Origin of the sequence: Comamonas sp. 23, from assembly GCF_049601575.1 — a bacterium.
Classification (GTDB): Bacteria; Pseudomonadota; Gammaproteobacteria; order Burkholderiales; family Burkholderiaceae_C; genus Comamonas; species Comamonas squillarum.
On the sequence record NZ_CP187127.1, the window covers coordinates 1769917 to 1884144 of the forward strand.

A 114228-nucleotide genomic window follows, 5' to 3' on the forward strand; every position below is an offset into this window, starting at 1 on the left:
CTGCTACGCGGCAACGAATCACGGTGCCGTTGACGGGCACATCGCGGGTGTCAAAACGCTCGAACATCAGGCTTTTCCTCCAAGGCTGGCCGGTGGCTGTGCGCGTGGCGTAGCGCCCAGTTGCTGGCGGGTGCGTAGGGCCACATCTTGGAGCCAAGGATAGGCCGCCCAGTGGCGTTGCGCAAAATGCGTGATCTCCGCCTGGTACATCAGCGACATGCCGATGAGGTCTCTGCGTTCGAGCTGCATGCGGTGGTGGCGCTCCGACAGGCTAAAACGCGCGTCCACGCTCGGGCTCTTGACCTGGAGGGTCTGCAGGTCGATATGGACCTGTGAGGTCTCCAGGCTGCCTGCATCGGCCACAAGCTGGGCGATGTCTGCCTCAGGCAGCATGACCAGCAGCAGCTGGTTGTTCATCGCATTGGAGTAGAAGATTTCTCCGAAGCTGGGCGCGATGATGGCCTGAATGCCGTACTGCTGCAGCCCCCAGACGGCGTGCTCTCGGCTGGAGCCGCAGCCAAAATTGGCGCCAGCCACCAGCACCTCGACATCGGCGCGCTCGTGCTGGTTCAGCACAAAGCCTGGGCGCCGGTGGCCTGCGGCATCAAAGCGCAGGTCGTACAGCAGGCCCTTGTCCAGCCCGGCCTTGTCGATGCCGTGCAGAAACTGCTTGGGCATGATCTGGTCGGTGTCCAGGTTCTCGATGGCCAAGGCGGCCATCTTGCCGCTCAGGATATGTTGCTCACGCATGGCGGGTCTCCAGGCGGCGAACGTCGGTAATGGTGCCGGTGATGGCAGCGGCGGCGGCCATCGCAGGGCTCATCAGGTGGGTGATGGCGCCGCGTCCCTGGCGCCCCTCGAAATTGCGGTTGGTGGTGGATGCGCAGCGCACGCCGTCAGCGAGGATGTCGCCGTTCATCGCCAGGCACATGGAGCAGCCCGGCTCCCGCCATTCGAAGCCGGCCTCCAGCAGCAGGCTGGCAATGCCTTCTGCTTCTGCCAGCTGCTTGACCGCGCCGGAGCCCGGCACCACCATGGCGCGGACCCCTTGGGCTACCTGGCGCCCGCGCACCACCTCGGCCACGGCCCGCAGGTCTTCAATGCGGGCATTGGTGCAGGAGCCGATAAAGACATGCTGGATGGCGATGCCTTCGAGCGGTGTGCCTGCGGCCAGCCCGGTGTAGCGCAGTGCTTGCTCGGTACTGCGGCGCAGGGGCCCAGCGGCCTGTGTCTCGGGATCGGGAACCGCGCCACCAATGGGCGCGACCTGGTCCGGGCTGGTGCCCCAGGTCACATGCGGGGGTACATCGCTGGCGTCAAAACGGTGCTCCACATCGAACGCCGCGCCTTCATCGCTGCGCAAGCTGGCCCAGTGCTGCAGGGCGGCCTGCCGGAGGGGGCCGTTCAGGTCTGCGGAGCGCGCAAGCACATAGTCTGCGGCCTTCTGGTCGGGCGCAATCAAGGCGCCACGGGCGCCTGCCTCGACGGCCATGTTGCACACGGTAAAGCGGGCTTCGATCGACATGGCGTCAAATGCCGTGCCGCAGAACTCGATGACATGGCCTCGGGCACCCTGGGCGCCGATATGGCCGATGACCATCAGGATCAGGTCCTTGGCGCTGGTGCCCAGCGGCAGCACGCCATCGACCTGGATGCGCATGTCCTTGGCGAGCCGGTACACCAAGGTCTGCGTGGCCAGCACATGCTCGACCTCCGAGGTGCCGATGCCAAAGCCCAGCGCGCCCAGCGCACCGTAGGTGGTCGTGTGCGAATCGCCGCAAATGACCACCATCCCCGGCCGGACCATGCCGTGCTCAGGCGCCACCACATGCTCGATGCCTTGCAGCGCATCCTGGGTGTCGAACAAGGGGATGCCGTGCTGCTCACAGTTCTTGCGCAGTTTGCTGGCCTGCAGCGCGGGTGCGGCATCGCGGATGACCCGGATGGCGCCCGGGTCGGTCGGAATCACGTGGCTGACGACAGCCATGTTCTGGCCGGGCATCAGCACATTGCGCCCTTGCGCGTCCAGGCCAGCAAAGGCCTGGGGGCTGGTGTACTCGTTCATCAAGTGCAGGTCGCAGAACAGCAAGACGTTGTGCGCGTCGAGCTGGGCGACGGTATGGGTGTCGACCAGCTTGCGGTAAAGGGTTCGGTGCATGGGGGGTGCTCTGTGTACGCGATGGCTCCGAGTCTCACAGCTGAGGCGGAAATATACAATGCGCTGCAGAGCACGACTTTCGGTCGCTGGAGTTACGAATGGATGGATTTTCTGACATCGCCTTTTTTGCGCTGCTCAGCAAAGAGGGCAGCATGCGCAGCGCGGCCCAGCAGCTGGGTGTCACAGGTCCCGCCGTCAGCAAGCGCCTTGCAGCGCTCGAAGCCCGGCTGGGCGCCCGGCTGATGCAAAGAACCACCCGCCGCATGAGCCTGACGCCTGAGGGTGAGCGCTATCTCGTCGAAGGTGCGCGTCTGCTCTCCGAGTTGGGTTCGCTGGAGCGCGCCATTGGTGGGGCAGCCGCTGTGCCGCAGGGCCTGTTGCGGGTCAACGCCACCTTCGGCTTTGGCCGGCGGCATATTGCGCCGGCGCTGGGGGCCTTTGCACGCCGCTTTCCGCAGGTCGAGGTGCAGCTGCAACTGAGCGACCGGCCTGCCGACCTCCTGGAGGACCGTTTCGACCTGGTCATCCGCATGGGCGATATGCCGGATTCCCGCTGGACGGCCAGGGTGCTGGCACGCAACCGCCGTGTGCTCTGTGCCTCACCGCGCTATCTGCAAGCAATGGGCGCGCCATTGTCACCGCAGGAGCTGACGCGCCATGCCTGCCTCTTTATCCGCGAGGGCGACGAGGCGTTTGGCACCTGGCATCTGCGCAATGGCGCGCAGACAGAAACCGTGAAGGTGAGGGGGCCGCTGAGTGCCAACGATGGAGAGTCGGCCACGGCCTGGGCGATGGCCGGGCACGGTATCTTGATGCGCTCGGAGTGGGAGGTCGGCCCGCTCGTGCGCGCGGGCCAGCTCCAGCAGGTGTTGCCGCAGTGGCGGCTGCCACCGGCCGATATCTATCTGCAGTTCCAGGGTGGCGCCCATCTGCCGGCCAAGACCAAGGCGCTGGTGGACCATCTGGTCGAGGTGTTTGCGCCGCAGCGCCCGCCGGGGAGGGCGGATGCCAGCTGGTGATGGGCGATGCAAGGCGGGCTGTGGACTCGCGGGGAACTTGCCTGGGATGGAGCAAGCCCTGCGAGTGCCACAGCCCTGAACCAAGACTACTGCGCCAGCACCCGGAAGGTCAGCGTGTAGTTGTAGCCATAGGTCGGCGCGGCAGCGCCTTCAGGGGCCGGGGCACGGTGGCGCACCAGGGCCATGTAGATGCCCGGTTTGCTCGGCGTCCAGCTGATATCGCCTTGCGCGTCGGTGCTGAGCTCATCCACGCTGTTCTGGCCTTGCAGGTCCATCGCTGAGCGGTAGATGCTGACCTTCTGGTCAGGCAGCGGCTTGCCATCAAAGTGCACCGCAAAGTTGAATTTCTCTGCGGCGAACACGTCGCTGGGGTGCGTGCTGGGCACGATCTCCAGCCCTTTGCCGTAAGGCTTGATGGGGGTGGGTGCGCCGGCGGTGACGTAGGCCTCGGAAACCGACAGTGACTGGTAGTGCACCTTCATTACGCCACCTTCGGGCATGACGGCCTTGGGGTCGCGCACGACGATGGTTTTGCCATTCACTTCCCAGCTGCGAAAGATCGCACCCAGGCGCGGGCCGGTAGAGAGGCGATAGCTGCCTTTTTCGTCGGGCAGTTTTTGCTCCGCCACTGTGCGGGTCTTGAACTGGTGCACCTCGCCAAAGGGCAGCACGGTGCCTGAGGGCGTGGTGATGCTGAACGGCGTGGCGCCAAATTGGACTTCGGACAGGAACAGTTTTTCTGCAAAGCCCGCATCCACACTGAGGGTGGACTTGGGCTGCACATCAAACAGGCTGGGCAGCAGAAAGGGCATGTGGGCCTGGGCGGCGTTCAGGCTGAACGTCGCGGCAAGCGCAGCAAACAGGTGGCGCGCTTGCATGGCTTACTGGCCTGCCATGTCGGCTGCGTTGACCACGCCGTCGCCATTGCGGTCGGCGTTCTTGAAGGTCTTGTTGGCGATATCGATTTCCTCTTCGATGCTCAGCTTGCCATCCTTGTTGGTATCGAGAATGTGGAAGCGCACATGGGCCTGCTTGATGCTGGCTTCGTACTGCTGATCGGGCTTCTTGCCTGCGGCGGCATATTGGGCCTTGAGGCGTCCCTCAAACTCGGCCACGTATTCGTCCTCGCTCAGCCAGCCATCCTTGTTGGTGTCGGCGGCGACAAAGCGCTGTTTGCGCAGGGTGTCGTATTCGTCCCGGGTGACGACGCCGTCGCGGTTGGCGTCATAGCCGCCCATGAAGGCATTGTGGCCGTGGCCGCCCACGGGCGTGGCCGGGCCCTTGGCTTCGGTCTTGGCGGCAGCGGCGGGCGCTGCGGTCTTGCTGTCGTTGCCGTTGTTGCTGGCGCAGGCGCTGAGCAGCGCGGCGGCTGCAGCGGCGGTCATGGCGGCGGAAAAGCGGTTCATGCTGGGGTCCTTTCGTGGTGGGAGAAAAGCTTAGAAATTGACGTTCAACGACACGGCGTAGGTGCGGCCCGGGTTGGTCAGCAGCTGGATGTCGCGCTGGTCCTTGGCAACGGAGGGCTGCAGGCTGCGGCTGCTGGCGTAATCCCAGTAGCGCTTGTCCGTCAGGTTGTAGATGCCGACATTGAGGCGCGCGTTCTTGTTGATCTGCCAGTAGCCCGACAGGTCGAACAGCGCATAGCCGGGCACGCGGAACTGCGCGATGCTGGAGTCGGCAATGTCGGTGCCGGCGTTGGTATAGCTCTCGCGGTTGGTGGCCTGGGCCTGCTTGCCGGCGACAAAGGTGCCGGTCATGTTGACGCCCCAGGCGCGCATGGGCGCGTCATAGCCCACGCCGATGACGGCCTTGCGTGGCTGGACGGTATCCAGCGGCACATCCTTGTCACCCGCGTAGTTGGATTTGGAGGTGCCATGGGCCAGGCCCAGCGCCCAGGTCGAGTACAGGCCCTTGACGGCGGGTGCCCATTGGCCATGGTCCAGGCGGGCGCTCATCTCCAGGCCATAGATCGTTGCCTCGTCGCGGTTCTCGGCCTGGTAGATGGTGCCGATGTGGGCCGGCACATTGCTGAACTTGTCCGGCGCGCTGGCGCGGGTGTAGCGGGTGTAGCCGATGAAGTCCTTGTAGCGCGTGTAGAAGGTCGAGGCATTGAACAGCACGCCGTCGGCGGGCGATCCCTTGACGCCCAGCTCAAAGGCGTTGCTGGTCTCTTGCTTGAGGTTGCTGTTGCCGATCAGCGCGTACTGGGCGGAGCCCGCGTAGTTCTGGTCCATGTTCCAGGAGCCGAACACTTCACCGGCCGTAGGTGTACGGCCACTGCGCTTGTACTGGCCGTAGGCCATGAACTTGGGCGTCAGTTCATAGGTCAGACCCATACTCGGGCTCCAGATGGTGCTGCTGAGGTTGCTGTACAGCTTGGAGGCCGCGTCTTCGGTCAAAGCGCCTTCGGCAAAATCGCCCAGGTGCTTGGGTTCGACCTTGACCCGGTCCACGCGCAGCGCCGGGATCACGCCCAGGCGCTTGCCGCCCACGTCAAAACCGATGTCATCCTGGATGAAGGCGCCCAGGCGCAGGGTGTCGGTGTCGGGCTGTGGCTTCATGTAGCCAGGCACGTTCCAGGGGCGCTCCTGGCTCTGCGTCTGCGCGTTGAAGCCAAAGCTGATGCGGTGGCGGTCGATGCGCTTGTCGCCGGTGGTCGAGAGGCCCCAGGCCTTGGTCTTGTTTTGCGACAGGTTGCGCGTAACGGCGCCGCTCGCCAAGGTGGTGGTGTCGGTCACGTCTTCGGTATCGGTGTTCTGGAAGAACAGGCGCGTGTCCAGCTGATCGACAAAGGCGCTGCTGGGCGTCCACAGGTGCGACAGCTGCAGCGTGTTGCGGCTGGTGTCGCTGTCCTGCATATTGTTTTGTGTGATGGCGCTGTTGTCGGTGCTCCAGCCATAGAACTGGTTCTGGTTGCTGCGTCGGTACAGGTCGGCAGACAGCTCCAGGCGGTTCTCGGCATCGATCTGCAGGCCGCCCTTCATCAGCAGCGCGTTGGAATGCCAGTCTTCCGGCGATGCCTTGATGCCCAGGGCGCTGTTGTTCTGCGTCTCCTTGCCATCGCGGCGCGAGAAGGCGATCAGGCCATCGAGGCTGCCCGATTTGCCCGCTGCAGTGATGCTTTCGTTCCAGGAATGGTCGGCCGAGTCAAAGCCGAGCTTGCCGCCGAAATAGCGGGTGTTGCCATTGCGCAAGAAGTCGCTGGCCGACTTGGTCTTGAAGCTGACGGCGCCGCCAATGCCGCCCGCTGCGCGCCGGGCCGTGGTGGTGCCCGACTGGATGCCGACCGAGGAGAACATCTCGGGGTCGATAAAGTCGCGGCCAATGCCAAAGGTGTTGTTGCCGGCGCGGCTCACATAGGGGCGGGTGCTGGCGTCGGGCATTTCAATGCCATCCACATCCATGCCGATGCGGTTGCCTTCGATACCGCGAATGTTGTAGCCCGTGGTGCCCGAGCGGTCAAAGCTGCTGCGGTTGCGGCTGGTACCCGATGCCGTGCCGGGGGCCGACACCAGGGGCTGGTAGCGCGAGATGTCCGCCATGCTGTTGGCTTTTTCCAGCTCCTCGCCGGAGATCACGGTCACCGTACCGGGGGCCTTTTCGGCCTTGGCCTGCACCGTGACTTGCGGCATCGTCGATTCTGCTTGCGCCAGTTGCACCAGTTGCATTGGCTGATCCGGGGCAGCCTGCTGCGCAAGCGCACCGGCAGACACCAGCGCGGCGACAGCGGCGGCCAGGTAACGGGGTTGGAGAGTGGAAGTGGCGCGCGCAGAGATACGCTGCGCCTGGGAAGAGGTGCGAGAAGCCATAGGGTCCAGCCAGTTAAAGCAAGGGGGAAGAAAAGACTGCTGGCTACTGACCTGGGCTGCATGCGGATGATGCAGGCTGAGGGGTCTGCTGCGGAACCCCTATAAGGGGTGGTGCAGGAGGCCCTGGTGGCATGGTGTTGTTATTGCTGGCGCCTGTAAAACGCCATTCTACATAAAAATGATTATCATTTGCGTTGAATTTCTTGCATGTGCTTAGTTCGCAACACTGCGGGCAGATCGGCTACGTTGGCCACCTCGCTGTGCCGCAATGCATCCACCACCACGCGCATCGCGGGCGACATGCCGCGCCGGTGCGGGTAGTAGAGGTGGTAGCCGCTGAAGGGCTGGCACCAGTCGTCCAGCACCCGCAGCAGCTCGCCTTGCGCGATATGGGGCGCGGCCATGTCTTCGGGCACATAGGTCAGGCCGTAACCGGCCAGTGCGGCGCGCAGCATGGCTCGGCTGCCGTTGAACACCCATTGGCCTTGCACGCGCACCTGCACGGCAGCGCCGTCTTTTTCCAGCTCCCAGGCCATCAGCCCACCATGGGTGGGCAGGCGCATCGTGATGCACTGGTGGGCGGCCAGGTCCTGCGGCGTCTGGGGCGCGGGCATGCGCTGCAGGTAGTCGGGCGTTGCGACAATCGCCATGCGCCAGTCGGGCCCGATGCGCACCGCAATCATGTCCTTGGCGACCTGGTCACCCAGGCGTATGCCCATGTCAAAACGCTGCGCGACGATATCGCCCAGTCCATAGTCGACATTGATCTCGATGGACACATCCGGGTAGCGCTGCATCACCGGCGCGAGCTTGGGCCAGAGCACGGTGTTGGCCGCATGCTCGGCCGTGGTGATGCGGACATGGCCGCGCGGCGTGTCCCGAAAATCGCTGAGCGCGGCGACGCCCGATTCAATCTCGTCAAAGCCCGGGCCGATGCGGGCCAGCAGGTAGGCGCCCGCCTCGGTGGGCGAGACGCTGCGCGTGGTGCGGCTGAGCAGGCGCACGCCCATGCGGGCCTCCAGGCCCCGGATGGTGTGGCTGAGCGCCGACTGCGATACGCCCAGTTGCGCAGCGGCCTTGGTGAAGCTGCCTTCCCGCGCGACCGCGACAAAGGCCAACAAGTCATTGATGTTTTCGCGGGGCATGGCGGGGTCCTGCTGGGGGCTGGGTGGCGTTGCTGAACGTCATCGTCATTTTCATAGGGTGGGTGGATCGGACTATATGGAATATGATCAACACGCTGATAACGCGAGTCCAGATGAAGCGCGCAGGGCCAGCCCGCATGGCAGGCCTGAAGCTTCGCTGCTGATCGCACCGAAAAATTCAATGAGAGGATATGACACCATGAAAAAGCCTGCTGCACGCCAACTGCCCGCCCTGGTGCTGGCCACCGTCCTGGGTAGCCTGGCCTTGGCCGCGTCTGCCGCGCCCCTGTCGTTTCTCAACCAGACCATCACCGCCAGCGTGCCGGCCAAGGATGTGCCCGCGCTGCGCAAGGCCGTGGGCGATGTGCTGAACAATGCCGCTGACAAGAGCACCACGCAGTGGACCAGCAGCCATGGCCCGCGCCACCGCCAGGTGCAAATGGCGCTGACCCCGCTGCAAACCAGCCAGACCCAGAAGGCCGATACCTGCCGCCTGCTGAATGTGGAAGCCAGCCGCCCCAACGGCAAGCTTAAGGAGGAGTGGCAGTTCTGGTTCTGCAAGCAGCCCAATGGAACCTGGAAGGCCAGCGCCCAGTAAATGCAGGAGCCGGGTCGCAGCTGCCTGGTGCGGTAGGCGCGGCCCGCTGCCTTGTCTGACAGCGCCCATCACACCATGGGAGGGAGAGACCAATGACGAACAAGAAGAACCTGCTGCCTGCGCGCAAGCTGGGCACGGCATTGTTGGCGGGCGTGCTGGGCCTCAGCACCATCAGCAGCGCCATCGCCTGCACGCGGGTGGTCTATCTGGGCGCGCATGACCAGGTGATCACCGCCCGCTCGATGGACTGGAAAAACGACATCACCAGCAACCTCTGGGTCTTGCCGCGCGGCATGGAGCGAACCGGCCAGGCAGGGCCCAACTCGCTGCGCTGGACCTCTCGCTACGGCAGCCTGGTGACCTCGGGCTACGACGTCTCCACGACTGACGGCGTCAACGAAGCGGGGCTGAGCGCCAACCTGCTGTGGCTGGCCGAGTCGCAGTACCCGGCGTTCGATGACAAGAGCAAACCGGGCCTGACGATTGCCGCCTGGGCCCAGTATGTGCTCGACAACTTTGCGACCGTGGCCGAGGCTGTCCAGGCGCTGGAGCAGCAGCCCTTCACCATCGTCTCGGACAATGTGCCCGGCGAAGACCGGCTCACCACCTTGCACCTGTCGATGTCGGACGCCAGTGGTGACAGCGCCATTGTCGAGTACATCGGCGGCCGCCAGGTCATCCACCACAGCCGCAGCTACCAGGTGATGACCAACTCGCCCACCTTTGACGAGCAGCTGGCGCTCAACAGCTACTGGAAGCAGATTGGCGGCACCGTCATGCTGCCGGGCACCAACCGGGCGGCCGACCGCTTTGCCCGTGCGTCGTTCTATGTGAAAGCCGTGCCGCAGGCCCAGGAGCCCAACAAGGCGCTGGCCAGTGTGTTCAGCGTGATCCGCAATGTCTCCGTGCCCTATGGCATCACGACCCCGGACCAGCCCAATATTTCCTCGACGCGCTGGCGCACGGTGTTCGACCACAAACGCAAGCTCTATTTCTTTGAATCGGCCCTGACGCCCAATACCTTTTGGGTGGACCTGAAGGCGCTGAACTTCAGCCGCGACACCGGCAAGGTGATGAAGCTCGATCTGGGCCCGAACCAGAACCATGCGTTTGCTGGCGATGCCACGGCATTGTTCCAGCCTTCGGAGCCGTTCAAGTTCTTGGGACTGCAGTAAGGCGTTGCTTGACGAGGTCCGCCATCTGGCGGGCCGCGCAGGCTGTTCAGCTCACACCGCCCAACGATGGGGCTCGCCGATAAAGCGCTTTAACTGCTCGGTGAACACGCGCAGTTTGGCACTGGGCTCCACTGGCGCGCGCAGCAGATGGATGTCGGAATGCAAGCAGGTGCTGTCGCTGGGGCCGGCAGTCAATTTCAGCAGATGCCCCGTGGCAATGTCGTTGCCTACTACCCAATCGGGTAACAGCGCAATGCCCACGCCCGCCAGCGCAGCCAAGCGCATGGCTTCAAAATCATCACAACGAAAAACGGCCTGGTCTGGCAAAACGCCATGTCCGAGAAAGTCAGACCAGCCCAGCAAATCTGCGCCATGCAGTTTATCGATGAGCTGGTAGCTTGGTAAATCGTCCAGAGATTTTGGAGCGCCCACTGCGGAGATGTACAAAGGGCTGGCACACAGCGTACGGATTTGCGTGGCGATCTTGGTGGCGACCAGAGAACTGTCCGGAAGTTTGCCTATCCTTATCACCGCATCCAGGCGCTCAGCCACAGGATCTGCAAGCCGCTCTGTCAAATCCAGCTCCACGCGCAATTGAGGGTGGGTCTTGGCCAGCAAGGCCACCACAGGAATCACGTACCGCTTGCCGAAGGTGGGAAAGCAGGCCACGCGCAAAACACCATGGGCTCCACCACTCAGGGCCGCAATTTCCTGTTGCGCATCTGCCAACTCGTCCAGCACGCGCTTGGCTCTGACAAGCAGCGCAGCACCAGCCTCGGTCAAGGTGATGAGCCGGGTAGAGCGCCTGAAAACAGGCGTTCCAAGACGCGCTTCTAGCGTGTCAATGCTGCGCGTGATCGACGAGGGGGCGACCCCCATGCGCCGAGCTGCTGCGGAGAAGCTGCCTTCACGGGTAACGTGGACAAACACTTCCAAAAACTCGGCGATGCGCTCAGCGCCCATATTTGCATTTCCCGCAAAACCGTTAACGAATTCTGGCCAGTTATCAAGCGGGGTCTGGCCCCGTACCATCGAATCCATTGTAGTTGAGCTGATTTCGCTCGAAGAAGGAGTCGCAAGTTGATGAAAGCCGTTGTTCAGAATGTCTTTGGTGGTCCTGAGACGCTCAAGATCGAGGAATTGCCGATTCCAGAGGTACGGCCCCATGACCTGTTGGTGCGAGTCGGTGCTGCTGGCGTCAACCGGGCCGATGCCTTGCAGCGCATGGGCCGCTATGGCCGGGCCAACTTTGGCGACTCCGAGCTGATGGGGCTGGAGGTCGCAGGCGAGGTGGTTGACCTTGGTGCATCCGTTTCGGGTTATCAAATAGGTGATCGGGTGATGGGGATCGTTGGTGGAGGGGCCTACGCCGAATTCGCCCGCATGGACCACAGGATGGCTATGCCAATTCCGCGCGGAATGGACGATGTGCGAGCAGCAGCGATTCCCGAGGTCTTTGTCACTGCCCATGAAGCGCTATTTCACTTGGGCCGTCTCGAAGCGGATCAGTCCGTCCTGGTGCATGCCGCCGCTGGAGGGGTTGGCTCTGCTGCCGTGCAACTCGCCCACCGCGCTGGTGCTCGCATCTTTGCCAGCACTTCCGCTGAGAAGCTGCAGCGCGTGTTGGCCTGGGGTGCAGATCGGGTCATCGACTACCGCGCCGAGAGCTTCCAGCAAGTGATCGACGCCGATACCGATGGCCAAGGCGTCAACCTGGTTGTGGACTTTATTGGTGCGCCGTATCTGGCCGCCAACATCCATTCGCTGGCCGAAGGCGGGCGAATGATCCAGGTGGGCATTCTCGGGGGCGGCAGCGGAGGGGAGTTGCCATTGGACCGTGTTCTCTACCGGCGTCTCTCCATCATGGGGACGGTGATGAAAAGCCGCTCGCTGGAGGAGAAGTGCGCCATGGTGGAACGCTTTTCAGAACGGTGGCTAGCGCTGTTCGACGACGGAAGGCTGCATCCCGTTGTTGACAGTGTCTATGCACTTGAAGATACAGAAGCGGCCCATCGCCGATTGGAATCCGGTCAGGCAGTCGGAAAAATAATCCTGTCAACGGCAGCGCTGGGAAATGACCGGCTGGCTCAAGAGTAGAAGAGGGGAGCCATCATGCCAAAAACCATTCTGCAAAAGGTTGACGCATGCATGCATCGTTACCAGCTGCTGGCAATGACCTGGTGCTGTGCATTTGCAGTATCTGCCATCTACTACCACCAGCCGCTGCTGCCACAAATGGCGGGTACTTTTGGCGTTTCACTCGGCAACGGAAGCTGGATAGCCACCATCACGCAACTCGGTTATGCGCTGGGCCTGCTGCTGTTTGTCCCTCTGGCGGATCGGATCGAGCCGCGCACCTTGGCCGCAAGAACCATCAGCGTCAATGCGCTTGCACTGCTGGCCTGCGCTTTTGCCCCCAGCTTTACCTGGTTGCTGATCGGCTGCGCCGTGGTCGGCATGACCGCGATCACCGCGCAAATCATCATACCGACGATGGTGAGCGCGTCTGCGCCGGCAGCGCAGGGAAAGGTGATTGGTTCGCTGTTGGGTGGACTCTCAGCAGGGCTGTTGTTGGCCAGAATGCTGAGCGGCTATGGAGGCGCAGAGTTTGGCTGGCATGCCATTTTTGCAGTCGCTGCGGCGCTCAATGGTGTCATGCTTTTCATGGTGTGGCGCACGCTGCCGGTGTTACATCCCCAAGCATCGGTGTCTTACGCAGGACTGTTGAAATCCATGGTCACCATGCTGCGAGAAGAACCCCTTATCCGTCTGGCATCTGCCTCGGGTTTTTTGATGTTTGCCGCATTCAGTGCCCTCTGGGCCTCATTGGCCAGCATGCTTTCTCAGCCGCCTTACCATTTCAATCCTGCAGCCATTGGTGCGTTTGGATTTGTCGGCTTGGTGGGTTTGTTTGCTTCCAAGAAAATTGGCATGCTGGTGGACAGGTTCGGCGCCGAAAGAACCATTATTTATGGCTGCAGCCTTATCGCATTGGCCTATGTCTTTGTGGCCCTCTGCGGCTTGAGTCTGGTCTGGTTGGTGGTTGGCATGGCGTTGATGGATGTGGGAAATCGAGCCGGATTGGTGGCCAATCAATCCAGAATCTTTGCGACACATCCCGAGGCCAGGAACAGGACCAATACGATTTTCATGGTGTCCTATTTTCTAGGTGGTGCCGCCGGCGCTGCACTGGGTGGCTACAGCGCCCATGTAGATGGATGGCATGGCCTGGCATTCGTCGGTATAGCGCTTACCGCCATTGCTGGGGTGATGAACTGGGTCGCTCAAGCCTCGTATGGTCTCAAGGTCTTGAAGGGTTGAGCTTGCGTAGTGCCTATCCCGCCCGGTATTGGCGGCTTGACACGCTGATCGCGTTGCCGTCCGGATCCTTGGTATTGGCAAAGGCGTAGCCATTGGCCTGGTGCACCGGGCCAAAATCCAGCCCCTTTGCGGCGGCCTTGGCCACAAACTGGTCGACATCGGCCACGCTGAACGAGAGCTTGAGCACCGCAGAGCCAAATTTCAGGCTCTTGGCGGCCTGGTGAACCAGGATCTCCGCGCCGCCATGCAGGGGTTGGAGCGCGATCAGGCCATCGACCACAACGCAGTCGGAGGTGTAACCAAAGTGCCTCACATAGAACTGCGCCGTGCGCTGCATGTCTTTGGCGTAGATGAGCAGGGTGGTGAGCGCGATGGTCATGGCGGGCCATTATGGCAGCGCTGACCGCGCCTGCGACGGCGCGCGCACGGAGGCTGGCGACCCCACTGGCCGTTGGCCAGCACCCCCACGCTCGTTATTTCACAAAACTGTTGCCGAAACGCCACTTATTAATATTGAGTATGATACTGATTCGTATTTGAATAAGTATCATGGGGCCGTTTTGGCCAGCAGCTGTGCCCGCGTTTACCGGGGCGGCGCTGCCAGGCATTCGCGGATTTCAGGCGGTGTACAGCCCACGCCATCCACGCAGGAATCCATCTGACGGTGGCAGCGCTCAGTGTGCTGTGCGCTTTGGCAGCCTGCACTCCAAGCTTCGCACGCGCTTTGCAGCGCTGTCTCGTCCCGTCGTCGCTTTTTTATCGGACGAGAGCACTCTTTCATGTCTTCTTTCACTTTCAAGCCGCGCCGCACCGTGCTGGCGCATGCGGCGGTCTGCCTGGGCCTGGCCTTGCACATGCAGGCGACGATGGCGCAAACCGCCAGCTTCGATATTCCGGCGCAGCCGCTCGCTAGCGCGCTGGCCCAATTTGCCCGCCAGGCGAACCTGGGCTTTACCGCCGCACCAGCCGCAGCGCAGGGCCGCCAAGCGCCCGCCCTGCATGGTGCGCAGGATGTGTCGCAGGCTTTGCAGGCCTTGCTGCAGGGATCGGGCCTGCAGGGCCGGGTGGAAGGGGGCGTGTTAATGGTGCAGGCAGCCGCGCCTGCGCCCGCTGCCGCAGCATCGGCTGCCTCTCCATCTGCAGCGGGAGGCGAAGTCACGCTGTCGGAGGTGACGGTGCGCAGCAACCAGCTCGGTGAGATCACCGAGGGCTCGGGCTCTTACACGCCTGGCGCTGTGGCGACGGCGACCCGCCTGGTGCTGACGCCGCGTGAGACGCCGCAGTCCGTCAGCGTGGTGACGCGCCAGGTGATGGATGACTTCCAGCTCCACTCGATTGACGATGTCATCAACCACACGCCGGGCGTGAGCATCGTGACCTACGACAGCGAGCGCACCGAGTACTACGCGCGCGGCTTTGCGATCCAGAACTTCCAGTACGACGGCATTCCGATGGCGCGCAACTCGGCCTATTCCGCGGGCAATACCCTGACCGATATGGCGATCTACGACCGGGTGGAAGTGCTCAAGGGTGCCACCGGGCTGCTGACTGGCAGTGGCGATCCAGGCGCCACCATCAACCTGGTGCGCAAGAAGCCGACCAAGGAGTTCAGTGGCCATGCCAGCATCAGCGCCGGCAGCTACCAGAACTACCGGGGGGAGCTGGACGTCAGCGGCGCGCTCAACGACAGCGGCAGCATCCGCGCGCGCGGCGTTGCCACCTACCAGGACAAGCACTCGCAGCTCGATCGCTACGAGCGCAAGACGGGCGTGCTCTACGGCATCGTCGAGGTGGACCTGACGCCCCAAACCCTGCTGACGGTGGGCGCCGACCGCCAGGACAACAAGCCCACGGCATCGACCTGGGGCGGTATTCCCTTGCTCGATGCGAGCGGCCATTTCAACGCCATGCCGCGCTCGTTCAACAACGGCGCCGACTGGAGCCACTGGGACCAGTACACCCGCACCGCCTTTGCTACCTTGGAGCATTACTTTGACAGTGGCTGGGTCACCAAGCTGCAGCTCAACCACCAGATCAACGGTTACGACGCCAACCTGGGCGCCGCAGCCGGTGGCAACCCCGATCCAGTGACCGGTGCCGGCGTGCGCATGTGGAAGGGCCAGTACATAGGCCGCACCACCAGCGATGCGGCCGACCTATATGCCAGCGGCCCGTTCTCGCTGCTGGGGCGCAGCCATGAGCTGGTGGTGGGCGGCAGCCTGGCCAAGCGCCGTTGGAAAAACGATGGCTACTACAACGACAACAGCGGCTTTGACGGCGTGGTGGACAACTACTACCAGTGGAATGGTAAGGTGCCTGCCCCGGTGTGGAACAGCGCGCCTGACTACAGCGATGACGAGAGCACCTATGAGAACGGCCTCTACACGACCGCCCGCTGGAACCTGCGCGATGACTTGAAGCTCATCACCGGCGGGCGCCTGTCCAACTACAGAAACCGGGTGCAGGAGCAAAAGGAAAAGAATGTCTTTACGCCCTACCTGGGCGCCGTGTATGACCTGAACCAGAACTACTCGGTCTATGCCAGCTACAGCGGCATCTTCAAGCCGCAGTCCTACCAGACCGAGCAGGGCCGCACCTTGGATCCGCTCGAGGGCAAGAACTATGAGCTCGGCGCCAAGGCCTCGTTCTTTGGCGGCCGGCTCAATGCCAGCGCTGCTGTCTTCCAGACCTTGCAGGACAACTATGCCGTGGAGAGTGGCGGCATCACCCCCAGCGGCAACCCCGCGTACCGTGCAATCCAGGGCGTCAAGACCCGGGGCTGGGAAGCGGAGGTGTCCGGCCAGATCACGCCCGCCTGGCAGATCCAGGCCGGTTACTCGCACAGCATTGCGCGCAAGGACGGTGAGCGTGTCTCCACCCTCACGCCGTCCAACCAGTTCAACCTCTACACCAGCTACAAGCTCGCTGGCAGCCTGAGCGGTTTGACCCTGGGTGGTGGCGCGCGCTGGCAGGACAAGACCTGGGGCAGCATCAACGTGCCGACCGGTGGCAATGCCGTGCACACCGTGCAGAACTACTGGGTCTGGGATGCCATGGCCCGCTACGACTTCAACAAGCAGCTGTCCGCCTCGCTTAACATCAAGAACCTATTCGACAAGAAGTACTACACCATCTTCAGCTGGTACAGCACCTACACCTGGGGCGAGCCGCGCACGGTCAACGTGAGCCTGAACTACAAGTTCTAAGCGCCGCTGTAGTCAACGCATGCACCACCGGTCTGCAAAGGCTGGTGGTGCATTTTTCTGGGGGCAAGGCGGCCCTTGCTCAATGCTGGCGACGCGCAGAGGTCTGCCGATACATCAATGGCAGCCACGGGATACATATAGACCAGTGAATTGGAAACAAATAAATACATTTACACTGGCCGGTGTATGAGGTCTGCGCCACAGACCGCGACAAACCGGATGAAACGGTCATTGATTCACGTTATTTGACCTTCATCATGTGTTTCCCCAAGCTTTGCTAAATAGACTTCGTCTTTTGCTTTATCAGCACGATCAAATGTATTGATGGTGCCTAACATGATTGCCAAGGAAGTGTTATGACTCGTCAGCGGAACGCCCGGAACATCGTTGTTTCCTCGGCCATGTTGCTGGCCACCTCCAGCCTCTTTGCCCAGGGGCTGATCACGGTGTACCAGAACGATTTTGAAACGCCCAACGCAGCGCAGTACGCGGCAGAGATTTGCAAAGATGGCGGTGGCACCCCGGCGGGGAGTAACAACTACGGGACTTTCTCTCAAAATTACAGCGATCCGGCCAACGGCTTTTCGTTCGTTCAAGTCAAAACGGCCGATCGCCTGTGTACCAAGGCGGTCAACAATCCTACCGCCAATGCCAGCCACTCGCCGGCTTGGCAAGGCACCGGCTATGCCGATGATTCGCGCCCTTTGAACCGATTCACGGGTGGTATTGTTCGTCAGTCCGGTGACTATCGGCACCGAGAGGCGGTGGGCCTGGTTTTTCCGACACAAGGCCAGCAGTTCATGGATCTGTCGATGGATTGGTCTGGGCTTGCCGTGCAGCTCGATGGCGCCAACCCCGCCAACCCTGGCGACTTCTACAACAAGCTGTGGATCAACAGACCGAACAAAGACTACAGCGTCAAATTCCGTTTCTACCGGCTTGAAGCTGGTGACAGCTTTGTCTTGGTGGATAACGCGGCTGCGGAGTCTTCGGTGAATATCAATGCGGTGCCTGCCAGCCCTGTGCGCACAGAGGTGTTTTCTTTCTCCAGCGCTTCGCCGGATGGCCTGTCGTTTGACTGGCATGCGATGCACTATGCCTTGGATATGGCGAACATGGGCTTTAACAGTTCAACCCAGCGCCTGGGCGTGGTCTGGGAGCTGGAGACTGACCAGTCTTATGCGGCCTTTGACAATATTCTGGTAACTGCCTCACAGGTTCCAGCCGCCGAGGTGGTCAAGGGCGTTGATGATGAGCACAGCTTGCCCAATATCTCGGATGCCTTTGCGATTCCCGATGTCACCGCCAACGACTATGTGGAAGGCGGCGGCAGCGCCATCAACAAGGCATCGGTTCAGTTGTTGAGCGCGCCGCAGTATGGCGCGCTGAGCATCCCCGATCCCAGCCACCCCGAGCTGATTCTCTACACACCCGACGGCGTGTACTTTGGCGATGTGACTTTCCAGTACAGGGTCTGTGATACGTCGACCCCTACGCCTGCCTGTACGACCGATCCTGTCACCGTGACCTTGCACATTCCTGCCAAGGTCACGCCACCCGAGCCGGCTGCGCCAACGCCTGTACCCGGGCTGGCTGGTTGGGGCATCGGCTTGCTGTCGATGCTGACGCTGGGCCTGGCCGGGTTCTTCAGCAGAAAGCGCCACACTGCCTAGTGGCCAAGCCCTCTTCGGAGGGTTTTTTTCATGCTGACTAACGCACTGATCCCAGTTGAGGCCGCAATGTGAAGTTAAGCCTGGCCTAGCCTGTGCGCCGTTGCCCCAGGTGCTTGCTGAGAAAGTCGATAAAGGCGCGGGTCTTGTGCGGCAGGTGGGGGCTGTTGGGAAAAACAGCGCTGATCGACTGGCGTGGCAGGCTGTAGCCGGGCAGCAGCTGCTGCAATGCGCCGCTGTGCAGGTCCTGCTCGACCAGCCAGGCCGGCAGCACCGCGATGCCCAGCGATGACAGCGCCATCAGGCGGATAGCGGCGGAGGTGTTGGCATGGTGGGCGGCGCTGCCTTTGACCTCGGTCTCCTTGTCCTGGGGGCCGCGCAGGATCCAGTGCGTGGGGCTGTGAAGATTGCTGTTGGCAATCCAGGGGAGCGGGGCCAGATCAGCGGGCTGCCGCACCGGATGCCTTTTGAGCAACGCAGGCGAGGCGACGAGCACGATGTCGTAATCGTCCAGTTTGCGGCTCTTGAAATCCGAATCGGCCAGGCTGCCCAGGCGCACCACCAGGTCGAGCTTTTCTGCAATCAGGTCGCTCAGCGAGGAGTTGGTGTCGTAGCGGATGGAGATGGCCGGGTACTGCTGCACGAACCTGGCCACCAGCGGCAGGATGTAGCGCTCGCCATATTCGCCCGTGGTGCTCAGGCGCAAGGTGCCTGAGATGCGCTTGCGGCCCTGCATGGCCATGTCAAACTTGCTCTCCAGCTGGCCGACCAGCTCCTTGAACTCATCGTAGAAGTTCTGGCCCGCTTCGGTCAGCGCAATGCTGCGTGTGCTGCGCAGCAGCAGCGTGACGGCCAGGGCCTCTTCCAGGGCTTTGACATGCAGGCTGGCCATGGCCTTGCTGATGGACAGGTAATCGGCCGCCTTGGTGTACGAGCCCAGCTCGACAACGGCCAGAAAGGTCTGCACGCGGTGCAGCTGGGTGGAGAGAGCGATGCGGTTCATTGTTCAATCTGGCCAAACAAAGTTTCAAGCATAGCGGTATCGACGGGCCGCGCAGCCCTGCCTACCATCCTGGGCCAAAGGGATCCAAGATGACGTACCGCTACCGCATTGCCACCGTGTTCTTGCTGGGATTTTTTATTGACTGCATCAACATCTTCATGCCCGCCGTGGCCTTGCCACGCATGGCCGCCGCGTTCCAGATCGGCAGCGCGGCCAGCGCCTGGGTCGCGAATGCCTACATCCTCGGGCTGACCCTTGTCATTCCGCTCAGTCCCTGGCTGGCCAGCCGCTGGGGCGCTCGGCGCATGCTGGCAGCATCGATGCTGGTGGTTGCGGGGGCTGTTTGGGCATGCGGCGAGGCCAGCAGTTTTGGCCAGATGGTGGGCTGGCGCTTTGTGCAAGGCATGGCTGGGGGCTTGCTGATCCCTGTGGGCCAGGCGATGACCTTCAACCGTTTCCAAGGCGCCGAGCGGGCCCGCATCTCGACCCTGGTCATGGCAGTGGCCCTGCTGGCGCCCGCGCTGTCTCCCAGCCTGGGCGGCTGGATCGTGGATCAGGCCTCCTGGCGCTGGGTGTTCCACGCCAATATTCCGCTGGCCCTGGCGGCCGCTGCGTTGTCATGGCTGTGGCTGCGCGAGGAGCCCAGGCCAGCGCAGACGCGGCCCGACCTGCTCGGCCTGCTGCTGATCAGCGCCGCGCTGGCCAGTGCCTTGCTCGGCATGTCGCTCTACGGTGCGGGCCAAGCGGGCGTGGTGGCATTGGCTTGTTTGGGGGCTGCGCTGCTGTTGGCCCGCCTTTATGCCAGCCATTCCCGCAAGGTGGCCGATGCCATTGTGGATGTGCGTTTGCTCCAAAGCCCGCGGCTCGCGCTGTCGATCTGGGTGTACTACGCCATCCCCGGCATTTTTACCGGCGTGAACCTGCTCAATATCTTTTATCTGCAAGACCTGCTCCATATGGGAGCGGCGCAGACGGGGCGCTTCATGGTGGTGTATGCCGCAGGGGCGCTGGTGGCCATGGTGCTGTGCGGGCGCCTGTACAACCGGGTGGGGGCTGGGCGGCTGTTTGTGCTTTCGATGCTGCTGCACAGCCTGGGCATTGCGGCGCTGGCGGCGGTGGATTCCACACAGGATCTGCCGATCCTCATCCTGGCCTATGCGCTGATGGGCACAGGCGGCGGGATGGGCGCCAACACCGCGCAGACCACGGCGCTGATGGATTTTGACGGCGCCCAAACCCACAAGGCCAGTGTGCTGTGGAACATCAACCGCCAAATGGCCTTCAGCGTGGGCGCGGCGCTGCTGCTGATGCTTTTCAATCTGCTTGCCCAGCGCTGGTCTGCGCCCCAGGCCTATCACCTCACATTTGCGATCGCCGCCTTGCTGGGATTGCTTCCCCTTCTTCCACTACGCAGCTTGCCTGCAGAAAAAACCCACCATGAATAATCCCTACACCCAGGCTGCCGAGCGCAGTGTCTACGACGTGCACGAACTGATCCAAACCATTTTTGCCGGCGCGCCGGGCATGGCGCGGGCCGCCATTGACCAGCTGATGCCCGTATTTGCGGAAGGCTTCAGCATGGTCACCACTGCTGGTGCCGTGGTGCAGCTGCCGCAGGTGGCTGCCATGTTCCAGCAGGCCGCTGCCGGTCGGCCCGGGCTGCGCATTGAGATCAGTGAGGTGAGCAGCGTCTGGCAAGCCGCTAGCAGCGTGGCGCTGCGCTACCAGGAGACCCACCATCTGAACGGCACAGCCATGGTGCGCTGGGCCACGGCGATTGTTGATTGCGCCGATGGGGCCGTGCGCTGGCAGTACCTGCATGAGACGGCCTTGGGCCGCTGATGCCAAGCGGGCAGCAGCGGAGTTCTGCGATGACGAGCGCCCGTGTTCACTTCATCCGCTGCAGCCGCATCGGCACCTGATATCGCTCGGCATGGATTGACGTGGTGCTACCAATCCGTGAATCGCCCAGGCTTTGCTAGACACTCTTGTGCTGTTGGTTGGACTGCCCCTGGTTAGGTTGACGAAATCAGCCTATCTTTGGACTGCCCTTGGTCAGGGCCAGTCCCCCTCACCGAAAATCCCGGCTCCGAATCCGCAGGCTGTCATACCAGTCCGAGACATCCCGCAACTGGTGCGCGATCAGGTTGCCGACCTCGCCGCTGCGCTGCCAGCGGCCTTGCACGGCCAGGAACTGGGCGTGCAGCAGGGCATCGCGCTGGGCGCTGCGCAGATGGGGCCAGCAGATGACTTGCAGGTTGCCGGTTTCGTCCTCCAGGGTGATAAAGACGACGCCCTTGGCAGTGGGTGGTTGCTGGCGCAGGGTGACGATGCCGCAGGCGCGCACCCAGCTGCCGTCGCGCGCTTCGCGCAGCTCGGCCTGGGTTTGGAAGCGGTGGCGCTGCAGGCGTTCGCGCAGCAAGGCCATGGGGTGGCGGCGCAGGCTCAGGCCCAGCGCGGCATAGTCCCAGTGGATGTCTTCCTGCTCACTGGCGGCGGGCAGTTGCAGCTCTTCCTCGTCGATGGGGGCTGCGCGCAGCAGGCGGCTGTGGTGCAGCGGTGCGGAGGCGTGCCAGAGCTGGTTGCGGCGGTGGCCTTCAAGGCTGGCCAGGGCATCGGCGGCGGCCAGGTACTTCATCGCCGGGGCGTCCAGCTGGGCGCGGCGGGCCAGGTCCTGGGCGCTGTCGAAGGGGGCGGCGCTGCGGGCCTGCAGCAGGCGCTCGACTTGTGTCTGCTGCAGCTGCTTGACCAGGCGCAGGCCCAGGCGCACGGCGGGGTGGGGGCCGCTGGCCGCTTCGGTGCTGCAGTCCATGGCGCTGTGCATCACATCGACGGGCAGTACCTGCACGCCATGGCGCTGGGCGTCCTGGATCAGCTGGCTGTTGCTGTAAAAGCCCAGCGGCTGGCTGTTGATCATGGCCACCAGAAACTCGGCCGGGTAGTGGCATTTGATCCAGGCGCTGAAGTACACCAGGATCGCAAAGCTGGCGGCATGGCTCTCCGGAAAACCGTATTCCGAAAAGCCCTGGATCTGCTGAAAGATCGATTCGGCAAAGGCCTGCGAGTAGCCATTGCCGGTCATGCCGTTGATGATCTTGTCATAGTACTTTTGCAGGTTGCCGGTGCGGCGCCAGGCCGCCATCGAGCGGCGCAGCTGGTCGGCCTCGCCGGCGCTGAAGCCGGCCGCATCGATGGCGATCTGCATCACCTGCTCCTGGAAGATGGGCACGCCCAGGGTGCGCTCCAGTGCCGGGCGCAGCAGCTCGCTTTCGTACTGGATTTCTTCCAGCCCCTGGCGGCGGCGCAGATAGGGGTGGACCATGCCGCCCTGGATGGGGCCGGGCCGCACCAGCGCGACCTCGATCACCAGGTCGTAGAACTCCCTGGGCCGCAGGCGCGGCAGCATGCTCATCTGGGCGCGGCTCTCGATCTGGAAGACGCCGATGGTGTCAGCCGCGCAGATCATGTCGTAGGTGGCGGTGTCTCCGTGCGGGATATCGCCCAGCGCAAAGCTGCGGCCCTGGCGTGCGCCCACCAGGTGCAGCATTTTTTGCAGCGCGGTGAGCATGCCCAGCGCCAGCACATCGACCTTGAGCAGGCCCACGGCATCGAGGTCGTCCTTGTCCCACTGGATGACGGTGCGGTTTTCCATGCTGGCGCGCTCGATCGGCACGATGCGCGAGAGCGGGCCGCGCGTGAGCACAAAGCCGCCCACATGCTGGGACAGGTGGCGCGGAAAATCGCGCAGGGTCTCGACCAGCTCCTGCAGCTGGCGCACGGCCAGGTCACCCGCCTGCAGGCCGCACTGGGCCAGCGCTTCGGCCCGCAGCAACTCGTCGTCCCAGCGCGAATGGTCGCGTGCCAGCAGATCGATGCTGGGCGGCGCAAAGCCCAGCGCCTTGGCCACATCGCGGATCGCGGATTTGCGCCGGTAGCGGATGACGACGGCAGTGAGGCCTGCGCGGTGCAGGCCGTATTTCTTGTACAGGTACTGGATGACCTCTTCGCGCCGGGCATGCTCAAAGTCGACATCGATATCGGGCGGCTCGTTGCGCTCCTTGCTGATAAAGCGCTCGAACAGCACCCGGGTCTTGTCCGGATCGACCTCGGTGATGCCCAGGCAAAAGCAGACCGCCGAGTTGGCGGCCGAGCCCCGGCCCTGGCAGAGGATGTCCTTGCTGCGGGCAAAGCGCACGATGTCGTAGACGGTCAAAAAGTAGTGCTCGTACTGCAGCTCGGAGATAAGGGCCAGCTCTTTTTCCAAGGTGGCCTGCACCTGCGGCGGCGTGCCTTGCGGCCAGCGGCGGGCCGCCCCTTCGTAGCTGAGCTGGCGCAGATAGGCCGCTGGTGTGAGCTGGGGCGGCACCACCTCGTCGGGGTACTGGTAGCGCAGCTCGGTCAGCGAGAACTGGCAACGCGCGGCAATGTCCAGGGTGGCGCCTAGCAGATCGGGCGGGTACATCTGCGCCAGCCGCAGCCGGCTGCGCAGGTGCTGCTCGGCATTGGGCTGCAGCGCGTAGCCGCAGTCGGTCAGCGGGCGGCGCAGGCGGATGGCGGTCAGCACATCCTGCATGGGCTTGCGCGAGCGCACATGCATGTGCACATTGCCAGCGGCCACCAGCGGCACGCCACTGCTGCTGCCCGCCGCGCGCATCTGCGCCAGCCAGGCCTCGTCGCCCAGGCTGCGATCGAGCTGCACGGCCAGCCAGCAGCGGCCGGCAAAGTGCTGCTGCAGCCAGGCGGCCTGGGCCTGGGTTTGCGCCGGGCTGGCCTGGCGGCTGGGGGCGAGCAGCAGCAGGCAGTCTTGCAGCGCGCGTGGGTGGATGGCCGATTGCGCCAGCGCATAGCTGCCCTTGGGCGATTTGCGCCGCAGTTGGGTGATGAGGGCGCAGAGGTTGCCATAGCCATGCAGGTTGCAGGCCAGTGCCACGAGGATGAAGGCGGGCGCGGCCGCATCGCTGGGCTGCACCTCAAACTGCGCGCCCACGATCAGCGGCAGCCCGCAGTCACGCGCTGCGACATGGGCGCGCACGATGCCGGCGAGCGAGCATTCATCGGTCAGGGCCAGCGCGCGGTAGCCTTGGGTATGGGCGCGGTCGACCAGCTCATGCGGGTGGCTGGCGCCGCGCAGAAAGCTGAAATTGCTCAGGCACCACAGCTCGGCGTAGTGGGGGATGGAGAGTTTGGGACGCGTGGCCATGGCTCTAGACGGGTGCGGCGCTGCTCAGGCAAAGCGGCCATGCAGAAACCAGGCGCCGCTGTTGGCGGACAAGCGGGTGTGGAAGATCCACAGCAAGCCGGCATGCGGGCTGTGGGCGACCCAGTAATCACGCAGCGCGGTGTGGGCGGTTTGGGTGATGGGGGCGGGTTGGGGCGGATCTTTGCGGTGATCGCTGTGATCGCTGCCGGGGGCCGCCTCATCGATGTGGGTGTCGCCATCCGAGTCGGCCGCCGGCAAAAAACCAGGGCTGCGGTGCCACCAGCCGCCTTCGATGCGCTGCGGGCCCAGCAGCAGCTGCAAGGGGCCGTGGTAGAGCGGCCGGCTCTGGCTGTCCTGCAGCAGTTGCAGGGGGGTGGGCAGCAAGAAGCTGGGCTGCGCAAGGGGCGGCACATGCAGCGGTGCATGCAGCCGTGAATGGGGCTGTGCAGCGGGCGGGGCGGCCTTGGCCTTGCCGGCTGGCTGCGCGGGCAGCCACTGCACCTGCCACTCGGGGCGGTGGTCGGGCCGCAGCAGCGGGCGCTGCACCTGGTCTTCGCCCAGGCGGGCGGTGATGCGTTCGAGCACCTGCTCCAGGCTTTCGCCATCGGCGGTTTTGTCGGGCAGCAGGCTGGCACTGCGCTCTTGCAACGCTTCGGGGGCATCGGCATGCAGGCGCAGCTCGCCGACAGGGGCTTGCAGCTGCACATGGGCCAGGTGCTCTTGCAGCAGGCGGCACAGGTGCTGCAGATCGCGCGTGGTGCTGGCGGTGTGGATGGTCAGCTCACCGCCATCGCCTACATGGCGGGAGCGCATCGCATCATGGCACCAGCACAGCCGAAAGCTGCGTACGCCCGCCCGCTGCGCCGCCAGCCAGCCGCACAGCTGCAGCAGCAGCTGGCGCGCGCCGTGCATCAGCGCATCGGCCTGGTCGATGCGCATGGGCAGCTCCAGCCGGGCATCAAAGCGGGCGGGCAACTGGATCCAGGGGTAGCGGTCGGGCAGCAGGCCATGGGCCTGGTCAAGGGCTTTCAGGATGTCCGTATCCATGCGCCGGGCCAGCGCGCCCCGGGGCAGCGCATGCACGGCGCCCAGGCTCTGGCAGCCCAGCTGGCTCAGCAGCTCGGCATGGCGGGCCACTGCATCGATGGCCTGCAAGGGCAGGGGCGCCAGCATCTGGGGCAGCGGCTGGCCCATGCCGTGGCGGATGCCGCAGCGCGCCAGCGCAATGGCCGCCAGGCTGGTGGGGGCCCAGCTGATGGCCTGCACGCCCAGCTGCCGGCTCTCGCGCAACAGGCGCCGGGCCAGTTGCTGGCGGCCGCCAAACAGGCGTTCGCTGGCCGAGAGCTCCAGCACCAGGGCATCGCCAAACACACTGTCCGAGGGCACGCAGGCCAGGCGCGGCGTGAACTGCTGCGCCCACAGTGCCAGGCCTTGCATCTGGGCCGTGGGCGTGGCGGGCGCGGCTGGGGTGGCCTCAGTGCTGCAGGCTGGACTGGGGCGCGCGCTGGCGGCGGGGTGGGGGAGTTGGGGCAGCAGGGCGGCCCAGATCGCTGTCATGGTCTGGCAAGAGGATGGCTCGGGTCGAGTTGGTGGAAGGAAGGGTGGCTGGCTGCGGCACGGTGCCGGGCCACAGGCGCGCGGGCAGCACGGCTTGCAGGCTGGGCGGCACGGCGGGCAGCTCCAGCGTGCCCTCGTGCACAGGGCCCCGGCGTTTGAGCAGCTCCAGCTGCAGCGACCAGGGCTGGCTGCTGCGCACCAAGAGGCGCAGTGGCGCCGCCGAGGCCTGGTGCCGGCTGCTCTCGGGCCGGAACACAAACACCAGGCCTTCAAACTGCTGGGCGCTGATCTGCAGGCGGCGTATCTGCTCGGGCTGCACCTGGGGCAGCCAGGCCAGCAGGGCGGCTGCGGCATTGGCCCGGAGCAGCTGCTCCAGCGCCCAGAGCTGGTCTTGCGGGCGGCTGCCGTGGATCCAGACCAGCTGCCCAGGCGCCAGGCCGCTTTGCGCCAGCCCGCTGGCATGGGGCGGCAGCGGCGGGCCCAGTGCGATGACAGGTTTGTGCGCTGGGCACTGCTGCAGGGCCATGCCGGTCAGGCGCCATTCCAAGGTGCCCGCCTGGGGCTGCAGCACCTCCGTCAGGCCCTGGCTGGGCCAGCCTTTGCCAGGCAGCTCGGCATCCAGCGCATCCCACCCAGTGGGGATGCCCGCCATCGGCGCGCGCACCAGGTGGTCGCCGCGCCAGAGCTGGGCGGCCACCGTGGGCGGCAGGGACAGGGCATCGAGTTTAGGCATGGCAAATAACTGTATATATGTACAGTATAAGAGCTTGCGCGGCTGCGATGTGTAACAAGCGACGGGCAAGCAGCGGGCGACTGGGCTGGAAAGTGAGTGTCTGCCTTTCAAAACAACCCATTGCAGCTTTGTTTTGAAGCGGGCAGCCAGCCGGGTAAGATCGCGGTACATGCAAATACCAGAACCCCACGACTCTGCCGACCGCCCCGCGCCGCCGTCTTCTGCCGCCTCTGCGCGGCGTATGGCCGTGGTCGATGGTGTGGCGGTAGACGGCCTGGCGCCGGTGCCGCACCTGGAGCGCAAGGCCGGGGCATTGCTGCTGTTTACCTTGCTGCTGATCCTGGGCTCGGCCTTCTACCTGATGTATGCGCGCGGCGTGTTTGAGCCCAAGCAGTCGCTGATCCTGACGGCCGATGACTCCGAAGGCGTCTCCATTGGGCTGGACATGACCTTCTCCGGCTTTGCGATCGGCAAGGTCAGCAAGATCGAGCTGGCGCCCGATGGCACGGTGCGCATCCATGTGGATGTGCCCGAGAAAGATGCACACTGGCTGCGTAGCAGCAGCGTGTTCACCTTGGTCAAGGGCCTGGTGGGCGGCACGACGATCAAGGCCTACTCGGGCATTCTGGACGACCCGCAGCTGGAGGACGGCGCTGTGCGCGCGGTGCTGTCGGGCGATGCGACGGCCGAGCTACCCCAGCTGATGAGCAATGCCCGCCAGCTGCTGGAGAACCTGAACATGATGACCTCCGCTGGCTCGGCCTTGGGCGGCACCCTGGAGCAGCTGCGTGACCTGAGCACCAAGCTCAACGGCCCCAGCGGCGCGCTGGGCGTGGTCATGGGCGGCGACGCCGAGGCGCGCAAGATATCGCAGACCCTGGACCGCACCAACCAGCTGCTGGCGCGGCTGGACGGCCTGGCCAAGAATGCCGACAAGCAGGTGTTTGGGGCCGATGGCGTGATGCCCGAAGTGCGCGCCACGGTGCAGCAGCTCAATGCCGTGCTGGGCGATGTGCGCGGCAGCCTGAAGAAGGTGGATGCGGTGCTGGTGGAGGCCCAGGCCGTGGGCGCCAATGCAAAGGATGCCACCCACCAGCTGGGTGATTTGCGTGCCGATGTGGAAGCCAACTTGCGCAAGGTGGAAGGCATGCTGACCGAGCTGAACCGCAAATGGCCGTTTGCCAAAAAGGATGCCGAGGTGCGACTGCCATGAGCGCCATGATTGCCATCACCACCCGCCTGGCCGCCGCACTGCTGGCTGCCGCTGTGCTGGGCGGCTGCGCCAGCGGCAAGAAGGCGCCCGACTGGGCGATCAACGAACAAGGCGCTGCCGAGCGCGCGACCGATGCCTACCTGTCGGGCAACAGCCGGGTAGCCGATGCCGAATGGCGGCGTGCACGCGATGAGGTAAGCCGCACGGCCCGGCCCGACTTGCTGGCCCGTCTGGAGCTGGCGCGCTGCGCCGCGCAGGTGGCTGCCTTGGATGCCGCCCCTTGCACAGGCTTTGAGGCCGTGGCCCAGGATGCCGCCGATGCCGAACAGGCCTATGCGCGCTATCTGCAGGGCCAGCTGGCTGCCGGGGATGTGGCGCTGCTGCCCAAGGCCCAGCAGGCGGTGGCGCCGCTGGCGCCTGCGCAGGCAGACGCTGCGCTGGCGGCGATAGAGGACCCGCTCTCGCGCCTGGTCGCTGCCGGGGTGTTGGCGGTGCGCGGGCCGGTGCCGATGGCGGTCGTCACCCAGGCGGTGGACACCGCTTCGGCCCAGGGCTGGCGCCGTGCCGTGATGGCCTGGCTGATCAACCAGCAGCGCCTAGCGCGGGAGCTGGGCGATACGGCGCTTGCCGACCAGGTGCAGCGCCGGCTGGATCTCCTGCAGGCAACGCAGAAATAAGACCGCAGGCGCTCAAGCGCTGCATTCACTCACATTGACTGGCTCGTCGTCGTATCGGGCGCTGGCTCTGGCTGCGTGCCGGGGTAGGGGTGCTCGGGGTTGCCTGGGTAGGGGTGCACCGGCTCGCTTGGGTAGGGATGCTGCGGGTTGCCCGGGTAGGGATGCAAAGGGCTGGGCTCATACGTGCCCGGCTCACCAGGCGCCGGCTGGGGCTGGCCCGGGATAGGGGGCTGGGTATGCGATTGGCTGGGGTCGTAGGGCTGGGGCATGGTCGTTCTCCTGCTGCGGCATAGGCAGCGCATGCAAAAGCCCAGTGTTGCAAGCGCTATGGCTGCGCTGTGTAGGCCTGGGGAGCGCGCAAAGGTACGCGCATCGCCGTTACGCCCTGTGTAAAGCGGAACAAGCGGCAGCAAAGCGTTTTTCTGACAGGCAGCGCCTTGCGCCAGGGCTAGGCTGAAAGCATTGACTCAGCCCTCGGAGAACCCCCATGCGCCATCTGCCCCCTGCAAACCTTGCGCTGGCTACACCACAAGCGCAAAAGCCAGTCCCCACCACCCCCAAGAAGCCCCAGCCCGGTGGTGGAGGCCCGCCTGCCGATGGTGATCCATCGCAGTAACCCCCATCCACCCTGAGCCACCCCGCCTCAACGCAGCACCCAAGGAGATTTGTGATGCCCCAAGGAGATAAATCCGCTTATACCGATAAGCAAAAACGCATGGCCCGCCATATCGAGAAAAGCTACGAGAAAAAAGGCGTGTCGGAAGACGAAGCCGCTGCACGCGCCTGGGCCACGGTGAACAAGGCTACCGGCGGCGGCAAGCGCTCCGGATCGGGCCGGGGCAAGGCCACAGGGCCGGGGTCGCAGCTCGCAGCCGCGCGCTCGGCAGCGGCCAGAAAAGCCGCAGCCAGCCGCAGCCCCGAAGCGCGCTCCGCATCGGCCAAAAAGGCGGCGGCTACCCGCAAGCGCAATGCCGCTGCCAAGAAAAACTGAGGATGTAAAACAGGCCAGCCACCGGGTGGTGTACTGGCCTGTTGCGTTGCCCGTTTAGACGGGTTCCGGATCTTTCACCGGTGGTTCATGCCCAGGTTCCTCGATCGGCAAGGTGCTGTCCGGCGGATCAATGGGCTCGGGCTTGGGCAGATCCGGCGGCGGTGGCGCCACCGGCGGTTGAGGGGGCGTAGTAGGGGTTGGCATGGCGGCCTCCTTTCTGCCTTGTTTGTACTGCGCGCTGCGACGGCCGTATGTCGGACAAGCTTGTCAGCGGGTAAGCGCATGTAGGGCGGTCGAGATTGATGTAGCAGCGGTGTGCCGCTGCGGTATGTCGTTTCATTCTTTTAGAGTTCAAGATCCAAGGAGTTTCAGCATGAGCCCATCCACCAGCAAGTCCAAAAAGAGCGCCAGCAAGAAGCCTGCGGCAGAAAAGCGCTCGGTCGAGGAAGTGGTGGCTGCACAGCAGCGCATCCAGCATGCGCAAAGCCAAAATGACGCTCGGGCCAAGGCGTCCAAAAAAGCCAAGAGCAGCAAGGACGATAAAACCCGTAAAAAGACCGCACCCGGCCCCGGCCACGAGGTACCCACACCGCCGATGCCTGGCAAAAAGCTGGCCAAGCCCGGGCATGAGAAAGCGCTCGATCTGCAACCGCTCTACCTGGCAGACAACTACCGGGGCAGCGGCAAGCTCGAGGGCAAGACGGCGGTCATCACCGGCGGCGACTCGGGCATTGGCCGGGCGGTGGCCGTGCTGTTTGCCCGCGAGGGCGCGAATGTGGCGATCCTCTACCTCAATGAGCACGATGATGCGAAAGAAACCTGCCGCCTGATCGAGGACGAGGGCCAGCAGAGCCTGGCAATCTCCGGCAATGTGCAGGACCCGCAGTTTTGCGACAAGGCCGTCAAGCAGGTGCTGAAAAAATTTGGCGCGCTCAATGTGCTGGTCAACAATGCTGCGTTCCAGCAGCATGCGGCCGACATTGAGGACCTGAACACCGAGCGCCTCGACGAGACCTTTCGCACCAATATCTTTGGCTACTTCCACATGGTCAAGGCCGCCATTCCGTACCTGCAGCGGGGCGATGCGATTGTGAACACCGGCTCCGTTACCGGCCTGCGCGGCAGCAAGCAGCTGCTGGACTACTCTGCGACCAAGGGCGCCATCCATGCGTTTACTAAAGCGCTGGCGCAGAACCTGATGGAGCGGGGCATACGGGTGAATGCGGTGGCCCCGGGCCCGGTGTGGACACCGCTGAACCCGGCCGACAAAAACCCAGAGGACCTGCGCAAGTTTGGCGCTGACACGCAGATGGGCCGGCCCGCCCAGCCCGAGGAGCTGGCGCCCGCCTATGTGTTTTTGGCCTCCCAGGCCTGCTCCAGCTATATCTCCGGCATTGTGTTGCCGGTGACGGGGAGCGTCGGCGAATCCTGAGCGAAGGCTTGCGGATGCAGCGCTTTACATCGATCCCACGGAATGGGGTTGAAATGATAATGATAATTTATTATCATTTTTGCTCTGTTGCTGTTTTGGAGAAGCTCTGCCATGCAAGTCCTGTCCTCGCTCAAAGAAGCCAAGAAGCGCCACCGTGATTGCCAGGTGGTCAAGCGCCGTGGCCGCATCTATGTGATCTGCAAGTCCAACCCGCGCTTCAAGGCGCGCCAGGGTGGGGCCAAGAACAAGCACAAGCGCTGACACCACGCGGGTATCTGCACGTGGTTGGGCAGGCTGGGTGGGTGCTCAGCGGGTGGTGTTGCCGTCCTCGGCCTGGCGGGCCTTGTCGGCCAGAATGTCGAACTCCTTGCGCAGCGCATCCAGCTCGTCTTCGTCCAGCTCTTCCAGTGAAAGCATGCGGTTGCGGGCGGGCTCGATCGCGCGAATGAGCTCATCTAGCTTGATCTGCATGGCCTCAGTATCGCTGTTCTGGGTGGACTGGATCAGGAACACCATCAGGAAGGTAACGATGGTGGTGCCGGTGTTGATCACCAGCTGCCAGGTGTCGTTGAAACCAAAGAATGGGCCGCTGAGGGCCCAGAGCACGATGACCGCCAGGGCACCGACAAAGCAGACGGGGTGGCCGCTGAACTTGGCAACCGAGCGGGCAATTTTGTTGAAAGGGGAATGGTGGGTCTTCACAGGAACTCCTTCGCTCAGGGCTGATGTCCAGCATAGAAGCAAAGGAGGCGGCCAGGTTGCCGCTGCAGATCAAGTGGCTGTAGGAGGGTGGCGGCATTCCTGCTGCAACCATTCGCCAAAGCGCTGGTAGCTTTCCATGTCGCTGCGCCAGGTGGGGGCACAGAGGTAGTAGCCCAGCGGGCTTTCAAAGCGCTGGCCAAAGGGCTCTACCAGCTTGTGCGATGCCAGCGACTCCTGCAGCAGGCAACTGGGCACCAGCGCCACGCCCAAGCCGCCAATAGCGGCCTGGATGATGAGGGTAAAGAGGTTGAAGCCCGGGCCGATGCGTGCGCCTTCATAGGGGCCGGCATAGGCGGTGAACCAGTCGTCCCAGGAGGTGGGCAGCTCGATATGCTGCAGCAGGCTGCACTGCTTGAGGTCGTTGAAGTGCGCAATCGGGTGCTGCTGCAGGTAACTGGGCGAACACACGATGCTGGTCTCGCGCCCGATCAGGTACTGGGCATCGGCAATCGGCCAGTCGCCGTAGCCGTATTGGATGGAGGCATCGAAGCCATCGCCGGTCTCGGCGCTGTCGGTGGTGCTGTAGCGCACAAAGTGGATGGCGATGTGCGGATTGCTGGCGCGAAAGCTCTCCAGCCGGGGAAACAGCCAGTTGGCGGCAAAGGTGGGCGCGACCGACAGGCTGAGCAGGTGGGCGTTCTGCGCGGTGGAGATGACCTGGGTGGTGGCGCGTTCGAGCGACTCCATCGCCGGGCGCACGAGTTTGAGGTAGTTCTCGCCGATATGGGTCAGCGCCAAGCCATGGCTGCGGCGCATGAACAAGGGGTGGCCCAGGTAGGCCTCCAGGCCCGCGATGTGGCGGCTGATGGCGCTTTGCGTGACAAACAGCTCCTTGGCGGCCTTGGAAAACGACAGGTGCTGCGCCGACAGCAAAAAGGCATTCAGCTCTGAAATCGTGGGGCAGCGTCGGCGCATGGGGTATGAGCTCCACTCATGATGGTAGGAAGAATTGGCAGATGCATGACGTCATGTCATTGCCACATATTGTTGCAGCTTGGCTAGAGTTCGGGGCATTAGAGGCAACCATGGCGCTGTGAACGCCACAACCGATTATGCAATCCACCCTGATCCGCAATGCCAAGATTCTGGACACCCGGAATCTCGTATTGACTTCTACTCATACCATTTTGGTGCGCAACGGTCTGATCGAAAAGATCAGTGCCGAAGACTTCGAGGTGGCGGACGCCACCGTCATCGATGCCAAGGGGATGACCTTGATGCCCGGCCTGATCGACTGCCATGTGCACGTGATGGCCTCGGGCTTCAACCTGGGTGCGGTTGCCAATCTGCCCAATGCGCTGGCGCTGCTGCGCGCGCTGCCCATCATGAAGGGCATGATCGACCGGGGCTTTACCTCGGTGCGCGATGCCGGCGGTGCCGACTGGGCGCTGGCCGAAGGGGTGCGTACGCGCCAGGTGGCTGGCCCGCGCTTGTTCTGCGCTGGCAAGGCGCTGTCGCAAACTGGCGGCCATGGCGATTTCCGGGCGCGCAATGACACGCTCGACCCCTGCTCCTGCGCCTACAAGATCGGCAATATCGGCAAGGTGGTCGATGGCGTCGATGCCTGCCGCCTGGCGGTGCGCGAAGAGATTCTGAAGGGCGCCACCCAGATCAAGGTGATGGCCTCGGGCGGCGTGGCCTCGCCCAACGATCCGATCAACAATCTGGGCTTTTCGGTCTCGGAGCTGACCGCCATTGTGGAAGAGGCCCACAATGCGAACACCTATGTGATGGCCCATGCGTATACGCCCCAGGCCATTACCCGTGCCATCGAGTGCGGCGTGCGCACCATCGAGCACGGCAATCTGGTCGATGCACCCACCGCCAAGCTGATGCAGGAAAAGGGTGCCTACATGGTGCCGACCCTGATCACCTACGAAGGCCTGGCCAACGACGGCGCCAAGTACGGTCTGCCCGACGAATCGGTGCAAAAGATTGCCAAGGTGCGCACCAACGGCCTCAAGGCGCTGGAAGTGCTGGACGCCGCGGGCGTGAAGATGGGTTTTGGCAGCGACTTGCTGGGCGAGACGCACTACATGCAATCGGACGAGCTGGTGCTGCGCGCCAAGGTGCTGGGCCACGCCAAGGTGGTGCAACAAGCCACCCTGATCGGCGCCGAGATCCTGAACCACGAAGGCCTGCTGGGCGAAGTGGTGGAGAGTGCCTATGCGGACTTGCTGCTGGTCGACGGCAACCCGCTGGAAGATGTCTCGGTGCTGACCCAGCATGACGCGGCGATCAAGCTGATCATGCGCGACGGCTTCATCCACAAGAACGCCTGCTGATGGGCTTTGAGCGAGAACAACTATATGTATAACGCTTCCGAACGTCTGGAGCGGCTGCCTTTCAGCCGCTTCCATTTCACCTTGCTCATCATTGGCGGCCTGGGCTTGGCCTTTGAGGCGCTGGATGCGGGCATCATCGCCTTCATCCTGCCTTCGCTGCGCGAACAATGGGGTTTGACCGGCATTCAGACAGGCTGGATTGCCAGCAGCACCTATGTCGGCTTCCTGGTGGGCGCGCTGCTGTCGGGCATGCTGGGCGACCGCTTTGGCCGCAAGGTCGTGATGATGTGGGCGCTGGTGCTGTTTTGCGTGGCCACCTTCATCAATGCCTTTGCCACCAACTTCCATGAGTTCTACATCCTGCGCATGATTGCCGGTGTGGGCATGGGCGCGGAGGGGGCGATCGTCGCGCCTTACCTGGCCGAGTTTGTCAGCAGCCGCTACCGGGGCCGCTTCACCGGTGCGCTGGCGGGCTTTTTTTCCTTTGGTTTTGTGATGTCGGCGCTGCTGGGGTATTTCATCGTGCCGATGAGCGACGACGGCTGGCGCTGGATCATGGTCATCGCCTCGGTGCCGGTGGTGTTCCTGCTGTGGATGCGCCGCGCGCTGTTCGAGTCGCCCCGTTGGCTCGAAGAGATGGGCCGCCATGACGAGGCCAGCCGCATCTGTACCGCCATTGAAGAGCAGGTCAAGCGCAGCAGTGGCAAGCCGCTGCCCGAGCCGGTGAAGATGAGCCTGGCTGCCAAGGCTGCCGATTCCGCCGTGCAAGGCGCCTGGGCCAAGCTGGCTACCTTGGTCAAGCCCCAGTACCTGCAAACCACCTTGGTGGTCTGGGTGTTCTGGATCACGGTGATGTTCTGCTACTACGCCTTCCTGGTCTGGATTCCGAGCCTGTTGGTGGCGCGCGGCTTTGCGGTGACCAAGAGCTTCTCCTTCACCATCCTGATCTATCTGGCGCAGATCCCCGGCTACTACTCGGCCGCCTACCTGAACGACAAGATCGGCCGCAAGTACACCATCCTGGCCTATATGCTGGTGTCCTGCCTGGCCGCGCTGGGCCTGGCCTTTGCCGGTGCGGACCAGGAGATCATCCTGCTGAGCATGCTGCTGTCCTTTGGCATGAATGGCGTGATTGCCGGCCAGTACACCTACACCTCGGAAATCTACCCGACCTCGATCCGTGCCACCGGCATGGGCACGGCCTCGGCGCTGGCGCGTATCGGCTCGATCGCCTCACCCACCATCGTGGGAGCGGCCTACCCGGTGCTGGGCTTTGGCGGCGTGTTTGCGCTGATGACGGGCGTGCTGTTTGTCGGCGGCATGGGCATCTTGCTGTTCGGCAAGAACACGCATGGCGTGTCCCTGGAAGGGATTCAGCAATGAGCACCACCCATGTCCTGGGCCGCCTGGCCCACACCCTGGGCCAGAGCAGCGATGCCGAGCGCCACTGGGCCGCGATTGCCGAGGCCTGCCAGCAGCTGTTTGGCTATGGCCTGCTGACCGGCCTGGTCTACCTGCAGCAGGAAAAGCTGATGCGCCGCATCTACTCGTCCAACGAGGACATCAGCCCGCTGGGCGGCTTCAAGGCCACCGGCAAGGGCCCCTGGTCGGGCCGGGTGCTGGACCAGGGCCTGCCCTATATCGGGCGGGATGAGGCCGACATCCGCACCGTGTTCTCCGAAGCCGAGGACCTGGTTGCCCGAGGCCTGCATGCGGTGCTGAATATTCCCGTCTGGTATGGCGGGGAGGTGCTGGGCTCCATCAATATCCTGGGCCCGCGCGGCGCCTACAACGCGGTGCCCGAGGCGCTGATCCACCTGGTGGCCGGTGTCTGCGTGCCGGCGCTGGCCTCGGCCCGCGAGACCGCGCGGGAAGCTGCGCGCGGCATTGACAGCGCCAGTCTGCAAAGCGTCTGAGCGTCTGGCTTGGTGTCACCAAAGCCCGCAAGGCCCCTGGTCCTGCGGGCTTTTTTGCGCCCAAGCAGCCCCTGGCGCCCCAAAGACATGCAGCGGCCTGCGCCCAGGTGCAACACCCTCTACAATCGCCGCCCATGGCTTCTAACAGTTCAGGGCTCTGGTCCTCGCCCGCCGTGCGCATGGGCGTGTCGATCAGCATTGCCACCGGTTTGTACGGCATCTCTTTTGGCGCGCTGGGCGTGGCAGCAGGCCTGACGGTCTGGCAGACCTGCGCCTTGAGCTTGCTGATGTTTACCGGCGGCTCGCAGTTTGCGTTTGTCGGCGTGGTCGCCGGTGGCGGTGCCGGGGCCGCAGCGCTGGGCGCAGCCAGCCTGCTGGGCGTGCGCAATGCGGTCTACGGCATGCAGATGGCCGCCTTGCTCGGCCCGCGCGGCCTGGCACGCCTGCTGTCGGCGCAGTTGACCATTGATGAATCGGCCGCCACCGCGCTGGGGCAGGCGGACAAGGACGAGCAAAAACGGGGCTTTTGGACCGCAGGGGTGGGCGTCTACCTGCTGTGGAACCTGTTCACCGCCGCGGGCGCCTTGCTGGGCAATGCCCTGGGCGAACCGGGGCGCTGGGGCCTGGACGGCGCAGCGGTGGCCGCCTTTATGGGCCTGCTGTGGCCGCGCCTGACGCACAAGGAGCCCATCGCGCTGGCGGTGGTCGCTGCCAGCATTGCGATGCTGGCGGTGCCCTGGGTGGCGCCGGGCGTGCCTATCTTGATTGTGGCGGTGGTGGGGGCCGCCTGGGGTTACGGCTCGCGCAGCAGCGGCACGGCCGGGCAGGGCGCGAGCGCGCAGGAGGCCGCACGATGAACGCGATGGCAGACGTGGGCAACCACTGGTGGATCTGGGTGCTGCTGGCCAGCGCCGTGACCTATGGCACCAAGCTGCTGGGCTACGGCGTGCCCGCGCACTGGCTGCGCCACCCGCGCATGGCCCGGGTGGCTGGTGCGCTGACGATTGCGCTGCTGGCGGCGCTGACCGCCATGAACACCCTCGTCAGCGGCCAGCAGCTGGTGCTCGATGCGCGCCTGGCGGCGATGGCCGTGGCCATCATCGCGCTGGCGCTGCGCGCGCCGTTTTTGCTGGTGGTGGTGCTGGGCGCGGCGGCATCGGCTTTGGTGCGGTTTTGGGCCTGAAAACTGAAAACTAGTTATTGGGTATAATTGCAGGGTTTTGCATGGTGCAAGACGCACGTCGCAAGCTTTTCCGGCTGCGGCGCAAGTAACCAGAATGCCAGCGCAAGCCGGTGTTCCTTATAAGGAAAACACATGATCGCCGCATCTATCAAGGCCGAAGTTGTAAAGGCCAACGCACGTTCCGCTACCGATACGGGCAGCCCAGAAGTCCAAGTGGCTCTGCTGACCGCCCGCATCAACGAACTGACCCCTCACTTCAAGACGCACGCCAAGGACCACCACGGTCGTCGCGGCCTGCTGCGCATGGTGAGCCGTCGTCGTAAGCTGTTGGACTACCTCAAGTCCAAGGACGCTGACCGTTACACTGCACTGATCGCTAAGCTGGGCCTGCGTAAGTAAGCCCAGGGTGAGATGGAGACGCCTGAGTTAGTCCGCTAGCTCAGGCGTTTTTTACTTCAACGCCGCGCAAACAGAGCGAAGCTGTGTCATTCCAAGGGGGCTGAACCCCGGGTTCCAGGCCTTCAACCTCCCTGGAATGGCATCGTGTTCTGAATGCCGGCTCCTGCCGAGAACCGACAGGTTTTTGGCTGTTTAACCAGGAGCAATCTATGTCCATATTCAACAAAGTCACCAAGACTTTCCAGTGGGGCCAACACACGGTCACGATGGAAACCGGTGAAATCGCCCGCCAGGCTTCCGGCGCGGTGCTGGTCAACATCGACGACACCGTGGTGCTGGCGACGGTCGTGGGCTCCAAGATCGCCAAGGCCGGTCAGGACTTTTTCCCGCTGACCGTTGACTACATCGAGAAGACCTACGCTGCGGGCAAGATCCCCGGCAGCTTCTTCAAGCGCGAAGCCAAGCCCAGCGAGCTCGAGACGCTGACCAGCCGCCTGATCGACCGCCCGATCCGTCCGCTGTTCCCCGAAGGTTTCTACAACGACGTGCATGTGGTCATCCACACCATCTCGCTGAACCCTGAAGTGGATGCCGACATCGCTGCGATGATCGCTGTCTCCGCTGCACTGTCCATCTCGGGCATTCCTTTCAACGGCCCTATCGGTGCTGCCCGCGTGGGTTACATCAACGGCGAATACGTGCTCAACCCCGGCCAGACCCAGCGCAAGGATTCGCTGATGGATCTGGTGGTGGCGGGCACCGAAGCTGCTGTGCTGATGGTTGAATCCGAAGCCCAACAACTGCCTGAAGAAGTGATGCTGGGTGCTGTGGTCTATGGCCACGAGCAAGGCCAGGTCGCGATCAACGCCATCCACGAGCTGGTGCGCGAAGCGGGCAAGCCCGCATGGGACTGGGCCGCGCCTGCCAAGGACGAAGCACTGATCGCCAAGGTCGGCGAGCTGGGCGATGCCGCCCTGCGCGATGCATACCAACTGCGCAACAAGCAAGCCCGTACGCTGGCCTGCCGCCAGGCATACGCTGCTGTGAAGGCCGGTCTTGCCGAGCAAGGCGTGGCCTTTGACGGCGTCAAGGTCGATGGCATGCTGTTCGACATCGAAGCGCGTATCGTGCGCTCGCAGATTCTGGCCGGTGAGCCCCGTATCGACGGCCGCGACACCCGCACCGTTCGTCCTATCGAGATCCGCTCGTCCGTGCTGCCCCGCACCCACGGCTCGGCCCTGTTCACCCGTGGTGAAACCCAGGCGCTGGTGATCTCCACCCTGGGTACCGAGCGTGATGCACAGCGCATCGACGCGCTGGCTGGCGAGTTTGAAGACCGCTTCCTGTTCCACTACAACATGCCTCCCTTTGCCACCGGCGAAGTGGGCCGCATGGGCTCGACCAAGCGCCGCGAAATCGGCCACGGCCGTCTGGCCAAGCGCGCTCTGGCCGCTTGCCTGCCTTCGAAGGAAGAGTTCCCCTACACCATCCGTGTGGTGTCGGAGATCACCGAATCGAACGGTTCCTCGTCGATGGCTTCGGTCTGCGGCGGCTGCCTGTCGATGATGGACGCCGGCGTGCCGATGAAGGCCCACGTGGCCGGTATCGCCATGGGTCTGATCAAGGAAGACAACAAGTTTGCCGTGCTGACCGACATCCTGGGTGACGAAGATCATCTGGGTGACATGGACTTCAAGGTAGCCGGTACCACCAACGGTATCACCGCGCTGCAGATGGACATCAAGATCCAGGGCATCACCAAGGAAATCATGCAAGTGGCGCTGGCGCAAGCCAAGGAAGCGCGCATGCACATCCTGGGCAAGATGCAAGAAGCGATGGGCGAAGCCAAGGCCGAAGTCTCGTCGTTCGCGCCCAAGCTCTACACGATGAAGATCAACCCCGAGAAGATCCGTGACGTGATCGGCAAGGGTGGCGCCACCATCCGTGCGCTGACCGAAGAGACCGGCACCCAGATCAACATTGAGGAAGATGGCACCATCACCATCGCCGCTACCGATGGCGCCAAGGCGGACGAAGCCAAGCGCCGCATCGAAGAGATCACCGCCGAAGTCGAAATCGGCAAGATCTACGAAGGCCCGATCGTCAAGATCCTGGAATTCGGTGCCCTGGTGAACCTGCTGCCCGGCAAGGACGGTCTGTTGCACATCAGCCAGATCGCCCACGAGCGCGTGGAAAAGGTGACCGACTACCTGAGCGAAGGCCAGGTCGTCAAGGTCAAGGTGCTGGAGACGGACGAAAAGGGCCGTGTCAAGCTGTCGATGAAGGCGCTGCTGGACCGTCCAGCCGGCATGGCCGAGCGTGAGCCACGCGAATCGCGTGAACCACGCGGCGATCGGGGTGACCGCGGCGACCGTGGTGATCGCGCTCCCCGCCAGCACCGCGAACCACGCGAGCCGCGCGTGGATGGTGATGCTGACCAGCAGCAACAACAACAGCAATAATTTGCTGTGTGACGCACCCATGCGCCTGGCGCTGGGTGCGTTTTTCTGTTGAAAAGCGTGTGCCGATTGTGATTGGCTGAGGAAACAAGCGTGGACAAGATGCGTGCAGTCGAGATCACCGCCTTTGGTGATCCGCAGGTATTGAAGCTGGGAGAGCGTCCTGTGCCGCAGGCGGGGCAGGGCGAGCTGTGCATTCGCGTGGTCGCCAGTGGTGTAAACCGCCCCGATGTGGTCCAGCGCAAGGGCCATTACGCGCCGCCCCCGGGTGCTTCGGACCTGCCGGGTCTGGAAGTGGCCGGTGTGGTGGTGGCGGGCGATGCAGCGGCCATGGCCGAGCAAGGTCTCAAGCTGGGTGACCGCGTGTGCGCGCTGGTGGCCGGTGGTGGCTATGCCGAGTACTGCGTGGCTCCCGTGGCCCAGTGCCTGCCGGTGCCCGAGGGCTTGTCGGATGTCGAGGCCGCTTGCCTGCCCGAGACCTTCTTCACGGTCTGGAGCAATGTGTTTGACCGGGGTGCGTTGCAAGCCGGTGAGACCTTGTTGATCCAGGGCGGCAGCAGCGGCATTGGTGTGACGGCGATCCAGCTGGCCAAGGCCTTTGGTGCCAAGGTGATCGTGACCGCAGGCTCCGATGAAAAATGCCAGGCCTGCCTGGCGCTCGGCGCCGACGAGGCCATCAACTACCGCAGCCAGGATTTTGTCGCCGAGGTGGCGCGCATCACCGCTGGCAAGGGTGTGGATGTGATTTTGGACATGGTGGCGGGCGACTATGTGGCCCGCGAGGTCGAGGCGCTGGCCGAAGATGGCCGCCTGGTCATCATTGCCGTGCAAGGCGGCATCAAGGCCGAGTTCAATGCCGGCTTGGTGCTGCGCCGCCGTCTGCAGATCACCGGCTCGACCCTGCGTCCGCGCCCGGTGGCCTTCAAGGCGGCGATTGCCCAGGCTTTGCAGGCCAAGGTCTGGCCACTGCTGGCAGCGGGCAAGGTGCGTCCCATCATCCACAGCCAATTCCCGGCCGCACACGCCAGCCAGGCCCATGCGCTGATGGAATCCAACCAACATATCGGCAAGATCGTGCTGACCTGGGATCAATTGTGAAAAAACTGATTGCTGGAAACTGGAAGATGAACGGCAGCCTGGCTGCCAATGAAGCCTTGCTGGCCGAGCTGCTGCAAGGCCTGGGTCAACCGGGCTGCGATGTGGCGGTGGCCGTGCCTGCCGTTTATGTGGGCCAGGTGCAGGCTTTGCTGCAAGGCTCGGCGATTGCGCTGGCCGCGCAGGATGTGTCGGCGCACGATGGCGGTGCCTACACTGGTGAAGTCTCGGCCCCGATGCTGCGTGACTTTGCGGTGCGCTACGCGCTGGTCGGCCACTCCGAGCGCCGCCAGTACCACGGCGAAACCGATGCGCTGGTGGCGACCAAGGCGCAAAAGGCCTTGGCCGCTGGCATCACGCCGATTGTCTGCGTGGGCGAGACGCTCGCTGAGCGCGAAGCTGGCCAGACCGAAGCGGTGGTCAAGCGCCAACTGGCGGCGGTGATCCATGCGGTGGGTGCTTGTGTGACGGAAATCGTCGTGGCCTATGAGCCGGTCTGGGCCATTGGCACGGGCAAGACGGCCAGCCCCGAGCAGGCGCAAGCCGTGCATGCTGTGTTGCGCGCGCAACTCGCAGCGGCCAGCACGCAGGCTGCCAAGGTGCCGGTGCTGTATGGTGGCAGCATGAATGCGGGCAACGCCGAGCAACTGCTCGCCCAGCCCGATATTGATGGTGGGCTGATCGGTGGCGCTTCGCTGAAGGCCCAGGACTTTCTGAAAATTATTGCTGCAGCTGCTTGAGGGCAAGCGGCTGCTGGCGACGACCAAGTTTGATAAAAGGGTAGATGATGGTAACGATTCTGTTGACGATTCAAATGCTGGCAGCACTGGTCATGATTGGCTTGGTGCTGGTGCAGCATGGCAAGGGTGCCGATGCGGGTGCTGCCTTTGGCAGCGGCAGCAGCGCGGGCAGCCTGTTCGGTGCTTCCGGTAGCGCCAACTTCCTCTCGCGCAGCACCGGTGTGCTGGCGGCGGTGTTCTTTGCCGCGACCTTGGCGCTGGCCTACCTGGGCAATGCACGCCCGACCTCGGCCGGTAGCGTGCTCGAAGGCCCTGCTGCGACGATCCCGCAGTCGAGCACTCCGGTGGATGCGACCATTCCTCCTGCGTCGACCCCCGCACCTGCCCCAGCCCCTGCGGCTCCCTCCGCTGGTGCGGATGCCTCGGTGCCTGCCGCTGGCGCTGCTGCGCCCGCTGCTGCACCGGCCGCACCTGCTGAGCCAGCACAGCCTGCAGGCAAATAACTCAACTATTTGAAAAGAATCCCTGAACTCAGGGTTTTTACAGAGTAGAATCTGAGTCTGTCTGGTGAGCAGATTGTTTCAAAAGCAATCGGTGCTTGCCAGGCAAGTCAAATCAGCCGTCGTGGTGAAATTGGTAGACACGCTATCTTGAGGGGGTAGTGGCGAAAGCTGTGCGAGTTCGAGTCTCGCCGACGGCACCAACACAATAAAAGGCCTGCCTGGGTCGCGTCTTGTGCTTACCTGGGTTGGCTCCTGCGGTGAGTAGACATCAAGATGAGCCTCGAACAATACCTCCCGGTCCTTTTGTTTATCCTGGTGGGAGCAGGCGTTGGCCTTGGCCCACTGGTCATAGGCTACATCCTCGGACCCAATCGCCCGAACGCGGCGAAAAACTCCCCTTACGAATGCGGCTTTGAGGCCTTTGAAGACGCGCGCATGAAATTCGATGTGCGCTACTACCTCGTCGCCATTCTTTTCATTCTCTTCGACTTGGAAATTGCGTTCCTCTTCCCATGGGCGGTTTCGCTGCATGAAGTGGGAATGCCTGGTTTTATCGCGGTTCTCGTGTTCTTGGCCATTCTGGTGGTGGGTTTCGCCTATGAATGGAAAAAGGGCGCGCTGACCTGGGAATAACCGGAAATCAAAAAGGTACACGATGATTGAAGGTGTGTTGGAGAAAGGCTTTGTCACCACGAGCTACGACTCGGTGGTGAACTGGGCCAAGACTGGGTCGATCTGGCCCATGACGTTTGGTTTGGCATGCTGCGCCGTCGAGATGATGCACGCGGCCGCTGCGCGTTATGACATTGGCCGCTTTGGCGCCGAAGTCTTCCGCGCCAGCCCGCGCCAGGCTGACTTGATGATTGTGGCTGGCACCCTGTGCAACAAGATGGCTCCGGCCATGCGCAAGGTGTACGACCAGATGGCCGAGCCGCGTTGGGTGATCTCGATGGGATCGTGCGCCAACGGTGGTGGTTACTACCACTACAGCTACTCGGTGGTGCGCGGTTGCGACCGCATTGTGCCGGTGGATGTGTATGTGCCAGGCTGCCCGCCCACGGCAGAAGCGCTGATCTACGGCATCATCCAGCTGCAGCAAAAAATCCGCCGCACCCACACGATCGCGCGCGCCTAGGAGTTGGAATGAGTGTAGAACTGATACAGCCTAGCGTGCTGCAAGAGACCATCGCCCGCGTGCTGGGCGACAAGGCGCGCTCGGTGACCCTGGCGCTGGGTGAAGTGACCGTGGAAGTCTCGGCCTCGAACTACCTGCAAGCCATGCAGCTGCTGCGCGATGCGCCCGAATGCAAGTTCGAGATGCTGATGGACCTGTGCGGCGTGGATTACTCCGCATACAAGGACGTGGGCACCGATGGCCCACGTTTTGCCGTGGTCTCGCACCTGTTGTCGATCAGCCTGAACCAGCGCCTGCGCGTGCGTGTGTTCTGCCAGGACGACGATTTCCCGGTGCTCGACACCCTCAGCCAGCTGTGGGCCTCGGCCAACTGGCTCGAGCGCGAAGCTTTTGACCTGTTCGGCATTGTCTTCGAAGGCCATGACGACCTGCGCCGCATCCTGACCGATTACGGCTTTATCGGTCACCCCTTCCGCAAGGATTTCCCGCTGACGGGCCATGTGGAGATGCGCTACGACGCCGAGCAGGCACGCGTGATCTACGAACCGGTGACGATCGAGCCGCGCGAGATCACGCCCCGCATTATTCGTGAAGACCATTACGGAGGCCTGCACTGAGGCGCTCTGACCTCACGATGAAGAACCATGGCTGAAATCAAAAACTACACACTCAACTTCGGTCCCCAGCATCCTGCAGCACACGGCGTGCTGCGTTTGGTGCTGGAGCTCGATGGTGAAGTGGTGCAACGCGCAGACCCGCATATCGGCCTGCTGCACCGCGCCACCGAGAAACTGGCGGAGAGCAAGACCTTCATCCAGTCGCTGCCCTATATGGACCGCCTGGATTACTGCTCGATGATGAGCAACGAGCACGCCTACTGCCTGGCTATCGAAAAGCTGCTGGGCCTGGAAGTGCCGATCCGCGCGCAATATATCCGCGTGATGTATTCCGAGATCACCCGCATCATGAACCACCTGATGTGGCTGGGCTCCTCAGGCAATGACGGCGGCAGCTCGACCATTCTGATCTACAGCTTCCGCGAACGTGAAGACCTGATGGACATGTACGAAGCCGTCTCCGGCGCGCGCATGCACGCGGCGTACTTCCGTCCGGGTGGCGTGTACCGCGATCTGCCAGAGAGCATGCCGCAGTACAAGGCCAGCAAGGTGCGCAATGCCAAGGCCATCGAGCAGATGAACCGCAACCGCCAGGGTTCGCTCATCGATTTCATCGATGACTTCACCGCGCGCTTCCCCAAGTGCGTGGACGAATACGAAACCCTGCTGACGGACAACCGCATCTGGAAGCAGCGCAATGTGGGCATCGGCGTGGTTGACATCGACCGCGCGATGAACCTGGGCCTGACCGGCCCGATGCTGCGCGGCTCGGGCCTGGCCTGGGACATGCGCAAGTCGCAGCCCTACGAAGTCTATGACCGCATGGATTTCGACATTCCTGTGGGCAAGACCGGCGACTGCTATGACCGCTACCTGGTGCGCATCGCCGAGATGCGCGAGTCCAACCGCATCATCAAGCAGTGCGTGGACTGGCTGCGTGCCAACCCCGGTCCGGTCATCACGGGCAACCACAAGGTGGCGCCTCCCGATCGCGAAGCCATGAAGTCCAACATGGAAGAGCTGATCCACCACTTCAAGCTGTTCACCGAAGGCTTCAAAGTGCCCGAGGGTGAGGCTTATGCATCAGTGGAGCACCCCAAGGGCGAGTTTGGCATCTACCTGATCAGCGACGGTGCCAACAAGCCTTACCGCCTGAAGATTCGTCCACCAGGATTTGTGCATCTCTCGGCGCTCGACGAAATGAGCCGTGGCCACATGCTGGCCGATGCCGTGATGGTGTTGAGCACCTTGGACATCGTGTTTGGAGACGTTGACCGATGATTACCGAAGCAACAAAAGCACGCTTTGCCCGCGAAGTTGCCAAGTATCCGGCAGAGCAGAAGCAGTCGGCCGTGATGGCTTGCCTGTCTATCGTGCAGCAGGAGCAGGGCTGGGTGAGCCAGGAGAGCGAGGCGGTGATCGCCGAGTACCTGGAGATGCCCGAGATCGCCGTGCATGAAGTGACCACCTTCTACAACATGTACAACCAGCACCCGGTGGGCAAGTACAAATTGAGCGTGTGCACCAACCTGCCTTGCCAGCTGCGTCGCGGCCGCGAGGCGCTCAAGCACCTGGAAGAGAAGCTGGGCATCAAGATGGGGGATACCACCGCCGATGGCGTGTTCACCATCGAGCAATCGGAATGCCTGGGCGCCTGCGCCGATGCACCGGTGCTGCTGGTCAATGACCGCCACATGTGCAGCTTCATGGACAACGAAAAGCTGGACCAGCTGATGACCGGCTTGCGCGCAGCGGAGGACACCAAGTGACGACAGCCGCTCAAATTCTGTCGCAGTTCCAGGCCACCGGCGTGGAAACCTGCTTCCACGACCGCCATATCGAGCCCCAGATCTATGCAGGTCTGGATGGCACGAACTGGTCGATCAAGGACTACGAGGCGCGCGGCGGCTACCAGGCCCTGCGCAAGCTGCTGGGCAAGGACGGTGGCGAGGGCCTGACCCAGGACCAGGTCATTGCCACGATGAAAGAGTCGGGCCTGCGCGGCCGCGGCGGCGCTGGCTTCCCCACCGGTCTGAAGTGGAGCTTCATGCCCCGCAACTTCCCCGGCCAAAAGCACCTGGTGTGCAATTCGGACGAGGGCGAGCCTGGCACCTGCAAGGACCGCGACATCCTGATGTTCAACCCGCACATCGTGATCGAGGGCATGGCCATCGCCGCGTATGCGATGGGCATCTCGCTGGGCTACAACTACATCCACGGCGAAATCTTCCAGGTCTACGAACGCTTTGAAGCGGCGCTGGAAGAGGCGCGTGCGGCAGGCTACCTGGGTGACAACATCCTGGGCAGCAGCTTCAGCTTCGAGCTGCATGCGCACCATGGTTTTGGCGCCTACATCTGCGGCGAAGAAACCGCTTTGCTCGAATCGCTCGAAGGCAAGAAGGGCCAGCCCCGCTTCAAGCCGCCATTCCCGGCCAGCTTTGGTCTGTATGGCAAGCCCACGACGATCAACAACACCGAAACCTTTGCGGCCGTTCCCTGGATCATCCGCAACGGTGGCCAGGCCTACCTGGAATGCGGCAAGCCCAACAACGGCGGCACCAAGATCTTCTCGGTCAGCGGTGACGTGAACAAGCCCGGCAACTACGAAGTGCCAATGGGTACGCCGTTCTCCACCTTGCTCGAGCTCGCCGGCGGTGTGCGCACCGGCCGCAAGCTCAAGGCCGTGATCCCTGGCGGATCGTCGGCCCCTGTGCTGCCAGCGGACATCATGATGGCCTGCACGATGGACTATGACTCCATCTCCAAGGCCGGCTCGATGCTGGGCTCGGGCGCCGTCATCGTGATGGACGACTCGCGCGACATGGTCGAGAGCCTGCTGCGCCTGTCCTACTTCTACCAGCACGAGTCCTGCGGACAGTGCACCCCTTGCCGCGAAGGCACGGGCTGGCTGTGGCGCATGGTCGACCGCATCCAGCACGGCCACGGCCGCGCCGAGGATCTGGACAAGCTGGACTCGGTAGCCGGCAACATCATGGGGCGCACGATTTGCGCATTGGGCGATGCGGCAGCGATGCCGGTGCGCGCAATGATCAAGCATTTCCGCCATGAATTCGAAGCAAAGATCAACGCTGCTGAAAAGCAGACCGCTGCTTCTTCCTGATCGCGAGTGAGCATATGGTTGAAATTGAAATAGACGGTCAGAAGGTCGAGGTCGCGGAAGGCAGCATGGTCATGCACGCGGCCGATGCGGCGGGCAAGTACATCCCTCACTTCTGCTACCACAAGAAACTGTCGATCGCGGCGAACTGCCGTATGTGCCTGGTGGACGTCGAGAAGGCACCCAAGGCGATGCCTGCCTGCGCCACGCCCGTGACGCAAGGCATGATTGTGCGCACCACCTCGGACAAGGCGGTCAAGGCCCAGCAATCGGTGATGGAGTTCCTGCTCATCAACCACCCGCTGGATTGCCCAATCTGCGACCAGGGCGGTGAATGCCAACTGCAGGACTTGGCTGTGGGCTATGGTGCCAGCAGCTCGCGCTACGAAGAAGAAAAGCGCGTGGTCTTCCACAAGAATGTGGGCCCGCTGATCTCGATGGAAGAGATGAGCCGTTGCATCCACTGCACCCGCTGCGTGCGCTTCGGTCAAGAAGTCGCAGGCATCATGGAGCTGGGCATGGTCAACCGCGGCGAGCACGCCGAGATCACCACCGTGGTGGGCGATACGGTGGACTCGGAGCTGTCGGGCAACATGATCGACATCTGCCCCGTGGGTGCACTCACGAGCAAGCCTTTCCGCTACAGCGCCCGTACCTGGGAGCTGTCGCGCCGCAAGTCGGTCTCGCCCCATGACTCCACCGGTGCCAACTTGATCGTTCAGGTCAAGAACAACAAGGTGATGCGCGTGGTGCCGTTCGAGAACGACGCCGTCAACGAATGCTGGATTGCCGACCGTGACCGCTTCTCCTACGAAGCGCTCAACGGTGAAGAGCGCCTGACTGCGCCGATGATCAAGCAAGGCGGCCAGTGGCTCGAAGTGAGCTGGCAAGCTGCGCTGGAATACGTGGCCAATGGCATCAAGAGCGTGCAACGCGACCATGGCGCGAGCGCCGTGGGTGCGCTGGTCAGCCCGCACAGCACGCTCGAAGAGCTGTTCCTGGCCGGTGAACTGGTGCGCTCGCTGGGCAGCCAGAACGTCGACTACCGCCTGCGCAACGCCGATTTTGCCAAGGCAGAAGGCGTGCGCTGGCTGGGTCGCTCGATCGCCTCGCTGTCGGACCTGAACACGGCCTTGATCGTGGGCTCGAACGTGCGCAAGGAGCATCCGCTGTTTGCCCAGCGTATCCGCCAGGCCGCCCGCAAGGGCGCGGTGGTGACCGCGATCCAGTCCAAGGCTTTTGATCTGGCGATTCCGCTGGCCCACCAGGTGGTCACACCTGCTGCGCAGTGGGCCTACGCGCTGTCCTCCGTGGCAGCGGCCCTCGCCCAGTCCAAGGGTGTGGAAGCGCCGAACAACGCCGGTACCGTGACGCCCGAGTCCATCGAGATTGCCCGCGCGCTGCAAAACGGCGAGCAAAAGGCCATCCTGCTGGGCAATGCTGTCGCGCACCATGCACAAGCGAGTACCTTGCTGTCGATCGCCAACTGGATTGGCGCGCAGACGGGAGCTACCGTCGGCTTCCTGACCGAAGCGGCCAACACCGTGGGCGCGCAATGGGTGGGTGCTGTGCCCCAGGCCCATGGCATGCACGCTGGCGAGATGCTCGCCGGTGGCGTCAAGGCCGCGATCTTGCTCAACTGCGAACCCGCGTTCGACACGGCCGCTGGCAGCCAGGCGCTGCAAGGCTGCGAGATGGTGGTGAGCCTGAGCCCGTTCAAGGCCAACATGGACATCGCCGATGTGCTGCTGCCGATCGCGCCGTTCACCGAGACCTCGGGCTCGTTCGTGAATGCCGAAGGCCTTGTGCAGAGCTTCCACGCCGTGGTCAAGCCGCTGGGCGATACCCGTCCGGGCTGGAAGGTGCTGCGCGTGCTGGGCAATCTGCTCGACGTCGCAGGCATGGCCTTTGATTCGTCGCAGGACGTGCTGGCCGTGGCCACTGGCTCGCAAGGCCAGGTGCCTGCCGAGCTGCTGTCCAACAGCACCAAGACCAACATGGCCGTGTCGGCGCCTGCAGGCCAGGAGCCGGTGGTGGCCAGCATCTACCAACTCGATGGCATCGTGCGTCGCGCGCCGTCGTTGCAAATGACGGCGGATGCCCGCCAATCCTCGGAGGTGGTGGCAGCATGATCGACGCAATCTACAACGGCGGTCTGACCCTGATCGCGGCAGAGTGGTGGGCGACCCTGGTCTGGCCCGTGATCTGGAACCTGATCAAGATCCTGTGCATCGTCTTGCCTTTGATGGGCGCAGTGGCTTACCTGACCCTGTGGGAGCGCAAGCTCCTGGGCTTCATGCAAGTGCGTTACGGCCCCAACCGGGTCGGCCCTTTTGGTCTCCTCCAGCCTCTGGCCGACGGCCTTAAGCTGATGACTAAGGAAATCATCACGCCGACGGCGGCAAGCTCGGGCCTGTACCGCCTGGGCCCGATCATGGCCATCATGCCTGCGCTGGCAGCCTGGGTGGTCATCCCCTTCGGTCCCGATGTGGCGCTGGCCAATGTGAACGTGGGCCTGCTGCTGGTCATGGCGATTACCTCGATCGAAGTCTATGGCGTGATCATCGCCGGCTGGGCATCGAACTCCAAGTACGCTTTCCTGGGCGCGCTGCGCGCATCGGCCCAGATGGTGAGCTATGAAATCGCGATGGGCTTTTGCTTCCTGGTGGTGATCATGGTCACCGGCAGCATGAACCTGACCGAGATCGTGCTGGCCCAGGGCAAGGGCATGATGGCATCGTCGGGTGCCAGCATCCTGTCGTGGAACTGGCTGCCGCTGCTGCCGATGTTCATCGTCTACCTGATCTCGGCCGTGGCCGAAACCAACCGCCACCCCTTTGACGTCGTCGAAGGCGAAGCGGAAATCGTGGCCGGTCACATGGTGGAATATTCGGGCATGGGCTTTGCCGTGTTCTTCCTGGCCGAGTACGCGAGCATGTGGCTGGTGTCCATCCTGGCCGTGATCATGTTCCTGGGCGGCTGGCTGCCACCATTCGATTTCCTGTCCTTCATCCCGGGCTGGATCTGGCTGGCTGCCAAGACGTTCCTGGTGGTGTCGATGTTCATCTGGATTCGCGCTACTTTCCCACGTTTCCGCTATGACCAGATCATGCGTCTGGGCTGGAAGATTTTCATCCCCGTCACCCTGGTGTACCTGGTCTTTGTCGGCGGCTGGTTGCTGTCGCCATGGAACATCTGGAAATAAGCGGAGGAATACAACATGACTACTGCAGTTTCTCCCCGCTCTTTCTCGGTGAAGGATTTCTTCAAGAGCTTCATGCTCTGGGAATTGATGAAGGGCATGGCCCTGACCGGTCGCTACACGTTTGCGCGCAAGATCACGGTCCAGTTCCCCGAAGAGAAGACGCCGCTGTCGCCCCGTTTCCGTGGCCTGCACGCGCTGCGCCGCTACGAAAACGGCGAAGAGCGTTGCATTGCCTGCAAGCTGTGCGAAGCCGTCTGCCCTGCGATGGCGATCACGATCGAGTCCGATGTGCGTGATGACGGCTCGCGCCGCACCACCCGCTACGACATCGATCTGACCAAGTGCATTTTCTGTGGCTTCTGTGAAGAAAGCTGCCCCGTTGACTCCATCGTGGAAACCCAGATTCTGGAATACCACGGAGAAAAGCGCGGCGACCTGTACTTCACCAAGGAAATGCTGCTGGCCGTGGGCGACCGTTACGAACCTGAAATTGCTGCAGCCAAGGCTGCGGACGCAAAGTACCGCTGACGCGGCACTTGGAGACTGATCGAAAAGAGCCCCACATGGATGTCACAACTGGTTTTTTCTATCTGTTCTCGGTAGTGCTGCTGTACGCGGCATTCCGAGTAGTTACTGCCCCAAATCCGGTGCACGCTGTGCTGCACCTGATGTTGGCGTTTTCTCAGGCAGCCGGTATCTGGTTGCTGCTCAAGGCTGAGTTCCTGGCCATCGTGCTGGTGATGGTCTACCTGGGCGCCGTGATGGTGCTGTTCCTCTTCGTGGTGATGATGCTGGATATCCGCATCGACCAGCTGCGCAAGAGTTTCTGGAAGAACTTCCCGCTCGCTGCAGTGATCTTTGCCATCGTCGCGTTCGAGATGGGCGTGGTGCTGATCGGCGGCTTCAGTGCCATCGACGCGCCCAAGGCCATCCCTGCTGTGGTGGATGCGGCCGGCAAGGTCGTGCCCTACAGCAACGTCAAGGCGCTGGGCACCATGCTCTACACCGAGTATCTGTTCCCTGTGCAAGTGGCTGCGGTCATCTTGCTGGTGGCGATGATTGCCGCGATTGCCCTGACCCTGCGCCATCGCAAGGATTCCAAGGCTATCGATGCATCGCTGCAAGTGCGCGTGCGTGCTTCGGATCGCCTGCAATTGGTCAAAGTCCAGGCGAGCAAGCCTGCAGCCCCCGTGGTGCAGCCTGCCGCTGAGGTCGAGGAGAAGAAGGTATGACGCTCACTCTGGGTCATTTTCTGACGTTGGGCGCGATGCTGTTCGCGCTGTCCGTGGTCGGTATCTTCTTGAACCGTCGCAACCTGATTGTGCTGCTGATGGCCATCGAGTTGATGCTGCTGGCCGTGAACACGAACTTTGTCGCCTTCTCCCACTACCTGGGAGACATGCACGGCCAGATTTTCGTGTTCTTCATCCTGACCGTTGCGGCGGCAGAGTCGGCAATTGGTTTGGCAATCTTGGTGTTGCTGTTCCGTAACAAGTCCACCATCGATGCGGAAGATCTCAACTCCCTGAAGGGTTGAGGCACCAATACTTGCAAGGTTAAGAAGAATGAGTCAAACCCTTTCTGCTTCAACACTGTTGGCGGTGCCTCTGGCGCCCCTGGCAGGATCTTTGCTGGCAGGCATTTTCGGTACCGCCCTGGGCGGCAACCGCATCGGCCGCGTTGGCAGCCGCACGCTCACCATCCTGGGTGTGTTCATTGCCTTCGTCATCTCTGCGATGACGTTCCAGAGCGTGGTGTTTGAAGGCGCGACCTTCAACCAGACGCTCTACACCTGGATGACCGTCGGGTCGCTGAAGATGGAGATCGGTTTCATGATCGACTCCATCACCGCGATGATGATGTGCGTGGTGACCTTTGTGTCGCTGATGGTGCACATCTACACGATGGGCTACATGGCGGAAGACGACGGCTACGACCGTTTCTTCTCGTACATCTCGCTGTTCACCTTCTCCATGCTGATGCTGGTGATGAGCAACAACCTGCTGCAGCTGTTCTTCGGCTGGGAAGCGGTGGGCCTGGTGTCGTACCTGCTGATCGGTTTCTACTTCAAGAAGGAAACCGCGATCTTCGCCAACATGAAGGCCTTCGTGGTCAACCGTGTCGGTGACTTCGGCTTCATCCTGGGTATCGGCCTGATTGCTGCCTACACCGGCACCTTGAACTACACCGAAATCTTCGCCAAGACCAATGAGCTGAGCGGCATGACGCTGCCCGGCTCCACCTGGTCGCTGATGACGGTGATCTGCATCTGCCTGTTCATCGGTGCGATGGGCAAATCGGCACAGTTCCCCCTGCACGCCTGGCTGCCCGATTCGATGGAAGGTCCTACCCCCATCTCGGCACTGATCCACGCGGCCACCATGGTGACCGCCGGCATCTTCATGGTCTCGCGCATGTCGCCCCTCTATGAGCTGTCTGACGCAGCCCTGAACTTCATCCTCGTGATTGGCTCGATCACCGCGCTGTTCATGGGTATCCTGGGCATCATCCAGAACGACATCAAGCGCGTGATCGCGTACTCCACGCTGTCGCAGCTCGGTTACATGACCATCGCGCTGGGCGTGTCGGCCTACTCGGTGTCGGTGTTCCACCTGATGACGCACGCGTTCTTCAAGGCACTGCTGTTCCTTGGCGCAGGCTCGGTCATCATGGGCATGCACCACAACCAGGACATCCGCTGGATGGGTGGCGTGCGCAAGTACATGCCCATCACCTGGATCACCTTCCTGCTGGGTAACCTGGCGCTGATCGGTACGCCGTTCTTCTCGGGCTTTTACTCGAAGGACGCGATCATCGAAGCGGTGCACGCCTCCAACCTGCCTGCCGCCGGCTTTGCCAACTTTGCGGTGCTCGCTGGCGTGTTCATCACTGCGTTCTACTCGTTCCGTCTGTACTTCATCGTATTCCACGGTAAAGAGCGCTACGACCAGAACCCCGATGCCCACCATGATGACCACCACGCGCACGACGACCACCACGGCCATGGCCACGATGCCAAGCCGCATGAGTCGCCATGGGTGGTGACCCTGCCGCTGGTGCTGCTGGCGATTCCTTCGGTGGTGATCGGTGCGATTGCGCTGATGCCGATGCTGTTCGGTGACTTCTTCAAGGGCGTCATCTATGTTGATGGCAGCAAGCACGGCGCGATGGCCGAGCTGGCCGAGAAGATCCACGGCTGGATTCCGATGGCGCTGCATGGCTTCACCGCTGCGCCGTTCTGGCTGGCGCTGGCCGGTGTGGTGACCTCCTATGTGTTCTACATGGTCAAGCCCGAGATTCCTGCTGCCATCAAGCGCATGAGCGAGAAGGTCGGTCTGTACCAGGCACTGGAAGGCAAGTACGGTGTGGACTGGGTCTACGAAAACATCTTCGCCCGCGGCTCGCGCGTGCTGGGCAGTGTGTTCTGGAAGGTGGGCGACCAAGGCCTGATCGACGGCCTGATCGTCAACGGTTCCTGGAAGCTGGTGGGCCGCATCTCCGCCCTGGTGCGCTGGCTGCAGACGGGTTATGTGTACCACTACGCATTGGTCATGATTCTGGGTATCTTCCTGGCCATGACGTACTTCGTGCTGCTCAACAAGTAAGGAAGAAGAAAAATGGGATTGTTGAGTCTTGCAATTTGGACGCCCATCGTCTTTGGTACGGTCCTGCTGGCCTTTGGCAAGCAGGAGCAGGCCAAGATGGTGCGCTGGATCGCACTGGTCGGTGCGCTGATAGGCCTTTTGGTCACCTTGCCTCTGTACACCGGCTTCCAGCTGGGTACGTCGGCGATGCAGTTCGTCGAGAAGGCGTCTTGGATTCCACGCTTTGGTATCAACTACTACCTGGGCGTTGATGGCATCTCCTTCTGGTTTGTGCCGCTGACCGCCTTCATCACGGTGATCGTGGTGCTGGCTTCCTGGGAGTCGATCACCGAGCGCGTGAACCAGTACATGGGCGCGTTCCTGATCCTGTCGGGTCTGATGATCGGTGTGTTCTCGGCACTGGACGGTCTGCTGTTCTACGTGTTCTTTGAAGCAACCCTGATCCCGATGTACCTGATCATCGGTATCTGGGGTGGCCCGAACCGCATCTACGCAGCGTTCAAGTTCTTCCTGTACACGCTGATGGGTTCGCTGCTGACCTTGATCGCGCTGCTGTACCTCTACACCAAGGCAGGCAGCTTCGAGATTCTGGCCTGGCACCAGCTGCCGCTGACGATGACCGAGCAGACCTTGATCTTCTTTGCCTTCTTCGCCGCGTTTGCCGTGAAGGTGCCGATGTTCCCGGTGCACACCTGGCTGCCCGACGTTCACGTCGAAGCGCCTACCGGTGGTTCTGCCGTGCTGGCCGCGATCATGCTGAAGCTGGGGGCCTATGGTTTCCTGCGTTTCTCGATGCCCATCGCTCCTGATGCGTCGCACGAATGGGCCTGGCTCATCATCGCGCTGTCGCTGATCGCCGTGATCTATGTGGGTCTGGTGGCAATTGTGCAAAAGGACATGAAAAAGCTCGTGGCTTATTCGTCCGTCGCACACATGGGCTTTGTGACCCTGGGCTTCTTCATCTTCAATGACATCGGTGTCATGGGTGGCCTGATGCAGATGATTGCCCACGGCTTTGTGTCGGGCGCGATGTTCCTGTGTATCGGCGTGCTGTACGACCGCGTGCATTCGCGTGATATCGCTGCCTACGGCGGCGTGGTCAACACCATGCCCAAGTTTGCCGCCTTTGCCCTGCTGTTTGCGATGGCCAACTGCGGCCTGCCAGGCACCGCCGGTTTCATCGGCGAGTGGATGGTGATCCTGGGCGCCACCAAGTTCAACTTCTGGATTGGTGTGCTGTCGGCCACCGCGCTGATTCTGGGCGCTGCGTACACGCTGTGGATGTACAAGCGCGTGTACTTCGGCCCAGTGACCAATGACCATGTGCGCGAGCTCAAGGACATCGGTTGCCGCGAATTCCTAATCCTGGGCATCTTGGCTGCTGCCGTGCTGATCATGGGTGTCTACCCTGCGCCGTTCACCGATGTGATGGGTGCCTCGGTGGCCGACCTGCTCAAGCATGTCGCCGCGTCCAAGCTGTGATGGTCGGACAGAATTGAGAGACTTGAGATGATTGATAACATCAGCTGGCTGGCTATCTATCCCGAAATCGTGCTGTTGGTGATGGCATGTGTCATCACCATCGTGGACCTGGGCGTCAAGAGCGCAGGGCGCACGCTCACCTACATTCTGTCGCTGCTGACCCTGGTGGTCGTGGCGGTGATCACCGGTATCTATGCCAGCAATGGCAATACGTTCTACGCCTTTGGCAACATGGTCGTCTCCGACGCCATGGGCAACTGGCTCAAGTGCGCTGCGGCGATCGCGATGGCCGTCACCCTGGTCTATGGCCGTGGTTACTCGCGTGACCGTGGCATGCTCAACGGCGGTGAGTACTTCATCCTGTCGCTGCTCGCGCTGCTGGGCATGAACGTGATGATCTCGGGCAACAACTTCCTGATCATCTACCTGGGGCTGGAGCTGCTGACCCTGTCGAGCTACGCGCTGGTCTGCCTGCGCCGTGACAACACCGCTGCGGTGGAAGCGGGCATGAAGTACTTCGTGCTGGGCGCGATGGCATCGGGTTTCCTGCTGTACGGTCTGTCGATGATCTACGGCGCCACCGGCTCGCTCGATATCGGTGAAGTGTTCAAGGCGGTGAACTCCGGCCTGATCCGCCACCAGGTGCTGGTCTTCGGTCTGGTGTTTGTGGTCGCTGGCCTGGCCTTCAAGCTGGGTGTGGTGCCTTTCCACATGTGGGTGCCTGACGTCTACCAAGGCGCACCCACGGCCATCACGATGATCGTGGGCGGCGCGCCCAAGCTGGCAGCTTTCGCGATTGTCATCCGCCTGCTGGTGGACGGCCTGCTGCCGCTGGCGATTGACTGGCAACAGATGCTGGCCGTGCTGGCCATCCTCTCGCTGCTGATCGGTAACTTGGCCGCTATTGCCCAGACCAACATCAAGCGCATGCTGGCCTACTCGACCATCTCGCAAATGGGCTTTGTGCTGCTGGGTCTGATGTCCGGCGTGGTCAATGGCAATGTCGAAGCGGCTACCGCTGGCAACGCCTACAGCGCCTCGATGTTCTACGTCGTGAGCTATGTGCTGACCACCCTGGCCACGTTCGGTGTGGTGCTGCTGCTGGCCCGTGAAGGCTTTGAGAGCGAAGAGATCGCCGACTTTGCCGGCCTGAACCAGCGCAGCCCGCTGTACGCTGGCGTGATGGCAATCTGCCTGTTCTCGATGGCCGGTATTCCTCCGCTGGTGGGCTTCTACTCGAAGCTGGCCGTGCTGCAGGCGCTGGTGGCTTCGGGCAGTGGCCTCTATATTGCGCTGGCCGTGTTTGCGGTGATCATGTCGCTGATCGGCGCCTTCTACTACCTGCGCGTGGTCAAGGTCATGTACTTCGACAAGCCCATCACCGCCGCCAAGGTGCATGCACCTTTAGACGTGCGTGCTGTGCTGGTGGTCAATGGCGCGCTGGTGCTGATTCTGGGCATCATGCCCGGCGGTCTGATGAAGCTGTGCTCTGACGCCGTGCTGCGCGCACTCGCCAGCTAAGCGGCTCGGCAACCGAGCCTGACAAAGCCCGCATGTCTATCACTGCATCCATCTGGTTGGTGATCGTGGCGGGCTTTGTTGCGGCCAATCTGCCATTTCTGAACCAACGTATTTTGGCCGCGGGGCCCCTGTGCCATGACGGCGGCAGTGCCGGCAAGGCCCTGTGGATCCGCCTGGTCGAGCTGGTCGTGCTGTACTTCCTCATCGGGGCATTTGCGATGCTGCTCGAAGGCCGCGCCGGCCAGCGCAGCAGCCAGGGCTGGGAGTTCTATGCCGTCACCGGCACCTTGTTCCTGACCTTTGCCTTCCCCGGTTTTGCCTACCAGTACCTGCTGCGCAAGGTGAGCCGAGCGGGGTGAGACTGTGAAGGTCTTCAACCTGCGCTGCCCTTTGGGCCATATCTTTGAGGGCTGGTTCGCCTCGGACGCCGCGTTCGAGCAGCAACAAAGCCAGGGCTGGCTCAGCTGCCCGATGTGCAACTCGCATGAGATCGTCAAAGGCCTGAGCGCCCCGCATCTGGCGCGCAAATCCAATTCCCTGGCCCCAGCGGCTCCAGCTGCGCCGGCTTCCGCCGCCGCAGCCCCTGCACGGCCTGGTAGTGCGCCGGCGTCGTCCTCGCCATCCCGGGCCTCCCCAACCCCGCTCAGCGATGCCCAGCGCCTGCAACAGGCCTGGCTGGAGCTGTCGCGCCAGATCGTAGCCAATACCGACGATGTCGGCAGCGGCTTTGCCGACCTGGCCCGCCAGATGCATGAGGGTGAGGTCGCTGCCCGCCCGATCCGGGGCACCGCCACCCCGGAGGAGCAACGCGCTTTGGTCGACGAGGGCATCGATGTGCTGCCCTTGCTGCTGCCCGAAGCGAGCAAGCACCGCCTGCAATAGGCTGGATCTGTCGCCTTGGCAGCAGCCCGACTGGCTGGCATGCTGCAGCGCCGATGATGCACAGTACGTATGAATGGGCCGGGGCAGGGCCTTTGCATTGTCGCCCGTGCTTGATTTTGATGACAAAAAGACGACCGTTTGTCCCTCAGGTGACTATCAAAAAGTGAGCGCATAAAGCCCACGGGTTAACGCGTACGCAGCCTCACCTACAGGCTTTCCCCAGTGTTGCATCGCAGTATTCTTTCCTAGTATTGGCAGCATCGAAGCGGCGTGCATTTCCAACCCGGAATAGGCGCCGCGCTTTTTTCCAGCGAAGCGGTGCGGTGCCCATGAGTGATGTCATTCTTCAAACCCGAGATCTCACCAAGGAGTTTCGGGGATTCACAGCAGTCAGCAATGTCAACCTGTCGGTGCAGCGGGGCTCGATCCATGCGCTGATCGGCCCCAATGGTGCCGGCAAGACGACATGCTTCAACCTGCTGACCAAGTTCTTGACGCCCACCAAGGGCATCATCCATTTCAACGGCACGGACATCACCAGCGAAGAGCCGGCGCAGATTGCCCGCCGGGGGGTGATCCGCTCGTTCCAGATCTCGGCGGTGTTCCCGCACCTGAGCCTGATGGAGAACGTGCGCATCGCCTTGCAGCGCAAGCTGGGCACGTCCTTCCACTTCTGGAGCAGCGAGCGCACCTTGGACAAGCTCAACGGCCGCGCGGTGGCCTTGCTCGAAGAGGTGGGCCTGGCGCACCTGGCCGACGAGATCACCTTGAACCTGCCTTATGGCCAAAAGCGTGCACTCGAGATTGCCACCACGCTTGCGATGGAGCCCGAGCTGATGCTGCTCGACGAACCCACCCAGGGCATGGGCCATGAGGACGTCGAGCGCGTCACCCAGCTGATCAAAAAGGTCTCGGCCGGGCGCACCATCTTGATGGTCGAGCACAACATGAAGGTCATCTCGACGATTGCAGACCGCATCACGGTGCTGCAGCGCGGCGCCATCCTGGCCGAGGGCGACTACCAGACGGTGTCGCAGAACCCCCAGGTGATGGAAGCGTATATGGGAACCACCGACGGCCAGCTGCAGGGAGCGCACTGACATGAATGAGAAAAACGGAGTGCCTGCACTGGAGATCAGCGATCTGCACGCCTGGTATGGCGAATCGCACGTGCTGCATGGCGTGAACATGCGCGTGATGCCGGGCGAGGTGGTGACCTTGCTGGGCCGCAACGGCGCGGGCCGCACATCGACGATGCGTGCGGTGATGGGGCTGACGGGCTCGCGCAAGGGCTCGATCAAAATCCATGGCGTCGAGACCATCCAGATGCCCACGCACAAGATTGCGCACCTGGGCCTGGGTTACTGCCCGGAAGAGCGCGGCATCTTTGCCAGCCTCTCCTGCGAAGAGAACCTGATGCTGCCGCCGGACCTCAAAACCGGCTCGGCCGGCATGTCGGTCGAAGAGATCTACGAGATGTTCCCCAACCTGGCCGAGCGCCGCCAAAGCCAGGGCACGCGCCTGTCGGGCGGTGAGCAGCAGATGCTGGCCGTGGCCCGCATTCTGCGCACCGGCGCCAAGCTGCTGCTGCTCGATGAGATCTCCGAAGGTCTGGCCCCCGTCATCGTGCAGGCGCTGGCCCGCATGATCGTGAGCCTGCGCGCCAAGGGCTACACCGTGGTGATGGTCGAGCAGAACTTCCGCTTTGCCGCGCCACTGGCCGACCGCCTCTATGTGATGGAACATGGCCAGATCGTCGAGCAGTTCAGCGCCGACGAGCTCGAAGGCAAGATGCCTTTGCTCAACACCTTGCTGGGGGTCTAGCCCACTTTTTTGCAACCCTGGCGCAGCGCAGACTGCCGCCATGTATTGAGAACAGATATTTTTTAGGAGACAAGATGAAAGCAAAGCTCAAAGCCATTGCCCAGGTGGCATGTTTGGTCGCCCTGTCCGCAGGCGCTGCCCAGGCACAAGAAAAGGTGAAGATCGGCTTCATCACCGACATGTCCAGCCTCTACGCCGATGTGGAAGGCAAGAACGGCGCAGTCGCGATCCAGATGGCCATCGATGACTTCGGTGGCAAGGTGCTGGGCCAGCCCATCGAGATGGTCTCGGCCGACCACCAGAACAAGGCAGACATCGCAGCCTCCAAGGCGCGCGAGTGGATCGATACCGCCGGCGTGACCATGCTGTTTGGCGGCACCAACTCCGGCACGGCCCTGGCCGCTGCCAAGGTGGCGCAAGAGAAAAAGCGCGTCTACTTCAACAGCGGCGCGGGCTCCTCGGCACTGACCAATGAGCAGTGCAGCCCCTACACCGTGCACTATGCCTATGACACCGTGGCCTTGGCCAAGGGCACCGGCGGAGCCGTGGTGGACCGTGGCGGCAAGTCCTGGTTCTTCCTGACGGCCGACTACGCGTTTGGCCACTCGCTGGAAGCGGACACCACCGCCGTCATCAAGGCCAAGGGCGGCCAGGTGCTCGGCTCGGTGCGCCACCCGCTCAACGCATCTGACTTCTCGTCCTTCCTGCTGCAGGCGCAAAACTCCAAGGCCCAGATCCTGGGCCTGGCCAATGCCGGCGGCGACACCATCAATGCCATCAAGGCTGCGCGTGAGTTCGGCATCAACAAGACCATGAAGACCGCCGGCTTGCTGGTCTTCCTGTCTGACATCCACAGCATGGGCCTGAAGAACACCGAAGGCCTGCTGCACACCACCAGCTGGTACTGGGACCTGAACGACGAGACGCGCAAGTTCGCCGACAAGTTCTTCGCCAAGACCAAGCGCATGCCTACCGATCTGCATGCGGCGGACTACTCGGCGACGATGAACTACCTGAAGGCTGTCGAAGCCGTCAAGACCACCGATGCCGACAAGGTCATGGCCTACCTCAAGAGCACGCCGCTCAACGACTTCTACGGCAAGGGCGTGATCCGCCCCGATGGCCGCTACGCGCACGACATGTACCTGGTCGAAGCGAAGTCGCCTGCCGAATCCAAGAAGCCCTGGGATTACCTGAAGGTTCTGTCCACCTTGCCTGCGGACCAGGTCTGGACGACCAAGGCCGAATCCAAGTGCGCGCTCTGGAAGTAAGCACCGCTCACACCTAACCTGCGTCGATGCTGCCTGCTGCGGCTGCCCGCCATCGCTGATGGCACGGGTCGCAAAAGCAGCGGCATGACGCCAGGCGTGTTGTGTTCATTCACTGACTCGTGAGCTTTTCATGGAAATTTTTGGTATCTCATTACCGGCCTTGATGAGCCAGCTGCTGCTGGGTCTGGTCAACGGCTCGTTCTATGCCATTCTCAGTCTGGGATTGGCCGTGATCTTTGGCCTGCTCAATGTGATCAATTTCGCCCACGGCGCTTTGTTCATGCTGGGGGCCATGTTCACCTGGATGGCGGCGTCCTACTTCCAGGTCAATTACTGGGTGATGCTGCTGCTCTCGCCGATTCTGGTGGGCATCATCGGGGTGTTGATAGAGCGCTTTTTGCTGCGCCATATCTACAAGCTCGACCACCTCTACGGCCTGCTGCTGACCTTGGGGCTGTCGCTGCTGATCGAGGGCGTGTTCCGCTCGATCTACGGCGTCTCGGGCCTGGGCTACGACACGCCCGAGCTGCTCGAAGGCGCCACCAACGTTGGCGTGATGCTGCTGCCCAACTACCGCATGTGGGTGGTGGTAGCCTCGCTGATCGTCTGCTTTGCCACCTGGTATGTGATCGAGAAAACCCGCCTGGGCGCCTACCTGCGGGCCGGCACCGAGAACCCCCGTCTGGTCGAGGCTTTCGGTGTCAACGTGCCGCTGATGATCATGCTGACCTATGCGTTTGGCGTGGGCCTGGCCGCCTTTGCCGGCGTGCTGGCAGCGCCCGTCTACCAGGTCACGCCGCTGATGGGCCAGAACCTGATCATCACCGTGTTCGCGGTGGTGGTGATCGGTGGCATGGGCTCCATCATGGGCGCCATCGTCACCGGTCTGGCACTGGGCGTGATCGAAGGGCTGACCAAGGTCTTCTACCCAGAAGCCTCGGCCACCGTCGTGTTCGTGATCATGGTCATCGTGCTGCTGGTGCGCCCGGCTGGCCTGTTTGGCAAAGCGAAGTGAGGTGAGGGGATGAATTCCAAGAAGTTTGCCAAACTGGGGTATGGGTTGCTGCTGCTCGGCATGATCGCTGCGCCGTTCATGGGGGCCTACCCTGTGTTCGTGATGAAGCTGATGTGCTTTGCACTTTTCGCCTGTGCGTTCAATCTGCTGCTGGGCTACACCGGTCTGCTGTCCTTTGGCCATGCCGCCTTCTTTGGTGGTGCGGCTTATGTCACCGGCCATGCGATCAAGGTCTGGCACCTGACGCCGGAGCTGGGCATTTTGTTCGGCGTGGTGTTCGGTGCCTTGCTGGGTGTGGTGTTTGGCTGGCTGGCCATTCGCCGCCAGGGGATTTATTTCTCGATGATCACCTTGGCGCTCGCCCAGATGCTGTTCTTTGCCTGCCTGCAAATGCCCTTCACCGGTGGTGAGGACGGCCTGCAAGCGGTGCCGCGCGGCAAGCTGTTTGGCGTGCTGAGCCTGGAGAGCGACTGGACCATGTACTACGTGGCCCTGGCCATCGTGGTGCTGGCCTTCCTGCTGATCATGCGCACGGTGCATTCGCCTTTCGGCCAAGTGCTCAAGGCGCTCAAGGAAAACGAGCCGCGTGCCATCTCGCTGGGCTATGACGTCAACCGCTTCAAGCTGCTGGCCTTTGTCATCTCGGCTGCGCTGGCCGGTCTGGCCGGTTCGCTCAAGACCGTGGTGCTGGGCTTTGCAACCTTGACTGACGTGCACTGGACGGCATCGGGCCAGGTCATCCTGATGACCTTGGTGGGCGGCCTGGGCCTGCTGTCGGGGCCGATCGTCGGCTCGGCCGTAATCGTCGCGCTGGAAAACAAGATCGGCGATATCGGCACCTGGCTGTCGCGCCTGACCGGCGTCGAGTGGTTCAACACCTTGGGTGAGTCGGTGACCATTGTGACCGGCCTGATCTTTGTGATCTGCGTGCTGGCGTTCCGCCGCGGCATCATGGGCGAGTTGATCGCCTTCATGGACCGCAAGAAGAAATAGCGGGGGCTTGCAGACCCGTCCAAGTCAAAGACCCGCATTGCGCGGGTCTTTGTTTTTGGAGAGGGCGGGGAGGGCGGCGTTACTTCCAGAGCTTGCAGCTGGATTCGGCCTTGGTGGTCCAGACCTCGTCGGGGCTGAGCGTCTTGAGCACCTTGAAGTAATCCCAGGCGCCTTTGGATTCGGCCGGGGCCTTGACCTGCATCAGGTACATCTCATGGGCGTAGCGGCCATCGGGGCGGACAACGCCCTTGGCGTAGAAGTCGGACAGGGGTTCGGCCTTCAGCGCGGCCATCACCTTGTCCGAATCGGTGGACTTGATGCGGTCGGCCGTCTTCAGGTAGGTCATCATCGCCGAGTAATCGGCCGCCTGCAGCGAGGTGGGCATCTTCTTGAACTTCTCGAAGAACCGGTCCGAGAACTTGCGGCTTTCCGGGTTCAGGTCCCAATGCCAGCTGTCGGTGAACATCAGGCCTTCGGTCTGCTTGAGCCCCAGGCTGTGGATGTCCGAGCTGAACAGCAGCATGCCGGCGAGCTTCATGGTCTTGGTCACGCCAAACTCGCGCGCAGCCTTGATGGTGTTGATGGTGTCGCCACCGGCATTGGCCATCGCCAGAATCTGGGCCTTGGAGTTCTGCGCCTGCAGCAGGAAGGACGAGAAATCCGAGGCATTGATCGGATGCCGCACGGCGCCCACCACGCGGCCGCCTGCGGCCTTGATCACCTTGGTGGTATCGGCCTCCAGCGCATGGCCAAAGGCGTAGTCGGCCGTCAGAAAGAACCAGTCCTTGTCGCCCAGCGCCACAATGGCGCCGCCGGTGCCCTTGGCCAAGGCCACCGTGTCGTAGGCGTAATGCACCGTGTAGGGGCTGCACTGGTCGTTGGTTAGCGCGGATGTACCCGAGCCGTTGACGATGATGAGGCGCTTTTTCTCCTCGGCCACCTTGGCCATCGCCAGGCCGGTGCTGGAGGTGGTGCCGCCCACCAGCATCTGCATGTCGCGCTGGTCAAACCACTCGCGCGCCTTGGAGGCGGCCAGGTCGGCCTTGTTCTGGTGGTCGGCCACCATCAGCTCCACCGGCTTGCCCAGCAGCTTGCCGCCAAAGTCATCAATCGCCATCTGCAGCGCCAGCGCCCCGCCCTTGCCATCAACGTCCGCATAGACGCTGGACATGTCGGTGATGAAGCCGATCCGCACCTTGTCTTGCGCCAGCGCACCTTGCGCAAACAGGGCCAGCACACAGCCAGCGGCAGCGGCCGCAATTGCGCGTCGCCGGTGTGGCAGCGCAGAACGCAAAGAGGGCATTGCAGGAACATTCATCGGAAGGTCTCCTTGTTCAAATAGACATGCGTGCAGTGCGGCTGCCAGGTGCGGCGCACCCGTGGGCTGCTGCGCCCCGATGGTTGCAGGCTGCTTGGCGCGCGCCTACTGGGGTAAGCACCAGCGCGGCGCAAAAACGCAGCTGTGCGCGCGGCGCGAAGCGGCTATACTGCTCGCAGCTCCGGGGTGTGCGAAAGCGCTGAGATGCGAAAGGCAGTTGCAAGACTGCTGATTAGCGAACCCGACGAACTTGATCCGGTTCATGCCGGCGGAAGAAGAGCGGGACCCTGAAAGCACAGCGGTGGAAGGCAGGCAGCGTTGCATGGCACGCGCCTGTGGCCACCGGCTACGCACACCCCAGGCGCCTCGCGCACTGGGGTTTTGTCTTTTTGGGGACGGCACCTGTCAGCGCGCAACAGGTGCCGCCATGGCCAGCCAACAGCGGCCACGGCGCAACGCACAGCACGGCCGGGCCGGGGTGTAGTCGATGGGCGTGTTGCGGCCAAGCAGCCATGCCTGGCGTGTTGGAACAGAAGAGGGCCGGCACGTCTCGGAGCGTTCGATGAAATCAACCGCTTTGAGGAGACTGCCATGAACGCCCCTGAGTCCCTGTTCATCCCCGCCACCGGTGATGCCCCCGATGCCGCCCGCTTTGGCGAACTGCTGGCCCAATCACGCCAGCCTTTTCCTGCGTCGACCAAGTCTTACCTGGCCGGTGCCATCCACCCGCAGCTGCAGGTGCCGGTGCGCGATATTGCGCTGACCAACGGAGAGCAGGTCAGCGTCTACGACACCTCGGGCCCCTACACCGACCCGGCCGTGGCCATCGATGTGCGTCAGGGCCTGCCCGCGCTGCGCGCCGAATGGATCGCCGCGCGCGGCGACAGCCACTACTATGTGGGGCGCCAGCGTGTGGCGCTTGATGACGGCAGCAAGCGCGGCGAAGAAGACCTGCGCGTGGCCCAGCTGCGGGCCGAGGCCGCCGCGCTGCAGCGCCAGCCGCGCCGCGCCAAGAGCGGTGCCAATGTGACCCAGATGCACTATGCGCGCAAAGGCATCATCACCCCCGAGATGGAGTATGTGGCCCTGCGCGAGAACGGCCGCCGCGAATGGATGGCCGAGTACCAGCGCGATGCTGCGCGCGAGGCGCGCCTGGCGGGCAACAGCCTGGGCGCTGCGATCCCCAAGATCATCACGCCCGAATTTGTACGCGACGAGGTGGCGCGGGGCCGGGCCATCATTCCGGCCAATATCAACCACCCCGAGATCGAGCCGATGGCCATTGGCCGCAACTTCAAGGTCAAGATCAATGCCAATATCGGCAACTCGGCCGTGACCTCGAGCATCGAGGAAGAGGTCGAGAAGCTGGTCTGGGCGATCCGCTGGGGCGCGGACAATGTGATGGACCTGTCCACCGGCAAGAACATCCACACCACGCGCGACTGGATCGTGCGCAACTCGCCGGTGCCCATTGGCACGGTGCCGATCTACCAGGCGCTGGAGAAAGTGGGCGGTGTGGCCGAGGACCTGACCTGGGACATCTTCCGCGACACCCTGGTGGAGCAGGCCGAGCAGGGCGTGGACTATTTCACGATCCATGCCGGCGTGCGCCTGGCCTATATCCACCTGACGGCCCAGCGCCGCACCGGCATCGTCTCGCGCGGAGGCTCCATCATGGCCAAGTGGTGCATGGCCCACCACCGCGAGAGCTTCCTCTACGAACATTTCGAAGATATCTGCGACATCATGAAGCAGTACGACGTGAGCTTCTCGCTGGGCGATGGCCTGCGCCCGGGCTGCGCCTCGGACGCGAATGACGAGGCCCAGTTTGCCGAGCTGGCCACCTTGGGTGAGCTGACCCAGCTGGCCTGGAAGCACGATGTGCAGACCATGATCGAAGGCCCGGGCCATGTGCCCATGCACATGATCCAGGCGAACATGACCGAGCAGCTCAAGCACTGCCACGAGGCGCCGTTCTACACCCTGGGCCCGCTGACCATCGACATCGCGCCGGGCTATGACCATATCGCCAGCGCCATCGGTGCGGCGATGATCGGCTGGTTTGGCACCGCCATGCTCTGCTATGTGACGCCCAAGGAGCACCTGGGCCTGCCCGACCGCGATGATGTCAAGCAGGGCATCATTGCCTACAAGATTGCCGCGCACGCAGCCGATGTGGCCAAGGGCCACCCGGGGGCCCGGGCGCGTGACGATGCACTCAGCCAGGCGCGCTTTGACTTCCGCTGGGAGGACCAGTTCAACCTGGGGCTGGATCCGGACACGGCCCGCGCCTTCCATGACGAAACCCTGCCCAAGGACAGTGCCAAGGTGGCGCATTTCTGCTCGATGTGCGGGCCCAAGTTCTGCTCGATGAAGATCACCCAGGAGGTGCGCGAGTTTGCCAAGAACCAGGGCGTGGCCGAAGAGCAGGGCATTGCCGTGGGCATGCAGGCCAAGGCGGCGGAGTTCAACCGGGCGGGGGGCGATTTCTACATCCCGATCGCCAGCGACACGACGGCCAGGTAAGTACGCGGCGGGCGTTGACCCCATGCGGCCACCACCCGGTGGCCGCATTGGCGCCTCGGTGTCAGCAACATTTGCTGCGCTGCACTAAACTGCGGACTGCCATCTGCCAGCCTCTTTCAACGCCAGAAAGCCCTTTGCCATGAACGTCACGCAAGCCATGCAAGAGCGCCGCTCGGTGCGCGCCTTTTTGCCCAAAGCTCCCTCTGCCCAAGCCGTGCATAGCCTGATCGCCGATGCGGCCCAGGCGGCATCGGGCGGCAACCTGCAGCCCTGGCGGGTGGTGGCGCTGGCGGGCCATGCGCTGCATGAACTGACCGATGCCATTGCAGATGCGCAGCCGCTGCCCGAAGGCGGCAACAACTACACCTACCCGCCCAATCTCTGGGAGCCGTATCGCACGCGCCGCTTCAAGAACGGTGAGGACCTGTACAAGACTATCGACATTCCGCGCGAGGACAAGGCCGCGCGCCTGGAGCAGCTGGCCAAAAACGGCCGCTTCTTTGGCGCCCCGGTGGGCCTGCTGGTATTTGCCGACGAGCGCATGGGTTATGCGCAGTGGGTGGACCTGGGCATTTACCTGCAGTCCCTCATGCTGCTGGCCACCGAGCGCGGCCTGGCCACCTGTGCCCAGGGCTACTGGCGCCGCTATGGCGACACAGTGGAGCGGGTGCTCAAGGCGCCAGAGCCTTACCGCGTGGCCTATGGCATTGCGCTGGGCTATGAAGACCTGACGGCGCCGATCAACAGCCTGCGTGCCGACCGCGCACCCTTTGGCGACTGGGCGCAGATGCGCGGGTTTGACTAAAGCGGCTCAACGGCCGAATCAGACCGCGATATAGCGGTCCTTGCGGTGGTTCATCGCGACGATCAGGTTCAGGATCACGGCGCCTGCAATCGACCAGGCGACCGACACGGCCGGAACCAGCCACAGCGCGAACGCCACGATGAGGCAGTCCAGGCCCATCTGCACCTTGCCAGCCGACCAGCCATGGCGCTCCTGCAGGTAGAGCACCAGAATGCCAAAGCCGCCCAGGCTGACCCGGTGGCGGAACAGAATCAAAAAGCCTGTGCCCAGCAGCACACCGCCAAGGATGCCAGCCAGCGGCTGGGACACATAGGAGATGGCCAATAGCGCTGGCAGCAGCTCGGTGAGCCAGGACGTGGCCACTACCGCGATAAAGGTCTTGACCACAAAGGCAGTGCCCATGCGCTTGGCAGCCAGCCAGTAGAACGGCAAATTCAGGCAGAAGAACAGCAGGCCCAGATCGGTGCCGGTGGCGTAGTGCCCCAGCAGCGCAATGCCGGCAATGCCGCCGGTCAGCAGCCCCGCGCTCTTGTACAGCACCAAGGCGGTGGAGATCAGCAAGATGCCGACCGCCATCGCAATGCCATCCTCCAGCCAGGAATGGCCGGATGAGCCGGTCTTGAGCGCCCAGCGGAATTTGTCGGAGGTCAGTTGGCTCACGCGCGCAAAGCCTGCGCTGGCAAAGAGGCGGTATCGGGTCATGGGAAAAGGGCAAGCAAGAGTCCTGCCAGCTTGGGGCGCAGCGCATGCCCCCATTCTGACCAGGCGCAAGCAAAGGGTGAGATAGCCCTCAAATATAGGGCTAACCCTTATCCCTCAAACCCTGCCAAGGATTGGCGCAGCCCGCCTGCAGGCTGCTTTCCCAGTTCAGTCGCTTACTTCCAGATCGGGCACTGGGCCTCTTGCTTGCTGGCAAACAGCGTCTCGCCCGGCAGCGCCTTGATCAGCTTGAACGAATCATGCTTGCCCTTGGACTCCTCAGGCGTCTTGACCTGCAGCAGGTACATGTCGTGCACATAGCGGCCATTGGGCTCGATCTTACCCTTGCCGAACATGTCGTTGAGCGGCATCGATTTGAGCGTCTGCATCACCTTGTCCGCGTCCAGGCTCTGCGCCTTTTCCACGGCCTTGAAGTAGCTCATCGCCGAGGAGTAGTCGGAGGCCTGCAGCGAGGTGGGCATTTTCTTGGTGCGGGCGTAGTAGCGGTCGGTCCAGGCGCGGGCCTCGGGCGAGCGGTCCCAGTACCAGCTGTCGGTGAACATCAGACCACCGGCGAGCTTGAGGCCCAGGCTCTCGACCTCGTTGGCAAACACCATCAGCGCCACGGGCTTCATCTTGGGGGTGATGCCAAACTCGCGCGCGGCCTTGAGCGCGTTCATGAAGTCACCACCGGCATTGGCAAAGCCCAGGATCTCGGCCTTGCTGGCCTGCACCTGCACCAGGTAGGACGAAAAATCGTTCGCATGAAAAGGCGCGCGCACCGATTTGACGATCTGGCCGCCCTGGGCCTGCACCACCTGCGTCACATCGGCTTCCAGGGTGTGGCCAAAGGTGTAGTCGGCTACCAAGAGCGCCCAGGTCTTGGCGCCTTGCTCGGACACTGCACGGCCCGTGCCGCGCGCAATGGCCGTGGTGTCGCTGTTGTAGTGCACCCAGTACGGCGAGCACTGGCTGCCCGTCAGGTTGGAGGAGTAGGCGCCATTGATCAGCAGCACGCGTTTTTTCTCATTGGCCACCTGGCCCATCGCCAGCGCCGTCGCCGTATTGGTGCCGGCAATCAGCAGCTGGACATCCTGGGTGTCGACCCATTCGCGCGATTTGGTCGAGGCGATATCGGCCTTGTTCTGGTGGTCGGCCGACAAGAGCTCAATCGGGCGGCCCAGCAGCTTGCCGCCAAAGTCTTCAATGGCCATCTGGATGGCGGTTGCGCCGCCTTTGCCATCGCCGTCCGAATACTGGCTGGACATATCCGTCAGGAAACCCAGGCGCACCGGCGCTGGGGCCTGTGCCTGGGCCGTTCCGGTGATCGCGCAGCAGGCGAGGGCACAGGCGCTGAGCGTGGGCCGAAAGCGCAGGGAGGTTGGGGTGGGCATATGAGACTCCTTTGTTATGGGTTGCTTTGGTTTTGCAACACCCATGCTAAGAGCAGATGCCAGATGGCGACAGGGTGAAAACGGGCGCAGCCCAGCGCGTTTGTCACCCACGTTACCGGCCCGCCAGACCAGGTAGATATTTGAGAGTTAGATAAATACAAATGCATACCAAATAACACATAGATATTTTTGTCCGCAGGGCATGCTGGCTTGAGAGTGGGGGTGTCAAATTTTTTCATCAGGATGTCACCCGCCGTTGCAACACTTCCGCCTTTCTTTTGGGATCCCTATGCGACGCTTACCCCTTGTGGCCGCCATGGCCTCTTTGCTCATCCTCACCACACAAACCACGACAGCGGCAGACCTGGCCTTGCAGACCCCCGCTGGCCAGGCGCTGGAGGCCAAGCTGGCCTCTGCTGACCCGCAAGGCCAGGTCTATGCCTCGCATGTGTTCAACGACCCGGCAGCGACCAAGCTGCCTGATGGCTGGCGCACCGCAAGCTGGAATAAGGGCACGGTGACTATCGATGCCAGCACCGGCCATCTTCTGATCAACGGCAAGGCCGATAGCACCGCGATGACGGCCGTGCTCTTGCCAGTAGCGCTGGAAAATCTATCCAACTACCGCGTGGATGTGGAGTTCAGCTTCGAGCAGCCCAACAATACCGCTCGCTGGGGTAGCGTGATGTACCGCACCTCGCCCGCTGCCAATACCCCAGCCCACGAGCCTTACTACCAGTTCGCGATTCGCCAGGCGGCTACGGCCAATAACGGCACCGAGTTTGCATTCCGCAAGGCCGGCGCCTGGTCGGTGCAGGGTACCAAGCCGTTCACCGAGGCGATCAGCGCCGCGAAGACCTACACCGCCAGCGTGGTGGTCCATGGCAACCGGGTGCGCCAGTACCTCGATGGCGCCTTGCAGCACGACACCATGCTGAGCGCCGACCTGGCCAAGGGCGGCATCGGCATGCAGACGGCCGGCCTCATCATGCGTGTCAAAAGCATCAAGGTGACCGAGCAGATCACGCCGCTGCCTGAGTTCGATATGCCCGTGGCCGTGCAGGACGCCGGCAGCGCAGCGGCAATGGCACCCACCCTGGTACAGGCGGCCCAAGGCCTGCAATCGCTGGCTGGCACCGGCGCCAGCCATGCGCTGTGGACGCTGGACAGCAGCCTCAATCTGCTTGATGCCAGCGGTGCCAACGTCGGCACGCTGGCGGCCTACTTTGCCCAGTCCAACCGCAACACCATTGCGCTGTTGCGCATCCAGGATGCAGCGACCCTGAACGCGCTGGTGACCTTCTCCGACCAGGTGCACAATCTCGCCGACCTGACCTTGCTGTCCAGCGATGTGGCATTGCTCAAGCAGGCCCGTGTGGCGCTGCCCAAACTGCGCACGGCGGTGGATTTCAGCGAGCGCAAGCTGACCACGTCCAAGGCCGATCTGTTGACCATCGTGGGCGACACCAACCGGGCGGGCGCCAAGATCGCGATCCTGCCCGAGGGCCTGACAACCCGCGCGTTTGTCGCCCATCTGCAGCGCCTGCTGATCACGGTGTGGAGCAATGCCGAGGCCGCAACCCCCGAGCAAGCAGCGAAGGTGCTGGTCAGCGGTGTCAACGGCGTCGTCTCTGCCAACAGCGCCGCCTACGCCGATGTGCTGCGCAAGCTGCCCACCAACACCTTGCTGCGCAAGCCGCTGGTCATCGGCCACCGTGGCATGCCTAGCCGCGAGGACGAAAACACGCTGGAAAGCGCCAAGGCGGCAGTGGCTGCCGGTGCCGATGCCGTGGAAAACGACATCTACATCACCACCGACGACCACCTGGTCATCATGCATGACGACACCGTCAATCGCACCACCAATGGCACGGGCAATGTGGAGGACATGAGCCTCGCGCAGGTCAAGGCGCTGGCCACCAAGACCAAGGGCTACCAGGTGCCCACGATGCGTGAGTACTTCCAGGCGTTCAAGGACAAGCCCATCACCCATGTGATCGAGCTCAAGAGCAGCAACCCGCGCATCATTGCCCAGCTCAAGAAGGAAATGGCCGAAGAGGGGGTGGCCGACCAGTCGGTTGCGATCTCCTTCATTGCCGACCAGCTCAAGCGCAGCGGCGAGCAAATGCCCGAGCTGACCGGCGGCTTCCTCAACAGCATTGCCGACAGCGCAGATGTCCCCGCCAGCGTGCGCAATGTGCTTGAGGCCACCCAGGCCAACTCCTCGACCTTCAACCCCAGCTACACCGCCATTCGTCAAAGCACGATGGAAGCGGCCAAGCACCGGGGCGTGACCTTCTGGCCATGGACCGTGAATACGGCCACTGACTTCTACAAGTACTACAGCTGGGGCACCAACGGCATCACCACCGACCACGCCTACCTGGCCAGCAACTTCCCGGTCGAGATCGCTGCCAAGCCGCAAACGGCCGCACTGGCCTTGAACGAGCCGCTGAGCCTGGGTGTGACCCTGACCACCCAACTGCGTGCGCAAAGCGATGCTACCGCCACCGAGCTGGTGTACCTGGGTGGTACCGCTACGGCAGTGCCCGATGGCAAAGGAGGCCTCAGCTTCAGCAGCGCAGGCACGGCCATCGTCATGCCCGGCTATCGCTACCAGATGGATGCCACCTACAGCTATGTGATCATGGGCCAGCCGCTGACCCTGGTGGTGGGCGATGGCAGCGATGGCGTGGTGGGCACACCCAATGCACCCGCTGCCGGTAATGTGAGCTGCAGCAGCGCAGTGCCCGGCCAGACCAGCACCTGCGCCGTGGTGCCCCAACCGGGCTACCAGCTGGTGGGCCTGGCGGCAGACAGCACCTGCCCGGCTGGCCAATGGAATGCCGACCAAACGGCCTACACCACCGGCACGATTGCAGCGCAGTGCCAAGTGCGTTTTGACTTTGCGGCCAAGCCCGCCAGCGCATCCCTGACCCCCATCGGCAAGGACGGCGAGATGCAAGCCACCGTGCAAGGCGGCGGCACGGGCCTGTGGGCCTTTGATGCCGCGCAGGCGGTTGCCGTAAGCCCGGCAGCGGCCGCGCCCAGTGGTCTGAGCTTTCCGTTTGGCGTCGTCAGCCTGCAGCTGACCGGCGGCCAGCCAGGCCAGAGCGCCACGGTGGAGATGACCTACCCGCAGGCGCTGCCGGCCAATGCCAAGTACTACAAGTTTGGCAAGACCGCCGACAACAACCAGGACCACTGGTATGCCTACCCCAACGCCACGATCAGCGGCAACAAGGTCGTCCTGACTCTCACCGACGGCCAGACCGGCGATGACGACCTGCTGGCCAATGGCGTCATCCGCGATCCGGGTGGTGTGGCCGTGCTCGCCGATGACCCAGGCAACCCTGGCACCCCTGGCGCTACCGCCACCCCCGTGCCTACCTTGGGCCATGCAGCGCTGGCGCTGCTGTCAGGTGGCATGGGCTTGCTGGCCTGGCGCCGCAAGCGCAAGGCGCGGCTCTGATAGCGAGTCTTTGATGGGTAGTTGACCGCCAGTGGCGCCTTCGGGTGCCCTGGCGGTTTTTTCCAAGCGCAGGCATGGAGCAAGCGGTAGAGTGCGTTAGGACACTTCCGATGCGTCGCAAAGTCGGCTAGATTGCTAGCTGATTTTGATGATATGGATCAGATGCAACTTTATTCCTACAAGCTGGATTTCCGAATTTGGCATCCAAGCATTGACCCGCAGATAGTCACCGAGACACTGGGGCTGGAGCCCACGCATTTCTGCATGGCGGGGCAGCCGCGCAAAACGCCCAAGGGGCGTCTTCTTGGTGGCATTCACGCTGAAAGCTATTGGAGCGCCGATCCATTCAAGCGGGGCGAATATATGTCCTCCGACGATGCTGCTGAGGACGCTATTTCTGCAGTGCTTGAGCTGCTGCGTCCACATAAGCATTTTCTGCTTCTATTGCAGGGTCAAGGTGGGCGCTTGGTGTTACAGATCAGCAGCTTCAGCGCGCGCAACTACGCTATCGTGTTGCCGCCCGATTTGCTGATGGAGATGGCCGCGCTTGGCATCAGCTGGGCCCACGATGTGCATCCCTATGCGCAGAGCTGGTAGCGCAATCTTTTGATCGCCGAAGACGGAACTCAAACCACCTGCCCCAGCCCCCGTGCATCCGGCATGCGCGATGCCCAGGCAAACACCGCCATCCCCAGCAGCACCGTCACCGCCAGGCCCAGCGCCAGCAACAGGCCGCTGTGAAAGAGCTGCGGCGCCACGAGGCCCGAGATGATGGTGAAGACCATCATCTGGCTAAAGCCCTGCAGAGACGAGGCCAGGCCGCGCATCTGGGGGAAATGGCCCATGGCTTCCAGGGTCAGGATGGGCATCAGCTGCGAGATGCCAAAGGTGTAGAGCGTGATCGGCAGGACGGCCCAAGGGACGCTGGGCTGTTGCGTCAGGCTGTTGTAGAGCAGGTTGCTGGCGCAGGCGATGAGCAGGCAGGCATAGCCGATGCGTTTTTGCACGGTGGGCGGAATGCGGCGGGCAAAGAGGCTAGAGACGGCCGAGCCCAGCATGGTGCCGGCGATCAGCGGGATGAACAGCCAGCCCAGCGCAGTTTCGTCCTTGCCCAGGATGGTCATCACAAACTCGGCAGCGGAGCTGATGTAGATGGAGTTGGCACCGGCCATCAGCGCCAGGCCGATGAGCATGGTGCGGAATTTGCGGTTGCGCAGCGCCTGCAGGTAGTTGCCGGCAATGACGCGCAGCTTCAAAGGCGTGCGGCGCTCGGGCGGCAGCGTCTCGGGCAGCTGGCGCCAGATCAGCAGTGCCAGCAGCGCGCCAAAGCCCGAGAGGAAATAGAAGCTGTAGCGCCAGCCACCATGGCTTTGCAGCCAGCCGCCCAGCACGGGCGCCAGCGCAGGGGCCAGGCCAAACACCATCATCACCAGCGCCATCATGCGCTGCGCCTCTGCTCCCTGGTGCTGGTCCTGCACCATGGCGCGCACGATGACCATGCCCGAGCCGGCGCACAGGCCCTGCACCAGGCGCATCAGCACCAGCGATTCGATCGAGCCGGCAAAGGCCGCTGCCAGCGAGGTGATGCAATAGCCGATGGCCGAGACCATCAGCACGCGGCGGCGGCCAAAGGTGTCGCTGAGCGTGCCGTAGAACAGCATGGTGCTGGCCATCGCAAAGACGTAGACGCTCAGCGTCTGCTGCACCGCTATCGGCGTGGCGCCAAATTCCTGCCCGATGGCATGGAAAGAGGGCAGGTAGGTATCGATGCCCAGCGGACCAATCATGGTGCACAGGGCAAACAGCAAGGTGAGCGTAACGGGTGACTTTTGCATGGGGCGCTGGGCGCTGCCCTGGGCCGCAATCACAGCAAGCGCTGCCTGGCACTGCGGGGCAAAGGCTTGGATGGAGGAAGAAGCGGGTGGGGGCTAAGGCGCCGAAATGAAGAACCACCGCCTCTCAGAAGAGGGGAGCGGCAAAGTGGCAAGCAAGCATTTAACCAAAAAATGCCGCAGCCTGTGCCAGCTGGCGGCGCCGCCGCAAAGAGCTGGGACATTGGCCGGCTGCAATGCAAAGAGCGCGAAACTGTGTACACATTTCGCGCTCTGGGCGGGGTATCGGCGTTGTTGAGCGTTTAGCCCGCGCTGGGGCGCTCGGCGCCCTTGGGGCGAAATGCCTTGCAGACCGCTTCATCGGTCTGCAGATAGGGGCCGCCAATCAGGTCCACGCAGTAGGGCACGGCAGCAAAGATGCCGGGCACCTGCTGCTGGCCATCGGCGTCCTTGAGCCCCTCCAAGGTCTGGGCAATCGCCTTGGGCTGGCCGGGCAGGTTGATGACCAGGCTGCTGCCCCGGATGACGGCCACCTGGCGCGACAAAATCGCGGTGGGCACAAACTGCAGGCTGATCTGGCGCATTTGCTCGCCAAAGCCGGGCATCACCTTGTCGGCCACGGCCAGGGTCGCTTCGGGCGTCACATCGCGCGGCGCGGGGCCGGTGCCGCCGGTGGTCAGCACCAGCGCGCAGCCCGCGTCCACCAGCTCGATGAGGGTCTGGCTGATCAGTGCCTCTTCGTCGGCAATCAGGCGGGTCTCGTACTGCAGCGGGTTGCGCAGCGCGCGGCCCAGCCAGTCCTGCAGCGCAGGAAGGCCCTTGTCTTCGTAAACGCCGGTGCTGGCGCGGTCGCTGATGGAGACCAGGCCAATCTTGACGCTGTCGTAGGTGTTGCTCATGGCCTTATCCCTTGCGCTGCCATCAGGCCTGGTCATCGTCGTCATCGCCGTCTTCGGGCGCATCGGCGCTGCTGCGGCTGGCGCTGTGGGCGGCCATCACATGGTCGCGCACCAGCTGGAACAGCTCACGGTAGGCGCGGCCCTTGCGGGGCGCCTGGCCGGTCGATTCCTGCACATTGGCCTCATGGGCGCCGGGCATGTCCTTGCGGGCCTGGCGCACCAGCGAGCGCAGCTGCTGAATGTCGGTATCGGGAGCCTCGTTGATCCACTGGGCGACGGCATCGTCGCTGACGATCATGCGGTCGCGCCACTGCTCGGCCGCATGCAGCAGAGCCTTTTCCAGGCTGGAGCCTTCCTTTTGCTCGGACAGTGCGGCATTGATGGCGGCAACTTCGCTGTCTTCGAGCTTGCGCATCAGCTTGCCGATGTACTGCATCTGGCGGCGCTTGCCCTCGAAATTGGTGATGCGCTTGGCTTCGGCCAACGCGTTGGCCAGAATCTCGGGCAAATCCAGGCGCTTGAAGAGATCGCTGCGCAAGGTCAGCAGCTCTTTGCCCAGGTCTTGCAGCTCATCCATCTCCTTTTTCAGGTCGGATTTGCTCGACTCGGTCGTGCCTTTGAGCTCGGCCTTGAGTTCGATATCGAGCTCGCTGCCTTCGGCCACGAACTTGCCGCGAACGAAATAGCCTTTTTTGGGTTTGCGTGACATGGTTAAATGCTTTTGTTCAAAAGGCCATCGCCCGGCGCAGTGCCTGGGCGATGGCGGTTATCAGTATCATAGCGGGCAGTATGAATAAATCCGTATCCAGCTCTAACAGCCAAGGCGATGCCAAGGCTGAGTCCGGCTTCAGCTACAGCCGCGCATTTTTCAAAGATCTCGTCGAGCAGGCGCTCTTGCATGCCAAAAAACTGGGGGCCAGCGACGCCGGGGCCGACGCCTCCGAAGGCTCCGGTCTGTCGGTGAGTGTGCGCAAAGGCGAGCTGGAGACGGTGGAGCGCAACCGGGACAAATCACTGGGGGTGACGGTCTATCTGGGCAAACGCCGTGGCAACGCCAGCACGTCTGATTTCTCTGCCCAAGCAGTGCAGCGCACCGTGCAGGCGGCCTATGACATTGCACGCTTCACCGCCGAGGACCCTATCGCAGGTCTGCCCGACGCAGCCGACATTGTGCCAGCAGCCGAGCACCGTGCGCTCGAGCTATTCCATCCTTGGGCCATTGACAGCGAAGCGGCGGCCCAATTGGCGCTGCAATGCGAGGCAGCGGCCTTTGCCACCGACAAGCGCATCACCAACAGCGAAGGCGCCGGTGTCTCGGCCCAGCAAAGCCATTTCTACAGCGCCCATACCAATGGTTTTGCCGGCGGCTATGCCAGCTCGCGCCACAGCCTGTCGGTCGCGCCGATTGCCGGCAAGGGTGCTGACATGCAGCGCGATGCCTGGTACAGCAGCATGCGCCGTGCGGGCGACCTGGCCGATCCGGCCGTCGTGGGCCGCTACGCTGCCGAACGGGCGCTGTCGCGCCTGGGCGCACGCAAGATTGCCACCACCGAATGCCCGGTGCTGTTCGATGCACCGCTGGCTGCCGGCCTGGTGGGCTCGCTGGTGCAGGCCATCAGCGGTGGCGCGCTCTACCGCCGCAGCTCCTTCTTGCTGCATTCGCTGGGCAAGAAGGTGTTCCCCAAGCACATCCAGCTGATCGAAGACCCGTTCATCATCGGCGGCAAGGGCAGCGCGCCTTATGACGACGAAGGCGTGCGCGTGGCCAAGCGCTCGGTGATCGAGGACGGCAAGGTGGCCGGTTATTTCCTGTCCACCTATTCGGCCCGCAAGCTGAGCATGCGCACCACCGGCAATGCCGGCGGTGCCCACAACCTGCATTTCTACTCGACCAAGACGCGCCCTTCGGACGACCTCAATGCCATGCTGCAAAAGCTGGGCACGGGCCTGTTTGTGATCGAGCTGATGGGCCAGGGCGTGAACCCGGTCACCGGCGACTACTCGCGCGGCGCCAGCGGCTTCTGGGTCGAAAACGGCCAGATCGCCTTCCCGGTCGAGGAGATCACGATTGCCGGCAACCTCAAGGACATGTTCAAGGGCATCGAGGCCGTGGGTGCCGACGAGTACAACGCCGGCTCCAAGACCTTGGGCAGCATCTTGGTCAACCGCATGAAGGTGGCAGGGTCCTGATCCCGCGCCTTTCAATAGCTTCCAGCCCGCTCAGAGCCATCCAATCCAGGGGCGGCGGGCGGGTTTTATTTTTTTGAGTGAGCAGCTGGCCAAGGCTGGCCAGCGCCGTAAGGAGTGGGCTGTGTTTACCGGCATTATTCAGGCAGTGGCGCGCATCAGCGCGATCGACGACCAACCGGGGCTGCGGAGCTTTACCGTGGCCTTTCCCGAGGGCTTTTGTGAAGACCTGGCGATAGGAGCGAGTGTCTCGCACGACGGCGTGTGCCTCACGGTGACCGAGCTGCTGGACGCCAGCCATGCCCGCTTTGATGTGATGCAGCAAAGCCTGAACATCACCACCTTGGGCGCGCTGGAACTGGGCTCGCCGGTGAATGTGGAGCGCGCAGCCAAGGATGGCGCCGAGATTGGCGGCCACCCGCTGTCGGGCCATGTGGACTTTACCGGCACCCTGGCGCAGGTGCGCCAGTTCGACAACAACCATGTGATGCGCGTGGCGGTACCCGAGGCTTTTCGCCGCTATGTGTTTGCCAAGGGCTATATCGCCATCAATGGCGCCAGCCTGACCGTTGCTGAGGTGAATCGCCAGGAAGGCTGGTTCGAGGTCTGGCTGATTCCCGAGACCTTGCGCATGACCGTGTTTGGCGACAAGCGCGCTGGTGACCGCCTGAACATCGAGATCGAGCGCAGCACCCAGGTCGTCGTCGACACCGTTCGCGAAGCGGTGGACGAGAGCCTGGGCCAACTCAAGCCCCTGCTCGAAGCGCTGCTGCGCGAAAAGGGCTTGAGTCTGGACGACCTGGTCACGTCGCCGCAGTTGCCCAAGGCTTAGTGCCCAAGGCTCGAATCAACGGGTTGCCACGATAAAGATTCGCGGGAACGGCAGCAGCACCGTGCCGCTGGGCAGCGCCGGGTAGGCCTGGCGGATGGCGGCCAGGTAGTCGGCCAGGAACTGCGTCTTCTCCGGTGCATCGAGCTGCGCCAAGAACGGGCGCAGCGCCGAGCCCTTGAACCATTCCACCACCGCCTCGTGGTTGGCCAGCGGGTGCATATAGGTGGTGCGCCAGGCATCGACTCGGCGGCACAGCGGCTGCAGCAGCGCGTAGTACCAGTCCAGGCTGTGGCGGTCCGGGTGGCGCACCGCACCGATGCGCGAGGCCCAGGGGCCTTGCGCGGCCACCTCGCGCGCCAGCACATGGGCGGGCTCTTGCAGGTTGTCGGGCGTCTGCACCGCCAGGCTGCCGCCAGCGCGCAGTTGCTGCAGCAACTGCGGGTAGAGGCGGGCATGGTCGGGCAGCCACTGCAGGCTGGCATTGGCCAGGATCACATCGACGGCCAGCGCTGCCTGCCAGTGGCCAATGTCGGCCAGCGCAAACGGCGTCTGCGGCAGGCGCTCGCGCGCGGCGCGCAGCATGTCCTCGTCATTGTCCAGGCCGGTCACGGCCGCTTCGGTGTAGCGCGCCTGCAGCACCTCGGTGGAGTTGCCGGGGCCGCAGCCCAGGTCGATCGCGGTCTGCACCTCGGTGTTCGGAATGGCGGCTACCAGATCGCGCACGGGACGGGTGCGTTCGGCTTCAAACTGGCTGTAATGCTGGGCGGACCAGGTCATGGGGTTCTCCTTGTGTGGTGCTGGGCACTGTAGTGCGCTTTACCCATGCTGACAAATACGCTATAAAAACCTTATCCATACTTTTGAGGTATTGCTGGATGGAGCTGAGACATTTGAAGGCCCTGGTCTGCATTGCCGAATGTGGCAACCTGACCCGGGCTGCGCAGCAGCTGGGCATGCAGCAGCCGCCGCTGACGCGCTTGCTGCAGCAGTTGGAGGCGGAGATGGGCACGCCGTTGATGGAGCGGCTGCCCCGAGGCATGCGGCCCACCGCGGCTGGCCTGGCGCTGGTGCATGAAGCGCGCATGGTGCTGGCCCGGGTGGAGGCCATGGCCGGCCTGGTGCAGGATGCCGCCCAGGGCGGGCTCGGCCATGTGGCCATTGGCTTTACCAGCTCGGCAGCGCTCCACCCCTTGGTGGCACAGGTGCTGCGGGCCTTTAGGGCCCAGTGGCCGCGCGTGAAGGTCACCCTGGAGGAGGCGGGCTCGGGCGAGCTGCTCGAGGCGCTGCTGGCGCAGCGCCTGCATGCCGCGCTGGTGCGCTCGGCCTGGGAGGCGCAGCCCAGCCTCAGCAGCCGCCTTTTGCTCAGTGAGCCGATGGTGGTGGCCGGGCCGGCCGGGCATGCGCTGATGCAGTCCAAACGCGCCTTGCCGCTGGCGCAGCTGCGGGGCCAGCCGCTGGTGCTGTACAAGCGGCCTGCGGGCCCCGGCCTGCACGATGGCATTGTGGCCGCCTGCGTGGGCGCGGGCTTTCATCCGCAGGTGGTGCAAGAGGCCCCGCGCCTGACCGCCACCCTGAGCCTGGTGGCCGCAGGCCTGGGCCTGAGCATTGTGCCGGCCTCGCTGCAGCAGCTGCGCGGCGACGGGCTGGCCTACCGGCGGCTGAGTGCTGCGCCCGGCCTGGCGGCGCCGCTGATCCTCGTCAGCCAGCGCCGCCCTGAGGCCCAGGCCCGTGTGCTGCTCCAGCACCTGGGCAGCATTCTTGACCAGGAGCTGGCCCAGCAGCGCGCACGCAAGGGAGTGGCCTGAGATGCAAAAACGCGTCATGCCGTCGATGATGGCGCTGCAGTGCTTTGAGGCCGTGGCGCGCCACATGAGCTTTACCTTGGCGGCCCAGGATTTGTTCTTGACCCAGAGCGCGATCAGCAAGCAGATCGCCCAGCTCGAAGCCACCGTCTGCCAGGCGCTGTTCCACCGCTCGGCGCGCGGGCTGGCACTGACGCCGGCCGGCCGCATGTACCTGGGCGAGGTGCGCAGCATCCTGAACCAGGTCGATGCCTCGGCCCGCTATGTGATGGGCTATGGCGAGGCGGACGAAACGCTGGCGATTGCCGTGCAGCCCACCTTTGGCATCACCTGGTTGATTCCGCGCCTGCGGCAATTCATGCAGGCCTACCCGCATATCCAGGTTGTCACCAAGGGCGATGCCCGGCCTTTTGACCTGATGCAGGCGCGCATCGACGTCTCGCTGTTCTATGGCGAAGGCAGCCTGCCGGGTGCGGACTGCCACCGCCTGTTCGAGGCCGATGTGGCAGTCGTTTGTGCGCCAGAGATCCTGCCCGTTAATGGCCTGGCGTCGCTCGCTGAGCTGGAGCAGCTGCCGCTGATCCAGTGCTCCTTTCGGCCCGAGATCTGGCGCGACTGGTTTGGTAGCCAGGGCTTTGTGCCGTTCGATGCCTACCGGGGCCCGCGCTTTGACACTTTCTCGATGTGCCTGCAGGCCGCGCAAGAAGGCATTGGCTTGGCCATCATGCCGCGCATGTTTGCCGAGCAGGCGCTGGCCCGGGGCAGCCTGGTGCAGCCCTGGCCCTTTGTGCAGCCCAGCGATGGCGCCTACTATGTGGCGCACGCCAGCCACTGCGCGGCCTTGCCCAAGATCCGCCATTTTGTCGATTGGGTGCTGGCGCAGGCGCATGCCAGCGCGCCCTCTGCATGAAATTTTGGAATAGCCCGATCATTTAATTTCGTTTGCCCAGCAGCCCGGCCTTGCGAACAATGCGTGGTTCAACAAGAACAACGACGGAGACTGCGCACATGGCCGCGCTGCACCACTACCTCTCGATTGCCGATCTGGAACGCGCTGCCCGCTGGCGCTTGCCTGCTTGTGTGCGCGGCTATGTCTGCGGCGGCACGGAAGACGGCGTATCGCTGCAGCAAAGCCTGCAGGCCTTCTCGCGCCTTGGCTTTGTGCCGCGTGGCCTGCGCCATGTGGCCCGGCGCAGCACGGCCACCACCTTGTGGGGCCAGACCTATTCGCTGCCGATGGGCTTTGCGCCCACCGGCTTTGCTGCCATCGTGATGAAGGACTGCGACGCGGCGCTGGCCAAGGTGGCGCAGGCACAGGCGCTGCCCTTCATCATCAGCGGCGCATCGACCGTGCCCTTGGAGCAACTGCAAAGCGCCCATGGCCAGCGCTGCTGGTACCAAGCCTACCTGCCGGGCAATATGGCGCGCATCCTGCCGCTGCTGCAGCGCCTCGAAAAGGCCCAGATCCCCGTGCTGGTGGTCACCATCGACACCTGCGTGGGCGCCAACCGCGAGAACCTGCAGCGCCTGCGCTTTACCGTGCCGTTTCGCCCCAGCTGGACCTTGTTGCTCGACGGACTGCGCCACCCGCGCTGGAGCTGCGATGTGTTCCTGCGCACGGTCCTCAGCCAGGGCGTGCCCCGGTTCGCCAACCTGGCCCATGAGGCGGGGCCGGCCATCACTGCCGACCCGCCCCATGGCTTTCGGGGCGAGCGCGACCAGCTCGACTGGGACTGCATAGACCAGATACGCGCAGCCTGGAAGGGCAAGCTGGTGCTCAAGGGTGTCATGCACCCGGAGGACGCCAGGCTCGCCGTGGCCCATGGCGCCGATGCGGTCATCGTCTCCACCCATGGCGGGCGCCAGCTCGATGCCTGCATCTCCCCCTTGCAGGCGCTGCCCGAGATTCGGCAGGCCGTGCCTGCCGGCTACCCGGTGTTCATCGACGGCGGCTTTCGCCGGGGCAGCGATGTGCTCAAGGCCATCGCGCTGGGCGCTGACCTGGTCTTCACCGGCCGGCCCCAGCTGTTTGGTGCGGCCGTGGCCGGCGAGGCGGGCATTGCGCACGCGGTGCAGCTGTTCCGCCAGGAGCTGATGACCAACCTGGCGCTGCTGGGTGTCAACCGCCCGCAGGAGCTGACAGCGGACTATTTGCGCATTCAGGGCGATTTTTCGCTGCCCCCCAGTCAGCGTTAAACGCGCTGCACCCATTTGCCATCAAGGAGACAAAAATGATGAAACCAAGCAAGGCCGTACTGGCCCTGGCCGCTGCATGGGCCGTGATGCCTGCAGCACATGCACAAACTGCTGGCTACCCCAGCAAGCCCGTCAAACTGGTCGTGGGCTATGCGCCCGGCGGTGCCACCGATATTGGTGCGCGGCTGATGGCGGACGCGCTGGGCAAGGACCTGGGCCAGTCCTTCATCGTCGAAAACCGCCCAGGCGCCAACAGCAATATCGGTGCCGAATATGTGGTGCGTGCGCCAGCCGATGGCTATACCTTGTTTGTGGGATCCATCTCCACGGCGATTAACCAGGGCCTCTACACCAAGCTGGCCTTTGATGCCGGCAAGGACCTGGTACCGGTGGCCCAGCTCAATGTGGTGCCCAATATTCTGGCCGTGAGCGCCAAGCTGCCGGTCAACTCGGTGGCCGAGTACATCGCCTATGGCAAGCAGCACCCGGACAAGCTGACCTGCGCGTCGCCCGGCAGTGGCTCGTCGGCCCATCTGGGCTGCGAGCTGTTCAAGCTCAAGACGGGGACCAGCATCCTGCATGTGCCCTACCGGGGCAGCGGCCCGGCGGTGTCGGACCTGCTGGGCGGGCAGGTGGATTCGATGATGGACAACCTGCCGCCGCTGCTCGCGCAGATCCGCGCCGGCAAGCTCAAGGGCCTGGCGGTGACGACTGCAGAGCGCGTGGGTTTCGCCTCGGATATCCCGACCGTCGCCGAGTCCGGCGTGCCCGGCTTTGAGGTCGCCGCCTGGTTTGGCGTGTTTGCGCCCGCCGGTACACCGGCCCAGGTGGTGGAGACCGTCAACAAGGCCATCAACCGCGCGCTGAATGCCAACCCCGATGTGCGGGCCAAGTACCAGAGCAATGGCTTTATGCTGCCGCCGGCGCCCAATTCCCCCGCCAGCTTTCAGCGCTTCTTTAACAGCGAGATCAAGCGCTGGGCTGAAGTGGCGCAGGCCACCAAGCTGAAGATCGACTGATGCCGATACAGCCTTAACGCGCGTTGGCTGCCAGCCGCGTGGGCAGCAGCAGCGATACGCCAGCGGCCAGCACCAGCAGCACGGCGGCGGCGCCAAAGGCAATCCAGTGGGTGCCGAACTGCTCATAGGCCCAGCCGCCCAGCCAGCTGCTGATCATGGCGCCAATCTGGTGGCCCAGGTAGGCGCAGCCGTAGAGCATGCCCACCAGCTTGATGCCGTAGAGGTCGCCCAAAATGGCCGAAGACGCGGCAATCGAGCCGGCCCAGACAATGCCGCCCAGGGCGGCCACGGCATAGAGCTGCCAGTGGTGGATGACGGCGACCAGCCCGACAAAGCCCAGGCCCCGCACCAGGTAGATGACGGCCAGGATGTAGCGGCGCGGCACCATGTCCGACAGCTTGCCCAGACCCAAGGTGCTGAAGATGGCGACCAGGCCAATGAGGCCAATGCCGCCGGCGCTGCTGCCGGCATCAAAGCCATGGTCCATCAGCATGGGCACGCCATGCGTGCCCAGCAGGTTCATGCTGAAGCCGCAGGCAAACAGGCCCAGAAAGATCTGCCAGAAAGGCGCAGTGGCCACGGCCTGCGCAAAACCCAAGGTGGGCGCGGCGGGCTGGCCGGCCATGGCGCGCAGGCGCTCCTGGCGGGCAGCTTGTTCGGCCGGGGTCAGGTCGGTGTGCTCGGGCGCGTCATCGCGCACCACCCACAGCGCCATGGCGCTGACGATCAGCGCAAACACCAGCGCAAAGCCCAGCAGGGTGTGCTGCCAGCCCCAGCGCGCAATCGTGAAAGTGAAGACCGGCGTCATCACCGCAATACCGGCCATCGAGCCGGTGGACAGAAAGAACAGCGCCATGCCGCGCTGGCGCATGAACCAGCTGCTGATCATTGGCGTGACCGCTACCGGGCTGGTGAAGGCCAGGCCCAGCGACAGCGCCACGCCATAGGACCAGAAAAACAGCCAGGCCGTGCGGGCGTTGACCGCCCAGATGCAGGACAGCACCACGATGACGGTGCCCAGCAGCAGCACCCGCCGCGTGCCCTGGCGCGCCACCAGCCAGCCTGCCAGCGGCATGCCCAGGCCATAGCACAGCATGCCAAAGGCAACGATGGATGACAGCAGGCTGCGGCTGAACCCCAGGTCCTGCGACAGCGGCACGATAAAGGGCCCGATCCCCATGCGCATGCCCACGGTGAGCAAGGTGAGCACCGTGGACGCGGCGACGATCACCCAGCCGAAATACAGGCCGGACGGTGGGGTGGGGCCTGGAGGCAGGGAGGTATTGAGCGCTGTCATGTCGCGGGGGCCGCGAGGCGCCCGTCAAGGGGCCTGCGCAACAAGGATGTAGTAGGGCCGATGATAGGCCGGGGCGCAACAGAGGCAAGCGGGGCGCGCGGCTGGATGTCGCGCTGGCGGCAGGCGGGCCAGCGCGCGGGTCAGCGCTGTGCGGCGGGGGCGCCTGCCGTATCGGGCAGCAGCATCAACAAAGTGCGGTTGTAGTCTTCCACCACCATCAGCTGGCCGGCATGGTTCAGTGCCAGGCCCGTGGGGCGGCCCAGGGGCCGGGTCTTGCCGTCGGCCGTCCAGTGGCCCAGCCATTCGATGGGCTTGCCGCCGGGTTTGCCGTCTTTCTGGCGCGCAAAGCCCACGACGCGGTGGCCTTGGGGCCCATGCCAGGCGGCCAGCAACTGGCCTTGGAAGGGGCTGGCCTGCGTGGTGGCCAGCAGGTGCAGCGGGGCGGTATGGGCGGGCCAGCGCATATGCGGCGCCTGGGTGGCGGCGCAGCGCGCGCGTTGCTCGTAGCCGCGCGCCGGGCGCTGAGCGCCTATGCAGTAAGGCCAGCCATAGTCGGCGCCTTCCAGCAGCTCGTTGAGCTCTTCGGGCGGCTCGTTCTTGTCGCGGTAGTCGATGTTGTTTTCGGCCTGCCACAGGCTGCCAGCAGCGGGGCCGTCGGGCAGGGTGGCCAGGGCCACGGAATTGCGCAGGCCCAGCGCAAAGGGTGCGAACTGCTGCACCGGCGCTTGTCCTTGCAGCGCAGGGCTGCGCAGAACCGCACGCCATACGGCGCCCCGAAACTGCATCGCCCCGCGCTCGGGGCAGGGATGGGGCAGGGCGCCTTGCGCGTCCTGGCAGCGGTCTGTGAGCGAGCCGATGTTGACGTAAAGGCTGCCATCAGGCCCGAACGTGATTTCCTTGAGCGGGTGGGCGCCGTCGTCGGGCAGCTGGTCCAGCACCTTTTGCGCCTGGATCGGTTGGCCGGCGGCCGGCACCGGCGTGCGCCAGATGCGGCCGGCCTCGCCGATGTAGATCTGGGCATCGGGCCCGCGTACCAGGGCGAGGGGCCGGTCGAGCTTGTCGGCGAGGACCTGGACCTGGGGGCGCTGTGTGGCGGCGGCCGAGGGCGCAGGCAGGCGCAGCTCCAGCAGCCGGCCCTGGCGCGGCATCCAGCTGCCCATGTCGATGATCCACAGGCGCCCGGGGCTGATCTCCAGCACCCGGCGCGGGGCGCGCAGGCCGTCGCGTTCATCGGCTAACAGGGCCACGCAGGTGCCGGCCGGGCTGCCGATGCTGACTCTGTCATAGCCGCCGCAGCGGCCCTGGGGCGTATAGCCCCGGGCATGCGCCAGCGGCGCCCAGGCCAGCAGGGCGCTGGCCAGCGCAGCGAGCGCCGCCTGGGCTGGCAGGCGTTCAGGCCAGCACTTGTGCAATCGCCTTGCCCACGTCCGGGGTCTTGGCCTGGCCGCCCAGGTCGGGCGTGCGCGGGCCGCTCAGAATGGTCTGGCTGATCGCATCGACGATGGCGTCATGCGCGCTGCGCCAGGCGCCCTGGCCGTTGCCCAGGAAGTCGAGCATCAGCGCCACCGACCAGATCATCGCAATGGGGTTGGCAATGTTCTGGCCGTAGATGTCGGGCGCCGAGCCATGCACCGGCTCGAACAGCGAGGGGAAGTTGCGCTCAGGATTCAGGTTGGCAGAGGGCGCGAGGCCGATGGTGCCGGTGGTGGCCGGGCCCAGGTCGCTCAGGATGTCGCCAAACAGGTTGGTGGCAGCGACCACATCGAAGCGGCCGGGCTGCAGCACAAAGCGGGCGGTCAGGATGTCGATGTGCTGCTTGTCCAGCACCACGTCCGGGTAGTTCTGGGCCATGGCTTCGGCACATTTGTCCCACCAGGGCATGCTGATCGCAATGCCGTTGGACTTGGTGGCCAGCGTCACATGCTTTTTGCTGCGGCTTTGGGCCAGGTCAAAGGCGAACTTGAGCAAACGGTCAGCGCCCTTGCGGGTGAAGACGGCCTCTTGCAGCACCATCTCGCGGTCGGTGCCTTCGAACATGATGCCGCCCAGCGCGGTGTACTCGCCCTCGGTGTTCTCGCGCACCACGTAGTAGTCGATATCGCCGGGCTTGCGGCCAGCCAGCGGGCAGGGCACGCCGTCAAACAAACGCACCGGGCGCAGGTTGATGTACTGGTCGAACTCGCGGCGGAATTTGAGCAGCGAGCCCCAGAGCGAGACATGGTCGGGCACGGTTGCTGGCCAGCCGACGGCGCCGAACAGGATCGCGTCAAAGCCTTGCAGCTGCGCTTTCCAGTCGTCGGGCATCATCTGGCCGTGGGCGGCAAAGTAGTCGCAATGCGCCCAGTCAAAGTGCTGCATCTCCAGCGGCAGGTCAAAGCGCTTGGCGGCGGCTTCCAGCACGCGGATGCCTTCGGGCATCACTTCCTTGCCAATGCCGTCGCCCGCCAATACCGCGATACGTAGTTTCTTGCTCATGCTGGTCCTGAAATCCTGGTGAATAGGGATGTTGGCCGCCCGGGCGACTGGCCGCGCTCGCAAAGGCCATCGCTGGGCTCTACAATCGCTCGTCCTTGCACCTGGGTGCCGGGGCTGGGGTGTCTGGATGGGCATCCTAGCGCTGTTGGAGCAGCTGCGCAGCATGGTGCGAGACAGCTTGCACCGCCGGCGCCCCATTTTGCCGCCTGCCGTGTCGCCTTTTCCTTTTCCCCCTGAATCCCTGGCCGTCCTGGCCGCCGCCTGCTGGGCGCTGGCCGCGCTGTTCTCTGCCCCCGTAGCACGCAAGATGGGCGCCTTTGCCTTTACCCGCTGGCGCATGGTGTTCGCCACCGTGATGCTGGGCGGCTGGGCCAGCTTGGCGGGCACCTGGGGAAGCCTGAATTTGGCGCTGGTGGGCGTGCTGGTGCTGTCGGGCTTTATCGGTATCTTCATTGGCGACACGGTGCTGTTTGCCTGCATGAACCGGCTGGGCCCGCGCCGCTCGGGCATTTTGTTTGCCACCCATTCGATGATGTCGGCCGTGTTGGCGGCGCTCTTTTTGGGCGAGCGCATGGGCGCGGTGGCCATGCTGGGCTGCGCGCTGGTGCTGAGTGGCGTGATGTGCGCCATTGCCTTTGGCAAGCGCGCCGGTAGCGCATCGAGCCTGGAGGCCACGCGCGGCCGGCTGGCGGTGGGCGTGGGCCTGGGGCTGATCGCAGCCCTGGGCCAGGCGCTGGGCACCTTGGTGGTCAAGCCGGTGATGGGCCCCGATGTGGACCCGGTGGCCGCATCGGCCGTGCGCATGGCGGCCGGCTTTGGCTTTCATGCGCTGCTGCTGCTCGTGGGTTGGAAGCCGGCGCGCCTGACTGCCGTGATGGCGCCGCGCGACTGGCAATTGCTGGCGGGCAGCGCCTTTTTGTCGATGGCCATGGGCATGACCTTGATCCTCGCCGCCCTCAAGTACGGCAGCGCCGGGCTGGTGGGCATGCTGTCCTCTGTCTCGCCCATCCTGCTGCTGCCGCTGTTGTGGTGGAAGACCAAGGTGCCGCCCACCTTGGGGGCCATGGCCGGCGCGCTGCTGACCGTGGCCGGCGTGGTGCTGATCCTGGCGCGGCTGCACTGACCGAAGCGCCCCGCGCGCCTGCGCTAGAAGGACGTACCCAGACCCAACTTCATGCCCCGGCGGTCCATCGTGCGCAGCGCCAGCAAGGAGTTTTTCTGCGTGCTGCTGTCATCGGGCAGCACATCGCTGCGCGCCAGCTCACCGGCCTGCAAGGCCTTGCCCGATCCCGTATCGGCCTGCAGCACAAAGCGGTAGTCCTTGAGGTAGACACTGCCCCGGCCGGAGATCGTGAAGGTCTCCACGCAGCGCACCTGGCCGGTCGAGGGGTTCAGAAAACTGCAGCGCACGCCGCCGCCGGCCGTGGTGGCGGCAGTGCCATCGACCTGGGTCAGCGCCACATGGGCGGTTTCCTTGTTCGTCGTGTCGTGGAAGGTCCAGTGGCCCAGCAGGCTGGCCGGGTCTGGCGCGACGGGCGCAAACTGGAAGCGCTCGATGGCGACGGCTCCTTCACCCGGAAAGCGGATATGGCCGCGTGTGGGCGAGCTGAAATCCAGGAACACCTCGCCGGCCGTGGAGGCCTCAGTGCCACTGAGCGGGCCGCTGCCAAAGTAGCGGCCGCCCTGGTAACTCTTGAGTGGGGCGCTGGCCTGGCCACTGGCAAAGGCGCCGACACCCAGGTGGAAGGTGGCATTGCCATCGGCCTGGTAGTTGTAGACCTGCATGACCAGCGTGCCGGTCTGCACATCGATGGCCATGCCGCGCCCGGGCTGGCCATTTTTCTCGCCTGTCACGATCCAGGTGCCGCTGGCGGGGACCGGCGTGGTGTCGCTGAACACCAGCGAGTCATAGCCATCCGGGCTAAGCATGCGCTGGCCCACCAACTGGTAGCTGCTGCCGTCCAACTGCGCCGAGCCGCTCAACTGGTGCAGCACCGTCTGGAACTGCAGCCTGACGGCGGGCGTGGCACTGCCATTGCTGCAGTTAAAGCCTTGCAAGGTGGCGCTGTAGCTGCAGGAGACCTGGATCTGGGTGCCATTGGGCAGCGCCATGGCCATCGCGGGGCCGGTGCTGGTGTCCAGCCCGCTGAGCGCAATGGCCGAATACACCGCCTTGCCGCTGCTGTCTTGCATGGACATGAGCCAGTACGCGGAGGGCAGCGCAGAAGCCGGGGTGTTCTCAAACCGAAAGCGCTGGATCGCTACCGTGGGCTCGCCGGGGAAGCGCAGCTGGGCTTGCGTGGCGCTGGTGAACTCGATGCGCACCTCGCCCGCATCGCCATCCTCCACACCTGACAGCGGCCCGCTGCCGAAATAGCGCCCGCCCCGGTAGCTTTTGAGTGGGGCCGCCACCTGGTTGCCGTCTATGCTGCCGACGGCCAGGTGGAAGGTGGCCGTGCCATTGGCCCGGTAGTTGTAGACCTGCATGACCAGCACGCCATCTTGCACATCGATGGCCATGCCCCGGCCAGGCTTGCCATCTTGCTCGGCGCTGACGATCCAGGTGCCGGGTAGCGGCGTGAAATCGCTGGCGGCCTGCGCCGGCGGGTTGGCCGCCAAGGCGATCGTGCCGGCCAGCACCGCAGAGCGAAACAGGGGGCTGCGCTGCAGCCAAGGGTGAACCGTAGGGGACATGCTTCACTCCTGCTAGCCGGGATGGCTACGGTGCCCATATTGCTACAAATGTTTACGCCGTGTGGGAGTGGTTGATGGTGGTAAGTGGTTAATCACTTTTTATGAGGGGATAGAAAAAAGCCAGGTGATGCGCGGCATTACCTGGCTCTGGGGCGGGCTAAGCGCTGATGGGCGGCCCACCAGCTCAGCCAGCGCGGCTTACTTGATCAAACGCACGGCGCCCGACATGCTGACCGACACCGTGGTGTAGCCCGGCTCCAGGCCCACGGGGGCGCTGCTGTCTTCCATCTTGCTCATCATGGCCACGCCCCGGCCCATGCGTGGCATCGGCTGGCTGGTACCACTTTGGTTCAGGTGGATGGTGTCGTACTCGTACTGCGCATAGCCCATGGCATTGGCGGTGACCTTGGCCTTGGCGTTGAAGTTCTTGACGGCTTCGGCGATCAGCTGGTCCTGCGCCTTGTTGCGAGCGGCATCGGACAGGCGAAAGCCCGAGCCGGTCAGGCGGGCCTTGTCCATCAGTGCGGCCATCGTCTGGCCCAGCACGGCGGTGTCCGTCGACTCCAGCTGCACATTGAACTGGGTGCGCCAGCTGGTGACCTTGCCATCCTTGTTGTAGACGGGGCTGGTGAACAGGTTCTCGGTCGTGACCTGCAGGGTCTGGGACTTCTTGGCGGTGGCCAGCACATCGGCCAGCGCGGTCTTGCCCAGCTGCTGGGCCTGGGCCTGGTCCTTGGATTCCTTCTCGACGCTGAACTGGGCCCAGGCGGTGTCTTCCGGCACGCGGGTGGTCGCTTCGGCATCCAGGTTCAGGCTGGGGCGTTTGTCGATGTTGGAAGCGGCAGGAGCAGGGTTTTGGGCCATGGCAGTGGAAGCTACAAAAGGGGTGGCGGCAATCAGGGCGGCGGTTGCCAGCATGCGCATTTTTTTCATCAGATTCTCCTGGTTCAAAACAGTCGCGAAGGGCATGCCGCCAAAAGAGCGGGCCCAGGTCACCGGGCTTGGAGTGCCAGGCGGGCTGCAAGTTTCAGCAGCCCCCACATGCCGTATCGGAGACCAAGCTTATCCCCAAGTGCCGCGACAAAGAGCCACAGCGTAGGCGGCGGCAGGCCGGAGCCTTGTAGGACGGGCTGCCGCAATCGCCCTGGTTCATCGATATTCACATTTGGCTTGCCGCACCTGCGTCTAACCGGCAATCGCCTGGCTGTCCCGCAACGCGGCAATGCTGTCATCGCCATAGCCCAGGCTGCGCAGCAGCTCCTGCGTGTGCTGGCCCAGCTGCGGCGGGTCCATGCGCACGCCCAGGCGCTCACCGGCCATGCGCAGCGGCAGCAACGTGGTGGGGGCCATCTGCCCCGCGCGTTCGCCATCGCTCAGGCGAACGGGGGCGAGGCCGCCGCTGGCCAGCAGGTGTAGGTCGTCCAGCAGCTCTTCGGGCTTGCTGATCGGGGCATAGGGCAGGCCGTTGGCCTCAAAGACCTGGCCAATGTGCGCGGCGCTCATCGTGGCAAAGCGCTGGCGCAGCTCAGGCAGCAACTGGGGGCGCAGGCGCACCCGGTCGTTGTTGCTGGTGTAGCTGGGGTTGGCTAACAGATCGCCCCAGCCAAACGCGCTGCACATGGTGGCCCACTGCGCATCACTGACTGCAGCCAGAAAGATCTGGGCGCCATCCTGCACGGTGAACACGTCATACACCGACCAGGCCGAGATGCGGTTGGGCATGGGCTCGGCCGCCTCGCCCGTCACGGCGAACTGCATCATGTGCTGGCCCACCAGGAACACATTGTTTTCGAACAGCGCTGAGTCGATCTCCTGGCCACGTCCCGTTTGCGCCCGCTGCATCAGCGCGGCCATCGCGCCGATGGCCCCGAACATACCCCCCATGATGTCGTTGACGCTGGTGCCCGCGCGTAGCGGATCGCCGGGGCGCCCGGTCATATAGGCCAGGCCGCCCATCATCTGCACCACCTCGTCGAGCGCGGTGCGGTGCTCGTAGGGCCCGGGGAGAAAGCCGCTGTGGTTCACATAGATGAGGCGCGGGTTGAGCTGCGACAGCGCGCGGTAATCGAGTCCGTACTTGCGCATCACGCCGGGCTTGAAGTTCTGCACCACGATATCGGCCGTGCTGGCCAGGCGGATCGCCGCCTCCAGCCCCTGGGCCTGGCGCAGGTCGATGGCCACGCTTTTCTTGTTGCGGTTGAACATCGGGAAAAAGCCCGCTCCCGCGCCCAGCAGGTGGCGGGTGCGGTCACCCTCGACCGGCTCCACCTTGATGACCTCGGCTCCCAGATCGGCGAGCACCAGTCCACAGGTCGGGCCCATCACCATGTGGCTGAATTCGACCACGCGAAGGCCCGCCAGCGGCAGGGGAGAGGGGGTGGAGACTGTGTTGACGGGCGTGCTAAGAGGTATGGAAGTGTCGGTATGGTGCATGACTGAGGAAAGCGAAAGCGTCGGCAGGCTGGGGGCTGAGGGCGGCATTGGGCGTATCTCTTCGCAGTCGCAGCAGCAGCTGGAAAGCCCCGTAGATACAGGGGTGTATGCGGTGTGTAACACATCCGCGCTAGGTCAGGTGCTGGGGGCTGTCCCGGTTGCGAAGACGCCAGGCAAAAAAAAGCCTTCTGCCGCGTGGCAGAAGGCAGGGGTGTTGGCGAGGCTAAGCGCGGATGTCACCGTGCCATGGATTTCCCGCCAGCAGACCTCAATTGGTTTTGAAGGTGCTGGTGTAGGTGAAGGCCTCACCGGTTTCCTTGATCGTGAAGCTGAACTTCAGATTCACCGTCTTGCCATTGGTATAGGCGCTGCGCAGCGCAAAGGATACTGGCTTGTCCGAAGTGACCACTTGGCCATCAGCCAGACCTTCAAAAGACGCTTTGACGCTGGAGCCCGAAGTGAGGTTGGTCGCTTTGAGGTCGGCAATCGTGTAGTTGGCGCCATTGACTTGGAGCTTGTATTGGGCAATCTTGTAGGTGTTCTCGCAAGCACCGACGCAAGCTACGCTAGCGCTGATCTCTGACGAGCCGGTGTATGGCCAGCTCAGCGCCTGGCCCGATGCGGCGGAGTCATCGTCACGCAACAGGCGAATACCGTCCTTGGGCATGACGGTTACCGTCACTTTGGCTGCGGCACTGTCCTTGCTGCCATCATTGACCACAAGCGTGATCACATAGCTGCCAGCCTTGTCGGCGACAAAGCTGGGGCTGATGGTGTCGACAGACTTCAGTTGGGCCTCGCTGCCTGCCGGGGCAGCGCTCAGCGTCCACTTGTAGGTCAGGCGTTTACCGGCCGCAGCTTTGCCGCTGCCTTCCAAGGTCACCGTCCCGCCTTCGACTGCGCCGGTCACCGTGCCGATTTGGGCGGTAGGTGCAGCAGCCTCGCCGTTGCCAGGGTTGTTGCCTTCGTCGTCCACAGGGTAGAGGGGGCCGCCTTGTACCAGATTGCCTTGGGCGTCGGTGATGCGGATAGCGGTCAATTCGGGCGAGCTGTCGGGGAGGGAGCCACCGTCGCCCAAAATAGCGCGGGCAGCACCATAAAAACCCGCACCCAGGCGAATGCGCTGCTGGTCAGCAGTGACCGTCTTGGGTTCGCAGACAAAGCGCAGATCCAGCCAGTAAGACACGGTGCAGGTGTATCCGGCATCCTTGTCTTCGACTACGCCGCTGGCGGTTTTCTTCAGGTTGAGAATGCGATGCTTGACAGCGCCGGCATGCGGCACCAGCGCCCAAGTGCCGACGAGGCTGTCGATGCGGTCTTGGTCAATACCGAAGTAAAAACGCTTGAAATTGACAGGATCTTCCTTGGGGAATTGAATCAGGCCGGTCGCTGTGGTATTGAAGGTGATCTGCTCCGGTCCGACATACACATCTTCAACACCGTCTTGTGCAGGGCCTCCCAAGTAGCGACCGCCCTTGTACTTCATCACGGGGATGGCAGGCAAGGAGGGATTGACCGCGCTGGGGCTGTGGGTGGCCATGCCGATGTGGAAAGTGGCATTGCCCTTTTCGTCGTAGTTGTAGATGGGCATGAACAGCAGGTGCTTGCTGCCCACCGGCTTTTGCAGATCCAGCGAAATACCACGGCCCGCCTTGCCGGTGACTTCATTGCTGATGATCCAGGTTCCCGCTTCAGGCAGCGAATTGCGGCGGAAGTAGGCGCGCGTGACGACCTTGCTCTCTTCGATGGCGTACGCCGTTTGTTCCACCCGGGCGCCCATCACCTTGGTGTCGCTGCCATCCAGGGTCAAGGTGCCTTGCAGGTCGTCAATGCTGCGCTGCATGACCAGGCTGATGGGCTTGCGCACAGAACTGCCTGAGCTGGTGTCCACTTGCTCGCCGACGCAGCTGAATTCCATGTTGGAGCCCAGGTACTCGCATTCCATGAAGCCATGCTTGTTGGGCGTGGCCAAGTCCAGCGTATGCACCGTGAACTTGCTGCTGGATTTGTAGGGCCAGCCGGCAGCCATGTTCGGAACCATGGCCATCTGCGTGCCAATCGCGGTATCGGCAAAGAAGGTCGATGTGGGTTTGCCATCAGCATCCATCGCCACCATGGCCCAACGCTCGACAAAGGCTGGGTCGGACCATTGGTCTTCCGGCGTGCTTTCGTAGTTGAAGCGGTGCATCAACTTGGGCTCTTCGCCAGGGAGCTGGATCGTGGCGGTAGTACGGCTGGTGAATTCGATCTTCACATTGCCGGCATTTTCAGCTTCCGCTCCATCACGGCGGCCGCTGCCAAAGTAAGGTCCATCCTTGTACTTTTTGAGGGGTGCGTCCACCTTGTTGTCAATCACTGCGCCTGTAGCCATATGGAAGGTGGCGCTGCCGTCCTTGTTGTAGTTGTACAGCTGCATCAGAAAGACGCCATCCTGAACATCAATGCCCATGCCGCGGCCAGGCTTGCCGCCCAATTCGTCGGCAATGATCCAGTTTCCGTTCTGTGGCGCAATGGTGTTGGCAGCCCAACCTGCGGAGACGGCGCAAGATATCAGCGCAGCTGTGATGCTTTTGGAGATCAGTCGCATGGGTGTATTCATAGGAAGTGAAACAAGGCAGTCGGCACCGACCGCATAGCTGTGTGTCATGGAAGCCTACAGCCAACCGAGCATTGTAAAAGCATGGCGGCAAAGCCAAGGATTTTGCAGGGAATCGTTACCAATTTCTGCATTTGAAGGTCAGTGCACACAGGGCCAGACGCTTGCTGGCTGGTTCGATGTCAGTTTCCTCGGGCCCTGCATCCATCCTGTGGGACCGAACGCCGCTTGCTAAAGGCTCTCACAGGCCAGGCGCCATGCGCATACACCGCAATCTTGCTGGTGTATTGAGTTGTGAAATAAAATGATACATAAATAACCTATTGAAATTTATTGATTTCAGTCAAGGTTGGGCCCAGGCCAAATTTCAGTCTTTGTTAACCAAAGTGAATACATGGAATCAAAGGCTTTATTTTGATAATTGATTAAGTTAATATATTTTTTGAATTTCAACTGATGGACACAGGCCCTGATGCTGCACAGGCTTCAGGGTCTTGGCATTTCGGTGTCGGTGTTTTCAACAAGAACGGTCAAGGTGTGATGGGTTCAGTGAATAGGTGGGCGCAGGGTGCGCGGCGGATGCATGGCTTGCTGGGGCTTTGCTTGGTGCTGGGGCAGGGCGTGGCACATGCGGCAGACAATGTGACTGCTGTCTGGGGCAGCTTCAACGGCAACCGCTGGACGGCCAGTACCAGCAACGCCGCCACGGCGCCTGCAGCCAATGGGAACAACGATCTGCTGGCGTTCACGGCCGGGGGCGTGCGCTACTCGACCGGGGTCAATGATGCGGTGCTGACCGGGGCTTTTGAGCCGGCGGTCTTCCAGGGCTTTACGCCCAACGCCAGCTCGCTCCCGGCTACGGGTGGTCTCAATGCCATCGCGCAAAGCGCGAGCTACGACATCTCCAAAACCCGGGCCTCCTACCTGTCTGACGGCGTGCATGGGCTCGATCTCAGCACGGCCTTGTTCAATATCCCGGCGAGCTCGCTGCGCTTCAGTGCGAGCGTGGGCAATCCCGAGTCCACGACGGATGATGTGCCCGATGTGCTGGTGACCCAGGTCGGTCAGCCATCGAGCAAGACCGACACCTTTTATTTCATCGACGACACGGGCGCGGTCGTGGGGAACAGCGTCAGCATCGCGCTCAGCAGCGTGCCGGTCGTCGCCCGGCAGAACTGGCAGTTCTGGAACCCCAACCACACCAAGTCCTCGGTCGGTGATGGCAGCCGTGATCTGCGCATACGTGCTTACTATTTCGCCGACTTTGGCATCACGCCGCAGAACATGGGCCGGGTGGCTGGCTTTGTGCAGGCCTTGAGCGGCGACTCCGACATTGCCTTTGTTGCCTACAACCAGGAGGCCGTGAGCACCCCCGCGGCATTGAGCGTGCAAAAGACCAATGCGGCCGCAGCCGTGACCGCAGGCGGTCGCACGGTCTACACCGTGACGATCAGCAATACCGGCGGCTCGCTGGCCAGCGATGTCTCCTGGCAGGATCTGCCCCAAGGCCTGCGCGTGCTGGGTATTGAGGCCGGTGCCGTGGGCGCGGGCAGCGATTCCGGTGTCTGCAATAGCAGTGGCTGCACGGGCCTGCGCCTGGCGCCGGGTGCATCGATCACGTACCGCGTGGAGGCGGAGGTGACCGGCTTGGTGGGTACGATGGCATCGAACACCGCCGTTGTGAACGGCGCCAACTGCAGCAACGGCAGTCCCGCCAGTTGCAGCAGCAGCGATGCGGATCTGATCGTGGCCGCCGACTCGGTCAGTGTGGTCAAGACCAATGGGGTGGACCGCCTGACCGTGGGCGCCGAGACCACCTACAGCGTGACCCTGAGCAACAGCGCAGCGACCGCGTTCGCGGGCCTGAGCTGGAGCGATGTGCCCAGCGGCCTGGCGGTCAGTGGTATCCGCGCGGGCAGCGTGGGGGCCGGTAGTGTGGCGGGAACCTGCAGCACCACGGGCTGCACCGGCATCACCTTGGCTGCGGGTCAATCCATCGTCTACATCGTCAGCGCAAAAGTGAATGCTACCGTAGCTGCAGGCGCCTCGGTCAGCAACAAGGCCGTGGTGCAGGGCGGCACCTGCACCAGCGAGCGGGTGAGCGGCTGCGCCAGCACCGATACTGACCAGGTGGTGACGGCGGCCAATATGCAGATCAGCAAGAGCAATGGCGTGGATGTGCTGGCACAGGGTGCCAGCACGGTCTACCAGGTGGTTGTGCGCAACACCGGCGGCAGTGCAGCTGCGGGCCTGCGTTGGGCAGAGAGCCCGGTGGGCCTGGCTATTGAGCGCATCAGCGCCACGACGGTGGGCGCCAACAGCGAGGCCGGCCTATGCACCGTCAGTGGTTGCTCGGATATCGCCGTTGCGGCTGGCGAATCGATTGTCTATGCGGTGCAGGCAACCGTCACCGGCGAGGTGGGTGTGGACAGCGCTCGCAATGCGGTGACCTTGAGTGGCGCTACCTGCAGCGGCGGCAACAGCTGCAGCGCCGAGGACCGCGATGCCATCGTGCTGCCAGCCGCTGTCAGCATCCACAAGAGCAATGGTGTCGATACGCTGACCGAAGGCGCCAGCAGCAGCTATACCGTCACCATTACCAACAGCGGCGGCATGCCCGCTGCCGGCCTCGCCTGGCTGGACAGCCCCCAAGGCATGGAGATCGAGGCCATCACGCCGCTGGCGGCCGCAGCGCCCAGTGATGCCGGCAGCTGCAGCCTGCAGGCACCGATGGGCTGCAACGGCATCACGGTTGCCGCCAACGCCAGCGTCAGCTACCAGGTGCGGGCGCGGGTCACGGCGCTGGTGGAGGGCCGTGCCGATGCCACGGTCAGCAATACGGCCACGCTGACGGGGGCGAACTGCACGGCAGCATCCCCCTGCACAGTGACGGATACCGACTCTCTGCGCAGCCCCGTGCATCTGACGCTGAGCAAGACGGCCGCGGCAACGGTGGAAGCGGGCCAGGCGCTGGACTACCAGTTCCGCATTGGCAACAGCGGCCAGACGGCCGTTGCCGCCGGGCAAACGCTGGTGGTCGCTGAGGCCCTGCCCGATGGCATGCGCCTGACGGGTGCCTCGCCCGGTGCCGGTGTGACATCGGTGGTCTGTAGTGGCGAGCCGCTGGAGTGCGAGCTGGTGCTGGATGCCGCGCTGGAGCAAGGCGGCCATGTTGCCTTTGGCTTGCATGCCATCGCGCCAGCGCAGGCCGGCAGCATCACCAACCATGCCGCCATCGATCCGCTGGGGGGCAGCGAGCCGCCTGTGCCGGGCGCTGCCTGCCTGCCTGCCGACAGCTGTGCCCAGGCGCGCACTGATGTGCTGGCCCCCGCCCATATCACCGTGCTCAAAAGCAATGGCGTGAGCCAGGTGCTGGAAGGCAGCAGCACGCGCTATGTGGTGACGCTGAGCAATGAAGGCGGCATGCCCGTAGAGCTGCAATGGGACGATGTGCCCAGCGGCATGGTGGTGACCGAGATTGTTGCGACCGAGGTTGGGGGCCACAGCGCCGCAGGTGTCTGCAGCCCATCGGGTTGCACCGGCGTGACGCTGGCAGGCGGCGAAACCGTGCGCTATGCGGTACTGGCCCGGATCACGGCCACGGCACCTGCGCATGTTCGCAATCTGGCCCGGGTAAGCGATGCGGCCCAGTGCAGCAGCAGCGCGCCTTGCAGCAGTGAGGACGAGGATGAGGTCTACAGCAACACCATCGATGTGGACCCACCTGCGCCCGATCCCACACCTGACCCGACTCCAGACCCTGACCCCACTCCGGATCCAGACCCGACACCGTTGCCCGCGCCGGTGGCGGTACCCACGGTATCGCTGGCGGGGCAGCTGCTGATGTCGCTGCTGCTGGGCGGGGCCGCTGCGCTGGGCCTGCGCCGCATGCGCCAGCGCTGCCGCCACTGAGCGGCAAAGCGCCCACAAAAAAACCACTGCCGCTCGGTGCTGCAGTGGTTTTTTTGATGTTTGTCTTCCGGGCAGCCCCATACCCGGGGCCTGCCTCCCGGCGATCAGGGGGCCAGTGCAGCCTTCACGGCGGCAGAGACCTGGCCCATGTCCGCCTTGCCCGCCAGCTGGGTCTTGACGGCGCCCATGACCTTGCCCATGTCGCCAGGGCCCGAGGCGCCCAGTTCCGCCACGATGGCCTGGACCGCAGCGGTCACTTCTTCGGCGGACATGCGCTCTGGCAGGTAGGCCTTGATGACCTCGATTTCCGACTTTTCCTTGTCGGCCAGGTCCTGGCGGCCGGCAGTTTCAAATGCGGCGATGCTGTCCTTGCGCTGCTTGATCATCTTGTCGACGATGGCGATCACCATCGCGTCATCGAGCTCGACGCGCTCATCGACTTCCTTCTGCTTCATCGCAGCTTGCAGCAAGCGGATGGTGCCCAGGCGTTCCGTGTCCTTGGCGCGCATCGCGTTCTTCATGTCTTCGGTGATTTGTGCTTTCAAGCTCATAACAGGCTCCTGTTGGCAGGCCGTCGACGCAAGCAGCGGTCTGCCTGAAAAATCTGGCGATGGCCAGAAAACAAAAAACCCGCGCCTGGCGTCCCGAGCGCGGGTGGTGTCACAGCCTGGGCAAATTGCGTCAGGCCTGTGAGAGCTGCGATCAGTACAGCTTCTTGGGCAGTTGCATGCTGCGAACGCGCTTGTAGTGGCGCTTGACGGCAGCAGCCTTCTTGCGCTTGCGCTCAGCAGTTGGCTTTTCGTAGAACTCGCGAGCGCGCAGGTCGGTCAGCAGGCCCAGTTTTTCGATGGTGCGCTTGAAGCGGCGCAGCGCAACGTCAAAGGGTTCGTTTTCTTTTACACGGATAGTCGTCATTAGCTAATGTTTCCATTGGTGCCAACAGCGGGTTTTGGGGAAGATCGCGCCCCAAAGCCTTGAATGGCGGTTTTGCCCTGTCATATTGACTAGTATTGGCAGACAGGGCTTTGCCAGCAAAGAGGGGAGATTATATCCGGCTTTTGATCCAAAAGCAAGAGGGTCGCGGTTTGCAAGCGGGGAGCCAGACCTGCGCTGTTGCTCTCCTGCATCTTGCCTTGCGTCCTGCTGTTATTGGCTTTCTGCCATGCCCGCTGCGCAGGCGGCCGCACTGGCCCAGGCCCATTGAAAGTTGTAGCCGCCCAGCCAGCCGGTGATATCCACCACCTCGCCAATGCAGTAGAGGCCCGGCACCTTCTTGGCCTCCATCGTTTGCTGCGACAGCTCGCGCGTGTCCACACCGCCCACGGTGACCTCGGCCTTTCTATAGCCTTCGGTGCCGGTGGGGGTCAGCTCCCAGCGCGTCAGGCGCTCGGCCAGGCGCAGCAGGGCCTTGTCACTCGCCTCGGCAATCGGGCGCTGCCATTCGGCATCCTGCGCCACCCAGGCATCGGCCAGGCGCGCGGGCACCAGGCTGGCCAGCGCATTGGCAATCAGCTTGCGCGAGCGCTGCTTGGCCGACAGCAGCTGCTCGGCCACATCCACCTCAGGCACCAGGTTGATGTCGATGGGTGTGCCGGGCGTCCAGTAGCTCGAGATCTGCAGGATGGCCGGCCCCGACAGGCCCCGGTGCGTGAACAGCAGGTCTTCGTTGAATGTCATGCGGTTTTTCTTGCTGCCGGTGCCAATTACCACCGGCAAGGCCAGGCCCGCCAGCTGCGCATAGGGCGCCCAGGCACTGCCATCGAAGGTCATCGGCACAAGGCCTGGCACACGCGGCACCAGTGCCAGACCAAACTGCTGGGCCAGGCGGTAGCCCAGGTCGGTGGCACCAATCTTGGGGATGGACAGGCCGCCGGTGGCAACCACCAGGTGGCGGCAGTGCACCGTGCCCTGGGCGGTGCTGACCTGAAAGCGCTGGCCTTGGGCATCGGCATCCAGCGCCGCAACGGCGTTGACAGCGCAGGGCTGCCAGTGGGTCACCTCGCCCGCGCGGCACTCGGCCAGCAGCATCGCGATGATGTCTTCGGCCGAATGGTCCGCAAACAGCTGGCCCTTGTGCTTTTCGTGGTGGGCAATGCCGTGCTTGTCGACCAGCGCGACAAATTCGGCCGGCCCAAAGCGCGACAGTGCCGAGCGGCAGAACTGCGGGTTCTGGCCGACAAAGTGCCGGTGCGGCTGGCGCACATCCAGATCGCGGTTGGTGAAGTTGCTGCGCCCGCCGCCCGAGATGCGGATCTTCTCTGCGACCTTGGCCGCATGGTCAATCAGCAGTACCTTGAGCCCGCGCTGGCCCGCCTGCGCCGCACAAAACAGGCCGGCAGCGCCTGCGCCAATGATGACGGTATCGAACAGGTGGGTGGGAGCGGGAGAAGGCATGCGGATCCGGAAGATGGCTGGGCCTCTCAATTGAGTGCCTGCGCCGACAAAAGCAGCGATTATCGGTGATGCGGCTCTAACCCGACTGCCTGCCCAGGTGGGCTATGCAATGCCAGGCCTTTTTCAGCAGTGCTGCCGGGTAGCGATGGCAGGCCTGGGCCTGGCCCAGATCGGCTGGGGTGAGCCCACCTGGCGCATGCTGCAGCATATCGGCCAGCACCTCGGCCACCTCGGCGCCCCGGTACAGGCTGGCTTGCGCCAGTTGGTCAGCCAGCAGCCGGTAGCCGGCGTGAAAGCGCAAGGGCAGACCGGAAGTCTGCACGGCTTGCGCCAGCGGCGTATTGCGGTAGCAGGGGTCGAGCCAGATGGCCGCCACATCGCGCGCCAGCACCAGGCCGCCATGCAGCTGGGCCTCGACATAGTGGTCCAGCGGGTCGGCCAGTTGCAGGCATTGCAGCTGCTGCCAGTCCATCTGCTGCCACAGCCCGACATGGCGGGGCTGCCAGTAGCTGTCGGGGTCGCAAAAGCTGCTGCGCGCGGTGGCGGCGCGGTGCAGCTGCAGATACGCCGATCCAAAGCGGGGCGCGGCGCCATAACCCTGGTGGCTGGGGTGGCCCAAGGGCGCCAGATCGACGGCGCCGTACACCGGCCGCTCGGCGGGATCGGCGTGGTTGTAGGCGCCCGCAAACTGCTGGTCCTCCCACTGCCAGCGCTCGCCCTGGGGCTGGGGGCTGTAGCTGCCATTGCTGCGGCCGCTCTCAAACTGCGACAGGTAGCGGCCTTGCTGGCACAGCAGCGCCAGCAGCGGCTGGCCTTGCACGATCCAGTCGGCATGAAAGTGGACGTGAATTGAAGCGGGTGCAAGTGCGTGCTCGCGCACCGGGCCGCCACGGCGTTGCACGGCCTGCAGGGCTTGCTGCTGGGCGGCGGTCAACAAGGGCGTGGGGCTGGGCATGGGCAGGTTCGGTTGAAGGTCCAGGGACTGCAGTGGATGGATCGTAGCCGGTTCTGCGCTGCATGTATGCCCTGGCTGTTCTGGGGTTGGATACTGCCCAGCGGCCCGGCGCTGGCCGACAATCAGCGCTTATCCCCGATCTCTTGAGGAGTTTGCATGTCGTTTTGCCAGGCCTTGTGGCAAGCCAACCAGGCGCTGTACCAGCGCACCTTGGACCATCCCTTCAACCGCGAGCTGGCGGCAGGCAGCTTGTCGGTCGAGCGCTTTCGCCATTACATGATCCAGGATGCGCATTACCTGGTGGCCTATGGCCGTGCGCTGGCCGTCGCTGCCGCCAAGGCCGACCAGGCAGAAGGCGTGGTGCAGTTTGCCAATGCCGCCAATGAGGCGGTGGCCGAGGAGCGCAAGCTGCACGATGGCTTTATGCGCGACTTCGGCATTACGCCGCAGCACTTTGCCGCCACGCCACTGACGCCGGCCTGCCACCACTACACGAGCTTTTTGCTGGCCAACAGCTGGTCGCAGAGTTACCCGGTGGCGCTGGCCGGGCTCTTGCCCTGCTTTTGGATCTATGCCGAAGTGGGGCGCGACATCCATGCCCGCTCCCAGCCGGGCAACCCCTACCAGGCCTGGGTGGATACCTACGCCAGTGAGGAGTTTCATGCGGCGGTGCGCGGCGTCATCGCCACGATCGACCGTGTGGCCGACACCGCTGACTCGGCCACGCGCACGCGCATGGCCGAGGCCTACCGCTACAGCGCTGAACTTGAATGGATGTTCTGGGACAGCGCCTACCAATTGGGAAGCTGGCCGACACGCTAAGCTGCGCTGAAGCCTGGGGCGCTGCCGCACGCTGCGCCGGCTGTAAGGCCCGGGCAGCGCGGGCGTAAAGTTATGCAATGCTGCATCCGGTCGCGATAGGCTGGCGGTATTCGCCTACAGGCGCCTGCCAAAAACCGCCTTACGCTTCGTGGCATTCATTGATCAGATGCGCCAACGCGCAGACCCCGAGCGAGCCCGAGGCCTACACGCACGCATCGCAACCTTAGAAGGAGTTGCCATGTTGTCTACCAACGCTGCCCACACCCATACCACCTACCACGCCCCCGTGTATGAACCCACGGTCGATGAGCTGGCCGTGCTGAAGAAGCTGGAGCTGGGCGAATCGATCTCGGTGGAGGATGCGCTGCATGCGCATGTCTCCAAGCGTTTGCTCGAGCGCGGCTTGGTCGAGCAGCGCGATGGCCATCTCACCATTACGGCGCAGGGCCTGCAGCTGATCAAGCGCGACGATGCCTGATCCCCACCCCACCTGCGCCGAGCAGCGACACCCCAGGCAGTCCAAGCAGGCTGCCTTTTTTTTCATCATGGCACTCTTTTTGTTTTATTTTCAACGATTTGGGTGGCTTATCTACAGCTGTGCACAGAGCTTTCCACAGCATTGTGCCCACGGACTGGGGACAACGCGGTGATGCGCTGAAATAGCGGCGTTCCAGTGCCAGAAGAGGCCAGGGCCAGTAGTGCAGGCGCGTTGAAACTGCGCGAATGACGCGCCCAGGCCCCATATGCCTCAATTTTGAGCATGGTTGGCATTTGGCTTAGAAATCAGCGGCTTGCCTTGCTTATCTACAAGCTTCTTCACAGCTTTCCACAGCATTGTGCCCGTGCATTGGGGACAACGCGCGACTGCCGCGCGACGCGCAGGCCTGGGGTGATCCGCAAGCTGGTGGGGCGCTGCGCGCATGTTGGCTGGCTTGCGCTTTGCTGCGCCAGGAATGGCGATGGCCGGCTGCAGGCAGCGAAGCAACCGCACCGCAAAAAACCTGCGCGTCCAACAGCCTTGCCAACGGCGTGCTGCCACGGAATCTCAGTAGACTCGGGGCTGGCGGCGGTGGCGTTTACTTATCTTCGCAGTCGGTACAGGGCAGGTGCAACATGGCTGCACTAGGATGCGGTCATTCTTTACATGCAGGTGCCGATGGTGGAGCTTTGCCCCAGGCCGCTGCTGTAACTCACCTCTACCGATTGCTGCCATGGACCATAACTCCAATAATTCCACCCGTCCCACCCCAACCCCCGGCGCGGCAGACGCCGGGCTGAAATCCGGTGCTGCAGCAGCACCCAAGCGCCGCAGCCGCTGGCTGGGCTCGACGATCGCCATCGTGCTGGTGGCGGGGCTGGCAGGTGGGGCCTGGTACCTGGTGCAAAGCAAGAAGAACCCGAGCGGCATGACAGCGGGCGCGCCCGGCATGGGCGGCCCACCGGGCGCAGGCGGCCCTCCTGGCATGGGCCCTGGCGCGATGCGCGCGATGGCCGTCACCGTTGGCAGCGCGGCGGCCAAGCGCCAAACGCTGCCCGTCACCCTGACGGCGATGGGCACGGTGGTGCCCACCACCACGGTGACCCTGACCACCCAGGTCTCGGGCATTCTGCGCGATGTGCTGTTCACCGAAGGCCAGATGGTCAAGAAGGGCCAGAAGCTCGCCCAGATTGATCCGCGCCCATTTGAGCAAGCGCTGCAGCAGGCCAAGGGCCAGTTGGCACGCGACCAGGCGCAGCTCGATGCCGCGCGCGTGACGCTCAAGCGCTACCAGACCTTGTGGGACCAGGATTCGATTGCCCGCCAGGACCTGGACACGCAGGCCGCGCTGGCCAAGCAGCTCGAAGGCACGGTGCTCACCGACCAGGCCCAGGTGCAGACCGCCCAGCTCAATCTGGGTTATGCCAGCATTACCTCACCCATCGATGGCCGCATCGGTCTGCGCACGATGGATGCGGGAAACTACATCAGCGCGGGCGGCACCACCGGCATCGCCGTCATCACCAAGATTGCGCCGATCGATGTGAGCTTTACCGTGCCGCAAGACCATATCCCCGCGGTGCTGGGCGCGCAAAAGACCGATGCCCGGCTACCGGTGGCAGTGCTGGACCGCGCGGGCAACAAGACCTTGGCCCAGGGCGTATTCCTGACCTTGGACAACCTGGTCGATACCGCCACGGGCACCGTCAAGGCCAAGGCCCGGTTCGACAACAGCGACGGCTCGCTCTTTCCCAACCAGTTTGTCAACACCCGCCTGACCTTGAAGGACGAGAGCGCGCTGGTGGTGCCGGTCACCGCCATCCGCACCGGCGGCAATGGCGATTTTGTCTATGTGATCAATGCGGACCGCACCGTGACCCAGCGCACCGTCATCCGGGGCATGAGCACGGTCGAATGGGTGGCCATCAACTCCGGCCTCAAGGAAGGCGAGTTGGTAGTGACCGAGGGCGCCGACCGCTTGAAGGATGGCGCCGTGGTCGCCCTGCAAGGCGACACCCCCACGCAGGCCCATGGCGCCAGCAGTGGCCGGCGCGGCCCCCGTGAAGGTGGCCCGCGCGAGGGCGGCGGGCGCCGCGGCGCCAATGGTGGCCCCGCATCGGGCGCACCCGGTGCGGCAGGTAATGGTGTGGCTGCGGGCACTGGTGGCGGCGGCGCTGCCGTCGAGCCCAATGCCGGCCAGCCCAGCGCCGCAGCCCCTGCGGTGAACCCGGACCAGGCTGCCGGTGGCGCCAGTGGTTCAGGTGGCGCCAGCGGTTCAGGTGGATCAACCCCTTCCACGCCATCCGGCCAGACCGCACCGGCGATCAAACCTGAGGATGTGCCCAAGGGCATGGCGCCAGCGGCCACCACCGTGCAACCCGCCCAGCGCGCCAACCCATAAGGCGGGCTGAGCGATGAGTCCTTCCCGTCCCTTTATCCAGCGGCCGGTAGCGACGGCCTTGCTGATGCTCGCCATCGTGCTGACCGGTCTGGTGGGCTTTCGGCTGCTGCCGCTGTCGGCGCTGCCCGAGGTGGATTACCCGACGATCCAGGTGCAGACCCTGTACCCGGGGGCCAGCCCCGAGGTGATGAGCCGCACGGTGAGTGCGCCGCTCGAGCGCCAGCTCGGCCAGATGTCCGGCCTGGACCGCATGGCATCGACCAGCGCAGCGGGCGTGTCCATCGTGACCTTGCAGTTCCAGCTGGGCTTGTCGCTGGATGTGGCCGAGCAAGAAGTGCAGGCGGCCATCAACGCCAGCAGCGCGCTGCTGCCGGCCGACCTGCCCGCGCCCCCGATTTATGCCAAGGTCAATCCGGCCGACACGCCGGTGATGAGCCTGGCCATCACCTCCAAGGAGCTGCCGCTCACCGAGGTGCAGAACATCGTCAATACGCGCCTGGCGCAGAAGATCAGCCAGGTCACCGGCGTGGGGCTGGTCAGCCTGGAGGGCGGGCAAAAGCCTGCGATGCGCATCCAGGCCAACACCCAGGCGCTGGCTGCCAATGGCATCACCCTGAGCAGCCTGCGCACTGCCATCAGCAATGCCAATTCCAACACCGCCAAAGGCAGTTTTGATGGCCCCAAGCGCTCGTACTCGATCAACAGCAACGACCAGCTGCTGACCGCTGCCGACTACATGAACCTGGTGGTGTCCTGGAAGGACGGCGCCCCGGTGATGATGAAGGATGTGGCGCGCGTGGTGGCGAGCGCCGAGAACGACCGGCTCGCCGCCTGGGTCGATGAGACACCCGCGATCATCTTGAACGTGCAGCGCCAGCCCGGCGCCAATGTGATTGCGACGGTGGACGCGATCAAGCAGCGCCTGCCCGAGCTCACCGCCTCCTTGCCCGCCTCGGTCGAGGTCAAGGTGCTGACCGACCGCACCACCGGCATCCGCGCCTCGGTCGAGCATGTGCAGATGGAGCTGGCGCTGGCCGTGGTGATGGTGGTGCTGGTGATCTTCTTTTTCCTGCACAGCCTGCGCGCCACGGTGATTGCGAGCCTGGCCGTGCCCATCTCGCTGATCGGCAGCTGCGGGGCCATGTACCTGCTGGGCTACAGCCTGAACAACCTGAGCCTGATGGCGCTGACCATTGCCACCGGCTTTGTCGTCGACGATGCGATCGTGATGATCGAGAACATTGCGCGCTACATCGAGGAGGGCGAGACGCCGATGGCCGCTGCCTTGAAGGGCGCCGCGCAAATCGGCTTTACCATCATCTCGCTGACCGTGTCGCTGATCGCGGTGCTGATTCCGTTGCTCTTCATGGGCGACATCGTCGGGCGTCTGTTCCGCGAATTTGCGGTGACCCTGGCGATCACCATCCTAATCTCGGCAGTGGTCTCGCTCACCTTGGTGCCGATGATGTCGGCGCGCTGGCTCAAGCAAGAGGACACCAGCGCGCACACGCGCGGCTGGGCCAGCTCGGTGCAGCGCGGTTTCGACAAGGTGATCCACCACTACGACCGGGGGCTGCACTGGGTGTTTCGCCACCAGGCGCTGACCCTGGTCGTGGCCGTGGCCACCGTGGTGCTGACGGGCCTGCTCTACCTGGCCATCCCCAAGGGCCTGTTCCCGACGCAGGACACCGGCCAGCTGCAGGCGCAGATCGAGGCGGCGCAAGAAGTGTCCTTTGCCCGCATGAGCAACCTGCAGCGGCAGGCCGTGAGCGCCATCCTGCAGGACAAGGATGTCGCCTCGGTCAGCTCGGTGGTGGGCGTGGATGCGGCCAACAACACCATGCTCAACACCGGCAGCCTGTCGATCAACCTGACCCGGCCGCATGATGCGCAGGATGAGGTGATGCAGCGCCTGCGCGAGCGGGTGAGCCAGGTGGCGGGGGTGCGCATTTTTCTGCAGCCCTCGCAGGACCTGACCATCGACTCGCAAACCGGCCCTACCGAATACCGCCTGTCGATCGGCGGCGTGAACACCGACCAGGTCAATGACTGGACGCAAAAGCTCGTCAGCCAGCTGCAGAATGTGGCTCAGGTGCGCAATGCCACGAGCGACGCCGGGCGCAAGGGCCTGTCGGCCTATGTGAATGTGGACCGCGATACCGCATCGCGCCTGGGCATCAGCGCCAGCAGCATCGATGACAGCCTCTACAGCGCCTTTGGCCAGCGCATTGTCTCGACGATCTTCACGGAGACCAACCAGTACCGGGTGATTCTGGAGGCGCAGCAGGAGCAGCTCAACAGCGTGCAGACCCTGGGCAACCTGGCCATCAATGCCAGCAGCACGGGCGCTACGCCGCTGTCGGCGATTGCCAAGATCGAGGAGCAGATGGCGCCGCTGCAGGTGACCCGCGTGTCGCAGTACCCGGCCGCCACCCTGGGCTTTGACACGGCGCCTGGCGTGTCGCTGGGCCATGCGGTCGATGCCATCAAGCAGGCGGCCAAGGACATCGGCATGCCCGCGTCGCTGACCATGGAGTTCCTGGGCGCAGCGGCGGCCTACCAGAACTCGCTCACCAGCCAGCTGGTCTTGATTTTGGCGGCGCTGGTCTGCGTCTACATCGTGCTGGGCGTGCTGTACGAGAGCTATGTGCACCCGCTCACCATTCTCTCGACCCTGCCATCGGCCGGCGTGGGCGCCTTGCTGGCGCTGATGATCAGCGGCAACGACCTGGGCGTGATCGGCATCATCGGCATCATCTTGCTGATCGGCATCGTCAAGAAGAACGCGATCATGATGATCGACTTTGCGATCGATGCCGAGCGCAACCAGGGCATGGCACCGCAAGAGGCCATCCACCAGGCCGCGCTGCTGCGCTTTCGGCCCATCTTGATGACGACCTTGGCCGCCTTGTTTGCCGCGCTGCCGCTGATGTTTGGCTGGGGCGAGGGCGCCGAGCTGCGCCGCCCGCTGGGCCTGGCCATTTTTGGCGGGCTGATGCTCAGCCAGTTGCTGACCTTGTTCACCACGCCGGTGATCTACCTGGTGTTTGACCGCCTGGGTGCCCGCTTTGGCCGCCGCCAAGCCGGTACTGCGGATGGAAGCCATTCCGAGGTGCAGGCATGAACCTGTCCCAGCCCTTTGTCAAACGCCCGGTCGCAACGGTCCTGCTGACCATTGGCATGGCATTGGCGGGTATTGCCGCGTTCTTTGCGCTGCCGGTGGCACCGCTGCCGCAGGTGGACTACCCGGTGATCTCGGTCACGGCCAGCCTCTCGGGCGCGAGCCCAGAGAACATGGCCTCGAGCGTGGCCACGCCGCTGGAGCGCCACCTGGGCGTGATTGCCGGTGTCAACGAGATGACCTCGCGCAGCTCGACCGGCTCGGCCAATGTGACCTTGCAGTTTGACCTCAACCGCGACATCAATGGCGCCGCGCGCGAGGTGCAGGCGGCCATCAATGCAGCGCGCACCGATCTGCCTTCTGACCTGCGCAGCAACCCCACCTACCGCAAGATGAACCCGTCGGATTCGCCGATCATCATCTTGGCGATGACCTCGCCCACGCGCACGCCCGGCGAGCTGTATGACGAAGTCTCCAACGTGGTGAGCCAGCGCATCTCGCAGGTCGATGGTGTGGGCGATGTGGAAATCGGCGGCGGCTCCTTGCCGGCGGTGCGGGTCGAGCTCTTGCCCCAGGCGCTGAGCCACTACGGCATTGCGACCGAGGATGTGCGCGCCGCCATCCAGGCGGCCAATGCCAACCGGCCCAAGGGCGCCATCGAGAGTGGCGGCAACCGCCTGCAGATCTACACCCCCGCGCCCGAGCGCAAGGCCAGCTGGTACCAGGGCCTGGTGGTGGGCTGGCGCGACAATGCGGCCGTCCGCCTAGGCGATGTGGCGCGCGTCATCGACGGGCCGGCCAATGTCTACACGATGGGGCTGTTCAACGGCCAGCCCGCCATCCTGGTGCTGATCACGCGCCAGCCCGGCGCCAACATCATCAATACCGTGGACAACGTGCGCAAGCTCCTGCCCGAGCTGCAGGCCCAGCTGCCCAAGGATGTGAAGATCCAGGTGGCCAGCGACAGCACCAACTCGATCCGCTCGTCGCTGCGCGAGATCGAGACCACCTTGATGGTGTCGGTGATCCTGGTGGTGCTGGTGGTGGGCGCCTTTATCCGCAAGGCGCGCGCCACGGTGATTCCGGCGGTGGCCACCGTGGTGTCGCTGCTGGGCACCTTTGGCGTGATGTACCTGCTGGGCTATAGCCTGAACAACCTGAGCCTGATGGCGCTGACGGTCGCCACCGGTTTTGTCGTCGATGATGCGATTGTGGTGCTGGAGAACACCAGCCGCCATATCGAGCAGGGCATGGACAAGATGGCCGCCGCGCTGCAGGGCGCGCGCGAGGTGGGCTTTACCGTGCTGTCGATCAGCCTGTCCCTGGTGGCGGTGTTCATTCCGCTGCTGTTCATGGAAGGGCAGATCGGCCGTTTGTTCAAGGAGTTCGCCGTGACCTTGTCGGTCGCGGTGATGATCTCGCTGGTCATCTCGCTAACCACCACGCCGATGATGTGCGCCTGGTTTCTGCGCAATGAGGATGCGATTGAGACGGCGCCGCGCGGCCGCTTTGCCCGCGCGCTGGAAAGCGGCTATGACTGGATGTTGCGCGTTTATGAGCGCTGCCTGGATTGGGCCTTGCATGCCAAGGCCGTGGTGATGCTGATCCTGGTGATCGTCATCGGCATGAATGGCTATTTGTTCATGCATGTGCAAAAGGGCTTTTTCCCGCAGCAGGACAATGGCCAGCTCGCCGGCGGCCTGCGCGCAGACCAGAGCATCTCGTCGACCGCGATGGCCGGCAAGCTCAAGGAGGCACTGGCCATCATCCAGCAGGACCCGGCCATCGACACGGTGGTGGGCTTTGCCGGCGGCAGCCGCTCGGGCGGCGGCTTTGTGTTCATCAACCTCAAGCCGGTGAGCGAGCGCGATGTGACCAGCCTGCAGGTGGTCGCGCGCCTGCGGCCGCAGCTGTCGCAGATCACCGGTCTGCGCGTGTTTCTGAACCCGGTGCAGGATTTGCGCATGGGGGGGCGCTCGTCGAACTCGACCTACCAGTACACTCTCAAGAGCGACAACACCGCCGACATGAAGAAATGGGCCACGCGCCTGGCCGAGCGGCTCAAGCAAGAGCCCTTGCTGCAGGACGTGGACACCGACCAGTCCGACAGCGGCGTGGAAGTCTATGTCGAGGTGGACAAGCAGGCTGCAGCGCGCCTGGGGGTGAATGCCAAGTCCATCAACAATGCGCTCTACAACGCCTTTGGTCAGCGCTCGGTGGCCACCATCTACAGCGATCTGAACCAGTACTCGGTGATCATGGAGTGGGCGCCCGAATACACGCGTGGGCCGCCGGCGCTGCAGGATATCTATGTGCCATCGAACCTGAGCGGCACCGAGGGCACCGCGGCCAACCCGGCGCTGCGCAGTGCATCGACCGGCAGCGTGATCAGCACCAGCGTGGCCACCATGGTGCCGCTGTCGAGCTTTGCCAAGGTGCTTGAGCGCCCTGCGCCCACCAGTGTGAACCACCAGGATGGTGAGCTGTCGACGACGATATCGTTCAACCTGGACGCAGGCGTGGCGCTGAGCGAAGCCCAGCAGGTGATTGCCCAGGCCGAGGCCGATATCGCCATGCCGATCAATGTGCGCGGCAGCTTCCAGGGCACGGCGCTGAGCTTTCAGAAATCGCAGAACCAGCAGCTCTACCTGATCCTGGCTGCGATTGTCGTGATCTACATCGTGCTGGGCATGCTCTATGAAAGCCTGGTGCACCCGATCACCGTATTGTCCACGCTGCCATCGGCGGGGGTGGGCGCGGTGATTGCGCTGATGCTGTTTGACATGCAGTTCACGGTGATTGCGCTCATCGGGGTGTTCTTGCTCATTGGCATCGTGAAGAAAAACGCCATCCTGATCATCGACTTTGCGCTGGAGGCCGAGCGATCGCGGGGCCTGTCCGCGATCGATGCGGTGCGCGAGGCCTGCCTGCTGCGTTTTCGCCCCATCCTGATGACCACCTTGGCCGCCGCGCTGGGTGCCTTGCCACTGGCCATTGGCTTTGGCCAGGGCTCGGAGCTGCGCCAGCCGCTGGGCATCGCCATCATTGGCGGCCTGCTGGCCAGCCAATTGCTGACCCTGGTCACCACCCCCGTGGTCTATGTGCTGCTGGACAAGCTGCGCCGCCGCGCGCCCAACGAGCGTGACCTGGGCCGTGCCTCGAGTGACGGCATGCCTACCCTGGAACACTGATACGCCATGACGCCTTCTCTTGATCTTTCCTATTCTTTTCGTGCCCCCCTGCTGCGCAGCCTGGCGCTGGCGCTATGCTGCGCAGGGCTCTTGAGCGCCTGCTCGGTGGCCCCCGTCTACCAGGTGCCCGCCACGCCAGCGCCAGCCAGCTTCAAGGAAGCGGGCGCGCTGTGGCAAAGCGCCCAGCCCAACGATGCGGTGGACCGGGGCGACTGGTGGACGCTGTTTGCGGACGAGCCGCTCAACCAGCTCGCTGCCCGGGTGCAGGTGCACAACCAGAACATTGCCGCGGCTGCTGCCGCTGTGCAGCAAGCCCAGGCCGCGTTGCGCGTGGAGCAGGCCGGCTTGCTGCCGACCGTCAGTGGCAGCCTGGGCCAGACGCGCCAGGGTGGCAGCCAGTCCAGCAGCAATGGCAGTGCCTCGCTGGGCATCAGCGCCGCCTGGGATGCAGACCTGTGGGGCCGCCTGCGCGAATCGGTGAGCGCCGCCCAAAGCAGTGCCCAGGCGAGCGAAGCCGATCTGGCCGCTGCGCGCCTGTCGGCCGTGGGCAGCCTGGTGCAGAACTATTTCCGCCTGCGCGAGGCCGATGCCGAGATGCAGATCCTGCTGCAATCGATCGAGGGTTACCAGCGCAGCCTGCTGATTGCCCAGAACCGCTACGACGTGGGGGTGGAGGCGCGCACGGCAGTGCTGCAGGCGCAGACCACGTTAACCAATACCCAGGCCAGCGTGGAGTCCCTGCGCCAATCGCGCCAGACCTACGAGCATGCGATTGCCGTGTTGACGGGCCAGGCGCCGGCGCAGTTTGACCTGCCGCCCGCCGCCTGGAACGTGACCGTGCCCGAGATTCCGGGCGTGGTGCCATCGACCCTGCTGGAGCGCCGGCCCGACATTGCCGCTGCCGAGCGCGCGGTGGCTGCTGCCAATGCCCAGATCGGCGTGGCCCAGGCGGCCTACTACCCGAGCCTGGGCCTGAGCGGCTCGTTGAACCGCTCGGGGTCGAACATCGGCAACCTGTTCAGCGCCTCGGGCCTGCTGTGGTCGCTGGGCGCATCGCTGAGCCAGAGCATTTTCAACGCCGGCGCCACTACCGCGCAGGTCGATTCGGCCCGCGCCGCGCATGCGGCCCGCACGGCCAGCTACCGCCAGTCGGTGCTGGCGGCGTTCCAGGCGGTCGAAGATGTGCTGAGCAATGTGGCAGCGCTCAATGCCCAAAAGCCGCTGCTGCAGCAAAGCCTCGATTCTGCCGAGAAGGTCGAGCAGCAGATGCTCAACCGCTACAAGGAAGGCCAGGTGCCCTATACCGATGTGGTCACCGCCCAGGCCACAGCGCTGTCGGCACGCCGATCCTTGATCCAGCTGCAGCTGAACCAGCAACTGGCAGCGGCCCAACTCATCCAGGAGCTGGGGGGCGGCTGGCATGCCGATTGGATGAAGCCGGGCGCCTAAAGCTCAGACAAAGGGCTCAGTGCAGATGGGGCAGAAAATTGCGCCCTGTCCGCTGCACAAATTGCGCATAGCTCATTGGCGCGCCCAGTTGCGCATCGCCCCGGTTGGGCAG

General features: G+C 63.6%; 100 protein-coding genes, 1 tRNA gene and 1 riboswitch (2 of these 102 cut by a window edge). Of the genes, 65 read left to right on the plus strand and 36 right to left on the minus strand.

Annotated elements, in window-relative coordinates; all coding sequences use genetic code 11:
• The 3 genes in view from ACPEE1_RS07955 to leuC are tightly spaced (each overlapping or abutting the next) and all read right to left on the minus strand, a layout consistent with a single transcriptional unit that may run on beyond the window.
• Positions 1–67, minus strand: the 5' portion of a protein-coding gene (locus ACPEE1_RS07955; protein ID WP_116925874.1) for an alpha/beta fold hydrolase. It extends 812 nt beyond the left edge of the window; the window shows 67 of its 879 coding nt (coding positions 1–67); it begins with the start codon at positions 65–67; its stop codon lies off the left edge, out of view.
• Positions 67–750 (minus strand): 3-isopropylmalate dehydratase small subunit, encoded by a 684-nt coding sequence (gene leuD, locus ACPEE1_RS07960; RefSeq protein WP_116925875.1) that lies wholly within the window; start codon positions 748–750, stop codon positions 67–69. The genes ACPEE1_RS07955 and leuD overlap by 1 nt, the downstream gene beginning before the upstream one ends.
• Positions 743–2158, minus strand: coding sequence for a 3-isopropylmalate dehydratase large subunit (gene leuC / locus ACPEE1_RS07965; RefSeq protein ID WP_116925876.1), 1416 nt, complete (start codon positions 2156–2158; stop codon positions 743–745). Before leuC ends, leuD begins: the two co-directional genes overlap by 8 nt.
• Positions 2159–2256: 98 nt before the next feature.
• On the opposite strand from leuC, the gene ACPEE1_RS07970 reads away from it, so the two are divergent.
• The gene (locus ACPEE1_RS07970) at positions 2257–3177 is read left to right on the plus strand and encodes a LysR family transcriptional regulator (protein WP_116925877.1); all 921 of its coding nucleotides are present in this window, start codon (positions 2257–2259) and stop codon (positions 3175–3177) included.
• 86 nt (positions 3178–3263) lie between these two features.
• On the opposite strand, the gene ACPEE1_RS07975 is transcribed toward ACPEE1_RS07970, so the two are convergent.
• The 4 genes from ACPEE1_RS07975 to ACPEE1_RS07990 form a co-directional block, all read right to left on the minus strand.
• Positions 3264–4055 (minus strand): DUF4198 domain-containing protein, encoded by a 792-nt coding sequence (locus tag ACPEE1_RS07975; RefSeq protein ID WP_116925878.1) that lies wholly within the window; start codon positions 4053–4055, stop codon positions 3264–3266.
• 3 nt (positions 4056–4058) lie between these two features.
• Complete coding sequence (locus ACPEE1_RS07980) at positions 4059–4583, minus strand: EF-hand domain-containing protein (protein WP_116925879.1); 525 nt, start codon at positions 4581–4583, stop codon at positions 4059–4061.
• Between the two features lie 30 nt (positions 4584–4613).
• Positions 4614–6986: a TonB-dependent hemoglobin/transferrin/lactoferrin family receptor gene (locus tag ACPEE1_RS07985; RefSeq protein ID WP_423935879.1), complete on the minus strand. Its 2373-nt coding sequence runs from the start codon at positions 6984–6986 to the stop codon at positions 4614–4616.
• A 185-nt stretch (positions 6987–7171) separates the two neighbouring features.
• On the minus strand, positions 7172–8131 hold the full coding sequence (locus ACPEE1_RS07990) for a LysR family transcriptional regulator (protein ID WP_116925881.1): 960 nt from the start codon (positions 8129–8131) through the stop codon (positions 7172–7174).
• 199 nt (positions 8132–8330) lie between these two features.
• Between ACPEE1_RS07990 and ACPEE1_RS07995 the strand changes: the two genes are divergently transcribed.
• Both ACPEE1_RS07995 and ACPEE1_RS08000 read left to right on the plus strand, forming a co-directional pair.
• Positions 8331–8729 carry a hypothetical protein gene (locus ACPEE1_RS07995; protein ID WP_116925882.1) on the plus strand — a complete coding sequence of 133 codons (399 nt, stop codon included), beginning with the start codon at positions 8331–8333 and terminating at the stop codon, positions 8727–8729.
• 92 nt (positions 8730–8821) lie between these two features.
• Positions 8822–9904 (plus strand): linear amide C-N hydrolase, encoded by a 1083-nt coding sequence (locus tag ACPEE1_RS08000; protein ID WP_116925883.1) that lies wholly within the window; start codon positions 8822–8824, stop codon positions 9902–9904.
• A 51-nt stretch (positions 9905–9955) separates the two neighbouring features.
• On the opposite strand, the gene ACPEE1_RS08005 is transcribed toward ACPEE1_RS08000, so the two are convergent.
• Positions 9956–10945 (minus strand): LysR family transcriptional regulator, encoded by a 990-nt coding sequence (locus tag ACPEE1_RS08005; protein ID WP_232539402.1) that lies wholly within the window; start codon positions 10943–10945, stop codon positions 9956–9958.
• A gap of 42 nt (positions 10946–10987) precedes the next feature.
• Between ACPEE1_RS08005 and ACPEE1_RS08010 the strand changes: the two genes are divergently transcribed.
• Positions 10988–12001: an NAD(P)H-quinone oxidoreductase gene (locus ACPEE1_RS08010; RefSeq protein WP_116925885.1), complete on the plus strand. Its 1014-nt coding sequence runs from the start codon at positions 10988–10990 to the stop codon at positions 11999–12001.
• Between the two features lie 15 nt (positions 12002–12016).
• Positions 12017–13225, plus strand: a complete 1209-nt coding sequence (locus ACPEE1_RS08015; protein WP_198424333.1) for an MFS transporter — start codon at positions 12017–12019, stop codon at positions 13223–13225.
• Between the two features lie 13 nt (positions 13226–13238).
• On the opposite strand, the gene ACPEE1_RS08020 is transcribed toward ACPEE1_RS08015, so the two are convergent.
• Entirely contained in the window at positions 13239–13604 is a 366-nt protein-coding gene (locus ACPEE1_RS08020) for a VOC family protein (protein WP_116925886.1), read from the minus strand.
• Between the two features lie 400 nt (positions 13605–14004).
• Between ACPEE1_RS08020 and ACPEE1_RS08025 the strand changes: the two genes are divergently transcribed.
• A complete protein-coding gene (locus tag ACPEE1_RS08025; protein ID WP_423935883.1) occupies positions 14005–16431 on the plus strand; it encodes a TonB-dependent siderophore receptor in 2427 nt (808 codons plus the stop codon).
• Positions 16432–16787: 356 nt separating this feature from the next.
• Positions 16788–18104 (plus strand): Ig-like domain-containing protein, encoded by a 1317-nt coding sequence (locus tag ACPEE1_RS08030; RefSeq protein WP_133248135.1) that lies wholly within the window; start codon positions 16788–16790, stop codon positions 18102–18104.
• A gap of 85 nt (positions 18105–18189) precedes the next feature.
• Here the strand turns inward: ACPEE1_RS08030 and ACPEE1_RS08035 are convergent, their stop codons facing one another.
• Positions 18190–19104 (minus strand): LysR family transcriptional regulator, encoded by a 915-nt coding sequence (locus ACPEE1_RS08035; RefSeq protein WP_116925888.1) that lies wholly within the window; start codon positions 19102–19104, stop codon positions 18190–18192.
• Between the two features lie 89 nt (positions 19105–19193).
• Between ACPEE1_RS08035 and ACPEE1_RS08040 the strand changes: the two genes are divergently transcribed.
• A complete protein-coding gene (locus ACPEE1_RS08040) occupies positions 19194–20549 on the plus strand; it encodes an MFS transporter (protein ID WP_423935886.1) in 1356 nt (451 codons plus the stop codon).
• Entirely contained in the window at positions 20542–20946 is a 405-nt protein-coding gene (locus tag ACPEE1_RS08045; RefSeq protein WP_423935888.1) for a DUF4440 domain-containing protein, read from the plus strand. The genes ACPEE1_RS08040 and ACPEE1_RS08045 overlap by 8 nt, the downstream gene beginning before the upstream one ends.
• A gap of 229 nt (positions 20947–21175) precedes the next feature.
• Here ACPEE1_RS08045 and ACPEE1_RS08050 read toward each other — a convergent pair whose 3' ends face one another.
• Genes ACPEE1_RS08050 through imuA form a run of 3 tightly spaced genes read right to left on the minus strand, consistent with a single transcriptional unit; the run spans position 21176 to position 26594 of the window.
• Entirely contained in the window at positions 21176–24304 is a 3129-nt protein-coding gene (locus tag ACPEE1_RS08050; RefSeq protein ID WP_423935890.1) for an error-prone DNA polymerase, read from the minus strand.
• Between the two features lie 24 nt (positions 24305–24328).
• The gene (locus ACPEE1_RS08055; protein WP_232539401.1) at positions 24329–25861 is read right to left on the minus strand and encodes a Y-family DNA polymerase; all 1533 of its coding nucleotides are present in this window, start codon (positions 25859–25861) and stop codon (positions 24329–24331) included.
• The gene (imuA, locus tag ACPEE1_RS08060; protein ID WP_182342886.1) at positions 25779–26594 is read right to left on the minus strand and encodes a translesion DNA synthesis-associated protein ImuA; all 816 of its coding nucleotides are present in this window, start codon (positions 26592–26594) and stop codon (positions 25779–25781) included. The genes ACPEE1_RS08055 and imuA overlap by 83 nt, the downstream gene beginning before the upstream one ends.
• A 169-nt stretch (positions 26595–26763) precedes the next feature.
• Between imuA and ACPEE1_RS08065 the strand changes: the two genes are divergently transcribed.
• Both ACPEE1_RS08065 and ACPEE1_RS08070 read left to right on the plus strand, forming a co-directional pair.
• The gene (locus ACPEE1_RS08065) at positions 26764–27807 is read left to right on the plus strand and encodes an MlaD family protein (RefSeq protein WP_409935168.1); all 1044 of its coding nucleotides are present in this window, start codon (positions 26764–26766) and stop codon (positions 27805–27807) included.
• Entirely contained in the window at positions 27804–28484 is a 681-nt protein-coding gene (locus ACPEE1_RS08070; RefSeq protein WP_423935893.1) for a hypothetical protein, read from the plus strand. The genes ACPEE1_RS08065 and ACPEE1_RS08070 overlap by 4 nt, the downstream gene beginning before the upstream one ends.
• 29 nt (positions 28485–28513) lie before the next feature.
• On the opposite strand, the gene ACPEE1_RS08075 is transcribed toward ACPEE1_RS08070, so the two are convergent.
• Positions 28514–28753, minus strand: a complete 240-nt coding sequence (locus ACPEE1_RS08075; protein WP_182342884.1) for a hypothetical protein — start codon at positions 28751–28753, stop codon at positions 28514–28516.
• Between the two features lie 218 nt (positions 28754–28971).
• Here ACPEE1_RS08075 and ACPEE1_RS08080 point away from each other — a divergent pair, with 218 nt between their 5' ends.
• Positions 28972–29100 (plus strand): hypothetical protein, encoded by a 129-nt coding sequence (locus ACPEE1_RS08080; protein ID WP_260719959.1) that lies wholly within the window; start codon positions 28972–28974, stop codon positions 29098–29100.
• Positions 29101–29154: 54 nt separating this feature from the next.
• Positions 29155–29475, plus strand: coding sequence for a plasmid stabilization protein (locus tag ACPEE1_RS08085; RefSeq protein WP_116925895.1), 321 nt, complete (start codon positions 29155–29157; stop codon positions 29473–29475).
• 54 nt (positions 29476–29529) lie between these two features.
• Here the strand turns inward: ACPEE1_RS08085 and ACPEE1_RS08090 are convergent, their stop codons facing one another.
• Positions 29530–29679, minus strand: a complete 150-nt coding sequence (locus ACPEE1_RS08090) for a hypothetical protein (protein WP_165841178.1) — start codon at positions 29677–29679, stop codon at positions 29530–29532.
• Positions 29680–29848: 169 nt separating this feature from the next.
• Here ACPEE1_RS08090 and ACPEE1_RS08095 point away from each other — a divergent pair, with 169 nt between their 5' ends.
• Positions 29849–30907 carry an SDR family oxidoreductase gene (locus tag ACPEE1_RS08095; protein ID WP_116925896.1) on the plus strand — a complete coding sequence of 353 codons (1059 nt, stop codon included), beginning with the start codon at positions 29849–29851 and terminating at the stop codon, positions 30905–30907.
• A 111-nt stretch (positions 30908–31018) separates the two neighbouring features.
• On the plus strand, positions 31019–31168 hold the full coding sequence (ykgO, locus tag ACPEE1_RS08100; protein ID WP_116925897.1) for a type B 50S ribosomal protein L36: 150 nt from the start codon (positions 31019–31021) through the stop codon (positions 31166–31168).
• Positions 31169–31213: 45 nt separating this feature from the next.
• On the opposite strand, the gene ACPEE1_RS08105 is transcribed toward ykgO, so the two are convergent.
• Positions 31214–31609 carry a low affinity iron permease family protein gene (locus ACPEE1_RS08105; protein WP_116925898.1) on the minus strand — a complete coding sequence of 132 codons (396 nt, stop codon included), beginning with the start codon at positions 31607–31609 and terminating at the stop codon, positions 31214–31216.
• A gap of 69 nt (positions 31610–31678) precedes the next feature.
• Positions 31679–32584, minus strand: coding sequence for a LysR substrate-binding domain-containing protein (locus tag ACPEE1_RS08110; RefSeq protein ID WP_232539399.1), 906 nt, complete (start codon positions 32582–32584; stop codon positions 31679–31681).
• A 137-nt stretch (positions 32585–32721) separates the two neighbouring features.
• On the opposite strand from ACPEE1_RS08110, the gene ACPEE1_RS08115 reads away from it, so the two are divergent.
• The 32 genes from ACPEE1_RS08115 (at position 32722) to ACPEE1_RS08270 (ending at position 62917) form a co-directional block, all read left to right on the plus strand.
• Entirely contained in the window at positions 32722–33954 is a 1233-nt protein-coding gene (locus ACPEE1_RS08115; RefSeq protein ID WP_116925899.1) for a metal-dependent hydrolase family protein, read from the plus strand.
• A gap of 24 nt (positions 33955–33978) precedes the next feature.
• Positions 33979–35337 (plus strand): MFS transporter, encoded by a 1359-nt coding sequence (locus ACPEE1_RS08120; protein WP_182342882.1) that lies wholly within the window; start codon positions 33979–33981, stop codon positions 35335–35337.
• Positions 35334–35870, plus strand: coding sequence for a GAF domain-containing protein (locus ACPEE1_RS08125; RefSeq protein ID WP_116925900.1), 537 nt, complete (start codon positions 35334–35336; stop codon positions 35868–35870). Before ACPEE1_RS08120 ends, ACPEE1_RS08125 begins: the two co-directional genes overlap by 4 nt.
• A 134-nt stretch (positions 35871–36004) precedes the next feature.
• Complete coding sequence (locus ACPEE1_RS08130; protein WP_423935898.1) at positions 36005–36727, plus strand: AzlC family ABC transporter permease; 723 nt, start codon at positions 36005–36007, stop codon at positions 36725–36727.
• Complete coding sequence (locus ACPEE1_RS08135; RefSeq protein WP_243419319.1) at positions 36724–37053, plus strand: AzlD domain-containing protein; 330 nt, start codon at positions 36724–36726, stop codon at positions 37051–37053. Before ACPEE1_RS08130 ends, ACPEE1_RS08135 begins: the two co-directional genes overlap by 4 nt.
• A 132-nt stretch (positions 37054–37185) precedes the next feature.
• Complete coding sequence (gene rpsO, locus ACPEE1_RS08140; RefSeq protein WP_116925902.1) at positions 37186–37452, plus strand: 30S ribosomal protein S15; 267 nt, start codon at positions 37186–37188, stop codon at positions 37450–37452.
• Between the two features lie 209 nt (positions 37453–37661).
• Positions 37662–39914: a polyribonucleotide nucleotidyltransferase gene (gene pnp, locus ACPEE1_RS08145; protein WP_182342878.1), complete on the plus strand. Its 2253-nt coding sequence runs from the start codon at positions 37662–37664 to the stop codon at positions 39912–39914.
• 99 nt (positions 39915–40013) lie between these two features.
• A complete protein-coding gene (locus ACPEE1_RS08150) occupies positions 40014–41009 on the plus strand; it encodes an NAD(P)H-quinone oxidoreductase (RefSeq protein ID WP_423936413.1) in 996 nt (331 codons plus the stop codon).
• Complete coding sequence (tpiA, locus tag ACPEE1_RS08155; RefSeq protein WP_116926007.1) at positions 41003–41746, plus strand: triose-phosphate isomerase; 744 nt, start codon at positions 41003–41005, stop codon at positions 41744–41746. The genes ACPEE1_RS08150 and tpiA overlap by 7 nt, the downstream gene beginning before the upstream one ends.
• Before the next feature lie 44 nt (positions 41747–41790).
• Positions 41791–42249, plus strand: a complete 459-nt coding sequence (secG, locus tag ACPEE1_RS08160) for a preprotein translocase subunit SecG (RefSeq protein ID WP_232539397.1) — start codon at positions 41791–41793, stop codon at positions 42247–42249.
• Between the two features lie 115 nt (positions 42250–42364).
• Positions 42365–42449: transfer RNA gene (locus tag ACPEE1_RS08165), tRNA-Leu, on the plus strand.
• Positions 42450–42522: 73 nt separating this feature from the next.
• On the plus strand, positions 42523–42882 hold the full coding sequence (locus ACPEE1_RS08170; protein ID WP_021028557.1) for an NADH-quinone oxidoreductase subunit A: 360 nt from the start codon (positions 42523–42525) through the stop codon (positions 42880–42882).
• A 22-nt stretch (positions 42883–42904) separates the two neighbouring features.
• Positions 42905–43384: a NuoB/complex I 20 kDa subunit family protein gene (locus ACPEE1_RS08175; protein ID WP_021028558.1), complete on the plus strand. Its 480-nt coding sequence runs from the start codon at positions 42905–42907 to the stop codon at positions 43382–43384.
• 8 nt (positions 43385–43392) lie between these two features.
• Complete coding sequence (locus ACPEE1_RS08180; RefSeq protein ID WP_116925905.1) at positions 43393–44001, plus strand: NADH-quinone oxidoreductase subunit C; 609 nt, start codon at positions 43393–43395, stop codon at positions 43999–44001.
• 27 nt (positions 44002–44028) lie between these two features.
• Entirely contained in the window at positions 44029–45282 is a 1254-nt protein-coding gene (locus ACPEE1_RS08185; protein ID WP_116925906.1) for an NADH-quinone oxidoreductase subunit D, read from the plus strand.
• Positions 45279–45770: an NADH-quinone oxidoreductase subunit NuoE gene (gene nuoE / locus ACPEE1_RS08190; protein WP_423935903.1), complete on the plus strand. Its 492-nt coding sequence runs from the start codon at positions 45279–45281 to the stop codon at positions 45768–45770. The genes ACPEE1_RS08185 and nuoE overlap by 4 nt, the downstream gene beginning before the upstream one ends.
• Positions 45767–47122, plus strand: coding sequence for an NADH-quinone oxidoreductase subunit NuoF (gene nuoF / locus ACPEE1_RS08195; RefSeq protein WP_021028562.1), 1356 nt, complete (start codon positions 45767–45769; stop codon positions 47120–47122). The genes nuoE and nuoF overlap by 4 nt, the downstream gene beginning before the upstream one ends.
• 14 nt (positions 47123–47136) lie before the next feature.
• Entirely contained in the window at positions 47137–49251 is a 2115-nt protein-coding gene (gene nuoG / locus ACPEE1_RS08200) for an NADH-quinone oxidoreductase subunit NuoG (protein WP_260719950.1), read from the plus strand.
• Positions 49248–50324 (plus strand): NADH-quinone oxidoreductase subunit NuoH, encoded by a 1077-nt coding sequence (gene nuoH, locus ACPEE1_RS08205; RefSeq protein WP_116925909.1) that lies wholly within the window; start codon positions 49248–49250, stop codon positions 50322–50324. The genes nuoG and nuoH overlap by 4 nt, the downstream gene beginning before the upstream one ends.
• A 15-nt stretch (positions 50325–50339) precedes the next feature.
• Positions 50340–50852 carry an NADH-quinone oxidoreductase subunit NuoI gene (nuoI, locus tag ACPEE1_RS08210; protein ID WP_021028565.1) on the plus strand — a complete coding sequence of 171 codons (513 nt, stop codon included), beginning with the start codon at positions 50340–50342 and terminating at the stop codon, positions 50850–50852.
• A 35-nt stretch (positions 50853–50887) separates the two neighbouring features.
• Positions 50888–51556 carry an NADH-quinone oxidoreductase subunit J gene (locus ACPEE1_RS08215; RefSeq protein ID WP_182342871.1) on the plus strand — a complete coding sequence of 223 codons (669 nt, stop codon included), beginning with the start codon at positions 50888–50890 and terminating at the stop codon, positions 51554–51556.
• Positions 51553–51861 carry an NADH-quinone oxidoreductase subunit NuoK gene (gene nuoK / locus ACPEE1_RS08220; RefSeq protein ID WP_021028567.1) on the plus strand — a complete coding sequence of 103 codons (309 nt, stop codon included), beginning with the start codon at positions 51553–51555 and terminating at the stop codon, positions 51859–51861. The genes ACPEE1_RS08215 and nuoK overlap by 4 nt, the downstream gene beginning before the upstream one ends.
• Positions 51862–51889: 28 nt before the next feature.
• The gene (nuoL, locus tag ACPEE1_RS08225; protein WP_116925911.1) at positions 51890–53929 is read left to right on the plus strand and encodes an NADH-quinone oxidoreductase subunit L; all 2040 of its coding nucleotides are present in this window, start codon (positions 51890–51892) and stop codon (positions 53927–53929) included.
• Between the two features lie 12 nt (positions 53930–53941).
• Positions 53942–55411, plus strand: coding sequence for an NADH-quinone oxidoreductase subunit M (locus ACPEE1_RS08230; protein ID WP_021028569.1), 1470 nt, complete (start codon positions 53942–53944; stop codon positions 55409–55411).
• 27 nt (positions 55412–55438) lie between these two features.
• Positions 55439–56932 carry an NADH-quinone oxidoreductase subunit NuoN gene (nuoN, locus tag ACPEE1_RS08235; protein WP_116925912.1) on the plus strand — a complete coding sequence of 498 codons (1494 nt, stop codon included), beginning with the start codon at positions 55439–55441 and terminating at the stop codon, positions 56930–56932.
• A 32-nt stretch (positions 56933–56964) separates the two neighbouring features.
• Positions 56965–57291, plus strand: a complete 327-nt coding sequence (locus ACPEE1_RS08240) for a DUF2818 family protein (RefSeq protein ID WP_116925913.1) — start codon at positions 56965–56967, stop codon at positions 57289–57291.
• Positions 57292–57295: 4 nt separating this feature from the next.
• The gene (locus tag ACPEE1_RS08245) at positions 57296–57814 is read left to right on the plus strand and encodes a DUF1178 family protein (RefSeq protein WP_182342869.1); all 519 of its coding nucleotides are present in this window, start codon (positions 57296–57298) and stop codon (positions 57812–57814) included.
• 329 nt (positions 57815–58143) lie between these two features.
• Positions 58144–58914, plus strand: a complete 771-nt coding sequence (locus ACPEE1_RS08250; RefSeq protein WP_021028573.1) for an ABC transporter ATP-binding protein — start codon at positions 58144–58146, stop codon at positions 58912–58914.
• Between the two features lies 1 nt (position 58915).
• Entirely contained in the window at positions 58916–59638 is a 723-nt protein-coding gene (locus ACPEE1_RS08255; RefSeq protein WP_116925915.1) for an ABC transporter ATP-binding protein, read from the plus strand.
• A gap of 74 nt (positions 59639–59712) precedes the next feature.
• On the plus strand, positions 59713–60909 hold the full coding sequence (locus ACPEE1_RS08260; protein WP_116925916.1) for an ABC transporter substrate-binding protein: 1197 nt from the start codon (positions 59713–59715) through the stop codon (positions 60907–60909).
• A 130-nt stretch (positions 60910–61039) separates the two neighbouring features.
• Positions 61040–61924 carry a branched-chain amino acid ABC transporter permease gene (locus ACPEE1_RS08265; protein WP_021028576.1) on the plus strand — a complete coding sequence of 295 codons (885 nt, stop codon included), beginning with the start codon at positions 61040–61042 and terminating at the stop codon, positions 61922–61924.
• Positions 61925–61933: 9 nt separating this feature from the next.
• Positions 61934–62917 carry a branched-chain amino acid ABC transporter permease gene (locus ACPEE1_RS08270; RefSeq protein WP_116925917.1) on the plus strand — a complete coding sequence of 328 codons (984 nt, stop codon included), beginning with the start codon at positions 61934–61936 and terminating at the stop codon, positions 62915–62917.
• A 79-nt stretch (positions 62918–62996) separates the two neighbouring features.
• Here the strand turns inward: ACPEE1_RS08270 and ACPEE1_RS08275 are convergent, their stop codons facing one another.
• Entirely contained in the window at positions 62997–64220 is a 1224-nt protein-coding gene (locus ACPEE1_RS08275; RefSeq protein ID WP_116925918.1) for an ABC transporter substrate-binding protein, read from the minus strand.
• Between the two features lie 187 nt (positions 64221–64407).
• Positions 64408–64529, plus strand: a riboswitch (TPP riboswitch).
• 297 nt (positions 64530–64826) lie between these two features.
• On the opposite strand from ACPEE1_RS08275, the gene thiC reads away from it, so the two are divergent.
• Positions 64827–66761: a phosphomethylpyrimidine synthase ThiC gene (thiC, locus tag ACPEE1_RS08280; RefSeq protein ID WP_116925919.1), complete on the plus strand. Its 1935-nt coding sequence runs from the start codon at positions 64827–64829 to the stop codon at positions 66759–66761.
• Positions 66762–66900: 139 nt separating this feature from the next.
• Positions 66901–67566: a nitroreductase gene (locus tag ACPEE1_RS08285; protein WP_116925920.1), complete on the plus strand. Its 666-nt coding sequence runs from the start codon at positions 66901–66903 to the stop codon at positions 67564–67566.
• Between the two features lie 18 nt (positions 67567–67584).
• On the opposite strand, the gene ACPEE1_RS08290 is transcribed toward ACPEE1_RS08285, so the two are convergent.
• Positions 67585–68268: a YitT family protein gene (locus tag ACPEE1_RS08290; RefSeq protein ID WP_116925921.1), complete on the minus strand. Its 684-nt coding sequence runs from the start codon at positions 68266–68268 to the stop codon at positions 67585–67587.
• A gap of 173 nt (positions 68269–68441) precedes the next feature.
• Positions 68442–69659, minus strand: coding sequence for an ABC transporter substrate-binding protein (locus tag ACPEE1_RS08295; protein ID WP_182342865.1), 1218 nt, complete (start codon positions 69657–69659; stop codon positions 68442–68444).
• Positions 69660–69975: 316 nt separating this feature from the next.
• On the opposite strand from ACPEE1_RS08295, the gene ACPEE1_RS08300 reads away from it, so the two are divergent.
• Complete coding sequence (locus ACPEE1_RS08300; RefSeq protein WP_423935911.1) at positions 69976–73131, plus strand: IPTL-CTERM sorting domain-containing protein; 3156 nt, start codon at positions 69976–69978, stop codon at positions 73129–73131.
• Between the two features lie 162 nt (positions 73132–73293).
• Entirely contained in the window at positions 73294–73728 is a 435-nt protein-coding gene (locus ACPEE1_RS08305) for a DUF4279 domain-containing protein (RefSeq protein WP_182342861.1), read from the plus strand.
• A 29-nt stretch (positions 73729–73757) separates the two neighbouring features.
• Here ACPEE1_RS08305 and ACPEE1_RS08310 read toward each other — a convergent pair whose 3' ends face one another.
• The 3 genes from ACPEE1_RS08310 to yjgA form a co-directional block, all read right to left on the minus strand.
• Positions 73758–74966 (minus strand): multidrug effflux MFS transporter, encoded by a 1209-nt coding sequence (locus ACPEE1_RS08310; protein WP_182342859.1) that lies wholly within the window; start codon positions 74964–74966, stop codon positions 73758–73760.
• Positions 74967–75265: 299 nt separating this feature from the next.
• Positions 75266–75862 carry a molybdopterin adenylyltransferase gene (gene mog / locus ACPEE1_RS08315; RefSeq protein WP_116925924.1) on the minus strand — a complete coding sequence of 199 codons (597 nt, stop codon included), beginning with the start codon at positions 75860–75862 and terminating at the stop codon, positions 75266–75268.
• Between the two features lie 22 nt (positions 75863–75884).
• Positions 75885–76571 (minus strand): ribosome biogenesis factor YjgA, encoded by a 687-nt coding sequence (yjgA, locus tag ACPEE1_RS08320; RefSeq protein ID WP_116925925.1) that lies wholly within the window; start codon positions 76569–76571, stop codon positions 75885–75887.
• 80 nt (positions 76572–76651) lie between these two features.
• On the opposite strand from yjgA, the gene pmbA reads away from it, so the two are divergent.
• Both pmbA and ACPEE1_RS08330 read left to right on the plus strand, forming a co-directional pair.
• Complete coding sequence (gene pmbA, locus ACPEE1_RS08325; protein ID WP_182342857.1) at positions 76652–78052, plus strand: metalloprotease PmbA; 1401 nt, start codon at positions 76652–76654, stop codon at positions 78050–78052.
• A gap of 121 nt (positions 78053–78173) precedes the next feature.
• On the plus strand, positions 78174–78881 hold the full coding sequence (locus ACPEE1_RS08330) for a riboflavin synthase subunit alpha (RefSeq protein ID WP_182342855.1): 708 nt from the start codon (positions 78174–78176) through the stop codon (positions 78879–78881).
• Between the two features lie 15 nt (positions 78882–78896).
• Here ACPEE1_RS08330 and tam read toward each other — a convergent pair whose 3' ends face one another.
• Positions 78897–79658: a trans-aconitate 2-methyltransferase gene (gene tam, locus ACPEE1_RS08335; protein ID WP_182342853.1), complete on the minus strand. Its 762-nt coding sequence runs from the start codon at positions 79656–79658 to the stop codon at positions 78897–78899.
• A gap of 98 nt (positions 79659–79756) precedes the next feature.
• Here tam and ACPEE1_RS08340 point away from each other — a divergent pair, with 98 nt between their 5' ends.
• From ACPEE1_RS08340 to ACPEE1_RS08355, 4 genes are all read left to right on the plus strand, one after another.
• Complete coding sequence (locus tag ACPEE1_RS08340) at positions 79757–80686, plus strand: LysR family transcriptional regulator (RefSeq protein WP_423935915.1); 930 nt, start codon at positions 79757–79759, stop codon at positions 80684–80686.
• Position 80687: 1 nt separating this feature from the next.
• Positions 80688–81593: a LysR substrate-binding domain-containing protein gene (locus tag ACPEE1_RS08345; RefSeq protein ID WP_182342848.1), complete on the plus strand. Its 906-nt coding sequence runs from the start codon at positions 80688–80690 to the stop codon at positions 81591–81593.
• Between the two features lie 98 nt (positions 81594–81691).
• The gene (locus ACPEE1_RS08350; protein WP_182342846.1) at positions 81692–82879 is read left to right on the plus strand and encodes an alpha-hydroxy acid oxidase; all 1188 of its coding nucleotides are present in this window, start codon (positions 81692–81694) and stop codon (positions 82877–82879) included.
• A 35-nt stretch (positions 82880–82914) separates the two neighbouring features.
• Positions 82915–83898, plus strand: a complete 984-nt coding sequence (locus ACPEE1_RS08355) for a Bug family tripartite tricarboxylate transporter substrate binding protein (protein ID WP_420093963.1) — start codon at positions 82915–82917, stop codon at positions 83896–83898.
• Between the two features lie 13 nt (positions 83899–83911).
• On the opposite strand, the gene ACPEE1_RS08360 is transcribed toward ACPEE1_RS08355, so the two are convergent.
• The 3 genes from ACPEE1_RS08360 to ACPEE1_RS08370 form a co-directional block, all read right to left on the minus strand.
• Positions 83912–85195 carry an MFS transporter gene (locus tag ACPEE1_RS08360; protein ID WP_182342844.1) on the minus strand — a complete coding sequence of 428 codons (1284 nt, stop codon included), beginning with the start codon at positions 85193–85195 and terminating at the stop codon, positions 83912–83914.
• A gap of 140 nt (positions 85196–85335) precedes the next feature.
• Positions 85336–86607, minus strand: a complete 1272-nt coding sequence (locus tag ACPEE1_RS08365; RefSeq protein ID WP_232539396.1) for a PQQ-dependent sugar dehydrogenase — start codon at positions 86605–86607, stop codon at positions 85336–85338.
• Complete coding sequence (locus ACPEE1_RS08370; RefSeq protein ID WP_116925931.1) at positions 86588–87670, minus strand: tartrate dehydrogenase; 1083 nt, start codon at positions 87668–87670, stop codon at positions 86588–86590. The genes ACPEE1_RS08365 and ACPEE1_RS08370 overlap by 20 nt, the downstream gene beginning before the upstream one ends.
• A gap of 211 nt (positions 87671–87881) precedes the next feature.
• On the opposite strand from ACPEE1_RS08370, the gene ACPEE1_RS08375 reads away from it, so the two are divergent.
• The gene (locus ACPEE1_RS08375) at positions 87882–88793 is read left to right on the plus strand and encodes a DMT family transporter (RefSeq protein WP_243419321.1); all 912 of its coding nucleotides are present in this window, start codon (positions 87882–87884) and stop codon (positions 88791–88793) included.
• Positions 88794–88816: 23 nt separating this feature from the next.
• On the opposite strand, the gene ACPEE1_RS08380 is transcribed toward ACPEE1_RS08375, so the two are convergent.
• From ACPEE1_RS08380 to ACPEE1_RS08395, 4 genes are all read right to left on the minus strand, one after another.
• Positions 88817–90364, minus strand: coding sequence for a hypothetical protein (locus ACPEE1_RS08380; protein WP_423935919.1), 1548 nt, complete (start codon positions 90362–90364; stop codon positions 88817–88819).
• 198 nt (positions 90365–90562) lie between these two features.
• Positions 90563–91297 (minus strand): SIMPL domain-containing protein, encoded by a 735-nt coding sequence (locus ACPEE1_RS08385; protein WP_165841181.1) that lies wholly within the window; start codon positions 91295–91297, stop codon positions 90563–90565.
• A 252-nt stretch (positions 91298–91549) separates the two neighbouring features.
• Complete coding sequence (locus ACPEE1_RS08390) at positions 91550–92797, minus strand: CaiB/BaiF CoA transferase family protein (protein ID WP_423935921.1); 1248 nt, start codon at positions 92795–92797, stop codon at positions 91550–91552.
• Positions 92798–93065: 268 nt separating this feature from the next.
• Positions 93066–95384, minus strand: coding sequence for a PKD domain-containing protein (locus ACPEE1_RS08395; RefSeq protein ID WP_423935923.1), 2319 nt, complete (start codon positions 95382–95384; stop codon positions 93066–93068).
• A 651-nt stretch (positions 95385–96035) separates the two neighbouring features.
• Between ACPEE1_RS08395 and ACPEE1_RS08400 the strand changes: the two genes are divergently transcribed.
• Positions 96036–99305: a hypothetical protein gene (locus tag ACPEE1_RS08400; protein WP_423935925.1), complete on the plus strand. Its 3270-nt coding sequence runs from the start codon at positions 96036–96038 to the stop codon at positions 99303–99305.
• Positions 99306–99409: 104 nt separating this feature from the next.
• Here ACPEE1_RS08400 and ACPEE1_RS08405 read toward each other — a convergent pair whose 3' ends face one another.
• The 4 genes from ACPEE1_RS08405 to ACPEE1_RS08420 form a co-directional block, all read right to left on the minus strand.
• Positions 99410–99856, minus strand: coding sequence for a GatB/YqeY domain-containing protein (locus ACPEE1_RS08405; protein WP_021027649.1), 447 nt, complete (start codon positions 99854–99856; stop codon positions 99410–99412).
• Positions 99857–100007: 151 nt separating this feature from the next.
• Positions 100008–100220, minus strand: a complete 213-nt coding sequence (gene rpsU / locus ACPEE1_RS08410; RefSeq protein ID WP_007833691.1) for a 30S ribosomal protein S21 — start codon at positions 100218–100220, stop codon at positions 100008–100010.
• 231 nt (positions 100221–100451) lie between these two features.
• Entirely contained in the window at positions 100452–101699 is a 1248-nt protein-coding gene (locus ACPEE1_RS08415; RefSeq protein WP_423935934.1) for an NAD(P)/FAD-dependent oxidoreductase, read from the minus strand.
• A gap of 76 nt (positions 101700–101775) precedes the next feature.
• Entirely contained in the window at positions 101776–102654 is an 879-nt protein-coding gene (locus ACPEE1_RS08420; protein WP_116925938.1) for a DUF3626 domain-containing protein, read from the minus strand.
• A 156-nt stretch (positions 102655–102810) separates the two neighbouring features.
• On the opposite strand from ACPEE1_RS08420, the gene tenA reads away from it, so the two are divergent.
• From tenA to ACPEE1_RS08450, 6 genes are all read left to right on the plus strand, one after another.
• Positions 102811–103476 (plus strand): thiaminase II, encoded by a 666-nt coding sequence (tenA, locus tag ACPEE1_RS08425; RefSeq protein ID WP_260719923.1) that lies wholly within the window; start codon positions 102811–102813, stop codon positions 103474–103476.
• Between the two features lie 238 nt (positions 103477–103714).
• The gene (locus ACPEE1_RS08430; RefSeq protein WP_423935937.1) at positions 103715–103954 is read left to right on the plus strand and encodes a hypothetical protein; all 240 of its coding nucleotides are present in this window, start codon (positions 103715–103717) and stop codon (positions 103952–103954) included.
• A gap of 733 nt (positions 103955–104687) precedes the next feature.
• On the plus strand, positions 104688–106355 hold the full coding sequence (locus tag ACPEE1_RS08435; RefSeq protein WP_423935939.1) for an efflux RND transporter periplasmic adaptor subunit: 1668 nt from the start codon (positions 104688–104690) through the stop codon (positions 106353–106355).
• Positions 106356–106368: 13 nt separating this feature from the next.
• The gene (locus ACPEE1_RS08440) at positions 106369–109479 is read left to right on the plus strand and encodes an efflux RND transporter permease subunit (RefSeq protein ID WP_116925942.1); all 3111 of its coding nucleotides are present in this window, start codon (positions 106369–106371) and stop codon (positions 109477–109479) included.
• Positions 109476–112667 carry an efflux RND transporter permease subunit gene (locus ACPEE1_RS08445; RefSeq protein ID WP_116925943.1) on the plus strand — a complete coding sequence of 1064 codons (3192 nt, stop codon included), beginning with the start codon at positions 109476–109478 and terminating at the stop codon, positions 112665–112667. Before ACPEE1_RS08440 ends, ACPEE1_RS08445 begins: the two co-directional genes overlap by 4 nt.
• 6 nt (positions 112668–112673) lie before the next feature.
• Entirely contained in the window at positions 112674–114116 is a 1443-nt protein-coding gene (locus ACPEE1_RS08450; RefSeq protein WP_116925944.1) for an efflux transporter outer membrane subunit, read from the plus strand.
• 16 nt (positions 114117–114132) lie between these two features.
• On the opposite strand, the gene ACPEE1_RS08455 is transcribed toward ACPEE1_RS08450, so the two are convergent.
• Positions 114133–114228: the 3' end of a DNA/RNA non-specific endonuclease gene (locus ACPEE1_RS08455; protein WP_116925945.1), read on the minus strand. Its footprint extends 972 nt past the window's final position; 96 of the gene's 1068 nt are visible here — the last part of the coding sequence; its start codon lies beyond the right edge, outside the window; the stop codon is at positions 114133–114135.

Coding starts and splice junctions, on each gene's coding strand:
- leuD (WP_116925875.1), bottom strand. CDS start 750: ATGCGTGAGCAACATATCCTGAGCGGCAAGATGGCCGCCTTGGCCATC.
- leuC (WP_116925876.1), bottom strand. CDS start 2,158: ATGCACCGAACCCTTTACCGCAAGCTGGTCGACACCCATACCGTCGCC.
- ACPEE1_RS07970 (WP_116925877.1), top strand. CDS start 2,257: ATGGATGGATTTTCTGACATCGCCTTTTTTGCGCTGCTCAGCAAAGAG.
- ACPEE1_RS07975 (WP_116925878.1), bottom strand. CDS start 4,055: ATGCAAGCGCGCCACCTGTTTGCTGCGCTTGCCGCGACGTTCAGCCTG.
- ACPEE1_RS07980 (WP_116925879.1), bottom strand. CDS start 4,583: ATGAACCGCTTTTCCGCCGCCATGACCGCCGCTGCAGCCGCCGCGCTG.
- ACPEE1_RS07985 (WP_423935879.1), bottom strand. CDS start 6,986: ATGGCTTCTCGCACCTCTTCCCAGGCGCAGCGTATCTCTGCGCGCGCC.
- ACPEE1_RS07990 (WP_116925881.1), bottom strand. CDS start 8,131: ATGCCCCGCGAAAACATCAATGACTTGTTGGCCTTTGTCGCGGTCGCG.
- ACPEE1_RS07995 (WP_116925882.1), top strand. CDS start 8,331: ATGAAAAAGCCTGCTGCACGCCAACTGCCCGCCCTGGTGCTGGCCACC.
- ACPEE1_RS08000 (WP_116925883.1), top strand. CDS start 8,822: ATGACGAACAAGAAGAACCTGCTGCCTGCGCGCAAGCTGGGCACGGCA.
- ACPEE1_RS08005 (WP_232539402.1), bottom strand. CDS start 10,945: ATGGATTCGATGGTACGGGGCCAGACCCCGCTTGATAACTGGCCAGAA.
- ACPEE1_RS08010 (WP_116925885.1), top strand. CDS start 10,988: ATGAAAGCCGTTGTTCAGAATGTCTTTGGTGGTCCTGAGACGCTCAAG.
- ACPEE1_RS08015 (WP_198424333.1), top strand. CDS start 12,017: ATGCCAAAAACCATTCTGCAAAAGGTTGACGCATGCATGCATCGTTAC.
- ACPEE1_RS08020 (WP_116925886.1), bottom strand. CDS start 13,604: ATGACCATCGCGCTCACCACCCTGCTCATCTACGCCAAAGACATGCAG.
- ACPEE1_RS08025 (WP_423935883.1), top strand. CDS start 14,005: ATGTCTTCTTTCACTTTCAAGCCGCGCCGCACCGTGCTGGCGCATGCG.
- ACPEE1_RS08030 (WP_133248135.1), top strand. CDS start 16,788: ATGACTCGTCAGCGGAACGCCCGGAACATCGTTGTTTCCTCGGCCATG.
- ACPEE1_RS08035 (WP_116925888.1), bottom strand. CDS start 19,104: ATGAACCGCATCGCTCTCTCCACCCAGCTGCACCGCGTGCAGACCTTT.
- ACPEE1_RS08040 (WP_423935886.1), top strand. CDS start 19,194: ATGACGTACCGCTACCGCATTGCCACCGTGTTCTTGCTGGGATTTTTT.
- ACPEE1_RS08045 (WP_423935888.1), top strand. CDS start 20,542: ATGAATAATCCCTACACCCAGGCTGCCGAGCGCAGTGTCTACGACGTG.
- ACPEE1_RS08050 (WP_423935890.1), bottom strand. CDS start 24,304: ATGGCCACGCGTCCCAAACTCTCCATCCCCCACTACGCCGAGCTGTGG.
- ACPEE1_RS08055 (WP_232539401.1), bottom strand. CDS start 25,861: ATGACAGCGATCTGGGCCGCCCTGCTGCCCCAACTCCCCCACCCCGCC.
- imuA (WP_182342886.1), bottom strand. CDS start 26,594: ATGCCTAAACTCGATGCCCTGTCCCTGCCGCCCACGGTGGCCGCCCAG.
- ACPEE1_RS08065 (WP_409935168.1), top strand. CDS start 26,764: ATGCAAATACCAGAACCCCACGACTCTGCCGACCGCCCCGCGCCGCCG.
- ACPEE1_RS08070 (WP_423935893.1), top strand. CDS start 27,804: ATGAGCGCCATGATTGCCATCACCACCCGCCTGGCCGCCGCACTGCTG.
- ACPEE1_RS08075 (WP_182342884.1), bottom strand. CDS start 28,753: ATGCCCCAGCCCTACGACCCCAGCCAATCGCATACCCAGCCCCCTATC.
- ACPEE1_RS08080 (WP_260719959.1), top strand. CDS start 28,972: ATGCGCCATCTGCCCCCTGCAAACCTTGCGCTGGCTACACCACAAGCG.
- ACPEE1_RS08085 (WP_116925895.1), top strand. CDS start 29,155: ATGCCCCAAGGAGATAAATCCGCTTATACCGATAAGCAAAAACGCATG.
- ACPEE1_RS08090 (WP_165841178.1), bottom strand. CDS start 29,679: ATGCCAACCCCTACTACGCCCCCTCAACCGCCGGTGGCGCCACCGCCG.
- ACPEE1_RS08095 (WP_116925896.1), top strand. CDS start 29,849: ATGAGCCCATCCACCAGCAAGTCCAAAAAGAGCGCCAGCAAGAAGCCT.
- ykgO (WP_116925897.1), top strand. CDS start 31,019: ATGCAAGTCCTGTCCTCGCTCAAAGAAGCCAAGAAGCGCCACCGTGAT.
- ACPEE1_RS08110 (WP_232539399.1), bottom strand. CDS start 32,584: ATGCGCCGACGCTGCCCCACGATTTCAGAGCTGAATGCCTTTTTGCTG.
- ACPEE1_RS08115 (WP_116925899.1), top strand. CDS start 32,722: ATGCAATCCACCCTGATCCGCAATGCCAAGATTCTGGACACCCGGAAT.
- ACPEE1_RS08120 (WP_182342882.1), top strand. CDS start 33,979: ATGTATAACGCTTCCGAACGTCTGGAGCGGCTGCCTTTCAGCCGCTTC.
- ACPEE1_RS08125 (WP_116925900.1), top strand. CDS start 35,334: ATGAGCACCACCCATGTCCTGGGCCGCCTGGCCCACACCCTGGGCCAG.
- ACPEE1_RS08130 (WP_423935898.1), top strand. CDS start 36,005: ATGGCTTCTAACAGTTCAGGGCTCTGGTCCTCGCCCGCCGTGCGCATG.
- ACPEE1_RS08135 (WP_243419319.1), top strand. CDS start 36,724: ATGAACGCGATGGCAGACGTGGGCAACCACTGGTGGATCTGGGTGCTG.
- rpsO (WP_116925902.1), top strand. CDS start 37,186: ATGATCGCCGCATCTATCAAGGCCGAAGTTGTAAAGGCCAACGCACGT.
- pnp (WP_182342878.1), top strand. CDS start 37,662: ATGTCCATATTCAACAAAGTCACCAAGACTTTCCAGTGGGGCCAACAC.
- ACPEE1_RS08150 (WP_423936413.1), top strand. CDS start 40,014: ATGCGTGCAGTCGAGATCACCGCCTTTGGTGATCCGCAGGTATTGAAG.
- secG (WP_232539397.1), top strand. CDS start 41,791: ATGATGGTAACGATTCTGTTGACGATTCAAATGCTGGCAGCACTGGTC.
- ACPEE1_RS08170 (WP_021028557.1), top strand. CDS start 42,523: ATGAGCCTCGAACAATACCTCCCGGTCCTTTTGTTTATCCTGGTGGGA.
- ACPEE1_RS08175 (WP_021028558.1), top strand. CDS start 42,905: ATGATTGAAGGTGTGTTGGAGAAAGGCTTTGTCACCACGAGCTACGAC.
- ACPEE1_RS08180 (WP_116925905.1), top strand. CDS start 43,393: ATGAGTGTAGAACTGATACAGCCTAGCGTGCTGCAAGAGACCATCGCC.
- ACPEE1_RS08185 (WP_116925906.1), top strand. CDS start 44,029: ATGGCTGAAATCAAAAACTACACACTCAACTTCGGTCCCCAGCATCCT.
- nuoE (WP_423935903.1), top strand. CDS start 45,279: ATGATTACCGAAGCAACAAAAGCACGCTTTGCCCGCGAAGTTGCCAAG.
- nuoG (WP_260719950.1), top strand. CDS start 47,137: ATGGTTGAAATTGAAATAGACGGTCAGAAGGTCGAGGTCGCGGAAGGC.
- nuoH (WP_116925909.1), top strand. CDS start 49,248: ATGATCGACGCAATCTACAACGGCGGTCTGACCCTGATCGCGGCAGAG.
- nuoI (WP_021028565.1), top strand. CDS start 50,340: ATGACTACTGCAGTTTCTCCCCGCTCTTTCTCGGTGAAGGATTTCTTC.
- ACPEE1_RS08215 (WP_182342871.1), top strand. CDS start 50,888: ATGGATGTCACAACTGGTTTTTTCTATCTGTTCTCGGTAGTGCTGCTG.
- nuoK (WP_021028567.1), top strand. CDS start 51,553: ATGACGCTCACTCTGGGTCATTTTCTGACGTTGGGCGCGATGCTGTTC.
- nuoL (WP_116925911.1), top strand. CDS start 51,890: ATGAGTCAAACCCTTTCTGCTTCAACACTGTTGGCGGTGCCTCTGGCG.
- ACPEE1_RS08230 (WP_021028569.1), top strand. CDS start 53,942: ATGGGATTGTTGAGTCTTGCAATTTGGACGCCCATCGTCTTTGGTACG.
- nuoN (WP_116925912.1), top strand. CDS start 55,439: ATGATTGATAACATCAGCTGGCTGGCTATCTATCCCGAAATCGTGCTG.
- ACPEE1_RS08240 (WP_116925913.1), top strand. CDS start 56,965: ATGTCTATCACTGCATCCATCTGGTTGGTGATCGTGGCGGGCTTTGTT.
- ACPEE1_RS08250 (WP_021028573.1), top strand. CDS start 58,144: ATGAGTGATGTCATTCTTCAAACCCGAGATCTCACCAAGGAGTTTCGG.
- ACPEE1_RS08255 (WP_116925915.1), top strand. CDS start 58,916: ATGAATGAGAAAAACGGAGTGCCTGCACTGGAGATCAGCGATCTGCAC.
- ACPEE1_RS08260 (WP_116925916.1), top strand. CDS start 59,713: ATGAAAGCAAAGCTCAAAGCCATTGCCCAGGTGGCATGTTTGGTCGCC.
- ACPEE1_RS08265 (WP_021028576.1), top strand. CDS start 61,040: ATGGAAATTTTTGGTATCTCATTACCGGCCTTGATGAGCCAGCTGCTG.
- ACPEE1_RS08270 (WP_116925917.1), top strand. CDS start 61,934: ATGAATTCCAAGAAGTTTGCCAAACTGGGGTATGGGTTGCTGCTGCTC.
- ACPEE1_RS08275 (WP_116925918.1), bottom strand. CDS start 64,220: ATGCCCTCTTTGCGTTCTGCGCTGCCACACCGGCGACGCGCAATTGCG.
- thiC (WP_116925919.1), top strand. CDS start 64,827: ATGAACGCCCCTGAGTCCCTGTTCATCCCCGCCACCGGTGATGCCCCC.
- ACPEE1_RS08285 (WP_116925920.1), top strand. CDS start 66,901: ATGAACGTCACGCAAGCCATGCAAGAGCGCCGCTCGGTGCGCGCCTTT.
- ACPEE1_RS08290 (WP_116925921.1), bottom strand. CDS start 68,268: ATGACCCGATACCGCCTCTTTGCCAGCGCAGGCTTTGCGCGCGTGAGC.
- ACPEE1_RS08295 (WP_182342865.1), bottom strand. CDS start 69,659: ATGCCCACCCCAACCTCCCTGCGCTTTCGGCCCACGCTCAGCGCCTGT.
- ACPEE1_RS08300 (WP_423935911.1), top strand. CDS start 69,976: ATGGCCTCTTTGCTCATCCTCACCACACAAACCACGACAGCGGCAGAC.
- ACPEE1_RS08305 (WP_182342861.1), top strand. CDS start 73,294: ATGCAACTTTATTCCTACAAGCTGGATTTCCGAATTTGGCATCCAAGC.
- ACPEE1_RS08310 (WP_182342859.1), bottom strand. CDS start 74,966: ATGCAAAAGTCACCCGTTACGCTCACCTTGCTGTTTGCCCTGTGCACC.
- mog (WP_116925924.1), bottom strand. CDS start 75,862: ATGAGCAACACCTACGACAGCGTCAAGATTGGCCTGGTCTCCATCAGC.
- yjgA (WP_116925925.1), bottom strand. CDS start 76,571: ATGTCACGCAAACCCAAAAAAGGCTATTTCGTTCGCGGCAAGTTCGTG.
- pmbA (WP_182342857.1), top strand. CDS start 76,652: ATGAATAAATCCGTATCCAGCTCTAACAGCCAAGGCGATGCCAAGGCT.
- tam (WP_182342853.1), bottom strand. CDS start 79,658: ATGACCTGGTCCGCCCAGCATTACAGCCAGTTTGAAGCCGAACGCACC.
- ACPEE1_RS08340 (WP_423935915.1), top strand. CDS start 79,757: ATGGAGCTGAGACATTTGAAGGCCCTGGTCTGCATTGCCGAATGTGGC.
- ACPEE1_RS08345 (WP_182342848.1), top strand. CDS start 80,688: ATGCAAAAACGCGTCATGCCGTCGATGATGGCGCTGCAGTGCTTTGAG.
- ACPEE1_RS08350 (WP_182342846.1), top strand. CDS start 81,692: ATGGCCGCGCTGCACCACTACCTCTCGATTGCCGATCTGGAACGCGCT.
- ACPEE1_RS08355 (WP_420093963.1), top strand. CDS start 82,915: ATGATGAAACCAAGCAAGGCCGTACTGGCCCTGGCCGCTGCATGGGCC.
- ACPEE1_RS08360 (WP_182342844.1), bottom strand. CDS start 85,195: ATGACAGCGCTCAATACCTCCCTGCCTCCAGGCCCCACCCCACCGTCC.
- ACPEE1_RS08370 (WP_116925931.1), bottom strand. CDS start 87,670: ATGAGCAAGAAACTACGTATCGCGGTATTGGCGGGCGACGGCATTGGC.
- ACPEE1_RS08380 (WP_423935919.1), bottom strand. CDS start 90,364: ATGTCCCCTACGGTTCACCCTTGGCTGCAGCGCAGCCCCCTGTTTCGC.
- ACPEE1_RS08385 (WP_165841181.1), bottom strand. CDS start 91,297: ATGAAAAAAATGCGCATGCTGGCAACCGCCGCCCTGATTGCCGCCACC.
- ACPEE1_RS08390 (WP_423935921.1), bottom strand. CDS start 92,797: ATGCACCATACCGACACTTCCATACCTCTTAGCACGCCCGTCAACACA.
- ACPEE1_RS08395 (WP_423935923.1), bottom strand. CDS start 95,384: ATGCGACTGATCTCCAAAAGCATCACAGCTGCGCTGATATCTTGCGCC.
- ACPEE1_RS08405 (WP_021027649.1), bottom strand. CDS start 99,856: ATGAGCTTGAAAGCACAAATCACCGAAGACATGAAGAACGCGATGCGC.
- rpsU (WP_007833691.1), bottom strand. CDS start 100,220: ATGACGACTATCCGTGTAAAAGAAAACGAACCCTTTGACGTTGCGCTG.
- ACPEE1_RS08415 (WP_423935934.1), bottom strand. CDS start 101,699: ATGCCTTCTCCCGCTCCCACCCACCTGTTCGATACCGTCATCATTGGC.
- ACPEE1_RS08420 (WP_116925938.1), bottom strand. CDS start 102,654: ATGCCCAGCCCCACGCCCTTGTTGACCGCCGCCCAGCAGCAAGCCCTG.
- tenA (WP_260719923.1), top strand. CDS start 102,811: ATGTCGTTTTGCCAGGCCTTGTGGCAAGCCAACCAGGCGCTGTACCAG.
- ACPEE1_RS08430 (WP_423935937.1), top strand. CDS start 103,715: ATGTTGTCTACCAACGCTGCCCACACCCATACCACCTACCACGCCCCC.
- ACPEE1_RS08435 (WP_423935939.1), top strand. CDS start 104,688: ATGGACCATAACTCCAATAATTCCACCCGTCCCACCCCAACCCCCGGC.
- ACPEE1_RS08440 (WP_116925942.1), top strand. CDS start 106,369: ATGAGTCCTTCCCGTCCCTTTATCCAGCGGCCGGTAGCGACGGCCTTG.
- ACPEE1_RS08445 (WP_116925943.1), top strand. CDS start 109,476: ATGAACCTGTCCCAGCCCTTTGTCAAACGCCCGGTCGCAACGGTCCTG.
- ACPEE1_RS08450 (WP_116925944.1), top strand. CDS start 112,674: ATGACGCCTTCTCTTGATCTTTCCTATTCTTTTCGTGCCCCCCTGCTG.